Source organism: Cryobacterium sp. MDB1-18-1, assembly GCF_004402735.1.
GTDB lineage: Bacteria > Actinomycetota > Actinomycetes > Actinomycetales > Microbacteriaceae > Cryobacterium > Cryobacterium glucosi.
In genome coordinates, this window is the sequence record NZ_SOFR01000010.1 from 1 (window position 1) to 109,352 (window position 109,352).

Here is a 109,352-nt window from a genome sequence, read left to right on the forward strand (position 1 = left end):
GATCAGGTCCGTCGTCACCGGGACACCCGCCCCGGCCAAATCCTCCGTCTCCGGGGTGATCAGCCCGGCCGCAGAGGCGACCAGGGCCCGCTCCGCCGTCAACAGGTCATCCGGGGCCACCCGGTGACTGATCACCTGTAGCCCGGCCACGATCAACTCCGCCGTCTCCACCCCGATCTGCCCCGCCGTCAGGGCGGCCCCGACGGTGGGGAACAAGGGCGGTAACCAGCTGCTCCCGCCGCACGGCCGCGGCAACACCGCGTCGCCGAGCTTGACGCGCCGCTTCACTTCCCGGGCCGACACCCGTGTCACCCGGGTGAGTACATCCCACGGGCCCGTGCAGCCCATCCGCCAGGCCAGACCTTCGCGGCCGAGGACCCGGGCCCGCCGGTCCACATCCGTCGCCGTGCTCACCCGGGCCGCGTCAACCGTCCGACCGATCGCCTCCACCGTGCTCAGCGCCGTCACAGCTTCTGTGTCACTGAGCAGCCCCACCGGGATCGCCGCCAGGGCATCGGCGAGAACCGCCTGCGCCTCGGCGAGCCGGGCGACAGCATCCGCATGCACCGACGGCACCGAACCGGCCAGACCCTCCGCGCCCTCGAAACCCTCGGCAACCGCAACCGGATGGGCCGACTCCGCCGATGGGGCCAGCTGGTCGCCCGCTGCGGTGGGCTGGTGCCCCGCAGCCCCGGAACCGGGTGACTGCGGGGTGTGTGACTGGGGATCGGAAGCTCCTGCCATACCCCGATTCTACCCCGAATCGAACACGAATGCGAGACTTACTCACATAATTTTGGGCTGTCCAGCCCAGCTTTCATACCTGAAAACGAGTACTCCGACCCCGTGGTGGCTAACTCAGGAGATCCGCCCGGGCGAGCAGCACCGGCCCGCGGACCAGTGCTGCCGATCCCGCCCGGCCCAAACAATCTCCTGAATTTGCAACCACCGCTGCCCGAATCTCCTGGGGCTACTGAGTGAGGCCCAGCGTCTCGCGCAGGGTCGCGCCGGCTTCATACTCGGTGCGGTAGACGCCGCGCTCCTGAAGCTCCGGGATGACCCGGTCGACGAACTCGTCGAGGCCCGTCGGATTCGTGTGGCCGACGATGACGAAGCCGTCTGAAGCTTCCTCCTGAACGTGCCGGTTGATCTGCTCGGCGACGTGCACCGGCGTGCCGACGAAGGTGTGCTTCGCGGCGAAGCGGATGACCAGGTCGCGGATGCTCAGCCCTTCGGCCTCAGCAAGGCCGCGCCAGGACTTCGCGACCGCAACCGGGTCCGCGACATGGCGCACCCGGCCGCGGGTGACGCCCTCGTCGGCGAGGACGGGGTCGGTCTCCGGCAGTGGGCCATCCGGGTCGTAGCCGCCCAGGTCGGTGCCCCAGAGCTGCTCGAGGAACGAGATCGCGGTCTGCGGGCTCACCTGCAGGAGCGCTACTTCGCGGGAGCGTTCCCGCGCTTCGGCCGCGGTGTCGCCGAGAATGAAGGTCGCCGCCGGCAGAATCTTGAGGGAGTCGGGGTGGCGGCCGACGGCCGGAAGGCGGCCCTTCACATCGCGGAAGAACCGCTGGCCGTCCTCGAATTCGGAGTGCAGGGAGAAGATCACTTCCGCGTTCGCCGACGCGAAGTCACGGCCGTCGGCAGAGTCTCCGGCCTGCACGATCACCGGGTGGCCCTGTGGGCTGCGCGGGAGGGTACCGAAGCCCTTCACGTCGAACTGCTGGCCGTGGTGGTCGACCGCCGTGAGCGCATCGGCGGAGAGGAACTCCCCCGTGTCCTTGTTCGCGGCGAGGGCCCCGGGCGCCCAGCCATCCCACAGTGCGCGCGCGACGGCGACGAACTCCTCGGCGCGCACGTAGCGGTCCTTCGGGTCGAGGAAGCCGCCGCGACGGAAGTTCTCGCCGTGGAAGGCGTCGGAGGTCGTGACGATGTTCCAGCCGGCCCGCCCCCCGCTCAGCAGGTCGAGACTCGCGAGCTGCCTGGCGAGTTCGTACGGTTCGTTGAAGGTCGAGCTGAGGGTGCCGACGAGGCCGATGTGTTCGGTCACGGCGGCGATCCCGGCCAGGATCGCGAGGGTGTTGGGTCGACCCACGACGTCGAGGTCATGGATGAGCCCCTTCTGTTCCCGCAGCCTGAGCCCCTCGGCGAGGAAGAGGAAGTCGAACTTGCCGCGCTCGGCATTCTGCGCGAAGTGCCGGAAGGACGAGAACGCGATCTGGCTCTCGGCCTTGCCGTCGCTCCAGACCGAGGTGTTGTTCACCCCGGGGAAGTGCGCGGCGAGGTGCACCTGCCGAATCGGACGCCCGGCGGCATCCTGGGGGATCGGGTGGACGGTCGTGCTGGCGGTCGTGGTCATCAGCGGATGCTTCCGGTCAGGTCGAGTTCGAAGGTGGAGTCTGCGGCGGGGTCGCCTTCGGTGTCTGCCGTAGCGGTGCCGCGAGCGTCGGCGTCGGCAGGGGTCGCGTAGCGGCTCTCCGGGCGACCGAATCCGAGCCGGGCGCGGAGCGTGGCCACCCCGTCGGGCCGGTCGAGGACACCCGCGGAACGCAGTAGCGGAACGACGCTCTCGGTGATCGCCGAGAGGTCTTCCGGAAGCCGTGCCGGGCGCAGCCGAACGCCGTCGATGCCGAGCTTGTGCCAGTGCAGGAGCTGGGTGGCGACGGCTTCGGCGGTGTCGGCGAGGATGAGCGTGTCGGAGGTCCAGGGTTCCCCGTGGGTGGCGTTGAGCCGGGCAAGGGTCGCCTGGGCCGCATCCGCCGTCTCCGCGATCAGGACCGAGATCTCGGTCCAGACCCGCAGGGGTTCGTCTGCCCCGCGCGACACGTCGTGGGCCGCCGTCTCGAGCTGCCCAAGGATGGCCTCGAGGTGCGCGTCGTCGTGCGGGGTAACGCCGACGATGTCGGCGCCGGCCACGGCGAGTTCGTACGGGACCTTCTGGTGGGCGAGCGCGTAGACGAACGGCTGGCCCTGCGGCGGGCGCGGGGTGATCGAGGGCCCCTTGACGGTGAACCGGTCGCCCTCGAAGTCGATGTAGTGCAGCTTGTCGCGGTCGACGAACCGGCCCGTCTCCACATCGCGGATCACGGCGTCGTCCTCCCAGCTGTCCCAGAGCCGCCGGGCGACCTCGACGGTGTCGCGCGCCTCGCCGAAGAGGTCCTCGATCAGGGCGGTCTGGGCCGGGTCTGCGCCCAGGACGACGAGGGCTGGGTCGAGGGCGGGCAGCGTGCGGCGTCCGACGTGCGCGGCCTCATGGGCACGCCCGGAGACCTGCACGCGCCAGCCGGCCCGGCCTTCGCTCACGTAGTCGAGGGTCTGCACCCCCGTTGCCACGTGGAACGGTTCCGTGTGCGTCGTGGTGATCGTCGGCACGAGGCCGATCGTGCTCGTGTGCGGCGCAATCGATGTCGCGAGCAGAAGCGCGTCGAGTCGACCGCGCACCTCGTCGCGGCGGGGGTCGATTCCGCCGAAGCCCGAGCTCTGGAGGCCGAAGGAATCCTCGATCGTGACCAGGTCGATGCCGGCAGCCTCGGCGGCACGCACGAGGGCGACCCAGTAGTCGAGGTGGAACAGGTCTGCGGGGCGGGCGTCCGGCTCGCGCCAGGCCGACGGGTGCCAGCCGGCGCCGTCGAGTGCGATTCCCAGGTACAGCGACGATGTCATCGGGAGTGTCCTTTTCTCTGCGCGAGACACGGTCGTCTGCGCGGACACCCACGATATGCACGGCACTGTTCCGCCAGGCCGCAGGCAGGTCACACAAAGTCATGCGTGAAACCTGCGGTAACAATTGTTAGATGCCGAGGAGTTTTGCCTTCGCCGCCGAGAACTCCGCGTCGGTGATCACGCCGGCCGTCTTGAGGGTCGCGAGCCGTTCGATCTGGGCGGACAGGCTGTCGTCGGCGGCGGCCGCCGGTTGCGGCGCCTGCACATACTCCTGCGGTGGTGGAGCGTACTGCGGCTGTTGCGGTTGTTGCTGGGCTGCCTGCTGGTCTGCTGCGGATTGGGCCCTGGCCTGTTGCCGACGGCTCACTCCGCCGGAAACTGCGGTCGCCGTGCCTGCGATGACCGCGGTGCGTGCCATCGTCCCCATCAGGCCGGGTCGCCCACCTCGACGCATCATGGTGTTCCTTTCGTCGTGTTCCGAAATGTGTTGCGTGGTCTGTTGGGGTCAGTCGGTGTCGACCCCGGGTTCTTCCAGCGCCATCAGCACCTCGTCGACGACGGATTCGGGCACGTGCACGTCTTCGAGAAGGACTCCTCCGGAGTCCAGGATCGCATCGCGCAGCGGCCTGAACCAGGTGTGTTCGAAGACCAGGATGGCCGCCGAGCTGTTGTTCTCGAGGTCCGTCGACAGCTCGTCAACATCGTCGTCGGAGAGTCGGCACGGTCTCTCCTCGCTCGTCGTCACGACCTCGTCATCGAGACGCTCCATCAGGACACTGGGGACACTAATCCCGTCCGATGCGGGCATCAAGGTGCCCGCGAAAGGAGACCTTTCCGGCGGACTCTGGTCGCGCTATGGTCGGGCTGCCGGCGAGATAGCCCGGCACTGGAGCGGATCTCGTGCTCGGTTCGCCCTGCCTGCTCCACCCGGCCTGGAACCGCAAGAACCCCTGGCATCGCAAGAACACAGAAGAGCACCTGAGGCAAGGAGCAGTTCATGTTTGCGAATTTCTGGGACGTCGTGTGGTTCTTCTTTTGGAGTTTCGCGTTCATCGCGTATCTCATGGTGTTGTTCTCGATCGTCGGCGACATTTTCCGGGATCACAAGCTCACCGGTTTGGCCAAGGCCGTCTGGCTGATCTTCCTCGTTTTCGTTCCCTTCCTGACGGCCCTGGTCTACCTGATCGCCCGCGGCCCGGACATGGCAAGACGACAGGCGGAACGCGTGCAGCAGGCGCAGGCATATACGGATGACTACGTGAGGTCCGTCGCCTCGTCCGCCAGCCCCTCCGCGGAAATCGCGAAGGCGAAAGAACTCTTCGACAGCGGCTCGATCACGGCCACGGAGTTCGAGGCGCTCAAGGCCAAGGCGCTCAGGTAGCGCGCTGCGAAGGGCGTGCGCCTCCAGCGCTTCCGGTAGCGGCTTCTAGACTGGGCAGATGGACGCCTCGAGCCTCGTGAATGCACCACCGATTTTGACCCTCACCATCAATCCCGCCCTCGACGTCAGCACCTCGACGGCCCATGTGACCGGGGAGCACAAGCTCCGGTGCGGGAGCACGCGCATCGACCCGGGGGGCGGCGGCGTGAACGTGGCCAGGGTCATCCGTCGCCTCGGCGGCACCGCGCTGTCCCTGTATGCGGCAGGCGGGCCAACGGGAGAGGCCTATCGCCAGCTCATCGCAGCGGAAGGACTCCCCACCGTTCTGGTGCCGATCAAGGAAAGCACGCGCCAGAGCTTCACCGTCGACGAAACCGATACCGGCAAGCAGTTCCGCTTCGTGCTCCAGGGACCCGAGCTGTCCGAGGCCGAGTGGACCACGTGCCTCGACACCCTCGCCGCGTCGATGCCCCGCGGCGGATATGTCATCGCGAGCGGCAGCCTGCCCCCGGGAGTCCCCGACGACTTCTACGCACGGGTCGCCCGCCTGGCCAGAACCAATGGAGCGCGGTGCATCGTGGATGCCTCCGGTCCGGCCCTCAGCGGAGCGCTCGCGGAAGGGGTCTTCCTGGTCAAGCCCAGCCTCCGCGAACTCGAGGCTCACGCCGGCGTGAAGCTCGAGACTCCGGAGAGCCAGGCGGAGGCCGCGTCGGCGCTCGTCGCCAGCGGCGCAGCAGAGTACGTGGCGCTCACCCTCGGCGGAGAGGGCGCCCTGCTTGCATCGAAGACCGGGGTCATCCGCTCTGAGGTTCCGAAGGTGACCGTGATCAGCACCGTCGGGGCCGGCGACAGCTTTCTCGGCGCCTTCGTGCTGCGCCTCGCCCAGGGCAGAACCGTCGAGGAGGCCTTCCGTGCGGGAGTCGCCGCCGGGAGCGCCACGGCCTCGACACCCGCAACCGAACTGTGCCACCGCGAGGACGTCGAACGGCTCGAGGCCGAGCTCGCCGCGCGGGCCTGAGCCGGCGCGGCGGCCGACGGCCTACGCGAAGAAGATCGGGTCGAACTCGCGGAGAGTGTTGCCGTTCTTGGGCGCTTCCGTCAGGAACACGTTGAAGCCGTATGGCAACGGCGCGTCGTCGTCGTCGATGAACCACAGGTCGGTGACGCGGTAGGCCACGCCACCGGTGTAGATCCCGTCGCCGATTTCCGGAAGAGTGTCGCCATCGGCGATCTCGAGGAATTCCTTGTTCGGAAGCACATAGGTGGTCGGTACAGTCTGTTCTTCATCCATGGTTCGAGCTTACCGGGACCGGATTTGGGGACGACAGCGGGGTGATGTACGAGTAGCCGGTGCTGGTGTTCTTGGTCATCGAGAGCACGAGTTCCATGTGCGGTTCGAGGGCGGTGACCTTGTCGAGCGGCGACCCCACGATGAGCTGGAAGCCGAGTCCCTTCCACGCGGCCACAGCACGGCCGGCGAACTCGGAGTCCGACTTCACGAAACCCTCGTCGAGGAAGACCGGTGCGAACCGCGGGCGGGTGCGGCTCTCGTCGCCGAGCTGGAAGCGCAGCGCGGCCCCGACGACGAACGCCACGAGTTCCTGGGACTCTCCACCGCTCTTGCCGCCGAGCGAGGAGTATGTGCTCACCTCGACGCCGTCGGGCGTCGACCGTACCGCGGTGATCTCCACGTGCTTGCGCACGTCGAGGAGCAGGTCCCGCTGCGACTCCGTGCGCGTCCCTGGTTCCGGCCGGCGAATCTGGGCCATGAAATTGTGGAGACGGGTGAACCGGGCCTCGGTTTCCTCGTCGGTGAAGTCCTCGGTCGCTCCGGACGCGAGTACCTTGAGCTCCTTGCGGAACGCGGTGGCGTCGTCGCGGTGCAGGCGGCGCAGTGCGATCTTCAGTCGATCGCGGCCGGCCCCGAACGGCAGGGTTGCAAGGATCTCGTTGATCGGTCTGAGCCGGTCCTCGATCTCCTCGATGGCAGTGTTGAACGCCGCAGTGAGAGGCACGAGGTCTTGTCCGCTCCACGCCGACAGCCGTCGCTTCCATTCCTGGCGCCGCTCGTGCAGGCCGAGCGTGTAGACGGCGTCGAGGATGTCCCGGTAGCTCGTGTACGACTCGAGCGAGGTGCCGATGTTCGGGTCTGGCCACCGGCCCTGGAACGTCTCGAAGATGCGGACCAGTGAATCCCGGGCGCTCGTGGCGTTCTCCCTGTCGTGCGCGGACTGCTCGGTGAGGCGCTCGCGCAGCCGTCGGACGCCGCCCTCGAGTGCGGCGAGGTCGCCCTGGTCTCCGACGAGGGCGAACTGGTCGGTCAGGTGCGCGAAGTGCTCCTCGGAGAGGGTGGCCGCCTGGTCACGTTCGATCCGGTCGAGCATGCCGGAGACGGCGTCCTGACGGTCGACGATCCGCGCCTGTTCGGCGGCAAGACGCTCGGCGGTCCCATCGGCCGCGTGTTTGAGCTTCTGGGCGGCCTCGAGTTCGGAGGAGAAGCGTCCTTCCTCGGCTTTGAGGGCGCGGAGGATGTCGCTGCCCGCGAGGACGCGCTCCGATTCGGCTTCCTTCTCGGCGATCCTGGCCTCGGCGCCGGCCACATCGATCGACAGCCAGGTGGTGTCCACGACGTACTGGTGGGCGCTTCGCCTGCTGCGGAGGTCGGCGATGCGGTTCCCCACTTCGGCGGCGTCACGGGAGAGTGCCTCGGCCGCGCCGGCCAGTTCGGCGCGTTCGGCCACGATCTCGGCGAGTCGACCGGCGTTCGAGAAGCCGACGATCGGCGCCTGGCCCTTGTTCCAGCCGTGTGCCCCGCGCTTGCCGTTTCGGGTCTGGCCGCTCGGGGTGACCCGCGGGCCGTCGCCGGCCAGGTCGGTGGCCTCGGCCACGCAGAGCGCGTCGAGGCTCGGTGCGCTGACCCGGTCCTGGACCCAGCCGCTGAAGGGTGAATCCTGATAGACGAGCTTGCCGGACACGTAGCGGGGGTCGCCGGTACGAGGTCGGTGCGCCCGGAGTGCGACGCCCTCGAAGTGGATGCGCACCGGGATCTGAATCGGTTCGATGGCCGCGCTGAGGGCGCGCAACCGCGTCTCGTCGACGAGCATGACGCGCACGACGGACGACAGGGTGACTTCGGCGGCCTGGCGCCAGGATTCCTCGCCGGCGGCGAGGTCGACGAGTTCGGCGACGAAGGGCAACTCGTCCGCGGGGATCCCCGCGGCCTCCGCGATCATCATCCGGGCATTGTGCAGGTGCTGGGGAATCAGGTTCTCGCGGCCCGCGAGGAAGTCGTGCTCCTGGCCCAGGGTCCTGAGCTGTTCCTCGACGGGGAAGGCGTTCCGTTGCAGGGTCGTGCGCTCGGCCTCGAGGTCACGCTCGGCCCCGGAAAACCCGGCGAGGAAGCGTTCCGCGTCGTTCTGCGCGAGGGTGAATTCGGCCGGCGAGACGATCGCCGGGGCGAGGACGGCGGTGCGGTCGTCGAACTTCGCACGCTCAGCCGCTACGTCGTCGCGCTGGTCCCGGAGCTGGCCGATCTCGTTCTGCAGGCTGACGAGGACGTCGCCGCCGTTGTCACGCTGCTGGTGCTGCACCTCGGCGACGCGGGACTTGAGCTCGGTCTCGGCGTTCCTGGCCCGGGTGAGCTCGACCTGGTTGTCCCGGCGGCGGATGCGATTGGTGTCTGCGGCACCCTCGAGCAGTCCCTGCTCGGTGAGGAGCTGCCAGAGCACGAACGGGGTGTCGCCGGTGCGATGGACCCCGAAGGTGTCGATCAGGTCGGCCTTCTCCGCAGCTGTCTCGTACTCCCGGTGCAGGTCGGGAATTCGTTCGAGGACCTTCGCCTTCTGGGCCTCGGTCAGCATGGCCCCGTAGGACCTCTCGAGGTCCTCGAAATGATCGACGGCCTTGTCTGCCGCCGCATAGGTGGCCGGCTCTTCGAGGACCATCGACTTGTAGAGCCCGTCGACCGTCTTGACCTGCTGTCCGGCCTGGATCCGCGCGAGGAGCCGCAGCGCCTTGCCGCCCTCGCCGTTGGCGCCGATTCCGAGCCGGGTGTAGAGGGTCTGGGCGAATGCCGCGTAGGTGTCGAAGACATCCAGTTCGGGGAACCGGGTCCGGAGCGCCCGCTTGTCGAAGCGCGCCTCGGTGACGTCGGCGAGGTCACGCAGGTCGAGGAGGCCGTCCTGGGTGGCCATCTTCATGGTGATGTCGGCGAATTTGGTCGCGCCCCGTGGCACGAAATAGGCGCGCAGCACCGTGAACCGGCGGCCGTTGTCGTCGACGAAGGTCATCGCGACCGCGCCCCAGGTCGCGTCGTGCGCGCCGCGGAGGACCTGGTCCTGCATCTCCCCTGTGCCGGCCTCACGGTTGGAGTCGGTCTTGCCCCTGAGGTAGGTCATCAGGTTGCGCTGGTCGAGGCTCCGTGCCCTGCCGGACCCCGCGTCGTTGGACGCACCGTTGAACGGTGTGTCCGAGGGCATCATCAGCGCGAGGTAGGCGTCGAGGAGGCTGCTCTTGCCGGTTCCGGATGCCCCGGAGAGCAGGGTCGCCGAGGGGGCGAAGGTGATCTCGTGGTGGCCCTGGAAGCCGCCCCAGTTGACCATCTGGAACAGTTCGGCGCGCCACTGCGTCGTGCCCTCAGTGGATCCGTCGATGTAGAAGAGTGGGGAATCGCTCATGAGATCGCCTCCAGTTCGGGGTCGCGGTCGCCCGGATCAAGCGCACCCTTGTCGGGGAGCCCGGGTGCGGGCACGACCGCGGCGGGCGCACCGGCTGCGTTCTGCTCGACGAGCCATTCGTGCAGTTCGGCGAGCCGTTCGAGCGGAAGCAGAACTTCGATCACGGCCGAGATGCGGAATCGGTCCGGATCGCTCGTCTTGAGCAGCACCCGCGCCTTGGCGAGGCTGTCGACGGCGGCGCTCGCCTTGCGGGCGTCGCCGTACCGGTCCATCGAGAACTCGGGGCGGAAGTGCGCCACATTCTCCACGAGATTGTCGCGGTCGACGAGCACGATGTCCTGGCCGTTTGCGCGTTCGCTGCGGAACCGCTGGCGCAGCAGCACGAGCAGGATCGTTTCCTCGCGCGTGTATGCGACGTCGTGCAGAAGGGTCGGGAACCGGTCTCCCGCCTCCGAGACGGCCTGCCGTTTGAACGCGACCTGGTAGTGCAGGTCGATGTGCAGGTCGAGGAACATGTCGTTGAGGCGCGACTTGAGCAGCCGCTGCGAGTCGAGCAGGGTGCGCCATTCCGCGGGCTGAAGCGCTGCTGACACGTAGCGGTGCTTCATCAGGAGCACCAGGGTACGGCGCTGTTCCACAGTGAGGCCGCCCTCGTCGCCCTCGAAGAGGGAGAAGCTCGCGGGCTCGTCGTCGATGGCGGCGTCGATCCCTGCGCCGGCGTCACCGTCCAGGCCGTCGTCGTCGCGGTCGAGGTCGTCGCGGCCGTCCTGGTCGTCCTGGTCGTCTGTCCACTCGTCAGTCATGATCGGATCCATAGTTCAGGGCGGCCAGGGCCGCCGTTTCGTGGTCGTTCAGGATGATGCGGGGAACCGAGAAAGTGCGCCGGCTGCCGTCGGGCCGCACGGTCTCGAAGCTCTCGACCTGGTGCGCGCGGCCGAGCGCGTCGACCTGGGTCGCGATCTGCAGCATGCCGAGAATCTCGACCGGGCGCCGCAACGCCGGTTCGAGGCCGTTGAACGCCGCACCGACGGATGCCGCGTCTCCCGTTCCGCGGAACGTCACGAGGGCGTCACGCATCCGTTCGAGCATCGGGCCGCCCTGCCTGCGCATGTCGTCGAGGCTCGGCGGTTCGGGGGCATACTCGGACACGTCCTCGAGGTCCGGCGGCGGCCTGTGGTTCAGCGGATCGTAGAACCGTTCGCGGAGGTGCTCGACGTCGAGAATGCCGGGCATGAGTTCTGCCGTGACCGTCGACCGGGGTCCGGCGGTCTCCATCCAGACCGCGAGTTCCTTGTTGATCTCCCGCAGGAGGCGCTCGAGTTCGCGGTCCTTGACGACGTCGTGGTTCACAATGTGCTCGCGGAGAGTGGTCGTGAGGCCGTTCCGCTGGGTCAGCACGTCGTCGATGCCCTTGCGGATCAGCCCGACGGTGCCGAGGAAGGTGCGTCGCTCCGCGGTGGTCAGCCGGGCGGCGAAGGGATGGTCGAGGATCGCTTCGAGGTCGTTCTTGACATCGGAGAGGAGTGCGTCGTCGCGCAGCAGCGTGAAGGCGCCCTCGAAGGCGCGGCCTTCCGCGGTCGCCGACATCAGGGCATCGGTCTTGGCGAGGTATTCGTCGAGGACCTCGCCGATCGGGCGTTCCTCGCCGCGGAAGTCGCTCACGATCTGGCGGTGCATGGCCGCCACGGATTCCTCGACGCGTTTGAAGTCACTCGGCAGCTGCATGATCAGGTCGACGAGGTTCGCATAGCCTTCGTGCATCTGTTCGTCGGTCGCGGTGGCGATCTCGCCGCCGCCCTGGAGTCGGTCGCGCTCCGCGGTCTTCTCGGCGATCTCCTGGTCGAGACGGCGGATCCGCGCTTCCCGGTCGGGGGTGGCCTGGGTGGCGCGGTGGCGGACGCTGTCGACGATGGTCGTGAGGCGGGACTCGCTGATCAGGGCGCGGTCCTGGGAGAGGCTGTCGACGAGGAGGAGTGCCTCGAGGGCGTGCGAGGTGAGGGAGTACTGCTCCTCACCGCCCTCCCCGGTCTCGCGGTAGAGCCAGAGGTCATTCATCCACTGGACGCAGAGGGCGCGGCCGTTCTTGCCCGGCACCTCGCTCCCGACGGACCGGAGGTCGGCGAGGTAGGCGTCGACCTGCGAGTGCAGGCGGTCGGCCTGGACGCTCCGCCGGTCACGGCTGAACGCCGACTTGAAGACGGCGAGGACAAACGGCGCCCACTTGCGATCGAGCAAGCGCAGGGTGGGTTTGTCGAAGGCTTCGCGCACGCGCGCCAGTTCACCCGCAATTTCGCTCACAGTGGTAGTTCCCTTCCCGGACCCCTTCAACCGTAACGGGCGCGAGATTCGATTCTGTCCAGGGTCCGGTCGCACGGGCTGGCGCTGGGCAGGAACGGGACGGGCACGGGGGCCGGTCAGGAGCTTAGGTTCGAGCCGCCCCAGTGCTCTCCCGGGCGCCCGCGCCTGCGGAGGCGCACCGTCAGGTGCAGCTCGTTCCGGTGCGCGAGGATCAGGGCGATGACCACCGCGGCGAGCGCGGGCACGAGGCCGGACACGAGCATCCCGGTGTCCGGGCCGAAGGACTCGACGATCCAGCCCATCAGGGGCCCTCCGATCGCCTGGCCGCCGAGCAGCACGAGCACCCAGACCGACATGACCCGCCCGCGCACCCGCACGTTGGACGACATCTGCACGAGTGGGTTGCCCGCGGTGAAGAAGAACTGGTTCGCGATGCCCGTGACGATGAGGGCGGCCCCGAAGCTGATCTCGGTGGGCATCAGGCCGGAACTCGCCTGGATCAGGGCCCAGACTCCGCCGCTGACGATGACCGTCCGCAAGCGGATGTTGGCCCGACGTGTCGAGGCGAGCGCACCCGCGACCGCGCCGACGGCGATCAGGGTGTTGAACAGGCCGTAGCCGCCTGCGCCCACCTTGTAGACGTGGTCGGCGTATGCGGCCAGGAGCACGGGCATGTTGAGGGAGAAGACGGAGAGGAAGGCGAGCATCACGATCGGCCAGAGGATGGTCGGCTTCGAGACGACATAGCGCAGGCCCTCGATGAGCTGCCCCTTCTGCCGCGGAGCCGTCGGGGTGCGGTACAGCGCGGAGGCGTCGAGCCTGGTCAGGGCGAGGACGGTCAGCAGGCACGCGGCGGCGTTGATGCCGAAGGACCAGCCGGACCCGACCGCGACGATCAGGGCACCGCTGATGGCCGGCCCGATCAGCGCGCCGAGCTGGAAGACCGTCGAGTTCACCGTGATCGCGTTGCGGAGGTAGCGCGGGCCGACGATCTCGTTCACGAAGACCTGACGGGTGGGGTTGTCGATCACGGTGACGAGCCCGACCAGAAAGGCGATCGCCCAGACCTGCCAGACCTGCACGGTGTTGGTGAGGGTGAGCACCGCGAGGACAGCGCTGAGCAGGGCGGCCGCTGACTGGGTGAGCATGAGCAGCATCCGCTTCGAATAACGGTCGACGATCACGCCGCCGAAGAGGCCGAAGGCGAGCATCGGAGCGAACTGCATCGTGACGGTCACCCCGACGGCCGCGACGCTGCCGGTCAGTTGCAGCACGAGCCAGTCCTGGGCGATGCGCTGCATCCAGGTGCCGGTCATGGCCACCGCGTTGGACGCCGTGAACAGGCGGAAGTTCGGAACGCTCAGGGAGTCGAGGGTCTGGCGCCACGGGCGGGGGCCTTCGTTCACCGGAATGGGAGTGGTGGGCGGGAAAAGATCCGCGGGTGAAGTCAAGAAATGCCCTGCGTCTACCCACGATCGAAAATCGATCGGGTCTGCTCCACGCTACGCTCCCCAGCGACGCCCGCGCTCCACGACCGGTCGCGCCCGCGCCGAATGCACGGTCAGGCGGGGAGCAGCCCGCTTGCGTCGACGAGGAGAGCCGCCGCCTTGTCCCAGAGCAGGGAGTGTCCACGTTCACACGCCCCGTCGAGCTGGGTGCCGCTGAGCGCGCGGAACAACGGCTCGTCCCGGCGGATGAAGCCGATCACCTGGTCGCGGAACCGGATCTCCTGCAGGCTGTCATCCTCGCACCGCACGACGACGAGGCGAATCGTCCTGATCGCGTCGTCCCGGGAAATCAGGCGAAGCGACAGGGAGGCGACAGCTGGCGTGCGGCGGCGGGTGGTTTGGACTGCGGGGTGCGACATCGGATCTCCGGCTCTCACGACGGTCGGCCGGGGCTACCGGTGACCCCGGGCAGCTCATGGAACCTCTCGACTCGTGGCTGACATTAACGCCACCGCCTGCCGGAATCGGATAGTCCCCTTTTAGGAGGACCCTCCCATGCGAAGAATCCAAGGCGCCGGGATCGGTCAGACGGTCACGCCGTTCATGGCTCCGGCGGTCAGCTCGACCGAGCGCAGCCGAGCCTCGATGTCCCGCGAGGCGTGCGCGATGATCAGTTCGTCGGCGTGGGTCGAGGCGACGAAGTCGTCGAGGAAGACCCGCACGTCTGCGGGATCGCCGACGGCCGAGTAGCGCATCATATTCGCGATCTGACGCCCTTCCGCAGTGATGAGGAAGGCGTCGACCTGCTGGTCGGTGTACTCCGGCGACGCCGGACCGCGCGTGAGCATGCCGCGCACCCGGTTCCGCCGGGTCTCCTCGAACTGTCGGACGGCATCCGCCCGGTCGTCTGCGGCGATCACGTTCACACCGACGATCACGTGCGGCTCGGCGAGCTGCGCCGAGGGCCTGAAGTCGCGCCGGTACAGGGCGATGGCCTTGTGCAGGGCGTCCGGCGCGAAGTGGGAGGCGAAGGCGTACGGCAGGCCGAGCGCCGCGGCCAGGCCTGCTCCGAAGAGCGAGGAGCCGAGGATGTAGAGCGGCACGTTGGTGCCGGCACCGGGGATGGCCTGCACCCCCGGCACGATCGACTCGCCGCGCAGGTAGGCCTGGAGCTCCATCACGTCCTGGGGGAACTGGTCGGAGGCGCGGGGGTCGCGACGCATCGCCCGCGCGGTAGTCTGGTCGCTGCCCGGGGCGCGGCCGAGGCCCAGGTCGATCCGCCCAGGGTAGAGCTCGGCGAGGGTGCCGAACTGTTCGGCGATGGTGAGCGGAGAGTGGTTGGGCAGCATCACGCCGCCGGAGCCGAGCCGGATGGTCGACGTCTGGCCCGCGACATGGCCGACGAGGACGCTCGTGGCCGAGGACGCGATCGTCGGCATGTTGTGGTGTTCGGCGTACCAGACACGGGTATAGCCGTGCTTCTCGGCGGTCTGCGCAAGGCGGACGCTTCCCGCGAAGCTCTCCCTGGCAGTCTGCCCGGGTGCGATCGGAGCGAGGTCAAGAATGGACAGGGCAACAGTCATACCGTGGACAACCACGCACGGGTGCGAAACGTTACCCGTGCCATCGTGCAGACTTGCATAATGCCGAAATCTCCCCTGGCCGTCGAGCCCAGAACACTCAACACGGATGTCGCGCCGCGCCATTCGGCGGTCGAGGACGTTCTCGGAATCCTCACCGGCACCCTCCTCGCGTCGTTCGGGCTGTTCCTGCTCAAGGCGAGCGCGGCGGTGACCGGCGGCACGGCGGGACTCGCGCTCCTGCTGAGCTACGCGGCTCCCGTGCCGTTCGGTGTGTTCTTCTTCGCGATCAACGTGCCGTTCTTCGCCCTCGCTCTCTGGAAGAAGGGCTGGAACTTCACGCTGCGCACCGTCATCGCGGTCGCGCTCGTCTCCGCGTTCTCGTCCCTGCACCCGTACGCCCTCGGGATCGAGCACCTCAATCCGGTCTACGGCGTGTTGTTCGGCAACCTCGTGATCGGGGTGGGGCTGATCGTGTTGTTCCGCCACAAGGCCAGCCTGGGTGGGTTCAACATCCTCGCCCTGCTCCTGCAGGAGCGCCTCGGCTGGCGTGCCGGGTATGTGCAGATGGTGTTCGACGTGACCGTCGTCGTCGCCGCGATCACGGTCGTCGCACCGCTGAACGTCGCCCTCTCGGCGGCGGGCGCGATCGTGCTCAACCTCGTGCTCGCGCTCAACCACCGGCCGGGACGCTACCTCGGCACCTGAGCCGCGGCATCCGCTGCGGGCGGTCTCGGGCTTGCCGGGCCACTCGGGCCACTCTGCGAGGCGCGGCTCTATTCGCCTTCGCCCGTGGCCTGCTCCGGCTCGCCGATCGTGCGCACGACCCTGGCCGGGTTGCCGACGGCGATGACCCCGGCCGGCACGTCCTTGGTCACGACGGACCCGGCACCGATCACGCTGCCGTCACCGATCGTGACCCCGGGGCGTACGACGACGTTGCCGCCGAGCCAGACGTCGTTGCCGATGTGGATGGGCAGAACGCGCTCGTAGCCCGCGCGGCGCTCGTCGACGTCGAGAGCATGGATCGGCGTGTAGAGGCGGGCGCTCGGCCCGATCAGCACGTTGTTCCCGATCGTGATCTCGCCGCCGCCCAGGGTGAGGAAGTCCCCGTTGATGAAGGTGTCCCTGCCGATGTGCAGGCGGGATCCGTAGTCGAGGTACATCGGCGGCCGGAAGTCGAGGTTCTCCCCCGCCGTGCCGAGCATGCCCGTCAGCAGCGCGTATGCGGCCTCCCTGTCCTCGTCGTAGAGGGCCGTGATCCGACGGCAGGTGCGCTGGGTGCTGTTCGTCATTTCGGCGAGCTCGGGGCCGGACCGGTAGCGGTACCAGTCCCCCGCGACCATCTTGTCGAATTCGGAGCGGTCGGGATCGGGGGTCGGTCGTTCGGTGAGGTCCACGTGGACAATCCTAAACCGCATCCCGGGTATTTGTTTGCGATAACAACAAACGGGTGGCGGGTACGATCCCTCTCAGAGCAGCGGCAGCACCTGCTCGCGCACCTGCCTGCGCAGGATCTTGCCGAGCATCGACCGCGGCATGTCGTCGATCTGCACGATGCGGCGCGGGATCTTGTATGCGGCGAGCAGTTCACGGCAGTGCGCGCGCAGGGCCTCCTGGTCGAGCGTCGCGCCGGGTTCGAGCTCCACGGCTGCGACGACCATCTCCCCGCCGCGCTCGAGCGGCTTGCCGAAGACCGCGGCGTCCTTTATGGACGCGTGCAGCCGCAGCGCCGTCTCCACCTCGGTGGGTGAGACGTTGAACCCGCCGGTGATGACGAGCTCCTTGGCCCGGTCGACGATTGTCGTGAAGCCGTCGGCGTCCACGGTGACGATATCGCCGGTGCGCAGCCAGCCGCCCGGCAAGAGCGCCTTCTTGGTTTCGTCCGGGTTGTTCCAGTACCCCTGAAAGACCTGAGGGCCCTTGAGCAACAGCTCCCCCGGCTGCCCCTGGGCTACTTCCATGCTCGGGTCGTCCAGGTCGACGACCTTCATCAGGGTCGAGGGGAACGGCACCCCGATCGTGCCGGGACGGCGGGTGGAGTAGAACGGGTTGCCGAGGGCGACCGGGGAGGATTCGGTCATCCCATAGCCCTCGACAAGAAGGCCGCCGGAGACCGATTCCCAGAGCTCCACGACGTGCGCGGGCAGGTTCATCGCGCCGGAGATGCAGTATTTGCAGGAGCGCAGCGAGACGCCCTGTTCCTGCGCGGCCCGGGCGGTGCGCTCGTAGATGGGCGGAACGGCGCAGTAGACGGTCGCGGGCGACTTCTTCATCGCGGCGAGGATCAGCCCGGGCTCGAACTTCGGGAACAGCACGAGCAGCGCCTGCTTGCGGATGCCGTAAGTCAGGTAGAGCGTCATGCCGAAGGCGTGGAACATCGGCAGGATCGCGTAGAAGATCTCCTTGCGATACTCGGCTCCGTGCATCCACGCCTCGCCCTGGAGCGCGTTCGAATACAGGTTGAAGTGGGTGAGCATCGCACCCTTGGGACGGCCCGTGGTGCCGGAGGTGTACTGGATGGCGGCAAGGTCGTCGACCGACGGATGCGGGTGCTCCGGGTCGATGCGACCGTGCGTGAGTAGTTCCTTCCAGGCGATCGTGCCGGGCGCGGAACCAGTGAGGGCCTCGCGGGACTCCCGCAGGCTCTTGACCGGCAGGTACAGGGCCAGGCGCTTGATCGTCGGGAACGCCATCAGTAGGTTGACAGAGACGATGTGGTCGATCTCGATGTCGGCAGGGAAGGCGCGGATCGCCGCGACCGTCTTGTCCCAGGCGATCACGATGCGGGCCTGGTGGTCCTCGAACTGGTGGCGGAGTTCCCGCGAGGTGTAGAGCGGGTTGTGCTCGACCACGACCGCGCCGAGGCGCAGCACCGCGTAGAACGCGACGACGTGCTGGGGGCAGTTCGGCAGCAGGAGCGCGACCCGGTCTCCGGCGCGGACGCCGAGGTGCCGGAGGCCCTCCGCCGCGCGGTCGATCTGCTCACCGAGCTCGGTGTAGGTCGTCCGCCGTCCGAAGAACTCGAGGGCCGGGTGGGTGCCTGCATCGGCGACGGACCGTTCGAGCATGGCGACGAGCGACTCCGTCGGAAGGTCGATTTCGGCCGGAACCCCCGGTTGGTAGTTCTTTACCCAGGGCTGTTGCTCAGTGTTGGCCATGCTCCCATCCTCCCGCGAACGGCTCCCCGGCCGCGCGCGACACGGCACGAGCTCGTGCAGGGCCCGCCGCCGCTACCGAAACGGCGGTAGCGGGCGGCCGAAACGGGCGCGGCGGCGGCGAAGCCTGAGCCTGAGTCGACTACTCCCCGAGCACCTGCACGCGGTGCCGGTACTCCTCGGCGTCGAGTTCGCCGCGTGCGAAACGTTCGTCCAGAAGGAGTCGTGCCGCGCTGCGTCCGGTCGAGACCGGCCCGGAAGGGACGTTGCCCTGCGGCCCTTCCGCACGGGTCCCGCTCACGCTGCTGAAGACCCGGATGGTCACGATGGTGAGCAGGACTACGCCCAGGATCAGGACCAGCCCGACCGGCCACACCCACCACATGAATCCCATGCCGTACCCGTTGCCCCACATCATGCTGTTCTCCTTCGTTATACCGTCACGCTACTCGCCATACCCATGGGGGTACGAGGGGCAGCGGCCGGCAGGGTCAGTCCGCGGAAACCGCGGAGGCGGAGGCTGTTGCTCACCACGAAGACCGAGGACAGCGCCATTGCGGCGCCGGCGATCAGGGGGTTGAGCAGGCCGAGCATGGCGAGCGGGATCGCGGCCACGTTGTAGGCGAAGGCCCAGAACAGGTTCGCCTTGATCGTGGCGAGCGTGCGCCGGGACAGCCGGATGGCATCCGCTGCCGCGACGAGGTCGCTCCGGATGAGGGTGAGGTCGCTCGCCTCGATCGCGACGTCGGTGCCGGTGCCCATGGCGATGCCGAGGTCGGCGGTGGCGAGCGCGACGGCGTCGTTCACGCCGTCGCCGACCATGGCAACGACCCGTCCCTCGGCTTGCAGGGCGCGGATGACCTCGGCCTTTTCGGCGGGGAGCACGCCGGCGCGCACGTCGTCGATGCCGACGAGGGTGCCTACGTTCCGGGCGACGGTGTCGTTGTCCCCTGTCAGGAGCACCGGGGTGAGGCCGAGGCGGCGGAATTCGGCGATTGCGGCGGCGCTCGTGTCCTTGACGGCGTCGGCGACGGTGAGGATGCCGCGGGCCACTCCGTCCCAGGCCACGGCGACCGGGGTCTCGCCTCTGTCCTCGCCAGCGGCGAGCGCCGCCTCGAGGTCGGGCGTGAAGACGATGCCCCACTGCTCGGTGAGCCAACGCGGCCGGCCGACGGCGACGAGGCGACCGTCGACGACGGCCTGCACTCCGAGGCCGTCCGCGGAGGCGAACGATTCGGCGGCCGGGAGGGTACCGACCCGTTCCCTCGCCCCGGTCACGATGGACTTCGCGATCGGATGCTCGGACCCGGCCTCTGCGGCCCCGGCGAACCGGAGCAGTTCGGCGGCCTCGAGCCCTGAGGCGGGGACGGCCTGAACCAGGGACATCCGCCCGGTGGTCACGGTGCCGGTCTTGTCGAGCACGATGGTGTCGACGCGCCGGGTGGATTCGAGCACCTGCGGGCCCTTGATCAGGATGCCGAGCTGTGCGCCGCGGCCGGTGCCGACCAGCAGTGCCGTCGGTGTGGCCAGCCCGAGCGCGCAGGGGCAGGCGATGATGAGTGTCGCGACGGCGGCGGTGAAGGCGACGACGGGGGTTGCACCGACCAGAAGCCAGACCGCGAGGGTCGCGAGGGAGAGACCGAGGACGATCGGCACGAACACCCCGGAGACCCGGTCGGCGAGGCGCTGCACGTCGGCCTTTCCGGTCTGGGCCTGCTCGACGAGGCGCCCGAGCTGGGCGAGTTCGGTGTCGGCGCCGATCCGGGTGGCCCGGACCACGAGCCGTCCGCCCGAGTTGAGGGTCGCCCCGACGACGACGGCGCCCGGACTGACTTCGACCGGCACGGCTTCGCCGGTGAGCATACTCGCGTCGATGGCGGACACGCCCTCGACCACGACGCCATCCGTGGAGATCTTCTCGCCGGGCCGCACCACGAACTGGTCGCCGACGACGAGGGATGATGTGGGCACGATGACCTCGACGCCGTCACGGAGCACGGCGGTCTCCTTGGCGCCCAGTTCGAGGAGGGCGGTGAGCGCCGCCCCGGACTGCTTCTTCGCGCGCGCCTCGAAGTACCGGCCCGCGAGGAGGAAGACCGTGACCGCGGATGCGACCTCGAGGTAGATCTCGTTCGCTCCGCCGCCGGCCTGGGCGGTGAGGCTGAACGTCATCCGCATGCCCGGCATGCCGGCTGTGCCGAAGAAGAGCGCGTAGAGCGACCAGCCGAGTGAGGCGATGATGCCCATGCTGATCAGGGTGTCCATGGTCGTCGCGCCGTGCCGGAGGTTCATCCACATGGCGCGGTGGAAGGGCCAGGCGCCCCAGACGGCGACGGGCGCCGCGAGGGTCAGGGCGAGCCACTGCCAGTTGGTGAACTGCAGGGCGGGAATCATCGACATCGCGGCGACGGGGATCGCGAGCGCCGTCGACACGAGGAGGCGGTGACGCAGGCTCGCCACCTCGAGCTCCTGCGCCGTGGGAGCGGGTGCGCTGCCAGAGGTCCCGGCGGTCGGCTCCGGCGGGCGCGGGCGCTCTGCGGTATATCCGGTGTCCTCGATCACGGCGATGGCCTGGTCGACGGTGGTGCCCTCTGGCAGGGAGACGCTCGCCTTTTCGGTGGCGTAGTTGACGGATGCCTCGACTCCCGGCATCCGGTTCAGCTTCTTCTCGATGCGGGTCGCGCAGGAGGCACACGTCATCCCGCCCACGAGAAGGTCGACGCGTTCGGTGGTCATCGTGACTCAGCGACCAGTTCGTAACCCGCTTCGTCGACGGCGGCTGCGACGGCAGCACGGTCGACAGGGGCGCCGGTTACCGTCAGGACGGACGTGCCGCCCGGAACGAGGGTGATCGCGACGTTCTCGGGGCCGGCGAGCTTGCCGACCTCCTTCGTCACGGCCGCTACACAGTGCGCGCAGGTCATCCCCGTCACCTGGTATTCGCTGATGCCGAGGTCGTTTTCCGTCTGTCCGATCATGGAATGCACTTCTTTCTGGTTCCTTGTAGTGAATGGGTGAGCCGTGGCTCAGGACCGCACGAGCCGTGCGATGGCGTCGAAGGCCTCTTTGACCTTGGCGTCGGCCTCGTCGCCGCCCTTGACGGCGGCCTCGACCACGCAGTGGCTGAGGTGGTCGTTGAGCAGGCCGAGAGCGACCGCCTGCAGGGCGCTCGTCATCGCCGACACCTGGGTGAGGATGTCGATGCAGTACTTGTCGTCTGCGACCATGCCCTGCAGACCGCGGGCCTGGCCCTCGATCCGGCGGAGCCGTTTCAGGTAGGCGTCCTTGTTGGACATGTAGCCATGCGGACCGCTGTGCGGGTCTGCACTCGCTTCGGCGGCGATCGTTGCGGTCGCACCTGCTGCGGTCGCACCGACCGCGGTCGCACCGACCTCCGTAGAACTGATATCCGTCATCGCGCTGTCCTCCTCGTCGGATCCTTATACCCCCCTATGGTACACCCAATACCCCCCTATGGTACATATTCGGCCCGATTCGTCCCGATGGCCCGGTCTCCCTAATAGGGGGGTGAGCTTCGACCGACTACCTTTGATAACATGACGCCTCCTGATACAACAGCGCCGAGCGAGGCAGCAACTGCCCTCGTCGCGAAGACCTTCTCCGAGCTCGGCCTGACCGATGCCGTGCTCAAAGCCCTCAAGGACGTCGGGTACGAAACTCCCTCGGCCATCCAGGCCGCGACCATTCCCCCCTTGCTCGCCGGCCGCGACGTCGTCGGCCTCGCCCAGACCGGGACCGGAAAGACGGCAGCGTTCGCGCTGCCGATCCTGTCCCGCCTCGACATGGCGCAGAAGAACCCGCAGGCCCTCGTCCTCTCCCCCACCCGCGAGCTCGCACTCCAGGTCTGCGAGGCCTTCGAAAGCTACGCCTCGCACATGCGCGGCGTGCACGTCCTCCCCGTTTACGGCGGACAGGGTTATGGCGTCCAGCTCTCCGCGCTCCGTCGCGGCGTCCACGTTGTCGTCGGTACTCCCGGTCGCATCATGGACCACCTCGCCAAGGGAACCCTCGACCTGTCCGAGCTGAAGTACCTCGTGCTCGACGAGGCCGACGAGATGCTCAAGATGGGCTTCGCCGAAGACGTCGAGACGATCCTCGCCGACACCCCGGAAGACAAGCAGGTCGCGCTGTTCTCTGCGACCATGCCCGCGTCCATCCGGCGCATCGCCAAGAAGTACCTGCACGACGCCGAAGAAATCACGGTCAAGACCAAGACCACGACCTCGGCGAACACGACCCAGCGTTACCTGATGGTCTCGTACCCGCAGAAGGTCGACGCGCTCACCCGCATCCTCGAGGTGGAGAACTTCGAGGGCATGATCGTCTTCACCCGCACCAAGAACGAGACAGAGACCCTCGCCGAGAAGCTTCGCGCGCGCGGCTACTCGGCGAGCGCCATCAACGGTGACGTCGTGCAGGCTCAGCGTGAACGCACGGTCGAGCAGCTGAAGTCGGGCAAGCTCGACATCCTCGTCGCAACGGATGTCGCCGCTCGCGGCCTCGACGTCGAGCGCATCAGCCACGTCATCAACTACGACATCCCGATCGACACCGAGTCCTACGTGCACCGCATCGGCCGCACCGGCCGCGCCGGGCGGAGCGGTGCCGCGATCAGCTTCGTCACACCCCGTGAGCGTCACCTGCTCAACGCCATCGAGAAGGCGACCCGCCAGCCGCTCACCCAGATGCAGCTGCCGAGTGTCGAGGACGTCAACATCACCCGCCTGGCGCGCTTCGACGACGCGATCACCGAGGCGCTGGGCCAGACCGCCCGCGTCGACCGGTTCCGCGACATCATCGCCCACTACGTCGAGCAGTACGACGTGCCGGAGGCCGACGTCGCCGCAGCTCTCGCGGTCGTCGCCCAGGGTGAGACCCCGCTGCTCCTCTCCGAGCAGGATGCCCGCAACCAGCGTCGCGACGAACGCGAACGCAACGAACGCGAACGCTCCGAGCGCAACGACAGCGGCAGCTATGCGCCCCGCAACGATCGCAACAACCGCGACAGCCGTGGCGGACGCGACGACCGTGGCGGACGCGACGATCGCTGGGACCGCGACGACCGCCCGCGCAAGAGCGAGCGCCCCGAACCGCGCCCCCGCGACAGCACCATCCCGCTCGTCTCCTACCGGATCGAGGTCGGCAAGCGCCAGAAGGTCGAGCCGCGCCAGATCGTCGGCGCGATCGCGAACGAGGGCGGCCTGAGCCGCGAGGACTTCGGGCACATCCAGATCAACCCGGACTACTCGCTCGTCGAGCTGCCAGAGAACCTGTCCCAGGACGTCCTAGATCGTCTCGTGGGAACCCGGATCAGCGGCAAGCTCATCGAGATCCAGCCGGACAACAGCGGCCCGGTGCGCCGCGAGGACCGCGCCCCGCGCCACCCCCGCCGCGACTAGCGCTCGGAGGCCGTCGGCGCGGTGATGGAACATCTGCGACACGAGCGGTGTTCTATCCACTGACCCGCGGGCGACGTGAGAACGCAGCCGGCGGTCACCCCAACGTATGTGGAGGAATCATGAGTACAGAACAAGCGATCCTGGCCGGAGGGTGTTTCTGGGGAGCGCAGCAGTTGCTGCGCCGGCGCCCCGGCATCATCTCCTCGCGGGTCGGCTACTCGGGAGGCGACACCCCGAACGCGACCTATCGTCATCACGGTGACCACGCCGAATCCGTCGAGATCGTCTTCGATCCCGCGGTGATCAGCTACCGCGAGCTGCTGGAGTTCTTCTTCCAGATCCACGACCCGTCGACGAAGAACCGGCAGGGCAACGACGTCGGTCGCAGCTATCGCTCGGCCATCTACTACACGACGCCCGAGCAGGAACGGGTCGCCCGCGACACGATCGCGGACGTCGACGCCTCCGGCCTGTGGCCGGGCAAGGTCGTCACCGAGGTCGAGCCTGCTGGCGATTTCTGGGAAGCCGAAGACGAGCACCAGGACTACCTGGAGAAGTACCCCGCCGGGTACACCTGCCATTATGTCCGGCCGGGCTGGCGCCTGCCCGCCCGCACGGAGACATCCGTCTAAGAACTGCACTCGCGGCCCCGGTGATCTGATCGCCGGGGCCGCGCTCGTCTCAGGCACCTCCCGTCCACTGCCGGGGTCGGGAGCGGCCCACACCTCTGCGGCTACAGGTCCGGCCGAACGGTCCGGCCGAGGTCCCACGGCTCGGCCCACTCCAGTTCGTCGAACATCCGCGACAGCACGATCGCCGTGAACCCCCAGATCAGCCGGCCGCCGACGGTGAAGGCCGGCGAACGGTACGCTGCTCCCCCGACGGTGTGAGCCGTGCTCACCCGGTTGGCGGGGTCGAGCAGGTCTGCGACGGGCACCCGGAAGACGTCGACCGTCTCCAGGTGATCGACGGCTGCCACCTCCGACTCGCGCGTCCACCAGGCCGGCACCGGGGTCACGAGGTGGTTGCTCACCGGCACGGGCAGTGCCGGAAGGGTGCCGAGCGGCTCGAGGCCCTCCGGGTCGAGGCCGGTCTCCTCGACGGCCTCCCGCAGCGCTGCCGCAATCGGGCCGGTGTCGGATGCTTCGAGCCGGCCACCTGGGAAGGCGATCTGCCCCGGGTGACTCCCGAGCGTTGCGGCCCGGCGTAGCAGGAGCACGTCAAGGTCCCGTGGGACTTGCGCTCGCTCGCGTCCCGCGACCGGCGGCTGGGCGGGCGAGGAGTCGAGCACCCCGAAGAGGACCAGCACCGCAGCGCGCCTGGCCCGCGTCGAATCCGGCAGCGAACGAGCCACGCCGGTGTGCCAGTCCAGTCCCCGCTCGCACAGCGCCGCGAGCTGTGCCCGGGGATCATCCAACACGTCGAACATGACCCCAGCCTACGGAGTCACGACGAAAGTCCTCACGGGTCACACAACGGATGCCTCCGCCACAATCCGCTGAACAATATGCCATATCTCCTGCTAAATTGTTGTGCATCGCGATCGCTGGGGGGCCGCATGTCATCCGATTCCGTCTTTGTCTGGATCTGCGTCGCTGCAGGCTGGCTGATGATCCTGGGCTCGCTGCTCTTCGCGCAGACCCGGAAGGCTCAAGACCGGCGCTTTCTGCAGTTCTGGCAGAACACCGGTTTGCCGATGGGTACTGAGCGGATGGCCCTGACCGTTCGCCGCCGGATTCGCATCTCCGGGACCGGAGTCCTCGTCGGTTCCCTGGCCGGCCTGCTCGCGGCGACCGTGATCCTCCTGCTGCGACCCGAGCTCGTGTCGCCCCCGTTCGTCTGGCTGATCGCCCTCCCTGCGACCCTGATCGGCGCGTCCACATTCGACTTGGGGCTGACCCTCCGAGAATCGCGGATCCTGCCCCTGACCGACGACCCCCGACCGGCTCGGTCGCCCGCGGTCGTTCTCGTCGACTACGTGAGCCCCGGGCGGTTGCGCGCGGCTCCCCTTCTGGTGATCCTCGCCGCCGTGTTGGCGGGCGGGGCACTGTGGCTGGGGCTCGTCGGCATGCTCACTCCCGACGTGTTCCTGCAGAGCGCCGCGCTTCCGGTTCTCGCCGTAGCGGGCGTCAACCTCATCGTCGGCAGGTTCGCATCACGGCGGATCCTCCGCCAGGCCCAGTCGGCGGGTACCGACCTCGAGCAGGCCTGGGACGACGCCTTCCGCGCCGAGACCTTGCGCAGCGCGAGCATGTTTCAGACCATGATCGCGTGGCTGGCCGTTGGAGCCGTCGGCCTGGGAATCCTCAACGGCTGGGACGCGGTGACGGGAACGACCTGGAGCACCGGACTCGGGTCCCAGCTCTTCACCTGGGGCTATCTTGCGACGATCATCTGGTTCAGTCACGGGAGCGCAACCGGGTACTCCCGGAGGCACCTTTGGTCGAATCTCGCCCCGACAGGACCCAGTACAGACCACGCGGCCTGACCTTCCCTGCCCAGACGGGTCGGCTACACTCGCGGCATGCCGGTCAGAACCGTAGCCCACTCCGCCCGCGACCTCATCGGCCGCAACCGCACCGTCGACCGCGTCTACCGCACCTCCGTCGGTGTCATCGGCGGGGGAACCGTCGTGCTGGGTATCGTGCTCATCCCTCTCCCCGGGCCCGGCGCGTTGATCAGCCTCGGCGGCCTCGCGCTGCTCGGCACCGAGTTCGACGGTGCGAAGAAGGTCAGCCGCCGGGCAAACGACCTCGCCAGGCGGGGTGCCGCCAAGGTCTCCCAGCTTCGTCAGGACCGCAGGGACGCCCGCCAGGACTGACCGGGATCCGCGACGAACGTCAGTCGCGAGCGATCGCGCCCTGCGGGTCAACGGATGCCGCGATCGCCGTGACGCTCCGCTCCAGGAACGACACGATCTCCTCTGAGGGCATCTCGGTGTCGAGCGCGAGGTCGACGAGGATGTCCTCGGCGAATCCGACCCAGGAGCGCAGGGCGAGACGAAGCAACTCCGAGTCCGCGACTCCGAGTTCCAGGAAGACCGTGATCACGCGATCGGCCTGGGCTGCCCGTGCTTCTTCCAGCACCTCGCGCACCTCGGTGTCGCCGCTCGCGACACCGCGGACGAGGGAGAAGAATGTCCCGCGGTACTCGCGGACAAAACCGACGATCCGAGTCAGGGTGTCGCGGAGTCGTTCGAGGGGCGGCAGTTCCGGGGCAGGCTCTGTGGCGTCCAGCATGGCGTCGCGGGCCGTGCGCACCACTTCACGGTGCAGGCCCTTCTTCGAGGTGAAGTAGTGGAACAGCAACCCGCGGGAAACGCCGGCCCGCGCGGAGAGGTAGTCGATGGTGAGGGATTCCAGCGGCTGGTCCGCGAGGGACTTCACTCCGAGCGCGACCAACTGGGCCCGGCGCTCGTCCGGAGTCAGCCGTGTTCGCCGCTCCGTTTCCATGGTTAGAGCATATCCGCGTTCGGCAGCGGGCCGTCCTCGGCACCCCCGAACCGGGCACTCCCACGCGAGTGCCCGGTTAGCAGATCGCGAAAAGCGTTGCCAAACCGTGATGTTTCACAAATCGGGCTATTAGTACACTCGTCAACAGCGCTTATTGGTTGGCGAGTCAATAACGACCTGCCGGACTGTTTGCCCAGATCAAGGAGGATCTATGAAGTTCACCAAGCTCACCGGCACCCACGCCGGACGGATCGTGCTCGCTGCGGTTCCCGTGGCCCTGCTGTCCACCGTCCTCATGGCGGGGGTGGCCAACGGCGCCGTCCCCGTCTCGTTCGCCGTGTCGGGAGGCCAGTTCAAGATCAGCGCTTCCCAGCTCGACGGGACGGGCTTCTCTCAGTACGGAGGCGTCGCCCAGGAAGGCAAGACCGGCACGTACCACCCCGTCGCGATCGCGAACATCGCGACCGCGAGCCTGGCCGACCTGTGCCAGTCCGTGGTCGCCGTGACCCCGCTCGGCAAGGTCGGCCTGCTCATCGGTGCGGGCGGCGGCGGCAAGCCGGCCACCGCGACCGACCTGCAGATCGGCATGACCGACCTCAAGGGCGACGCGACCTTCGGCAACATCCGCATCGGCGTGGACGCCGCCGCGGTGAAGACGGCGGCCAAGGGCACCACGGGCGACTTCGCCCAGGACGCCGACACGATCAAGGTCGCCGGGCTTCAGCAGACTGCATGGAGCACCCAGGCCTCGGTGTTCACCCTGAACGGCATGCACCTGCAGCTGACCAACGGAACTGAGTGCTTCTAATCGAAGCACCCCGTCACCACGGAGGAGACCGGATGAAAACCAGCACGTGGGCCACATTCACTGCCTGGTGCCGTCAGAGACCGTTCGTCGGTGGCATCCTCGTCGTGCTGGCCGGAGTGGAGATGTTCTTCTCCGGCCAGCTCGACGTCGGCACGATCCACGTGCAGGTCGGGATCGAAGGCATGCAGGCGATGATCATCCCGATCATCGTGGTGCTGCTCGGTATCCTCGCGATCGCGATGCCCACGCACCGGATCTTTTACGGGGTGATCACACTGGTGTTCTCGATCTATTCGCTGGTCGGCGTCAACCTCGGCGGATTCTTCATCGGGATGGTCCTGAGCGCGATCGGCGGCATTCTGGTCGTCGCCTGGATGCCGAAGCCGGCCAGGGCGGGAACCGCCGTCGAGCTGTTTGCGAGCCCGGTCGAGGAGCCCGACATCCAGTTGGGTGAGCTCTTCGAAGAACGCTCGCGTCCGCGGCGTGCCCTGTGATGCGCGACCGCGGGCGCACCCGCGATCTGCGACCGCGCGTCGTCGGCGTCTGGCTCGTACTGTCGCTGTCGGCGATCGGGGCGGCGGCGATGCCGTCGCCGGGTCAGGCCGTGCCGTGCGATCTGCTCCTCGTGGACTGCGGCGTCCCGACGCCGACGCCGAGCACGACCGCTGACCCAACCGTGGCGGATGCGACCCCCAGCACCGTCCCGACAGCTCCGGTCGATCCGGCTCCCGTCGTTGCCCCGATCCCGGTCCCCACCACCGGTCCGACCGTGGGCGTCACGGCTCCGGGCCCGAACACCCCGGCCGCGGCGGCGGTTGTCGCCGTGGCAGACCCGAATGCACCCGTGTTCGGCAACCCGGCGGCTCAACTCGGCGCATCCTCGATGACCATCACCGGGCTCGCCTCAGTGACGGTCGTGACCGTGTCGCACGCCGACGGTACCGCCGTGCCCGCGCTCCGGATCGTGGCCGATGACATTGTTCTGACGGACGCCGTCATCGACGTGCGGTCGACATCCGGCTCCGGCCTCGTGACGAGCTCCCCGCGGATGGAATTGCACGGCAACGTGCAGGTCTACCTGGACTCGATCACCACGACCCTGCCCGACGGAACCAGCGTCAGCTTCGGAGCGGCCACTCCCCCGCCGGGCGGGCTACCGTCGACACTCGGCTCCGTGACACTCGGGCTCGTCGGGACCCTTGCGGATTCCATCGGCTACAGCCAGGTGCACCAGAGCGTGAGCTGACCGCATGGCAGGACGCGGGGCCGGTCGCTTCAGGCGACCGGCCCCGCGCTGGCGAATCAGGCGCTCTCCCGGTGGTGCTTACGACGGCAGCGGGGATTCGTAGGCGCGCAACCACCGGGTCAGGATCGCCTCGAGCCGGTCACGATCGTCGTCGGAGAGCTGGTCGACCAGGCGTCGCTCATTGTCCATGTGGTCTGCGAACGCGGCATCGATGACGTCGAGGCCGCGGGGGGTGAGCGCGACGACCCGGCGCCGACCGTCTCCGGCGACGTGCCTGCGCACGATCAGTCCGGCCGCCGCCAGCCGGTCGAGTCGCTTGGTCATCGCGCCCGTCGTCACCATCGTATGGTCGGCGAGTTCACGAGGCGCTCGTTCGTAGGGACTGCCGGCGCGACGCAAGGCAGCGAGCACATCGAATTCCCCCTCCCCGAGATCGTGGGCGCGATAGACACTCGCGAGCTCACCGGTGAGGTGGGCGGCGAGCCGGTGCAGACGCCCGATGACGGCTTGCGGGGCGACGTCGAGATCCGGGCGTTCACGTCGCCATTCAGCCTGGATGCGTGCGACCCGATCCGATGCGTCTTCCGTCATACTGCCACTATACCTTCCATGGAAGTTATAGTAGCTTCCATGGAAACTAAATGGCGCTGGCTGCTCGTCACCGCGATCGCCCCGATCGCCTGGGGATCGAACTACTTCGTCACCCGGCAGTTCCTGCCCCTCGACTATCCGCTATGGGGCAGCACGCTGCGCGCCCTGCCTGCGGGCCTCCTCCTGCTGGCGCTGGCGCGGTCCGTTCCCCGCGGCGCCTGGTGGTGGAAGTCCCTGGTACTCGGGGCTCTGAATGTCGGAGCGTTCTTCGTCCTCATCTACATTGCCTCCCACCTCTTGCCCTCGAGCGTGGCGGCCACGATCATGGCCAGCTCGGCCGGGGTCCTCCTGCTCCTGGCCTGGCCGATTCTGTCCGAACACCCGACCTGGACGGCCGCGCTCGGCGCGGGTGCCGGATTCGCCGGCGTGTGCGTCCTGCTCCTCGACGGCGGCAGCGCAGTGAATCCCGTGGGGGTACTCGCCTCGGTGGCCGCCATGCTGACGTCGTCGGTCGGCTACATCCTGGCCAGGAAATGGGCGGCCCGGGAGTCCACCATCGCGATGACCTCCTGGCAGCTGGTCGCCGGCGGACTCCTGCTCCTGCCGTTCGCCGCGTTCGTTGAAGGCCCGCCGCCCGCCCTCGACGGTCCGGCCCTGGCCGGCTTCGCGTACGTCACGGTGATCGCAACAGCCGTCGCGTTCGTCGCCTGGTTCTCGGGTCTCCGGCACCTGCCGGCGGCGACGGTCGGGTTGGTCGGCCTCCTCAATCCCGTCACCGGGGTGCTCCTCGGCACGCTTGTCGCCGCCGAGCCCTTCGGCGCGCGCCAGCTGATCGGTGCGGGTCTCGTTGTCGCGGGCGTCCTGATCGGCCAACGCCGGCGACGGGTGCCGACCGGACCCTCGCGCTCTGGGCGCATGCGCTGTGGCTCCTGCTCCCGTTGGCGGCCTGGGTCGCCCTGATCGCCATGCCCGTGCGCAGCATGATGGCCGGGGGCTGGCCGGACGGGTTGCGCGGAGACCAGTCGACCGCGGTCTGGCTCTTCCTCGGCAGTTACGGCGTGATCGCGGGCGGCCTCCTTGCGACCATGCTCGCCTCCCTGATCAAGAAGTCGTTCTACCTGGCCTGGGTGTGGGTCCATCCCGAGGCGGCCTCCGGCGGTTCAGCGCAGGGATTCTGGCGGTGGATGACATACCGCTGGCGCTTCGACCTCTGGTTCGCCGGCCTCGGCGGCCTGGGCGGCGGTTTCCTCGGGGCATGCTGGATCGCCCTCGCCTTCGAGGAGCAGCCATTCTTCCAGGCCACTGTCCTCAGTGGAGCGGTCCTCTTCCTCGTCGGGGTCGCGCTGAGCCTCAACTACCGGCACGCCGACGAACCGCTCGGCGCCGGGGAATCCCAGAGCTGAGCCTCGGCTCGGCCGGCAGTCAGTACGCCTCGGGATCCTGCGGCGCGGCATCCGCCCGCAGGGTGCTGACGGTGTCGGCCGGATCGCGCTGGCGCCGGCTGGCGAACAAGAACGGGATGCCGATCAGCTCAATAAGGCCTCCGATCACGAGCGACGTTCCGTAGCCCCAGAGGTCGGCGGCGCGGCCGAGTGCCGGCTGGACGAAGACCCCGCCGAGGCTGCCGAACAGTGAGTCGAACGACAGCACCGTCGCGCGCTGCTTCGACGGGATCATGTCATTGAGGTACGCCTGCCGCACCGGGCCGGCGACGGCGAAGACGAACCCCCAGAGCACCAGCAGCACGATCGCGAGCCAGAAGAGGCTGGTGAGCCCGAGAGCGATGAGCACGACGATGCTCGTGACGGATGCCCCGATCACCGTGGTCGTCCGCCGGTGGAATACTCCCCGGATACGCGGGGCCAGCACCCCGCCCGCGACCTGCGCGAGCGAGAGCACGGCCGCGGCGAGACCGGCGATCGAGTACGCGGACGGGTCGCCGGAGAGCACCAGCAGGTAGGGCTGCAGGGCGTAGAACGCATAGACCCCGACCCCGGAGGCGAAGGGCGCGGACAGGATCACCCACCGGACGGAGCGCCTCTGGAGGCCGTGCTCGATCGACTCGGCGAGAACGGTCCTGGTCGCCTTCAGCGGTCCCTGGGATCGATCCGGAGTGAATCCGAGGTCCTTCATCACGACCGCCGCGAACACGAGCATCACGACGAGCACCCCGGCGCGCAGCAGGAAAGGAACGCCGAGATTGGTCGCCTGGGCGATCACGCCGCCGAGGACCGACCCGGCGAACATCGCAATGCCGGTCACGACGAGTCCCCTGCCGAAGACCGCCTCGAGGCCGTCGGTGTACCCGCTGAAGGTCAGAGCATCGACGAGCCAGGCATCCACAGCACCGGAGAAGAACGTGAAGCCGAGCCCGAGCAGCACGGACACGAGCGCCCACCATCCGAAGGGCGCGTGCCAGAGCCACAGCAACCAGTACAGCGCGGTGGTGACCGAGAGCGTGATCGTGCCCAGCAGGTAGGACGCCTTCCGCCCGACCGTGTCCGCGACGACCCCGGTCGGGATCTCGAAGAGCACCATCCCGGCGGTGAAGAATGCGTTCGCGGCGAAGGCCTCGAAGTTCGACAGTCCGGCGTCGAGCAGGAACAGCGTGTTGATGCCCCAGATGAAGGACGCGGCCAGGGTGTTGCCGAGCAGGAGGATCAGGTAGATCCTCTGCACGCGCCGCGCCGCGGGGTTCATGGTCGACCTGGTTCCTCCGAGTTCTGCCTCAGGGTTCTGCCTCAGGGCTCTGCCTCAGGGCTCTGCCTCAGGGGCGTCCGGCCCCTGCCCGATGCTCAGCCACGCGTCCGGTCCCGCGCGCTGGGCGCGAGCGGCGCCGTCCTCGGTTGCTGCGCGGGCGTTCTTCAGTTCCTCAAGCTGGCGTTCGACGGATGCCTGACGCACTCCCGCGGACAGCTGCCGGTCGAGGTCCGCGTCCGCGGGCGCCGTGAGATCGTTCAGGACGCCCCGGGCGAGCAGTTCATCGGTCGCGGCAGCACGCGCCTGCATCTGCGCAACCCGGTCCCTGGCCCGATCGAGGTTGGCGCCGACATCACCCAGATTGGAACCGATGCCGGCCGCCGCCTCATTCGCCCGCGCCTGGGCCTCGGAAGCTGCATAGGTGGCCTTGAGAGTCTCCTTCTCGGTCCGGAACGCGGTGACCCGTTCGGCGAGTCGCCGCTCGTTGTCCTGCAACTGCCCCTGCTGCCGTTCGAGCGAGGCGTATTGCTCACGAATGGCACCGACCTGGGTCTCGAGGTAGGAACGGCGTTCGAGAGCGGTCCGGGCGAGATCCTCGCGTCCCTGGTCCAGGGCTTCCTGGGCCTGGTCGGCCAACCGCTGGTACCGGGCTCCCATCTCCTGCCCCTGCAGCTCGATCCGCTTCTTCGCCGTCGTCACCTCGGCGAGTCCCTGCCGCACCTGCTGGAGCATCTTCAGCTGCTGTTCATAGCTGTCGTCGAGGGCCTCTCCTGGGTCTTCCAGCCGGTCGAGGGCGCGTGACGTCTTGCTCCGGAAGATGATGCGCAGCCGTGACGTGGCGCTCATGATTCGCTCCCTCTCGTGGTGTCGCGGTGATCGTGCAGGTTGAGTGCGTGCAGTTCCTGGACTCCGGCTTCCAGGGCCGAGACCTCGCGGTCGACCTCCGAACGCAGCGCCAGCAGGACATCATCGGTGAGGTCCCCGCGGCCGCCTGCAACGGTCGCCCGCAGCCGACGAACGAGTCCGGCGACGTCGTCCACCCGTCGTCTGGCCATCGGAAGTTCCTCTGCGAGGACGACGGCATCGGTCTCACTCGTCAACAGCACCAGTTGCGCGTCGAGGGCAGCGCCTTCATCCTGGATCCGGTGAAACAGGCGGGGAAGCTCGCCCCGCGGCCCGTCACTGCCCAGCGCGAGATCCACTGCGGCCTGACCGCTTCCCAGAGTCTCTCTCAGTCGGATGCGCAGTCCCAGGACCTCGCGCTGCGGTCCCCGGCTCAGGGCGGCCCGGGTGCGAAGCGCCGCACCGGCCACGGCACGGCTGCGACGAATGCGTTTGTACAGCATCCGCGCCACCACGATCGTCGCGCCTGCGGAGACGACGATAATCGCTGCCAATGCCAGAATCACCGCGGCCACTGCTGTCATGCCGGCCACCCTGCCCTTCATGTCCATCCCACGAGCGAGACCCCGTGCGTCACCGAACAAAATACGCTCGCGTCCGCCGAATTGTCTGTAGGCGGTGCGAATTCTGCCGATTCTGGTCCCGCCGGGCTTGGACCCCAAACGGGGGGCACGATGTGCGAGGATAGGTCTGGGACGATCAGCTCGGACGTAGGCCCGAGGCGCAGAATTGGAATCCCATCGACGAGTGGGGCGCCTCGATCGCCCTGCACGATCTGCCGGCCCTGTCGGCCCTGCGCCCGGGCGCGCCGGTAGCAGAAACCCTGATCGGATTGTTCGTTCCCGGCGATGACACCGACCCGGCTCGTCTGGCCTGGCTCAGGATCTCGGGGATTCCGGCCGTCGACGAGGCTGGTGCGACCGTGGGCGCCTTCGCTCTCCTGGACGTCCGCGAGGACCGACCGGAGGACCCTGCAGGCATCGTTGGCCGGCCTGGGCGACCCGTACGTCCTCGTCCACGCGGTGCGCAACATCCACGGGACCATCATCGACTTCGTGGTGGACGAGGCCAACCCCGCGGCCTGTGCATTCCACCGGATGCCGCAGGGGCAGTTCATCGGCGGCTCGCTGCTCAATCCCATGCCGGCGGCGATCTCCGGGGCGCTCGGCGACCTCTGCGCGGAGGTCCTCGAGCAGGGTGTCCCCTGTCATCGCGACGGTTTCCGGGCCGCCTCACCTCACGGCGACCGGCCGGACCGGTGGTACGACTTCCACGCCGCTCCTGTCGGTGACCGCGTGTCCGTGATCTGGCGGGATGTGACCGGGCAGCACCTCGCCCTCCAGGCCCTGCAGGATTCGGAGCAGCCCTACCGGCTGCTCGCCGAAAACGCCTCCGACGTCGTACTCATGGTCGACTCCGCCGACCGGTATGTCTGGGCGTCGCCCTCCCTCGAAGAGGCGCTGGGCTGGAAGCACGATGACCTGCTGAATCGGATGTCCGCCGAATTCGTGCACCCCGACGACCTGCCGGGCGTGCTGGCGGCCCGCACCAACCAGAACGAGGGCGTGCGGCGCCATCGTCCGTTCCGGGTTCGGCGCAGTGACGGCACCTATCGCTGGGTGTCGACCATCACGCGCGACCTTCACGACGCGGCAGGCCAGACCACCGGCCGGGTGATTTCCCTGCGCGACGTGCACGAGGAGACCGTCGCGCGGCAGTCCCTCGAGAAGTCGGAGGAGCTGTTCCGGGCCGTGCTGACGTCATCGACGACGGGAATGATCCTCTGTGACCTCACCGGACGCATCCAGGTCGTCAACGAGGTTTTGTGCACCATGCTCCTCCGCGACGAGGCCTGGCTTCTCGCCAGGCGCACCGACGAGCTGGTGCACCCCGACGACAGGGCGACCGTGATCCAGGCCAGGGCCTTGACGATCGCCACCGCCGCCAGGGCTCCTTTCCGCGAATTGCGGATGGTCAGGGCCGACGGGGCCATTTTCTGGGCCCGCCGGACCGCGTCGGTGATCCGGACCAGTGCGGGCGCACCGGAACGTTTGGTCGTGCAGCTCGAAGATGTCACGGCCGAGCACGAGTCCCGCGAGGAGCTGCTGTTCCAGGCACACAACGACCGGCTGACCGGGATGCACAACCGGGACTGGATCCTCCGCGTTCTCGAGCAGGACCTCGAGGATTCCCGGAATTCCGGGCTCGCCGTCGGCGTGCTGTTCATCGACCTCGACAACTTCAAGCTCGTCAACGACTCGCTCGGCCATGTCGCCGGTGACGAGGTGCTCGCCGTGATCGCAGACCGGATCGCGTCCGCGATGCTCCCCCACGACCGGGTCGGACGCTTCGGCGGTGATGAATTCGTCGTCGTCGTTCCGAATGCATCCGAGCCCGCGGATGTCGAACGTGTCGCGGTGAACATCACGGCTGCTCTCAGCACCGAGCTCTCGATCCACGGACACCGGATCATCCCGACGGTGTCGATGGGAATCGCCCTCTCCACGGACGGTTCCACCGCCGCCAGTCTTCTTCGGGACACCGACTCCGCTCTCTTCCGGGCCAAGAAGTCGGGCAGGGCACGGTGGCAGTTCTTCGACGACACGATGCACTCCCAGGCGATGGAGCGGCTCACCATCGAGGACGAAATCCGCATTTCGCTGCGGAAGGGCGATTTCGTCGTCTACTACCAGCCGATCGTCGCCCTCCTCGATCGCTCCACCGTCGGCTATGAGGCACTCGTCCGCTGGCAGCACCCCGGGCGGGGACTCCTTGCGCCGGCCGAGTTCCTCCCGATCGCCGAGGAATCCCGGCTCATCCTCGGAATCGATCGCTACGTGCTCGACCAGGTCTGCGCCGTCCTGGCCTCGGATCCCAACGGTGCGACAACGATCAGCGTCAACGTGTCCGCCGTCGACTTGGCCCACGAGTCCTGGGCCGAGACCTTCCGGTCGGCCCTCCGGACCCACGGCGTCGACCCGTCCCGACTCATCGTCGAGGTCACCGAAACGGCCGTGCTGTCACTGCGGCCATCCACCACAGGAAGCCTCGATGCGGTCCGCGATCTCGGCGTCGGCCTGCACGTCGACGATTTCGGCACCGGGTTCTCCTCCATCTCGCTGTTGCGCGACCTCCCGGTCACGGGACTCAAGCTCGACGCGAGCTTCGTCGCGGGCCTCGGTGACGGCAACCGCGGCGCAGATGCCCTGGCGGCAGGCCTCGCGGGGCTCGTCGCGCACCTGGGCCTGACCGGTGTCGCCGAGGGCGTCGAGACCGAGACGCAGGCGCGGACCCTGCTGTCACAGGGCTGGCTGCACGGGCAGGGCTATCTCTTCGGCCGGCCGGCGCCCTGGCCCGGACAGGGCGGGCGAGCCCAATAGCCTGAACGACCCGAACAGGTCTAGCCGATCCTGGATAGCCCGACCAGGACCATGTGAGTGCTGTCGCCGTTCAGGCAGGTCTGAAAGACGAGGTCGTGGCCACGCGGAACGTCGCTGACCATCGCGGTGCCAGCGCTCAGGGAGCCGATCACACCGGTCACCCGGTAGACGCCGGCGTCGATGCCGGCCAGGCGGACCTGCGCCCCGGTCCACCGCGGGAAGAGTTCGCCACCGCAGCCCCAGTGCTCGACGAGCATCGGCGTGCCATACCAGGCTGTCGTGTCCACGAGCCCGGAACACAGGTCGATCTCGGGCTGCCGGCCGGCGATCGTGACGGTGGACGTGAAGTCGTCGCCCATCGACGATCGAGGCTGGACCGGGCCAGCGCCCTGGTCCACGATCGACGGGGAGGAGAGTACATCGACACTGAGCTCGATCCCGGCGTCATGGGAGTTGTCCAGGCCATCCACCGACTCCGCGGGGCCAGGGAGAGTCCCGGCCGCCACGGTCACGACGGAACCCGGTCCTGCCGACGTTGCGCTCAGGTGCTGGCCGGCTCCGAAGACACAGACCGCAGAAACGACCGCCGTCGCGACGCAGAAACCACCGACGATGAGGAGCCGGGCTCGAACCGACTGGCTACTGTCGCGCTGCGCATCTCTCGTGGGGTACTCCGGTCTCGGAAGCCCGGAGCACCGTGAGGGATCCGGTCGGCGTGACGGACCCGCGAAGCCCCAACGCTCATCGATACCAGCTCTCGTTCACCGATCGATCAGGCTTCGTTCACCCGTTGTTCACCTTTTCAACATAGTCCGTTAAGAGTCAGGCAGGCGGCAGCCACGCCCCTGACGAGCAGGCAGGCCACCCGAAGGCTGAATCAGCGGATGAGCCCGGCCTCGCGCGCTGCCGCAACCGCCGCCGTGCGACTCGTCGCACCGAGCTTGGGGAAGATATGGGCGAGATGCGACTTGACGGTGGTCTCACTCAGGTGCAGCCCGCGCGCAATGTCGCCATTGCTGTGCCCGGCCGCCACGAGGGTCAGGACCTCGAGTTCGCGAATGCTCAGCGCCGACTGCGCGTCGCGCACCCGGGCGAGCAGCCGGGTGGCCACGGCCGGTGCCAGTGCCGACTGCCCGGAGGCGGCGGCGATCACGGCAGTGATGAGATCGTCCGGCGGGGTGTCCTTCAGCAGGTATCCGGCGGCGCCGCTTTCGATCGCGGTGACGATGTCGCTTTCGGCGTCATAGTTCGTGAGGATCAGCACGGCGGGCGCGTTGTCGAGCGCGCGGATGCGCTGCGTCGCCGCGGCGCCCTCGAACTGGCCCTGGAACTGCAGGTCCATCAGCACGACGTCAGGGCCCAGCCGCACGGTTTCGGCGAGCGCTTCGGCGGTCGTACCGACCGCGGCGACGACAGTGATCGACGGTTCCGTGTCCAACAGGGCAAGCAGCCCGGTTCGCATGATGGGATGGTCGTCGGCGATCAGCACCCGGATGGTCATCGGGCGAGCTCGAAGCTGGCTACGACGCTGGTCCCGTGCCGGTTCCGGTCGCCATCCGGGCGCGTGCTCTCGACGGTGAGCGTCCCGCCCAGCTCGGTGACCCGCTCCCGCATGGCGTGCAGGCCGAAGGTGTTGCGAGCGGTGGGGACGGCAGCGGGAACGACGGCAGCGGGAACGGCCTGTGGGCCGGACTCGGGGTCGAACCCCACTCCGTCGTCGACCACGTCCAGAATGACCTCCGAATCGAGCCGGCTCAACGTGAGGTCGATGCGGCCGGCCCGGGCATGCTGCACGGCGTTGGCCAGCGACCCCTGCGCAATCCGGAGCAGGGCCGTTTCGAGCCGGGTCGGCAACAGGCCGATGTCCCCGGAGATCGTGACGTTGACCGGTACTCCGCTGGCCGCATCCGTCTCGGCGGCAAGCCGACGGAGCGCCTCGACCAGCGTGGTCTGCCGCAACGCCGGTGGCGAGAGTTCGTCGATGAAAGAACGGGTCTCGCCGAGGGCCTGAGTCGCGGCATCCCTGGCCTGGCCCACGCGCATGCGCACGGCGGCACTCGAATCGGCGGAGCGCTCGGCAGCGTGCAGCAGCAGGACGATGCTGGAGAGGCTCTGGGACACCGTGTCATGGATCTCGCGCGCCAGCCGGCCGCGTTCGTCGAGCACTCCCGCGGCCCGCTCGGCCGCCGCGAGCTGGGTTCGGGTGTCCTGCAGCTCGGCGATCAGAAGGTCCCGCTCCCGGGCTTCCCTGGTGAGCGACCGGTACGCGAGCCCGATGACGACGGCGACCACGGCACCGATCACGGGACCGATCACGCCGCCCACGCTGAATCCGCGATGCACGCCGAATGCGACGATCGCGATCCCGGTCGCGAGGGCGATTGCTGCGGGGCCCGTCCAGCCGGGAAGCAGGTGCAGGTAGATGAAGAAGAGCGGGAAGAGCAGGTAGATGGCCTCTGGGCTGAAAACCGTGAGGACAACCCACTCGAGGCTCAGCGCGGCCGTCCAGGCCAGTGCCCACCCGGGCAGGGAACGGCTCGGGAGGTTGTATGCGACGAGTGTGCCGGTGGCATAGGTTCCGAGCAGCACGGCGGAAAGGCAGATGATGACTCCCGCGGCGGGCATCCCCGCCTGCCCGGCCATCGCGACCACGAGCACGACGAGGCCGAGCACCAACAGGTGCAGGCTCACGCGCAGACCCAGGAAGACGGAGTCGAGTCCGGAGCCGTGCGCGGTCATGGCGTTGCTTCTCTCACTCGGCGATCACCAGTCCACCGTACGGGGAATAGGCCGGGACGGCATCCTTCGAAAGGTGTAGCGGATGCTCCGCCCTTCGTCCCGGAATGACCGTTCGGGTGCACGATGACCGGGCGTTCGGTTCTCGGCAGAGTGGTCAGTGGCGGGCACGGGCTCGCCATCTGCAGCCGGTCCAGTGACGGGACCGGCGTGAAAAGGAGTCCTCTGTGTACGTAGCGTGGCGCGATCTGAGATTCGCCAGGGGGCGATTCGTCCTCATCGGAACCGTGGTGACCCTGATCACCCTGCTGGTCGGATTCCTGTCCGGCCTGACCGGCGGCCTGGCCGACCAGAACATCTCCGCGATCACCGGCCTCGGCGCCGATCGGATCGTCTTCTCTGCCCCGGTCGCGGACTCCGAACGCAGCTTCGCCGATTCCGCTGTGACCGAAGCGGATGCGATCCGGTGGCGAGACCAGGCCGGGGTCCGGGACGTGCACCCCCTGGGCATCAGCCAGCAGAGGGTATCGGCCGGCGACAACCAGGTCGCCGTCGCGCTGTTCGGCAGCGCCTCCGGGTTCGGTTCCGGCAGCGCTCCCGCGAGCGGGCACCTGACCCTGCCGCGGACGGCCGCTGCGAAACTCGGCATCGGGGCAGGCGATTCGGTCACCATCCTGGGTTCAACATTCGTCGTCGACCGGGTCACCGACGACACCTGGTACTCGCACACGCCGGTAAGCTGGCTGGCCCTGACCGACTGGCAGAAGCTCGCCGCCACGACCGGCAGCCCCGGCGCATACGCGACCGTCCTGGCCGTGACCGCCTCGGGAACCGACTGGTCCGCCGCGGACACGGCGACCGGCACGTCCTCGGCCGGCGTCCTGCAATCGCTGACGGCCCTGTCGGCATTCCGCTCCGAAATCGGCTCGCTGCTCCTGATGGTGGCCATGCTCTTCGGCATCTCCGCCCTCGTGGTCGGCGCGTTCTTCACCGTCTGGAGCATGCAACGCCAACCGGACGTCGCCGTCCTCAAGGCGCTCGGTGCGTCCAACCGGATGCTCGTCGGCGACGCTCTCGGCCAGGCCGCCCTCGTCCTCATCGTGGGCGTCGGGCTCGGCATCGCGCTCACCGCCCTGCTCGGCGCACTGGCCGGCACCGCGTTGCCGTTTGTGATCAGTCCCCTGACGACCCTCCTTCCCGGTGCGGCGATGATCGCGCTGGGTCTCGCCGGCGCGGCCTTCGCGCTCCGTTCCGTCACCACCGCCGACCCCCTCACCGCCCTCGGGAGCAACCGATGATCCGCCTTGACCACATCACCCTCAGCTTCCCGGACGGCGACCGGCGGATCACCGCCGTCGACGACGTCAGCCTCACGGTCGATCGCGGTTCCGTGGTCGGGATCACCGGCCCATCCGGATCGGGAAAGTCGAGCCTGCTCGCCGTGGCATCGACCCTGATCAGCCCGGATGCAGGAACCCTGCACGTCGATGACGTGGACGCGACCGCCCTCTCCCTCGCCGAACGGGCGGAGCTGCGGAGGGACAGCATCGGCATCGTCTTCCAGCAATCGAACCTGATCCCGTCGTTGACCGCAGAGGAGCAGCTTGTTGTGATGGGGGAACTCGACGGACCCCGCCGGGGTCGCAGTGCCCGCAACGCCGCACGGGCGCGGGCCAGGGAGCTCCTGGATGCCGTCGGCCTCGCCGATCACGCCGCCAAGCATCCGGCGCAACTCTCGGGAGGGCAACGCCAGCGGGTCAATATCGCCAGGGCACTGATGAATGAGCCGAGCGCACTGGTGGTCGACGAGCCCACGAGTGCGCTGGACCAGGAACGCGGTTCGAGCATCCTGGCCCTGATTCTGCGGCTGACAGCGGAGTTCGACACCGCCACGATCCTCGTCACCCACGACCAGCGCCTGCTCCCGCTGATGACCTCGGTGCATTCGATGGTCGACGGCGCACTCACAACACGGTGAACGCCCGGTATCGCTACCAGGTCGCGTCCCCCCGGATGACCACATCCGAACCCCCGTCGATGAAAATCACCTGACCGCACAGGTGGGCGTTTTCCTCGCCGGCGAGCCACGCCAGGAGGTAGGCGACCGAGCGCGGTTCGAAGATCCCGTTGAGGGGCATCGGAACCATCGTGGCCATCGCCTCGCGCTGCTGCGGCGTCTTGATCATGTCGGAGGTCATCGGGGTGTCCACGACCCCGGGTGCGATCGCGTTCAGGGGGATCGAGGCGCCGGCCCAGTTGTCCGTCGCAGCGTTCCGGCGGATCCACCGGGCCAGGGCGCGCTTGGTCGTGCCGTAGATCAAGGCTCCCAGCTCCTCGCCGCCCGCTTCGAGCTCGGCGGCGCGGGCCAGGGCATCCGCTTCGTTGCCGGCGAGGAGTGCGGCGAGCAGGATGTCGTCCGGCGGGAAGAGCGAGGCCATCGACGCGACGGCGACGGCGCGCGGGGCGGCCGAGCCGACCAGCAGGGGGCGCAGGTCCTCAAGCGTCGCGATGGTTCCGAAGTAGTTCACGGCCACGGTGGTGGCCGTCGGCGAAGCCAGACCGGCAACGGCGAGCACGGCGTCGATCGCACCGCCGCTCAGGTCGCTCACCTGTTCGACGAGGGACGCGCGCCCTGCAGCGGTGGACAGGTCGACGACCACGTCCGCATCATGGATATCGACGCCGATGACGGTCTCACCGCGCTCCATGAGAAGTTCTTTGGTTGCCTTCCCGATGCCGCTTGCCGAGCCGGTCACAACGGAGGTACGAGGCATGGGAACGACCTTTCGACGGTGAATCGGGCACGGTGTCCACGATGCATGGTGCCCCCACGACCGGGAGCACACAAGGGCGCCGGGCAGGGCGCCGGAACGGGGTGCACGGGGCCGGCCCGCTGTCGACGGTCACCGCACCCCGCGCCGTCCCCGATAATGGAAAGGGTGACTCACCTCCAGGAACCCGCCGATATCCGCCTGATCGTCTCGGACATGGACGGCACTCTCCTCAATGATTCCGGCCGGGTGCCCGACGGCTTCTGGCCCGTGCTCGAGGCGCTGCTCCGCGCCGGAGTGATGTTCTCCCCTGCCAGTGGACGCCAGTACCAGACCCTGCGGGAAACCTTCGGTGAGCGCGAGGGCCTGGTGTTCATCGCCGAGAACGGCACGAACGTCGTTCGCGACGGCACGAGCATCGCACTGGAACCCGTAGTCTTGTCCGTCATCCCCGCCATCGTCGAGTGGGTGCGCACCGCGGCCGCCACGGGCTCCGACGTGGGCATCGTCGTGTGCGGGGTGCGAACGGCGTATATCGAGCGCACCGACGCCGAGTACTTCGCCAGGGTCAAGCCGTACTACGAGGCCCTGGCGATCGTGGACGATGTCCTCGCCGCGTCCTCCGACGACGAGGTGGTGAAACTCGCGATCTACGACTTCGCCTCAGCGGAAGAGCACACCGGGCCGTCCCTGCGCGGCCTCGGACTCGAGGCCGATGTCGTGGTCTCGGGCGAGCACTGGGTCGATGTGATGCGTCCAGGGGTCAACAAGGGGCGGGCGCTGATCCGCCTCCAGCGCGAACTCGGGATCACCCGGGAGCAGACGATGGCGTTCGGCGACTACCTCAACGACGCCGAGATGCTCGACGCCGCCGGAGAGTCCTACGCGATGGCCAATGCGCACCCGAGCATCCGTGCCCGTGCCCGCCACCTCGCTCCGTCGAACGACGATGACGGTGTCGTCACCAGCATCCTCGCCGCTTTTCCCGGCCTGATGCTGGGCGCTCGTTGAGCTGACACGCCCCGTGTCGGCCGGGCCCGATCGGGACCCGGCCGAGGCACGAGTGACTACTTCAGGATGCGGATGAGCTTGCGGTTGGCGAACTCTGCGATCCCGAAGCGTCCCAGTTCCCGGCCGAAGCCGGACCGCTTCACGCCGCCGAAGGGGAGTTCCGGGCTGTCCAGGAGCGACCCGTTGATGAACACCATCCCGGCCTCGATCTGGTCGGCGACCCGCAGTGCCTGCTCCGGGTCGGTCGTGAAGAGGTAGGAACCGAGGCCGTAGGGGATGTCGTTGGCCACCTGCACCGCCTCCGCCTCGTCCTGCACACGGTAGATCGCGGCCACCGGGCCGAAGAATTCTTCCCGGTAGGCGTCGCTCTGCGGGGAGACCCCGGTGATCACCGTCGGCGAGAAGAAGGCGCCGTCCCGCGTTCCCCTGGCAACGACGGTGGCACCCTGGGCCTCCGCCCGCTGGAGCTGTTCCTCGAGATTTTCGGCGGCGCCGAGGGAGGAGAGCGGTCCCAGTGTCGTCTCCGGTGACGTCGGGTCTGCCGGCACGTTGCCGGTGATCTTGGCGGTGAAGCTCTCGGTGAAGGCGTCGAAGAGGCCGTCGATGACGATGAAACGCTTGGCCGCGTTGCAGGACTGCCCGGAGTTGTCCAGGCGGGCCGCGACGGCAGCGTCGACGGCTTCCTCGAGGTCGTCCGCGCTGAGCACGATGAACGGGTCGGATCCGCCCAGTTCGAGCACGACCTTCTTGAGATTGCGGCCGGCGACCTCCGCGACGGCCGCGCCTGCCCCCTCCGACCCGGTCAAGGAGACGCCGTGCACCCGCGGATCGGCGATGATGTCGGAGATCTGGGCGTTGGACGCGTAGAGGTTGCGGTAGGCGCCGGCGGGGAACCCGGCATCCGTGAAGATCTCTTCGATGGCGGCGGCGGATTCCGGGCACTGCGAGGCGTGCTTGAGCAGGATGGTGTTGCCGAGCACCAGGTTCGGGCCGGCGAAACGGGCGACCTGGTAGTAGGGAAAGTTCCACGGCATGATGCCGAGGAGAACGCCGAGGGACGCGCTGCGCATGAACGCGGTGCCCTCGCCGCCCAGCAGTTCGATCGGCTCGTCGGCGAGGAAGGCCTCGCCATGAGTCGCGTAGTAGGAGTAGATGTCGGCGGAGAAGTCGACCTCACCGAGGGCCTGCTCGACGGGCTTGCCCATTTCGCGCACGATGAGCTCGGCCAGGTGCTCGCGACGCTCGGTGTGCAGGTCGGCGACGCGCTGCATGAGTGCCGCCCGCTCCGCGACGGATGTGCGGCGCGAGAACTCCGTGTGGGCGCGGTCCGCCACGCCGATCGCGTCCGAAACCTCGTCGTCGGTTGCCAGCGTGAAACTGGGGCCGCTCGTCCCCGTGGCGGGGTTGGTGACAACGTACTTGTTCATGAATTTCTCCCTGGGTGTCCTCGTTAACGCCGAACGCACTCGCAGCATACCTGTCCGGGCAGGGCTCACGAGGCCGGGCTATCCTGTCATTTTCATTCCGACGATTCTTTGAAGGAGATCCCTCTTGCCGTACTTCAGCACATCCGACGGAACCGAGATCTACTACACCGACCAGGGCGAAGGACAGCCGGTCCTCCTCAGCCACGGCTGGCCGCTCTCGTCCGACGCCTGGCAGGTCGAGGTGAAACTGCTCGCCGACAACGGGTACCGTGCCATCGCACACGACCGCCGCGGGCACGGTCGCTCAGCGAAGACGTATACCGGAAACGACATGGACACGTATGCCCGCGACCTGGCCGAACTCGTCGAGTCGCTCGACCTGAAGAACCTCGCCGTGATCGGTCACTCCACGGGCGGCGGCGAGGTGGTGCGCTATGCGGCGCAGCACGGGGTCGGCCGGGTGACCAAGGTCATCACCGCCGGCGCGGTGCCGCCGCTCATGGTGAAGACGGAAAGCAACCCCGACGGCCTTCCGATCGAGGTGTTCGACGGCATCCGTGCGGGTGTCCTGAGCGATTCGTCCCAGTTCTACATCGAGCTCACCGAAGCGTTCTTCGGGGCCAACCGGCCCGGAAGCGCGGTCTCTGAGGGTGCCAAGCGCGAATTCTGGCGCCAGGGAATGCTGGTGAACCTCGCCGCGGCCTACGACTGCGTCAAGGCGTTCTCGGAGACCGACTTCACCGCAGACCTCACGGCGCTCGAGGTACCGATCTTCATCGCCCACGGAGACGACGACCAGATCGTTCCCATCAAGGACGCAGCACTGAAGTCGATCAAGCTGGTCAAGAACGGCACCCTCAAGGTCTATCCCGGCGCGCCCCACGGCATCTATGGCGACTACCAGGCGGAGCTCGACCAGGACATCCTCGCCTTCCTCGCGACCTAGGCCCCCCACGAACGGTGTGACCGGGCACCGGCCGACGGATAGGCTCGGCTCGTGCCCGTCACCCTGGAACCCCTGTCCCCCAAACGTCTTCCGAAATGGCTGCGACGCAGCGCGGAGGAGTACGCATCCGATCTGATCAGCCTCGGCCGCTCCCCCTCAGATGCTCATCGGCTCGCCGCCCGGAGTCTCGGAAATTCCTTCCCCGGCGGACAACCGGCATCCGGTCAGTACGTGTTCGACGTGCACGACGGCCCTGGCCGCCCGGTCGGCTACCTCTGGATCGGCCGCGCCCAGGGTGAGGACGATTCGGACTGGTGGGTCTGGGATATCTCCATCAACGAGGACGAACGTGGCAAGGGGCTGGGCCGGGAGACCATGCTGCTCGCGGAACAGTTCGCGAAGTCCCACGGCGCCAGGACCCTCGGCCTGAGCGTCTTCGGTTTCAATACGGTGGCGCGGCGGCTCTACGAGACGCTGGACTACGAGACGACGTCGATCAAGATGAAGAAGACCCTCGGCTGAGCCACCCGCTCACTCCGAGGCACCCGTCTCCGGGGCACGAGTCTCCGGGAGCACCGGCAGGGTGCGCACTCCGTCGAAGTAGCGCGGATGCCCGTCGATCGGATCGGTGAAGCTCACCTCGCTCGCCAGGAGCTGCAGCGGCCGGGAGAAGTCGTCGATGGCGACGTCCTGGACCACAGGGTAGAGCGGGTCGTCGATGATCGGGATGCCGAGGCCCAGCATGTGCATCCGCAGCTGGTGGGTGCGTCCCGTGCTCGGCGTCAGCCGGTAGACGGCGGCACTGCCGAGCGAGGTCTCCAGCTCGATCAGCGACTCGGCGTTGACCGGTGCCCCGGGCACGACCTCGGCCTGCCAGTGGCCGCGCCGGGTGAGCAGGTGGTTGCGGACGGTGACGGGGAACTCAAGCCCCGGTCGGGCCGGGGCCAGGGCCCGGTAGGTCTTGTGGACTTCACCGCGCTGGAACATCGACTGGTACGCCCCGCGCCAGCGCCTCTCGGTCGCCAGCACAAGCAGCCCCGATGTCACCCGGTCCAGCCGATGCAGCGGAGAGAGCTCTGGCAGGCCGAGCTCGGCGCGCAGGCGCACCACGACACTCTGCACGACGTGCCGGCCGCGCGGGATCGTGGAGAGGAAGGCCGGCTTGTCGATCACGACGAGCCGCTCGTCGCGGTGGATCACATGAATGGTCCCCGGCACGACCACCTCCGCGGCGAGATCACGATGAAACCAGACGAAGGTGTGCGGCCGGCAGGGGTCGCTGGTAGCGACGGGCGTGCCCGTTTCGTAGGCGAAGCGCTCCGCGACCAGGAACCCGGCCACGTCGACGAACCCGGCCAACCGTTCTGCCAGCCAGGCGCCCATGGTCGGCCACGGCTGCGGCCGGGATGGGTCGCGCTCCGGGGTGCAGACCCAGGCCGCGTCGAGCCCGTGACGTTGCGGAAGGGGCGAACGCGGGGGCATCCACTGATCGTACCCACCCGACGATCACAGGTCAGGGTCGCAAGGTCAGAACAGCGGCCAGGGGACCGCGGGCATCTGGCCGCGCGGGGCGGGGAACCGGCCCGCCGCCCGCAGACGGTCACAGCGGGCGGCCAGGGCCTCGAGCTCGTCCGCGTCGAGCAGTTCCCCGAGGGTGACACCGAGGTCGCCGTCGAGCCCCGCGCGCACCCGGTCGACCCCGTCGAGCTCCTCGGCGCTGAGGGCATCGCCCAGCCAGCCCCACAGCACCGTGCGCAGCTTGTGCTCGACGTGGAACGTCAACCCGTGGTCCACGCCGTGCCGGTGGCCATCCGGCATGGCGAGAATGTGGTTGCCCTTGCGGTCGGCATTGTTGACGACGACGTCGAACACGGCCATCCGGCGCAGCGCGACCGAGTCTTCGTGCACGAGCGTGACCGCCCGGTCCTGCTCGTCGCGGCCGTCGAAGACCCGGCGCCAGCCAGCGCCCGGCCCGACCTCCCAGGGCACCAGGTCGACGGCGTCCTGTTCGGGATCCGCGTCCTGCCACAGCTGCACCATCCCCGGGCCCATCGGACCGTCACGAAGCCAGGTCCGGGGTACGACCTTCCACCCGAAGGCCTCGGAGACCCGGTATGCCGCAACCTCCCGGTTCGCGAGGGTCCCGTCGGGGAAATCCCAGAGCGGATGCTCGCCGGCGACCGGCTTGTAGACCACCGGGACGCCGCCAATGCTGCCGAGGAATGTCGCGTTCGAGGCGGTCGTGATGCGGCCCGTGAGTTCGAGCTCACCGCGTTCAAGCCCGCCGGCCTCGAGCTCGCCGGAGCCCGGCGTCATCAGGGCTCGTCGCGCAGCACGCAGTCGTGCCCGTCCGGGTCGATGGGGTCACCGCAGAGAGGGCAGAGGGGGCGCCCGGCGCCGACGACTTCGTGGGTGCGCTTCGCGAAGGCCCTGGCCGTGCCGACCGGAATCCGCAGCAACAGCATCTGCTCGGGGTCGGCCGTTGCGGCATCGACGACGGCGAGGGGGTCGTCTCCGAGGCCCTCCTCGTCGACCACCACGATCGGGAAGGCCTCGATCACGATCTGCACGGTCGAGGGGTCCCAGCCCAGGGTCATGGTTCCGGTGCGGAAATCCTCCTCGACGGGTTGCTCGAGCGGTTCGTTGTCCACGAGCTCCACAGGTGTCGTGGTGGGGACGCTGAAGGGATTTCCCTCGGTGGACATCAGCTGATCGAGGATCTCGTCGATGCTGTCGGCGAGGAGCGCCGACTGCTGCTTCTCCATGGCGATGCTGACGATCTGGGTTCCGCTGCGCACCTGCAGATAGAACGTGCGCGACCCCGGCCGGCCGACGGTACCGACGACGACCCGGTCCGGCCAGTCGAACTCATGCAGGATTGTAGGCATGGGGATATTTTAGGCTCCGGTTTCCTGCGGCCGCTCAGTGCCGGCCCCACCGCCGACCGGCGCATCGGCCACCGGGCCGACCGCCGCAAGCCAGGACAGGTCACCGGCGTCGGTGTTGATGGCGTGGACACTCGGGCGATGGGGCCCGTAGCGCACGATCGAGACGGATGCCGGTCCGACGTTGATCCGCTGGAACAGGTCCAGGTGCATCCCGAGTGCGTCGGCGAGGACGGACTTGATGATGTCGCCGTGGCTCACCGCGACCCACACCGCACCGGGACCATGCTCGGCTTCGAAGATCGCATCATGGCGCCGGATGGCCGCGACCGACCGCGCCTGCATGGCGGCCATCGATTCGCCGCCGGGAAAGACGACCGCAGAGGGGTGCGCCTGCACCACCGGCCACAAGGGCTCCTGGGCGAGGTCGATCAGGGTGCGGCCCTGCCAGTCGCCGTAGTCGCACTCGGTGATGTCCTCGTCAACGGGAGTCGCGGGAGTGCCGCCCTGCAGGTCGAGGATCAGCCGGGAGGTCTCCCGGCACCGCTGCAGCGGGCTCGAGACCACGCCGACCAGAGGCACGACGGAGAGCCGCTCGCCGGCGCTCGCGGCCTGGATGCGCCCGATCGCGTCGAGTCCGACCCCGAGAGATCGCCCTGCCAGGAGTCCGTCGGCATTCGCGGTGGTGCGGCCGTGCCGCACGAGGATGACTGTGGCCATGCGTACAGCCTAGGGAGTCGGCGGCCCGAGTCGCCGAACCCATCGGGCGCCGATGCGTGCGGAGTGCCCTCCCCGCTGTGATGCGAGGATGAGGTGCCGGCTGGCTCTCGGCCTGTCGCCGACTCTTATCAGCGCAGCCGGGCCAGTGCCGACCGGAACGCGTCGATCGCGTGAGCGTTGAACAGCACGAACGTGACGACATCCACGGCCGTGGAGCTCGCGGCCACCGTCTCGACGGCGATACGCGCCGCGTCGTCCATCGGCCACCCGTAGACGCCGGCGCTCACCGCAGGAAAGGTCACGTGGTGGGCGCCGAGTTCGTCGGCGACCCGCAGCGACTCGACGTAGCAGGAGGCGAGCAGGTCCGATTGGTCGAGGGTCTTCGCCCATATCGGGCCGACGGTGTGGATGACCCACCGGGCGGGGAGGAGCCCCGCCGTAGTCGCGACGGCGGCACCGGTCGGCAGCCCGTCCGGCAGCGTCGTGGCACGCAACCGGCGACATTCCGCAAGGATGCTCGGGCCTCCGGCCCGGTGAATCGCGCCGTCCACTCCCCCGCCCCCGAGCAGCGTGTGATTCGCCGCGTTGACGATCGCGTCCGCGGGCAGCGCCGTGATGTCGCCTCGGACCAGCTCGATGAGTGCCATGATCCGACGTTACCAACCGCGTGCACGGGCGACGCACGAGGCTGATACGGCTGGAGCTAGGCCAACGTCGGCTGCAACAGCCCCTCGAGGCGCTGGTAGCTGGTCTCCATTCCGCCGGTCATGCCCGTAGCAAGCACCGCGTCACGCTGCTCCGCATTGGCGTAGGTGATGACGAGTGAGAGCAGGGTTCCGCCCTCGACTTCCGTGAGGGTCAGCTCGTTGAGCGTTGCCGGGAAGTCCATCCCGATCATCGCCTCGGTCGTGACCGCGCGGTGCGGTTCGACCGACTCGAGGAGCTCACCGGTGAAGCCGAATCGCTCCTCGCCGCCGTCCCGCTGCCACTCGTAGCGGTAGCTGTCACCGACGGCTGCTGCGATCTCACAGACGGGCATCGACCAACCATCCGGTCCCAGGAGCCACCGCTTCATGAGGGCGGCATCGTTGTGGGCCCGCCACACCTGGTCGACGGTGCCGCGGATCACCCGTGCCACCCGCACCTGGGTGTCGCTGAGGATCTGCGCCTCCGCCAGATGGTCGGCGGCGTATGACGCCAGGTCGGCCAGCACCTGGTCGATCTGGGCCATCGCCTGGCGGGTGCCTTCGAGCATTCCCATCTCGATGAGCTGCTGCATCTGGTCGAGGGAGCCGAAGTACGACGTCGTCTTCAGGCGACTGCCGCCGGGCGTCTCCTCGAAAGCGAAGTCCATTCGGGTGGTGGGGAGGTCGGCGTTGGGCACACCCGCCGCATCCGAGAAGCTGTCAAGCACTTCAAACGCGTGGGGAGCATCGGTCGAGGTCCAGTCCCAGCAGCCGTAGTGCGTATCGCCCTCCGGCCCGGTCATCGCATACACGCTGCGTCCCCCGGTCAGAGCGTCGTGCCGGTAGAACGTGGCCGGATAGGTCGGCGGGCCCCAGAACCGTTCGATCTGGCGTGGATCCGTGTACGCATCCCAGAGCCGGCGGAGGGGCACAGGGAAGTCGGCGACGATCGTGATCGTGAGCTGGTCGAGGTCTTTCTCGACGGAGGTGACGGGCATGATGATCCTTTCGGTTAGGTGTCAGGTGTAGCCGGAGAGTCTTCCGCGAGCAGGCTGTCGAGGCGGTCGATGCGCGAACGCCAGAGCTCCTCGAAGTGGTCGAGCAGGCGCTGGGCCTGACGGATGCGATCAAGGTTTCCCCGTACCATCCGCTCACGGCCCCGCGCTGCCTTCGTCACGAGATGGGCCTCCTCCAGCACGGCAATGTGTTTCTGGACGGCCGCGAAGGACATCTCGTAGGAGTCCGCCAACTGCGACACCGAGATGTCGGTGACCAGCGTGCGGCGCACGATATCCCGCCTCGTCGCGTCTGCGAGGGCGCGGAAGAGGCGGTTCACATCCTGTTCAGAAAGCCCTGATACAACCATTTGATTGTACGATACCCAGCCACAACGAATCGCGCAAGCGATCACCGCGCTCGCCTTGACCGGTTTCGGAACGGCTCACTATGGTGTTGACGCGGAGTACCGGATCGATGATGCCTTGGAACGGCTCGTCGCAGGGTGGACTGTTGAACTCGAGCCGCACCGCTTCGCGGCGCCGAGCAGGTGTTCGGCGCGCTTCCCGCGACGGCTACGTCAGCCGCGCGATCGCGAACGCGAAAGGAGCACGCAGAGTGGACGGTGCGTACATCGGGCTCACCTCCTCAGATCGTGTCACGTTCAGGACGATTCCAACGCCGGCCCCGCTATATTCGTGTCATGAAGCGCATCACGTACGCAGGCGGGTCCATTGTCACCGGTGATGCCGTTACAGCGGCCCTACTGGATTTCGCGACGCACCTGGATCCCGGCGCGGGGAGCCTGACCGTGGACATACCCGTTCGTGAGACGAACGGGGCTACGACTACGCACACGTTCCTGTTCGGTCCGGCAAGCCAATTCGAGGTGGCCGATGCCGAGAACTTGCCGACCGGCGACGAAGGCGAGCTTTTTCCCGTTCCGGTCTTTCCGACCAGCAGACCGGTCGCCGTGACCGAGCCGTCCCCCGCCGCCGAAACGGGAGCGGAAGACTTCAATCGGGCAATCCTGGACATCGATGGCGGACTGGGGCAGGGCGCCACGACCTGAAGCAGGAAAAGACCGGGGTTTCTCAATATGCACCGCGACCGCTTCGGCCTATGATCAGAATAATCGTCCCCAAAGCGCTGTTGCCCTCACCTCGGCCCTGTCGTCGATGTATTCCCATTCTCCCGATCAAACGAGGTTTCCCGTGGGTAAATTCATTTACGGAACCCCGGCCATGTCGGTCGAGATTGACGATCGCACCCTGGCTCACCTGAAGGTCGTGATCATCGCGAAGCTGCGCCGCGGCGAGAGCTTCACGTTCTCCTGGGAGAAGTCGCCGGAATCGGGAAGCGGTCGCAGTTCAATCTGGCTCAACCCGGCCGTACCGCTCCAATTCGAATTCGCCGGCAGTCAGGAACCGCACCTGAACCGGGCCTGGTTGGAGCAATTGGTCGGCCTTTCCAACACGCCGGCCGGCCTGCGCATAGTCGCAGAACCGGCTGCGGCCGCTGCTCCTGGTGACGCCGAGTCGAGGCAGTTACATCAGCGACACCCGCACCCTCGCCCGTGACCCGTCCCCTGGCTGAGTAAGACGGTCCAAGCGCTGGGCTGCGTGCTCACCGCGGGGAAGGCTACCCGGCGGGCACCGACTTCGTCGGCCACCCGGAGCGACTCGACGCAACATGACGCGAGCTGCTCCGGGTGGTCGATCGCCCGACTAGCGGGCCGGGTCGGTCACCCGGATCAGCGGTTGCTTCCCCTGACGGCGCGAAGGACCCACCCGATGATCGCGATAATCAGGAGGACAGCACCAACCCAGAGCAGGAACTGGAGGGCTTGAACGAAACCACCCACCACAAGCAAGACAACCGCGATGATGGCGACGATGACAAAGAGATTCATTTTTTGCTCCCTTGACTTGCGAGAAAAACGGAGCTGCCAGGGTCTGGGGCAACCAGCGAAGTGTGTGTGAGTGATGCGGCACACGATGCCATGATCCAGCCTACGCGCGGGCATCGACGGCGGAGGAGCGGCGTCCCACCGTTCGTCCAACCTCCACAGCTCCGCGCACATACCCGTGACGACTCTGAACGGTAGCCAACCACAGTCGATTCAACGAGACTGGGGGTAAGCCCCCGAGAAAAAGGAACCCCCACCATGACTCGCAGCGACATCGGCCCCCACCCGGACTCTTTCGACCTGGAAACCGCCACCACCGAGAACACGAACTATCGAACAGTGGCCTGGAGCGGCAAGTATTTGCAGGTCACCCTGATGTGCATCCCTGCCGGAGAATCCATCGGACTTGAAATGCACCCCGACACCGACCAGTTCCTGCGCCTCGATGCGGGTGCCGGGAGGGCACAGATGGGGCCGGAGAAAGACAACCTCGTTTTCGAGCAGGACGTTTCTGACGGGTGGTGCATCCTCGTCCCCGCGGGCACCTGGCACAACGTCACCAATATCGGTGACGGACCCATGAATCTCTACGTCATCTACGCACCGGTCCACCACGCCGCCGGGAATATCCACAAGACGGCCGCCGACGCCGCGGCCGACGAAGAGGCCGGAACGGACACACCGCCCGCCTGGACACAGCAACCCGCCTCGTCCCGACCCGACGAGGAAGCAAGCTCCTCGTAGCTCTCCTGAGCCCTGAGGCGGCGTCCTTCAGCGCCAGAACTCGGTAAGCCGCTCCACACGGACACGGACACGGCCTTGGTCGAATCCGGCCTGGGCGGCGGACGGACGCAACGAGACGTCCATGGCCCTGGCGCCGAACAGGTATTCGGCGCTGCCCTCGGGGAAGATCGTTTCGACGCGGCTGCCGCCTGCGCGCAGCGCGTCGACCTGGGTTGCAAGATGCAGGCCCCACGCCACCGGCGTCAGTGCCCGGCCGCCGAACGGTGACAGCACCAGCACTCGCTCGTACCCGGCAGCCAGATCGGCATTCTCGGCGTTGGACCGGTAACCGCCGTCGATATATCGGCCGCCGCCGATACCGTAGGCGAAGCCACTGGCACAGCTGGCGGCCACGGCGTCCACCAGATCGACCCCGCTGTGCCGGTCGAACACCACCGGCGCACCGGTATCCGCATTGACCGCGGTGATCTGCACCCTTCGTTCGGGCCAGTCGTGGCTGGGCAGGCGCGAGGCGACGGTGGCGCGCCACCGGGCCTGCACCGCCGGGTCCGATGCCGCAGCCAGGTCGAGCGCAACGGCACCCATTCTGCGGCGCATGTCGGCCGCGTCCTCGGCGGCGGCGATGATGCGGCGCCGACGTTCCAGGTGATCGGTCACCGGACCACCCTGAGCGCGATGGCCGTCCGAACCGGCCGGGGCGGTGCGCTGCGCAGACACGGGCACGGGCACGGCGATCAGGGTGGGCGCCAGGAGGTCAGTGGGGTTCGCGCCCGTGAACTGAGCCGCAGCTGTCGCTCCGGCCGAGGTCCCGATGATGAGATCGGCGTCGGTCACATCGAGACCGGCCTCGTACAGGCCGGCGATGACCCCGATCAGCCATGCGTTACCCGTCGATCCGCCGCCACCGAGGACCAGGGCCGTGCGGGAAGGGTGCCGGGAGGCGTCGCGTGAGATCGGCTCCGCATTGTGCAAACGGTGTTGATTCATAGTCGTAGCTTTCTGAGAGTGCGCGAAGCGCTCCCCGCGACGGCTACGTCAGTCGCGCGATCGTGAACTCGAAAGGAGCGCCCAGAGTGGACAGTGTGTGCATCGGGCTCACCTCCTCAGATCGTGTCACGTTCAGGGGAACTCTACCGGTTCGGGGTCGGCGAGCCAACCGATGAGCCTCCTGGGAGATCATGCGGCGCCGGTCCTGTCACATCGGGCCCGCCGCATGCGCCTGAGAACCCGATGCTCAGCGTCGAACGCTGTATCGGTGCTCGGGGCGACCGGTCGAACCGTAACGAAGGGTCACGTCGACGTCACCGCGGGTTGCCAGGGCGGCAAGGTGCCGCTGCGCCGTCGCGCGGGACAGACCGGCACGGCCGGCTATCAGACTTGCGGACGATTCCCCGTCCTGGAGCAGTTCGATGAGCAACTTCTCGGTCGTGGACCGCGACACCGACGCGACTCCACCATCCCGCCCGTGCAGCACCCGCTGGGCCCTGTCGATGGAATCCTGGTCGAGTTGGCGGTCCTCTGCGACCAGGGTGCGGAACCGGCGATATGCCCCCAGCCGTTCGCTCAACCGCGCGGGTTCGAACGGTTTGATGAGGTAGTCCAGCGCGCCGGCGCGGAGGGCACGGCGCACGGTGGCGCCATCCGACGCCGCACTGATCATGAACGCGTCCACGTCGATCTCCGCAATGAAGGCGATCCCGTCGCCGTCGGGAAGGTAGACGTCGCAGATGACGAGGTCGGGAGACAAATCCCGCACCGCCGCGCGCGCGGCCCGCACTCCCCGAACCGGCTCAAAAGCGGTGTAGCCGGTACACGCATCGACGATATCGCGATGAAGGCCGCCGACGTGGAAGTCGTCGTCGACGACGAGGACGGAAATCGGATCGGTCATTGTTCTTCTCCTTGTAGTGGGCGTGCCTGCTCCCCCATAACCCCGGGCAGCCGGGCGCAGAACACGGCACCGTGTCCTTCCCGGCCTCCGGCGTCGACCAGCCACACCTCTCCGCCGAGGCGCGCCGAGATCTCGCGCACGAGCGGAAGGCCGATGCCCCGCCCATGCACCGCGTCCGGGTCCAGATCCGTGCTCCGCACATCACTGAACACGCGTGCCCCGTTGGGCACGCCCTGCCCGGAGTCGGCCACGGTCATGACGAGCGTGTCACCGTCGTCGAGCAGCTCCACCTCCACCCAACCCGGCTGCTGACCGCACACGGCCGCACTCACCGCGTTCTCAATGAGGTTGGCGAGCACGGTGGCCACATCCTCGGGCGCAGAGACGACCCCGCGCACCAGTGAGTCCAGACCCACCGACAGGCGGACTCCACGCTCACCGGCCTGAGCGGCCTTGGCTTCCACCAGCGACACCAGGAAGGGCTCGGTCAGGTGCTCGCCGGCGAACGGACCGCCGGGGGTGCGTGACGCCTGCAGCACGTCGTCGAGGTAGCCCCGAGCGTCGGACACGCGGCCCGCATCCATCAGACCGGCCGTCACGTGCAGGCGGTTTGCGAACTCGTGACGCTGCACCCGAAGTGCGTCGGTCATCGACGCCACGGTTTCCAGGCGGTCCGTGAGACTCACGATGTCGGTGCGGTCGCGGATCACCGCGATCAGGCCCAGGTCCCGATTCGCCCGCGACACCACGTGAGTGTCGATGTAGACGACATGGTTGGCGAGTACGACCGGATCGGCGGCATCCGTTCCCCGCTTTCCCCGAGACGGTGGCTTCGGCTCACCGGCCAGAGCTGCGACCACCGGCCCCGGCAATTCGAGGTCGCGGATGCGCCGTCCGACCAGGTCCGAGATGCCGAGCAATCGCGCGGCCGTCGCGTTGGCGACGGTCACGACGCCGTCCGGTCCGGATGCGAGCACTCCGTCCCCGACGCCGTCGAGCACCGCCGCCTGATTCTGGACCAGCGCGGCCAGTTCCTCGGGCTGCAGGCCGAGGGTGAGTCGCTCGAGGCGGCGGCGAATGACGAACGACACGACAGCGCCCAGTGCGAGGGCAACGGCGGCAGCCAGCGCGACGCCCCCCCAGCAGCAGGGGAAGCTCCTTGAAGACACTGCTCGGAGCGAATCCAACGCTCACCTCACCCACCGGCGCGCCGGTGGTGGGATCGCGGACAGGAACTTTTGCGCGAGCTGACTCGCCGAGGGTGCCCGATTCCCACGACACCGTCTCGCGTCCAGCCAGAGCCTCGGCGAACTCTGTGCTCACCACCGCTCCGAGCAGCTGAGGCTCGGGGTGTGCGAATCGGATTCCGTGATCGTCGGTGATCACGATGAACAGTGCACCGGTATTGGCTTCTGCCGCCGCGGCGAGGGTTGACAGCGGTCCGCCGCGGAGGCCCGCGTTCGTCGGCGTGCCGACGTCTGCAGAAGCGCGGGCGATACCCTCGCGCACATCGGAGTCGGCGGCGACCGTGCGGGCGATCGACAGCGCCGACGCCTCGGCCTCGGCCCGGAGCTGTTGCACGCCGATCCAGACGAACACGCCGGTGCAGATCACGACGACCGCGCTCACGCAGGCGAGTTGCAGCAGCAGCATCTGCGTCGAGAACCGCATCTCCGCCCCCTTGCGGCGCATTGAGCAGAATGCGCACAACCAACCATATGCGCAATACGTGCAGCAAAGGGAGATACCGGATGCTTCGTCATCGGTCTGCCTAAGCTTCAGGCCATTCGTCATACGCCTCGGCAGTGACTGCCGATCGGGATCCGCCTGGCTCGGCTGCACCATTCAGACATAGACAAAGGAGTCGATGTGCTCGTCATCCTCGGATTCACCATGATCCTCACCTTCATGGTGCTCATCATGACCAGGCGGCTCACGCCGATGGTCGCCCTCATTCTCGTCCCCACGATCTTCGGCCTCTTCGCCGGTGCCGGCCTGGGCCTCGGCGACATGATCATCGAGTCGATCGGGGACCTGGCCCCGACGGCGGCGCTCCTCATGTTCGCGATCATGTTCTTCGGCATCATGATCGATGTCGGGCTGTTCGATCCCCTCATCCGGTTCATCACCCGCTTCCTCGGCAACGACCCGGCCAAGGTCGTCCTCGGCACAGCGATCCTGGCCGGCGCGGTGTCGCTCGACGGCGACGGGTCGACGACCTTCATCATCACGACCTCAGCGATGCTGCCGATCTACCTGCGTCTGGGCATGAGTCCGGTCGTACTCACCTGCGTTGCTGGCCTGATGAACGGCACGCTCAACATCGTGCCGTGGGGTGGCCCCACCGTGCGGGCGGCCTCGGCACTCGGCGTGTCGCCGACCGACATCTTCGTGCCGATGCTGCCGTCTCTTGCGACGGGAGTCATCATTGCACTGGCGTTCGCCTGGTTCCTCGGGCTCGGCGAACGCAAGCGCATCGGGTCGCTCGAATACTCGCAGGCTGCGCAGGCGAATGCCGCCCCGCTGGCGTCGCCCGGCTTCTGGCGCGGCTTCTTCGGCGGCAACCGCGTCGTGCGCGGCACGGAGGTCAGTCCGGGTGCAGCGGCAACCCTGTCGACGACCGGCATCGTGACGGTGCGGCCGGGCCAGCGTGTGCTGGTGGGTCACACGGCCCTGGCCGAACAGAAGGTGCTCGACGCCGAAGATCACGACACGATGATGGCCGACACGATGATGCGGGCGGATCGTCCGACGCTGCGGCCCAGACTCATTTGGGTGAACCTCGCGCTCACCGTCGCCGTCATGGTGCTGCTCGTGCTCGATGTCATGCCCTTGGCCTATATCTTCATGGTGGGCACCGGCGTGGCGCTCGTGATCAACTTTCCGAAGCTCCGCAGCCAGGCCGACGAGATCGTCGCGCACGCGCCCAGCATCGTCGGCGTCGTCTCGATGGTGCTCGCCGCGGGCGTCCTGGTCGGAGTGCTGAACGGTACCGGGATGGTCACGGCGATGGCCGACTGGGTTGTCCAGGTCGTGCCGGCATCGATGGGTGAGTACCTCGCGGTCATCACCGGAGTGCTCTCCATTCCGATGACCTTCTTCATGTCCAACGACGCGTTCTACTTCGGCATTCTTCCCGTGCTCGCCGAGAGCGCAGCAACCTACGGGATCTCCCCGGTCGAGATGGCCCGCGCCTCGATCATCGGTCAGCCCGTTCACCTGCAGAGCCCGCTGGTACCGGCCATTCTTCTGCTCGTCTCTCTTGCAGGCGTCAACCTCGGCGACCACCACAGGAAAGTGCTCTGGCGAGCCTGCGTGATCTCGCTTGTGATGCTGGTCGTCGGAGTGCTTGTCGGCGCCGTCCCGTTCGGCTGAACGCGGTTACAACCCGGACAGCCAGAGAGTCCCGGAGACCTGTGCGTTTCCGGGACTCGTGGTCGGGTCGACGGGATTCGAAACTGAGACCGGGCTCAAGTCCTCAGTGGGTCACCAGATGCATCGGAAGCCGACGGGGCCGGTCGGGCGGCGTGTTCAAACAAATCGCGCAATATGTTGAGTACGGGAATCGCGGACGCCAGAACGTTTTGTTCGGCGGGCGAGAGCATGTCGATGGCCGCGGCCACGGTCGCCGTGCTCGTCCGGTCGAACCGGTAGAGCATGTCCCTCGCGTGGGGCGTCGCGACGAGTATCGCTGAGCGGAGGTCCCCTGTCGAGGCGCGCTCAACCAATCCAGCCGCCGTCATGGCTTTCACGAGGTTGCTGACGGTCGGGCGAGCGATGCGGAGAGCGATCGCGGCGTCACGGGTATTGACCGGGCCGGAGGCGACGAGAACTCGCAGCAGCTCAATCTGCGCTTCGGGGATGTCCGGCAAGTCTTCGGCGGCCCGGGTCGCCCGGGACATCTCCCGACGCAAAGGCCCGAGCAATCGGGTGAGTTCGGTCGCGATCTCGCTCACGGACAGCCTCCGGCATCGATGTAGGTTTGCCACAAACATAGGTTTGTGGCAATCTCAGTTTAACGCGAATTTCAGGAAGCGACCGTTTCCGAAATCGCCCTGAGAGAAGGCCCTGACGATGCTTGAAGAAAAATACCGCGTTCTATTCGAACCCCTGAAAATTAAGAACCTGGAGATTAAGAACCGCTATGTGATGGAGCCGATGGGCCCCGGCGGATTCTGCGACGAACAGGGCGCCTACACGGAGCGTGCCGCGGACTATTACGTGGAGCGGGCCAAGGGTGGCGCCGGTCTCATCATTACGGGTACGACGATGGTGGAGAACGAGGTCGAGGTCTGCTCCCTGCCCTCCCTCCCCTGCGCCACGTTGAACCCGAACCACTTCATCCAGAACGCGAAGCAAATGACCGAGCGTGTGCACGCATACGGCGCCAAATTCTTCTGCCAGCTGACCGGAGGTTTCGGCCGCGTGTCGATTCCCTCCATTCTGGGCAAGACGGCCATTGCTCCATCACCCATCCCCCACCGCTGGATCGACGGAGTGGTCTGTCGCGAGATGACCGTTGACGAGATCCACTACATCGTCAGGAAGTTCGGTGAGGCCGCCCTGGTCTGCAAGAAAGCCGGGTTCGACGGTGTCGAGATCCATGCCCTCCACGAGGGCTACCTGCTCGACCAGTTCGCGATCTCCTTCTTCAATCACCGCACCGATCAGTACGGCGGATCGCTGGAGAATCGCCTCCGATTCGCGACGGAGATCGTTCAGGAGATCAAGAAGACCTGCGGCGCGGATTACCCGGTCTCCCTGCGCTTCGGCCTCAAGTCGATGATCAAGGACTGGCGCCAGGGCGGACTCCCCGGCGAGGAATTCGAGGAGAAAGGCCGCGACATCGAAGAAGGCATCGAGACGGCCAAGGCCATGGAGGCTGCCGGCTACGACTGCCTCAACGCGGATGTCGGCACCTACGATTCCTGGTACTGGACCCACCCGCCGATGTACCAGGCCAAGGGTCTCTACCTGCCGTACAACGAAATCCTCAAGCGCCACGTCGACATCCCCGTGATCACAGCCGGACGAATGGAAGATCCCGACCTCGCCTCGGACGCCATCCGGAACAAGCAGACCGACTTCATCGGCATGGCCCGCCCACTCCTCGCCGACCCCGACATCCCCAACAAGATCCGCGCGGGCAAGTACAACACAGTCCGCCCGTGCCTGTCCTGCCAGGAGGCCTGCATGGGCCGTCTGCAGCACTTCACGTCGATCTCCTGCGCCGTGAATCCGGCCGCCCGCCGCGAGAAGACCTACGCCCTCGAGCCCGCGGTCACCAAGAAGAAGATCATGGTGGTCGGCGGCGGGGTCGCCGGTTGCGAAGCAGCCCGCAACCTTCACCTGCGCGGCCACGTCGTCGACGTGTTCGAGAAGTCCGATCACCTCGGCGGCAACCTCATTCCCGGCGGAGCGCCTGACTTCAAGGAAGACGACCTCGCTCTGGCCCGGTGGTACACCAACGAACTGGTGACCATGGGCATCCCCGTTCACTACAACACCGCCGTGACCCAGGAACAGGTTGAGGCCGGCGACTACGACTGTGTCATCATCGCCACGGGCTCCAAGCCCAAGCGCATGGCCCTCGAGGGCTCCGACAGGGTCTTCACGGCGGAAGACGTCCTGCTCCTGAAGGAAGACGTCGGCGAATCAGCCGTGATCATCGGTGCAGGCCTCGTTGGCTGCGAGCTGGCCTTGTGGTTGGAGGGCCTGGGCAAGAAGGTCACTCTGGTTGAATACCAGCCGGACATCCTGCAGCTCGGTGGCCCACTCTGCACCGCGAACTCCGACATGATCCGGGACCTCATCGCGTTCAAGAACGTCGACCTGGTCGTGAACAGCATGGTGACCGGCGCCCGCGATGGCGGCTTCGTCATCAAGGACCGCGAGACCAACGAGGAGACGGTCCTGATGGCGGATTCGGCAGTTGTGGCCGTCGGCTACGTCTCGGAGCGCTCACTGTACGAGGAGCTGCGCTTCTCCGGTCCCGAATTGCACCTGATCGGAGATGCCGGCGAGGTCTCCAGCATCATGTACGCCATCTGGAATGCCTATGAGGTCACGAAGAACATCTGATCGTCATCGGTGGAGGCCCCCATCCCGCGTGAGCGTGGGTGCGGGGCCTTCACCGTGATTTGTGCGGTGACGAGCGCGTCATCTGTGCCTGTTCGCTGATCGCCATCGTGTTCACGCCTCCGGAATCACGAAGCGGTTCTCGTCGATGCGGCGGGTGTCGGGTTCGGGGCCGCGGCGGATGCCGAGGTCGAGCCCGTCGATCGCCGCGAGTTCGGCATCCGTCAGTTCGAAATCGAAGACATCGAAATTCTCGACGATGCGGGACGGCGTGATCGACTTCGGGATGGCACTGCGCCCCTGCTGGACGTGCCAGCGGATCATGACCTGCGCCGCCGACTTGCCGTGCACGGCTCCGATCGCCTCGATCACCGGGTCATGCAGCGGGTTCTTCGCAGTGCCGTCGCCCCAGCCCGGGTAGAAGTTGATGCCGCCGATCGGAGACCAGGCCTGGGTCAGGATGCCGCGGGCAGCATCCGCCGCCTGGGTCTCCTTCTGCACGAAGTACGGGTGCAGTTCGATCTGGTTGACGGCAGGAACGATGGTGCGCGCCTCGAGGAGCGCATCGAGGTGTTCCGGCTTGAAATTGCTCACGCCGATCGCCCGCACCTTGCCCTCGGCGAGGAGGGTCTCAAGCGCGCGGTAGGCCTCGAGAGTCTTGTCGAAGCTCAGCGGGACCGGCTGGTGCAGGATCAAGAGGTCGAGGTAGTCGAGGCCGAGCTTGCCGGTCGCGACGTCGAAGGCGTGCAGGGTCTCCTCGTAGCCGTACTGGCTGATCCAGACCTTGGTCTCGACGAAGACCTCGGCGCGATCGACACCCGAGTTGCGCAGTCCTTCGCCGACCTGCCGCTCGTTCATGTAGGCGGCAGCCGTGTCGATGTGGCGATACCCGGTACGCAGCGCGGTCTCGACGGCGGCCGCGGTGTCCTCCGCGGAACTCTGGAAGACCCCGAGACCTACCGCGGGGATATCGACGCCATTGTTGAGGGTGAACGAAGTAGTCATGCTTCGAGGCTACGTGCGGTCCCGTCAACGAGGGAGGGTGGCTCAGTACCTCCCTGTGCCACCCCGGCCCGCTGCCCGGCGAGGCCTGCTCACCACCGTTGCCGGGCACGCGGTTGGAGAGAATCGTCAGAGGACCTTCGCGCCCATGGCGATGTCGAAGCCTGCGCCATGGGCGGCCAGGCCCACCAGGAGGATGCCGGCCCATTCAAGGGCGTGGGCCATCTCAAGCGCTCCTGCGTCGAGGGGCCGCATGCCCAGGCTCTCCACAAACGCGGCGACCTCTGCCTTCGCCCCGGCGCTGTCGCCGGCGAAGAACACATCGACGGCCTTGTCCTCAGCAATGACGCCGCCGAAGATCGTGTTGAATGCCTTCACGACATGTGCGCCCTCGGGGGCGGCCGCGGCCATCTGCTGCGACACAGAGTTACCCGGGGTCGTCACGACTCCACTGGCGTCAGCGTTGAACGGGTTGGTGATGTCGACGAGGATCTTGCCGGCCAGCGCATCGCCGTAGTGCGCGACCACGTCAACGGCGCCGGCGTAGAGGACGGCCACGATGACGATGTCCCCCGTCGGCCGTGCGCCGAACGCGCCGACGGTGGCACCGTTGCCGATCTGTTCGGCGAGAGCCTGCGCCTTGGCGGCGTTGCGGCTCATGAACTCGATGGTGTGGCCGTGCTTCGCCGCCCGTGTGCCGATGGCGGTCGCCATGTTGCCCGAGCCGATGATGCTGATGGTGGTCATGAGGTGTCTTCCAATCGCCGCGTCGATGTATGTACACCGATCTGAGTACCTAACCTAACGGGCTGATGCGCGGCGAGTCAAGCTATGCACACCGATCGGTACCAACGGGCTACGCTAGGGACTATGACGGAGTTGGAGAAGGGACCGCGCGGCCTGCGGAGCGGCAGGGGCGCTCGAGAGCGCCTTCTCAGCGCGTCCCAGCAACTGTTTCCCGATCAAGGCATCAACTGCACCGGCGTTGACCAACTCTGTGCGGTGGCCGGGGTCTCCAAGCGGACGCTGTACCAGCACTTCGACGGCAAGGACGAGCTCATCGCCGAGTATCTGCGCCGTTTCGATCCCGACATCCTGCCCGAAGTCTTCGACCGCTCCGACCTGACGCCGCGCGAGCGACTCCTCGCCATCTTCGACATCCACTCCCCCCTGTGCCCGTTCATCGGGGCTGCCGTCGAAATCCAGGACCCGGGCCATCCAGCACGCGTCTTCGCCCGCACCTATAAAGAGGGCTTCGCCGCCCGGCTCGCTGATACCGCCCGCGATGGCGGCGCCACCAACCCCGAACAGCTCGGCGAGCAACTGGCACTGCTCCTGGACGGTGCCTCGGCTCGCAGCCGAGTCCTCAACACCGACACGTTTGCCACCGCGGCCGCCATCGCGGTCGTCCTCATCGACGACGCCCTCCCCAAGGCGTCGGCATAAGCATCGATCCTCGTCGACGCACGACAGTCCGAGCTTTGGTGTCACCGGCGGCAACGCTCCGGAGGACACGGGAGTGGAGACTCGCGTGTCCTGGCAGTGAAACCGCCGGCCTGGCGCGGTGATCAGGCGTTGCTCAGGGCGCTCAAGCAGAATGGCCGCAGAGCCCCTGACGGTTCCCGGACGATGGCCAAGTACCCGGTACGCGACAAGACTTGCCAGTGGAGTCATCATGTTGCCGTGGATCGTTCTGTCCCTCTCCGGAGTTCTCGAGGCCGTCTGGGCAACCGCCCTGGGCAAGTCGGCGGGATTCACAAAGCTCGTCCCGACCCTCGTGTTCGGTGCGGGGATCATCGCAAGCATGGCGGGACTCGCTTTCGCACTGAGAGAGATCCCGATCGGGACCGGCTATGCCGTCTGGGTCGGGATCGGTGCGACGCTGACCGTCGTCTACGCGATGGTCACCGGGACCGAATCGCTCAGCATCCTCAAGATCGTGCTCCTCCTGGGACTGATCGGCTGCGTGATCGGACTGAAGCTCGTGAGCGACGCCGGTCACTAGCATTCAAAACAGATACCCCGGCCGTTCGCTTTCACCGGCGAATGTCCGTGCCCGACGGCTGGAACCAACGCCTCGAAGCGCATTGGGCTCACCGCTTCGTGCCACGGGTCGAGCGCGGCATCGTTGACGATCGATCAGGTGTAGCCGCGGGTGCCGAATTGGAGTTTGTCGCCGGGATGGATGGTGGACATCCCGACCTTGCCGCCGACGAGGGTCTCGACCTGCTCGGGGTAGACGCCGAAGCGAGTGGCGATGGGTGTTCAGTCCCTGAGGTGTTCGGGCATTTGTGGGCATTGTTTGTAGATGCCTTGATCGGGGGGCCCCTGGTCGATGTGTGCATAGGGCTGCCAGGTCACGGTTGCGGGGCCTTGGCCGGTGTAGTTGGCCATGAAGGATTCCAGGGTCGGTGGCGGATCAACCCGGATGTGGGCGGCTTCCAGGCACGGCATGAGGACCGTTGTTTGGTACTGGTAGAGGTAGGTGATCTGCGACTCGTTCAGCGGAACGGAGTTCTTCGGGTCGCTGGGAAACCGGGTATTGCAGACGTAGTCCGCGATCGCATGACGCTCCTCGTCGCCGAGCGCCACGTAGGTTTCGATGCCGCCCTCAGGGCTCGCGACCGCAGGGACTCCTGCGGCGGTCAAGCAGGCGGCGATCACCGACGGGATTTCCTCCAGACTCAGGAACCTCTCCCGCGTCGCCGTCGGCACGGCCACGTCCGGATAGCTGGCGACGAATCCGTCGCGCAAGGCAGTTTGCGCCTGATCGGCCAGCTCCTGCCGGGCGGCCTCGGTCATCACGGGCGGGATGGGCGCCGGGATGGGCGTGGCCGACGGTGGAGCGACCGGCGCGGCGGCGCATCCGCTCAGCACGAGGAGCACGAGCGCAATGCCGAGGACCTTCCAGGACACCCGTGCCGCGCGCGGAGCCGGGACCTTCAGTGTTGGGCGCACCCGATGGATGCTGCCGTCAGGGAGAGACGCGGAAGGTGCCGAGAACGGTGGTGCCGTCGCTTCCGAAGAGCGGACACGGTCGAACAGCAACCCGGACGCGCGGCGATCCGCACTATTCGACCCGCGCGAAAAAACCAGATCGGACTCCCCCGCAGTCTTCATGACCACCCCCATGACTATTGAACGCCATCCGCGGGCAATTCACGGCAAATTGCCCCTGATCGGGTCAGAAAATTTCAACGCGCCTTGTGCCGATCACGTGTCAGCATGGTCGCGTTCCCGCAGCCTGCGTCACGGTGTTCGGCGACTCACTCACGGCAACACCTCAAAGATGCCGCGCGCGCCCTTCTCGGCGTCCGACATGACGTGGCTCACGAACGGATAGTGCCCAGCCTCGGAGAAGGACAGCTCCACGAATCCGCCCTGCGCGGCGGCCAGATCGAGCACTTGCGAGCCACCCGTCCCGGTGCTGCCGCCGTCCTTGAGCGGGTAGTCGCCCTCCCTATAGACGGTATGGAACTGGCCGCCGACGATGTGGAAGGCGCTGCCCACGTTCGGGCCGGCATCCAGCACCCAGACCCGCACGGTCTCGCCGACACGGGCCGGAAGCGGACGGGCGGCGTACTGGTTGGCGTAGCCGTTGAAGACCATCAGGTCGGGGGTCTGCGCCTTGACCTTGACGGCGTCGACCTCGCCGCCCTGCGCGCCGAGGTAGAGCTCGGACTGCACCAGGAGGTACTCGCGGTCTACGTCGGCCAGGCCGGGCGGGTCGATGATCACGGCACCGAACATGCCGTTCGCGATGTGCACCGACATGGGCATGGTGGAGCAGTGATAGAGCCAGATGCCCGACCGGGTGGCGGTGAACGTGTAGACCAGGCTCTCACCGGGCTGGATGGTGCGCATCACGGCGTCGGGGGCGACGGTGCCTGCGTGGAAGTCGATGGAGTGCCCGACCGTGCCCTTGTTCACCAGGGTGATTTCGAACACGTCGCCCACCCTGCCGCGCAGGGTGGGGCCGGGCGCGGTGCCGTTGAAGGTCCAGAGCATCTGGGTGACACCGGGGGCCACCTCGGTTTCCACATTGCGCACGACCAAGGTACGGCGATGCACCGTGGCGTCTGGAGCGGGCGGCAGCACGGCATCGTGCGCCTCGAAATTCGCGTCGGGTACGGCCGAGGGGTCGATGTCGGCGGCCGCAGAGGTTCCCGTCGCGGCCGCGTCGTGGCCGGTGTGGCTGCCGTCCGCGGACACGCCCGCCATGCCGCCCATCGAGGTGCTGTCGCCGGTGGCGGATGCGCCCGCGTCGCCCACCGCGACGATGCTGATCTCCATGCCCAGCAGCCGGTGTCCGGCGATCGAGCACCAGCCGTCCACGCTCGCGCCGATCACGCCAACGGCCACGGTCGTGGTGGTGCCCGGGTCAAGTGACCCCGACACAAGGCCGGACTCCAGCACCAGGTTGTGCGCCATGTCGTCGCTATTGGTGAGGGTGATCATGAGTGCGTCGCCGAGCGGCACCTCGATGCGGTCGGGCACAAAGCGGGTGTGCACCATGTCCACGGCGACCGTGGTGGTGTGACCGGTCGCGGCAGCGGTTCCAGAGGAGCCCGCGGCCTGGGTCGACACCGCCGACATTTCCACCGAGGCCGGGTCGACAACGATGCCCACGGTCACCGTGAGGAGCAGCACGCTCGCGGCCGCGAGCATCCGCCCGGTGCTGCGCGGTCGCGGGCCCTGCACCGGCCGTTCGCCCGGCGCCACGCGCACGAGCGGCAGGGCGCGCACCCGCCGGTTGGCGCGGAGGGCCCGGGTGAACAGCACCAGGAAGCTGGCCAGGGTCGCCACGATCAGCATCGACAGCGCCACGGTGAGGGTGCTGGAGACCGGCAGCAGCGACAGGAGGAGGGCGCCGTTGACGACCACGACCCGGAACAAGCCGCCGCGATCGAGCTCGGCGGCGGCGGCTTTGAGGGCGGCCGGGCCGCCACCGAGCACGACGGGCACGAGGTGGCTGAGGGCGCCGAGCAGGATCTGGGCGGCGAAGCCGATCGCGAAGTACGGCACCAGTGTTTCCACGCCGGCGGCCGCGACCGTCCAGCTGGGGGCGGACGCCACGCGCAGACCGAACCCGAGGGTGCAGAGCGCGAACCAGATCTGCGCGGCGCCCAGGCTCCAGGCTGCGAAGGTCACAGCTGGCGCCCGGCGCAGGTGCCCGACACCCTCCCAGAGCACGCGGCCGAGGGCCACCAGGTAGACCAGAACACCGAGTGCAACGACGAGGCGCAGGTCGGCAAGGCAGCCCAGCCCGACGAGAACCAGGCCACCCGCCAGCACCGTCAAGGTGCTGCCGGCTGCCACTGTCGCGCCCGCGACGCGGGTGTGCAAGACGGTCGGCCAGAGCAGTGCGATGGTGCCGATCACGGTGAGGCCGACCCAGCCGAGCAGGTTGAACGCGAGGTGACCGATGAACAGGCGTTCGTAGTCTTCGCCTCCCCCGTCGAGCCGGGCCATCAGGATGCCCAGGGTGACGCCGGCGGCGAGCATCACCGCGCTCGCCACGTAGTAGCGCACCAGCGGGGCGAACCGGCCCGGCATCGCACCCCGGGTCTGACCCACGATGACGGCGGCGTGGGCCAACGCGTTCAGGCCCACCAGGATGCCGCCGACCAGCACGAGCGGATACCAGCCGATGACAATGCCCGTCATCACCGCGATGGCGCCGACGGTGTGCGTACTCAACCGCAGTCCGAGCGAGAGACGATGGCCGAGGGCCTTGCGCCGTAGCAGGGTATCGGCGAAGTGCTGGCTCCAGATCAGGATGGCCGTGCTCACCGCGCCGAGGAGCAGCAGGTGCACGAGCAGCCAGCCCGACGAGGGCAGTTGGCGGTGCAGCAGGGTGAGGATCACCGCGGCAGCCAGCCACGCGGGCACCAGGCTGCCCGAGACGATGTGCCAGAGCTTGTCTTTCACAGCAGCGACCTCCCCAGGGGCGCTGCTGACGGGGTCGCAGTGTTGCGCGGTGTCGTCCGCACGGGCGGCACGGTGGTTCCGCGCAGAACCGAGACTGCGGCAATCGCCACGAACAGCAGCACCGCGACGATGTTGAACACTCCGCCCCACTGCACCAGCACCGGCCGGCCATAGGCGTCGCCGAAGAGTACCCGCACCAGCAGCGACACATGCAGCAGCGACGCCGGCAAGTACATGACCGGCCGATACGGCAATGGCCGGCGCAGCACGGCCGGCAGGATGGTGGGAGCGTGCGCCATGATCATCGACATGACGAAGCCCAGGAACACGGCGTGCATCATGGCGTCGTAACCGGGGCCGGAGTAGACCGGACCCCGCAGCAACCAGATGCCGCCCACGACGGCGAGCCAGCCATACCCGGCCAGCAGGCACCAGGCCATGTAGCGGGGTAACCCGACCGAGCGCACCATGCGGGTGGCGATGTCGTGCCGGAACAGCCAGGCCACCAGCGCCAGCATCCCGGCACCGAGCAGGGGGTAGCCGGCGATCGGCCAGACCAGGGCGACGACCGAGCCGAAGCTGAGCGCGAGGCTGATGCCGAGCATCCACTGTTCGGCGCGCCGGTTGACGGTGGGCGAGATGCGGGACAGTTCGAGGCGTTCGCCGGCGATCGTGAGAACCAGGAAAAGAATGAGCAACGGTGCGAGCTGCGGGATGCCGATTCCGCGCAGCCAGAAGATCGTGGCCATGAGCCCGGCCAGGGCGCCGAGCACCTGTACGGCGGTGGAGACCGAGCCCTGCTTGCGCCAGATCTCGCTGTAGATCGCCAGCAACATAGTGGTGCCGGCGACCAAGGCGGCCTGGCCCACGACCACCGGCAGCGGTGAGATGAGCGCGATGCCGCCGGCACCGAGCAGGCCGGGCGAGAGATAGGCCCACGTGCGGCGGACGGCCACGGCCCGCTCGAGCACCACGACGGTGCCGACGAAGCCGAACACCATCAGCGGGCCGTGCACCTCCGTGAGTCGGGTGCTGTCGACGGGCGCCCAGAGGCCGAGCAGGAGCAGCGCGCCGTTGAGTCCGGCGAGCAGGGCGATGCCCCCGAGGAGCAGGAAGACCAGCCGGGCGGTGACAGGAGGCCGCTCCATCGGGCCGGTGCCCCGCGTAGCGCTGCCGGTTCGGCGAAGAGGGCTCGGCGTAGTCATCGGCGTGGGTCAGGTCAGGATAGCGTCGGGGTCAGATGGCGCGCGTGGGCGCTTCGGCCGATGCTTCATGGTCGGCAGGTTCGGCACGGCGACGGTCCGATGACAGGATGATCGGTTCGACGGTCACGGCTTCTCCTTCGGGCGGGTCGAATGACCCCAGAGTGCCATTATAGAGGACGAACATCCTTTTAATAGGATCGTGCCATAAGAGCGCTGGCTGCTACACGCGGCCGGCGAACGACACGGCGAAACCGATGACGCGGTCGCACACGGAGATCCCGCTAATCTGCGGTCCAGGACGTGTGCTCGTGCGTGATCCAGACGTGTTCAGGATGCAGCGAGCGAATCAGTCGCTGGCCTTCGGTCTCGGGGTTGTCCAGCTCGCCGAACCACACCGCGGTGTCTCCGGCGATGATTGTCGGACGCTCGCCGGTATCGACGACAACGATCTGTGAGCCGCGGGTGTGGCCCGGCGCCGGGAGGAGTCGAATCCCGGGAAGCAGGTCGAATTCTCCATCGACGGGTACATAGTGCACGCCGGGCGGGTCCACCCATTCTCGGATGGTGTAGTCGTCTTCGGTGCGGGCATCGTCAAGTTCCTGGCGCTGGACGTAGATGGGCGTGCCGGGGAAGAGGTGGTTGCCGCCACAGTGGTCGAAGTGAAGGTGTGTGTTGATGACGATGTCGACGCTCTCGAGGTCGAATGCCTGCGCCTTGAGAGAGTGGGGGCGAGGGTCGAGATCGGCCGCTGCGGGGTGGATCTCTGTGAAACCGGTGTCGACGAGCACCCTCGCATCGGGATGTTCGATGAGGTGCACGTAGACGGGCATTGGGTACCCCTCTGCGGTCAAGTCACCGACATGAATGGGCGTGATTGTGATGGGGGCGTTCATGACGCGTCTCCTTCGCGAGTAGCGGATGTTGTCGTTCGTTCAGCCCAGATTCCGACGTTCACAGCACCCAACCTAGAAGCTCTACGTTCCAGCGTGAAGGGCCATTTATTGACCAGTTGAGTGGACCATTCGCCAAGGTGAGCGTGTGTCTGTGGACTGGGGGCGTGGAGGCCTCGACCTTCGCGACTCCCCCAGTTTGGGGCGGCGACCTCGGGTCGACACCTCTTTAGGGGAATGTCACTCAATGGGTCGATAGATTGGTGGGAGTTCTAGGGGGGACTGTGGTTGATCGTTCGAGCGTCTGTCCTCGCGAACGCGACCTGGTCCGGAGTACTACCTCAAGTCTGCCTATTCCGGTGAGGCGCTGATGCGCGCGCGAATTCATACCGGACTGGTGTGGGCGATGGTCCTGGTCCTGGCCGCCAGCGTGGTCGGGCTGGCTGTGCATTGGGGCGGATGGGGCCCGGCAGGTGACGTCTGGTTCGAGCCGGTCCTTGTCGTCTCGGTAGGGCTGACGGACCTGTTACCCGTCGCAGTGTGCTGGATGGCTGTCGGAAGGGTCGGACTTCGGCGCCCGGAGGTTCTGCTCGCCGCGACCGCGATGACCGCCTACGTTGCTGGTGACTGTTACAGAGCCTGGGTAGAGGCCACGACCGGCTCGATTCCGTTCCCGTCGGTTGGCGACGTCCTGTATTCGCTGTTCTACCTGCTGATGCTGGCCGCTCTGATCGTTGCGGTGCGCCGCCACGTGCGGACGCTGGCATCGTCGGTCTGGCTGGACTGCGTGGTGGGGTCGCTCGGCGCAGCCGCGGTGCTGGCGATTCCGCTGAGCCCGGTGCTGGACTCGGCCCTGACCAGTTCATCGTGGTTGGCCACCGTGACGGCGATCTCCTTCCCACTCTTCGATCTGCTGCTCGTGGCCGCTATCGGCGGGATCGGCGCCTTGGGGGGCAGGCGGCTGGGAAGACGGTGGGTGTTGCTGTTCGTGGGCCTGCTGGTCTTTGCCGCGGCGGACGTGCTCTACGCGCTGCAGGTGAACGCCAACACGTATGTGCGCGGTACGCCGCTAGCCGCGGCCTGGGCGATCGGACTTGCCCTGTTGGCATTGTGGGTCGACGGTATGGAGCGAACTCATCCGGCCGCGGCACCCGAGACGAGCCCAGCGACCGGCAGGGCGGCACTGATGGTGCCGGTGGTGGCCACCGCCGCAGGGCTAGGGGTGCTCTTGGTGAGCAGCCGGGTGCCCTTGTCAACGCTTTCGGTCGCTCTTGCGGGGGCGACGTTGGTCGCGGCGACAGCTCGCACCCAGGTCGCCTTCCGTCAGGTCGCGTGGATGGCGCATCTGCGCCGCGTTGCCTCTGCAACGGACGACTTAACAGGCCTCCCGAACCGGCGGGCCCTCCACGTAGAGGGGCACGCGCGCTTGGTGGACCCGGAGCGTCGCCGCCAGTCGCTGCTGATGCTCGACCTGGATAAGTTCAAAGAGGTCAACGACAGCCTGGGCCACCACGCCGGAGACCAGCTGCTGGTCCAGGTCGGCGCCCGCCTGCGTGAGCACCTGCGGCCTGGGGACCTGCTGGCGCGTCTGGGCGGCGACGAGTTCGCGGTCCTGCTCGAGGATGCCGGCCACGCCGAGGCCATTGACGTGACCGTCAAGTTGCGCGCCGCGCTGGCCGAGCCGTTCGCTCTGGAGGACATCACACTGCACACCAGTGTCAGCGTCGGTATCGCGCTCTTCCCCGACCACGGTCTGGACCTGAGCTCCTTGTTACGCACGGCCGATATCGCCATGTACAAGGCCAAAACATCGGGCCGTGGCCAGCACGTCTACAACACCGCCGACGACACCGACGCCACCACCCGGCTGAAGACGGTCGAGGAACTGCGAACCGCACTGACCACCGACCAGCTCGTGGTGCATTACCAGCCCAAGATCGACCTGGACACCGGCGAGGTCCACAACGTAGAGGCGCTGGTGCGCTGGGATCACCCTACCCGCGGTCTGCTCTACCCCGACGCGTTCCTGGCCTTGGTCGAAGAATCAGGATTGATGCGGACCCTGACCCGGGTCGTCCTTCAGGTCGCCCTGGACCAGGCGGCGGTGTGGCACGCCGAAGGCCGACCCCTCACGGTCGCAGTCAACCTCTCGGGCAGCACGCTGATCGACACCAGCCTGCCCGACGAGGTCGCAGCGATGCTGACGGTCCGTAACCTCCCGCCGGGTGCCCTCCAGCTGGAGATCACCGAGGAGTTCCTGATGGCCGACCGCGACCGGGCCCGGAGCATCCTGACCCGGCTGCGGAGCAGCGGTATCCAGATCTCCATCGACGACTTCGGCACCGGGTACAGCTCACTCTCCTACCTGCGCGATCTGCCCCTCGACGAGCTCAAGCTGGACCGCTCGTTCGTCTTCCCGATGGTCGACGACGCCCGCGCTGCAGCACTGGTCGCCTCCACGATTGGCCTGGCCCACAGCCTCGGCCTGCGGCTGGTTGCCGAAGGCGTCGAGACCAAGGCCGCTTACACCGAGCTCGTCTGCCTCGGCTGCGATCAAGCCCAGGGCTACTACATGTCCCGGCCCGTCCCCGCCGCCGAGCTCGACCTGTGGCTCAGCGCCCGAGACATCGCCGACGAGTTCACTGAGATGACTGGCCTGCTGCCTTCTCTCGACTGACCTTCCGCCACGGGTTTCGCCTACCCGCTCCTCGGCATACGCGCTCTCCTCGTATCCTGTGCCTCACGCGTGCGATCCCATTCGACGCGATAGTAGACCGAAGACCACCCGGCGGCTCGACCTGATCGGGGGCGCAGTGGGACCGCCGATGACACGCGCCGCGGGATTCCGTTGGTTTCGACTGCCCCGACAGCCCTGACCGTTCGAAGGGAGGAGGATTGGTGTCGTGAAGATTCTCTCGATTCAGTCAGCCGTCGCATATGGCCACGTTGGCAACTCCGCAGCAGTGTTCCCCCTCCAGCGCATCGGGGTCGAAGTGCTGCCGGTCAACACGGTGAACTTCTCCAATCACACGGGATATGGCGCGTGGCGCGGATCCCTTATTGCACCCGAAGATGTGCACGATGTCATCCTTGGTATCGAAGATCGTGGTGTGCTCCCCCAGATCGACGTCGTGCTCTCGGGATATCAGGGCGGCACCGGGATCGGCGACGTCATCGTGGATGCGGTGCGGCGGGTGAAGGCGGCGAACCCCTCGGCCATCTACGCGTGCGACCCTGTGATGGGTAACGCGAAGTCCGGGTGCTTCGTGGCGCCCGAGATCCCCCACCTGCTTCGGGAGCGCGTCGTCCCCGTGGCCGACATCATCACTCCGAACCAGTTCGAACTGGGATTCCTCACCGGAACCGAGCCCTCGACGCTGGACTCCACACTCGAATCCGTCGACATCGCCCGGGCGATGGGACCGGACACCGTGCTCGTGACCAGCGTGGAACGCCCCGACCGCGAACACGGCACCATCGAGATGCTCGCCGTGGATGCTGCCGGCGCGTGGATCGTGCAGACGCCCTATATCCCTTTCAAAGCCAACGGATCGGGCGACGTCACCGCAGCGCTCTTCTCGGCGCACTACCGCGCGACAGGTGACGCTGCGGTAGCGCTGGAACGGACCGTGTCCAGCGTGTTCGATCTCCTCGAGCTGACCTACCAGTCAGGTGAGCGGGAACTGCAGCTCGTTCAGGCGCAAGAATCCTATGCGCACCCACGCATGCAGTTCACCGCCCAGCGCGTGCGATAACCGCTGGAGGCCCCGAAAGCGGCCAACACGGCAGCCGGCGGATACGCCGACGTGCAGAGCGGACAACGCGTCGCCTCCACAAAGCGCCCCATCTGTCGGGCCGCTTCGTTTCAATGGCAACCGCGCTCTGAATTGTCCTCACGACAGCAACACTCGTTTGCAACTTTTTGGTTGCAGTTGGCTTCCGCTTGTGCAACGCTTAGGTTGCAGCAATCAACTGAAGGACTAATCCACCGAAGGGATGCACCATGAGCACGAAGATCAACGAGTTGTCCGTTATCGATGCCGACAAGTTCACCGTCTCACGAACCATCACCATCGCAGCCTCCATCGAGAAGGTCTGGGCCGCCGTCACCGAGGCGCAGCACATCGCCCGCTGGTTTCCCGAGCGCGCAACCCTGTCACCGCTCGCGGTCGGCACCACCGGTGTCTTCGGCTGGTCCGACCATGGCGACTTCCCGGTCCGCATCGAGGAGCTCGACCCGCCGCACATGATCGCCTACCGCTGGGGCAACAGCAACGCCGCCGCATCCACTCTCGAGTCGGGCGAGACCACCGTCTTCCGCTTCACCCTCGAAACAGTGGATGCCGGCACGCAACTCACGGTCGTCGAATCCGGTTTCGACGCCCTCCGTGACCCCGCCGCGAGCATGGACGGCAACCGCGGTGGCTGGGACTTCGAGCTGGACGAGTTGGTCGCCTACCTCGAAGGTTCCGAGTGACCGCGTCCACCCTCGTTCCCGTTTTCGCCGCCCTCGGCGATGACACGCGCTGGAGCATCCTGGCAGCCCTCGGCGGGGCGGACGCATCGGCGTCCGCCCTCGCCGAGGTCCTCCCCGTCTCGCGCCAGGCGATCGCCAAGCACCTGGCGGTGCTGCAGGACGTCGGACTGGTCGAGCCAGTGCGAGTGGGTCGCGAAGTCCGGTACCGGGTGCTGGGCAGCCAGCTCGCCGAGACCGCCCGGCGGCTCGACCTGATCGGGGCGCAGTGGGACCGCCGGCTGGCGACGATCAAGCAGATCGCGGAGGCGCTGGAGTCGGAGTAACGCACTCGATCCCGAGACCCGGCGACATCCCCGCGGAATCTGTTCCCGACGCTGCCGTCGTCTGTGCGCGTACCTCGGAATCCGAGACAGTGGCGACGGGAAGGACCCCGGTGAACTATCGAACAGCAGCGCTGGACAAGCTCCTCTTTTCCAGGGCCACGATGGCCTGGGGGCTGAACCCTCTGACGATCAGCCAGATGCCGAGCGAGAACTCGAATACGGCAACGAGGAGCGCTGAGGCTCCCGCCAATGCGTCGTGTTGACCGATGAGCCCGGTGAATACGGCGAGATAGCCGGCAAGGAGTACGGGGGCTCCAACGATTCCGATCAGGGACAGGGCCCGGGGCACCAGACGGGATTGGAACAGCAAGATCCCCAGCAGCAGGTCACAGACGGCCGGCATGAAACTCTGACTCAAGAGGAAGATGCGATCGTACAAGTAGGCGAGCGTATGGCCGGTGACCACGACGTCTGTTCCAGAGCCGCCCTGCCGCAATGCCACGATCGTCAGGATCACGGCAACGCCGAGCAAAATGGCGCTCGACTCCAGTATCCGTGCGGCCACCAGGCCCAGTGCGGCCGCTTCGTTCTGCTTCTTGAGCACGGGGAACAATACGACGGCGGTGCCGATACCCGCGAGGGCGACAATGATCTCCGAGAGACCGCCGAGCACGGCCCCGGTGTCCGGGCCGGGGCCAAGAACATAGTCCGCACCCTTCACCGGGCCGTACAGCACGAGGGACGGAATCGAGACGAAGGTGAGCATGTAAAGGATGCCCGCGATCAACGAAGTCCTTCGATATGGGGAGCGAGCCGGGACGGTTGCGTGTTCGGTGGCCATGTTCGTTCCTCCACTTTTCGGTTTTCAGGTCGAGGCAGGTCGATCGGGCAACCACGATGGTCTCGACGGGATTCGCAAGATCCTGAGCTTCGTCAGCGTAGTCCCGCGTCCCCGCTGGGGATAGGAGCGCCCTCCAGTGGCCGTCCGAACCCCTTTGAGCGATGACAGCTACGACCCGGTGACGGATGATATGGACCTCACGCGACCGATGCTACGTGCCCACTCGCATCCGTCACTGGCTGAGTTGGGCGAGGAGTTGTAAGGCGTCGGCGTCGGGGGTGCCCGGCTGTGCCTGGTAGGTGAGGACGCGCAGGTTGGATTCGGCTGGCCGGAGGACGTCGAAGTCGAGGGTGAGCCGACCGACCAAGGGGTGGGCGAAAAGGTGTTGGCCATAGCTGAGGTCGTGCACGGGGTGCTCGGCCCAGATTCTGGCGAACGCGTCGCTGCGTTGTGCGAGCTCACCGATGACACCGCTGAGACGTTTATCGTCGGGGCAGGTGCTCGACGAGTACCTGAGGAACCCAACGACTTCGCGCGCCATGGTCTCGGAATCCTCGAACAGCTCGGGGCCGGCGCATCCGAGGAAGAAGCGCTGGGCGAAATTCGGACGGATGTCGTCCCGCTCGGTCGCGTCAAAGGGAAGGTCGTGGGCAAGTAGTAGGTGACCGAGCCTGTTCCAGGCGTAGATATCGTTGGCGTGATCGAAGACGATCGCAGGCCCGGGAAGGGCCGCGATGAGCCGCAAGATGCTCTGGCGCGGCCGTTCGGCTGGGACACCGATCGCACGCGCGTACGAGGGGCGCGCGAGGCGACGGAGGTGGAGTGCTTCATCGGGGTCGAGCCGCATGGCGCGAATGAGGGCTTCGATCACCTGATCAGATGCTCGCTCTGCATCCGCTGCCTGCTCGAGCCGGGTGTAATAGGCGACGCTCACGCCGACCAGCTGAGCGATCTCTTCTCGCCGCAATCCGGGAACACGCCGCGCCCCATAGGCATTCACCCCAACCGCTTCCGGAGTCAGCGCGGCGCGGCGGCTGCGAAGGAAATCCCCGAACTCTGTTGACATCATCCCAGTATGCGCGGTGCAGCGACCGGTCGGGAGGATCAGCCTGACCCTGCTGGTGGTACGCACACCGGGGGTCTGGCTGGTCATCAACGGCAATGACAGGCTAGGGCAAATGCACTCACGTATGACCCGACACCAACTCGTCGCACTCCTGATCCTCCTTTCCTCACAGTTCCTGCTCTCGGTGGACTTTTCGATTCTGAACGTCGCACTTCCGGAAATCGGGTCGGCATTGGGGTTTGCGTCCGCCGATGTGCAGTGGGTCGCGACGACGTTCGCGCTGTGCGCGGCGGGCTTCACATTGTTGCTCGGGCGGCTGGGCGATTGGGTCGGACGTCGCCGGATGTTCGTCATCGGTATGGCAGTCCTCGCTGGAGCATCGCTCGTGGGCGGCTTCGCTGGCTCTCCCGCGGTTCTGCTCGTAGCGCGGGCGCTGCAGGGCTTGGCAACAGCGGCCGCGATGCCCGCCGCGCTCGCGCTGATCACCTCCATCTTCCCGGAGGGGCCGCTCCGACGCCGGGCACTCGGGCTGAGCAGCGTCCTCGCCTCGCTGGGATTCACTGCCGGCGCGGTGTTCGGCGGGATCTTGACGAACTACCTGTCCTGGCGGGCAGCGTTCCTCGTCAACGTCCCGATCGCCGCCGCAGTCGTTGTACTGGCGCTACTCATCATCCGCGAACCAACCAGAGAGCATCAGGCCCGCCTTGACGTGCGCGGTGCGGCGCTCATCACCACGGCGCTGATCACCCTGGTCTTCGCGATGTCCCGCTTCGGTGAGCACGGCGTCACGGACCCGAACGGCCTGATCTGTCTCGCCGCCAGCATTGTCCTGATCGTCTTCTTCATCCGCACCGAGCGACGCCACAGCGCCCCGCTGGTGCCCCTGAAGCTCCTGACACGGCCGAATATCCTCGCCGGTCACCTCATCGGCTTCGCATCGCTCGCGATGGAGACCGGCCTTGTGTTCCTGTCCACGATGTACTTCCAGCACGTGCTGGAACTGGACCCGCTCACCACCGGTCTGATCATCGGCTTGACAGGCGTCGGCGCTGTCGTCGGCGGCGTCATCGGACCCCGCGTCGTCGGACGGCTGGGTATCCGCGGCGCGATGTTCCTCGGCCTCGGAACCCAGGCGCTGGCAACCGCCGCACTCGTCGCCGTGAACGACCACCCCGGATCGATCGCCCTCTACTCCGTGGTCGGCTTCATAGCCGCGATCGGTCATATGGTCGCCGTCGTCACATTCCTGGTTGCCGCGACGTCCGGTGTCGAACCAGGACAACAGGGCCTCGCGACCGGCTTGGTCACAATGACACAGCAGGTCGGCATGACCCTCGGCACCCCGATCGTGTCGGCGATCGCGACCGCTGCCGGCGGCCTCTCCAGCCTCCTCGCCCTGCGCATCGGAATCGGCATCGACGCCCTCATCGTCGCCGCATTCATCGCGGTGGTCGCCATCGTCCTCCGACGAGTCGGCACTCGCCGTGCGCCAGAGTCACCGCTCGACGCACACCCCGACGCTCACTCCGACGCAGAACAGGCGACAACCCTCTCGTGATCCTCCACGAGCACACCCATCCCACGGTTCTCCTGCAAAAGGAACGCACCTTTCTCCTCATCGACCGCGGGACATTCACACCTGCTGCGCCTCGGCTGGTCGGCGGGACGTCCGCCGTCCTGGAAACACACGACCACCCCGACCACTTCGACGTCGACCTGCTCTCCGCGGCACTCGAGTCCCAGCGAGAGCCCCGGATCTGGGCGCCGGCAGACGTCGTGGCGCAGGTCCACAACAACGATGGCCGGGTTACGGTCGTCGCACCCGGGGACCGTGTCGATATCGATGGCTTCCAGGTGGACGTCGTCGGAGGAACGCACGCGGTGATCCATCCGGATATGCCCGAGACCGGCAACTCGGTCCTGCATCGAGACGATCGCGATCCTTGGATCCATGAGTCGTTCGTCAACCAACGCCGCGGTCGCCCGTGACACGACGCAGAGCAGCCTCTGCACGAACCGGGGAATGAAATAGTCGCCCGATGCGACTGTCATGGTCTAGAAGGCCCGGAAGTCCAGCTTCGATTCCGCGACGGCGAGAACCGACCAGGTGCCGCCCTCGGCATCCGTGAATGCGAACGCGGGAACCACCAGGACGCTCCCGTCCGGCTGCCACTGGGTGGTGAGACCCAGGCGTGCACTGACGATCTCGACCTTGTTCACCGGCCAGGAGACCGAGGTGCCGGCGACTGGTGTTGCCGGCGGCTCCGTCGGTGCCACCCACTCCTTGGTCGTCGACGCCTGATCGCGGAGGGCGATCGGCAGAGACGTCGCCGCTCCGCTGAACCGCGGGTCTGAGAGTCGTTCGAAGCCCTCTTGCTCGCTGACGACCGGGTACGTCCCCAGAGCGACGACATCTGCGAGGGCGCCGGTGGCGTTGACGACACCACCTTCGGCCATCTCCAAGGACCAGCCCTGGTCGACCTGCTGCCCGTCGATGACCGGTTTTGCCGTGACGGTTCGTGTGGGAGAGCCCTCCGACACCTGAGAGGTGAATTCGAACTCGGCAGGGTCCCGGCCGGCGGCGGCGAGGAGCGCACGAAGCGCTCCGATCGCGGCGTCTTCGCTCGGCGGCTGGCCGGTCGGCTCGCAGGCGCTGTCACCCTCGCACTTCCACGGGTTCACCTGTGGGTTCTGGAAGTAGAAGGACAGCATGCCGTCGAGACTCACGGACAGGCTCGGGGCGCTGCCATCCTGCGGGCCGGCGACCCAGCTGCCGTCCCGCAGGTCGACGGGTAATCCGATGCCGAGCGCCGCGGCGAGCGCGGCGACCTTGTCTGAGCTGGATGCCGAACGAGGGTCGTAGGCATAGGCCTGAGCTGTGCCCGCCTGTGTGCCAAGACCGGACGCGCTGAAGGCGTTCCGGCCGGATCCGTAGGGGTAGGTCGAGGAAGACATCTTCTGGTCGGTCGCGGCGCCAGAACCCACGGATGGCTCCATTCCGCCTTGCGCGACGCTTTCGGGGCGCCCATTGGACTGCAGAGTGATGGGCGGAGCAGCGCCGTCGGCCAGGCTCTTCGGCCCGCCTTCGCTCGCTCCGATCCCGTATCCCGCGGCACCGACGATCGCGATCGACGCCGCGACCGCGACGAACGGGAGCCAGCGCGGCCGTCGGCGTGCTCGTGCCTTCTCCAGGTCGGCCACGGGTGCCGATCCGGCCATCGGTTCAGCCTCAGGGCCGGTCATCCGAGCGACGACCTCGTCGGCGAACCCGGCACGTGCCTCGATATCCCCCGCGGGGTCGGCGGCACGCAGCCGGGCGACCGGGTCTTGTTGTTTGTCGTCGTCGTTCATGTCAATCAGCCTCCGGGCTTTCGGTTCACCTGGTATATGTGCGCTCCGTGCCGCATCTTGCAGAAGCCCTAGAACGACATCCGCTCGCCCCAGGCTTCTCGCAATCGCTTGCGCGCACGCGACAGCGCGGCGTCCGCCCCGGATCGGGAGATACCGAGCACCTCGGCGAGCTCGGCTCCGTCCAGACCCTCCCACGCGTGCAGAAGAAGGATCTGCCGGTCGCGCTCGCTCACGCTTGCCAGCGCGCCACGGAGTTCCGCATCGAACAGGCTGTTCAGCTCCGGATCGCCGTCGACTCGCGCCACGCCCGACTCGGGCACCTCGTCGACCGGAAGATCGATGTGCTTCCTGCGCGCATTCGCGAGCGTGAATCCCGCCGTGCGATACAGCCACGGCAGCACGGCCTCCCGGGGCACGTCGTTGCGTCGACGCCAGGCTGTCGCGAAGACCTCAGCGACCAGGTCCTCGGCATCCTGACGCGGCCCGCGGCGGGCGAAATAGCGGATGAGCGCGGTCGAGTACTCGCGGACCATCACGGTGAACCAGTCCACATCGGCCGCAGTCGTGGGCGGGTCCGCACTGTCAGGCAGCGCCACTCCCTCGCTCCTGTCCGCGGTGGCTGGGGTGTCGGCGATGCTCACCTACTGAATATGTCGCATCCGCCGTAACTCTTGCACGCAGCGCCCGAATTTTCGGAGAACATCGTCACCTTCCTGCCCTCTCGTAAGAAGCGAAAGCTTTCTGGGTCGGAATACTTTTGGTTTCGATGTCCTCCAACGTGCGGCCACGAGTTTCGGGGACACGAGTCCGAATGAAGATGACACCAAGAATGCAAATGGCACCAAAGATCGCGAACACCGCGTCCTGGCTCATCAGTGCGGTCATGATCGGGAACAAGAGACCGACAGCGAACGATCCGATCCAGTTGAAGGACGATGCGATACCAGAGGCCCTGCCGCGAATCGCCATTGGGAAGATCTCTCCAACGATCACCCAGGTGAGTGGGGCCCACGTGAACGAATAGGCTGCCACGTAGATGCTCAAGAACACCACGATCATCATCGGGTTCGCGTCCTTCATCACGGTATTCAGTATCGCGGGCAGCAGGAAGGACACACCCATGATCGTGCCGCCCACGGTCAGCAAGAGGCGTCGGTTGAACTTGTCCGCGATCACCAGGAACAGCAATGAGCCGAGCACGAGGAGCACGCCCTGGATGATCGGCCACATCAGCGCCGAACTTGCCGCATTACCTGTGGCCTTTTCCACGATCAACGGGATGTAGTAGAAGATCGCGTTGGCACCTTGGAGCTGCTGGAACGCGGCGACACCGACACCCGCAATGACGAGATACCGGTACTTGCTGTCGAACAACGTTGCAAGTGAGGTATTGCCAGCCGCCTGCTTCTCGACTTGGGCCGTTTCTGTGATCGATCTGAGCTCGGCATCGACCTCGTCTGGGCGGCGAATGTAGCGAAGTACCGTGAGTGCCTCGTCTTCCTTGCCGACTTTCACCAGGAACCGGGGCGATTCGGGCAACCGCAACACGCCCAGATACAGAATCACAGCCGGCACTGCGGCCGTCGCGAGCATCACTCGCCACGCCCACGCTTCGGGCAGATCCTTCAGCAGGAAATCCAAGATGTATGAGATCAGCATGCCGGAGACAATCATTGTCTGATTCAGGCCGGACAAGCGTCCACGTAGCCGCGCGGGTGCAAGCTCGGACATGTACGCGGGAACCGATGCGGACGCCGCGCCGACCGCCAGCCCCAGGAAGATTCGGGCGATGACCAGATAGATGACACCATCCTCGGGTGCCAGGCCGCAGAGAATTGATCCGAGCATGAAGACGACCGCTGCGGCGAGAATCATCTTGCGCCGTCCGAATCGATCGGAAAGCTGTCCGGCCACAGCGCCACCGAAGATAGCGCCGAACATGACGCCAGAGGTTACCCAACCGATGATGGCGGCATCGTCAAGGCCCCAGTCGCTTTGCAGGAACGGGAGCGCCCCAGTCATGACTCCGATGTCGTAGCCGAAAAGGATGCCTCCGAATGATCCGAAGAAGTAGATGAACTTGCTGTCGATCTTTTTTTCTTTTTCCATTTTTCACTCCGAGTGAGGAACTAGTTTCAGCCCCGGTTGATCACTAGGAAGGATGGCTGGCCGGGACGTCGTCTCGGGCCTAGGCCGTTGTGCCATGAGTGCGTTCTCGGCGATGAAATGGAGCGCGGCACATTATGGTGTGCTCAGCTATTCCCTATCGCAGCTGTCCACTCTGACGCATGCCTCTGACGCATGCCCTTCCCGGTTATGGGACTTGGATGCCACGCCAGTGGGCTCTTTGGCCGAAAGTGATCGCTAACATCAAGCTTTTTGTTAGCCTAGCTCACAAGATTTCAGCATCGTGCCGCTGACCGACTTGGGTCGAGGCGGTGGTTCGCCGACCGGGCCCGCTCCTTCGGCCCGGCCGCGGGGTCAGTCTCCGGCTGTTCCCCGGCTGGAACACCACCACGACCACCAACCACGATGACAACCGTCTTGGCTTCCGCCTCGGAGCCGGCGCAACGGAGAACAGCGAGCTCGGGCACGTCGCCATCTAAGCTGGGCCTTCTGCCCACGGAAGGAACCTCAATGAGCATGGAAAGCGCGGCCTGGAGCTCGCTGTACAAGATCTCTTCCGCCAGGGACGGCAAGCACGGCTTCTCCCGTGAGTCCGTTCGGCGGATCCTGACGTTCGCGGTGCCCTACCGGTCCAAGCTTCTGATCTTCATCACCCTCTCCATCGTGGGAGCTTTCCTCGCGGTCGCGACGCCGGTACTCGCCGGCAAGGTGGTCGACGTCATCGTCGCCCAGGGCGCGGTCACCACGATCGTTTGGATCGCAGTGGTCATCGCCCTCGTGGCCGTGGCCGACGCCGCCGTATCACTCGTGACGCGCTGGTACTCGGCGCGGATCGGCGAAGGCGTGATCCTGGACCTCCGCACTGCCGTCTTCAACCACGTGCAGAAGATGCCGATCGCGTTCTTCACCCGCACGCGGACGGGCGCCCTCGTGAGCCGCCTCAACAACGATGTGATCGGCGCTCAGCAGGCCTTTAGCGGCACGCTGTCCGGCGTGGTCACGAACCTCGTGGCGCTGACCCTCACCCTGATCGTCATGCTCAGCACGTCCTGGCTCGTGACGATTCTCGCCGTGATCATGCTCCCCATCTTCCTAGTACCCGCGCGCCGCATGGGCAGCCGCCTCGCCGCGCTGCGCCGCGAGGCCGCCGACCACAATTCCGCCATGAGCACGCAGATGACCGAGCGCTTCTCGGCGCCCGGCGCCACCCTCGTCAAGCTGTTCGGCCGGCCCGACGAGGAGGCCGAGGAGTTCCGCGTCCGCGCCGCCCGCGTCCGCGACATCGGGGTCCGGACCGCGATGCTGCAGTTCGTCTTCTTCACCGCACTGATGCTCGTCTCTGCTCTCGCTCTGGCGCTCGTGTACGGGCTCGGCGGCTCCCTCGCACTCGCCGGCCAGCTGAATACCGGTGACGTGGTCACCCTGGCGCTCCTCCTCACCCGCCTCTACGCGCCGCTCACCGGCCTCGCAAACGCACGGGTGGAGATCATGAGCGCGGTGGTCAGCTTCGAGCGCGTCTTCGAGGTGCTGGACCTCGAACCGCTCATCCAGGAGATGCCCGACGCCGTCCCCGTCCCCGAAGGCCCAGTGGCCGTCGAGTTCGACAACGTTCGCTTCGCCTACCCGTCCGCGGACAAGGTGTCCCTCGCCTCTCTCGAGGAGGTTTCCACGCTGGACACCCGCGGCGGCGACGAGGTGCTGCACGGCGTGTCCTTCAGAATCGAGCCGGGGCAGACCGTTGCCCTCGTTGGTTCGTCCGGTGCCGGCAAGTCCACAATTGCCCAGCTCCTCTCGCGCTTGTATGACGTCGACAGCGGCGCCGTGCGCCTCGCGGGGACGGATGTCCGCGATGTCACTTTCGTCTCCCTGCGGCACACCCTGGGCATGGTGACGCAGGACGGCCACCTGTTCCACGAGACCATCCTCTCCAATCTGCGCCTTGCGAGGCCGGAGGCGTCCGACGACGAGGTGTGGGACGCCGTCCGCCGTGCGCGGCTCGAGCCGCTTATCCGGTCGCTGCCGGACCAGCTGGACACCATGGTGGGAGAGCGTGGCTACCGGCTGTCCGGGGGTGAGCGCCAGCGGATGACCATCGCGAGGCTCCTGCTCGCCCAGCCGCGCGTCGTCATCCTCGATGAGGCAACGGCGGCGCTGGACTCGACGTCTGAGGCCGCCGTGCAGGCGGCGCTCAGCGAGGCGCTCAAGGGACGGACGGCGATGGTGATCGCACACCGCCTCTCCACCATCCGCAACGCGGACCTGATCCTCGTGGTTGAGGACGGCTCGATCGTGGAGCGCGGTACGCACGAGGAACTGCTGGCTGTGGGTGGGCGGTACGAGGAATTGCACCGGACCCAGTTCGCCGTGCAGAAGAATGTTGCGGCCGATGAGGAAGCGCTGAGCCGGACCTAGTCGCTGAGCTCGGCCGTGTCGGCACAGGGAAGGATCCGTATATCGCTGTGCTCATGCCTCGATCACACACGCATGTGTGCTTGTATGGTAGTGTGCAGACATCCCCGGAACGAGCCTGGGACCCTGAAGCAGAAGGCACAATGACGTGAGCCCCCTCATCGACAAATCGACCCCACGCGTGTACACGGCCCGACCCATCACGCTTGCCCGGAGCATCGGCTTCGGTGTCCTGGACCTCATGGGCGGCGGCTGGAACACCATCATCAGCGGCCTGATGCTGTACTTCTTCACGACCTACGGGGACGTCAGCGCCGTCCAAGCCGGCACGATCCTCTTCATCGCCCGCATCGTCGACGCGGTCGTCAGCCTCATCATCGGCCCGCTGACCGACAACTTCTATCGGACCCGCCTGGGCAAAAAGTTCGGCCGCCGCCACTTCTTCCTGCTCATCGGCGCACCCTTGCTCCTCGTCGTCTTCCCCCTGCTGTGGATCTCGCAACAGGGCTTCTGGTACTACCTGATCGTCTACCTGGCTGTTGAGATGATCATGGCGATGATTCTCATCCCGTGGGAGACCCTGCCCACTGAGATGACGGACAACTACAAGCTGCGGACGAAGCTCAGCTCAACCCGCATGTTCCTGTCGGCCACGGGCACCTTCCTCGTCTTCTTCATCCCGGCCCAGATCAAGGGGACGAACAACCCGAACGCCTACCTCATCACCGGTCTCATCTTCTCCGTGCTGTTCGCCGGCGCCGTCATCACGACGTACTTCACCACCTGGGAGCGCAAGCTCACCCCGGAGTTCCTCGCGGAGCTCGACGCCCAGCCCAAGGTGCCTGTCGGAAAGCTCATTACCGACAATCTCAAGGACTTCGGCTCGACGTTCAAGAACTCGAGCTTCCGCAAGCACCTGGCGATCTATCTCTTCTCCTTTACGGGCAAGGACATCTTCGCCACAGCGCTGACGTTCTTCGTCGTGTACGCCGTGCACGGCAGCGAGTCTTTCGGCCTCACCCTCCAGGCGCTGTCCATCATCGGGCTGCCGACCACGGTGCTCGCCGCATTCCTCATGATCCGCAAGGGCCCGCGCTACTTGTTTGCCATGTCCTACTCCGTGATCATCGCCTGCCTGCTCGCCCTCGGCGCGATCTACCTCATCCAGCCGTCCTCGACGATGGTACTGCTCGTCATCGTCGGCCTCGCGTATCAGGCCGGACGATCCATCCTCGAGTTCACGCCGTGGAACGTCTTCCCGTTCATCCCCGACGTCGACCGGATTATGACCCGCCAGGACCGCGCCGGAATCTATGCCGCGGTGATGACCTTCGGCCGCAAGTCGACAGGCGCGGTCGCGACCCTCATCGTCTCGTGGTTCCTGGACCTGGGTGGATTCCTCAAGCCCGGCAGCGAGGGCGGCGTGCAGCTCGACGCCTCGTGCCTCAACTCCTGCCCCCTCGTTCAGAGCTCCGGCACCCAGCACGTCATCGCACTCGTCGTCATCGTCGGGCCGCTCGTCCTCATCGCTATCGCGTTCGCCATCTCACGGTTCATGTACCTCGACCCGCAGAACCACGCAGTTCTGCGCGCCGAGATCGACCGCCTCGAGGCCGGCGGCTCCAAGGACGACGTCACCTCCGAGGCCCGTGTGGTCGTCGAGAAGCTGACCGGCCACCCGTACGAGTCGGCCTGGCCCGAGGACGCGATCTCCCCGACCGCCACGACCGTCTCCAACGGGGGCTGACCGGCACACCGGCTCGATGCCCCACACCCGTCGAGGGCCGCACGCACTAGGAGCGCTGAACCGTGACCGACACGTCGAGCAACACCGGCACCGCCAAGGAAGTTACGGACGTTCTTCCGCTTTCGCGGATGGAACGATTGAAAACGCTCGATCCTCGGCGCAAAGTGGAAGGTAGATCGGCGGGTCGGTGAGCCAGTCCATGTGCGAAATCCACGCGGCTGCTCCTGAAGGAGACATCACGGTCGTTTCATTGCCCGTTTGGCTGCATCAGATCCCCGGTGGAGGCACATCGGGATGGTTCCGGCAGCAGCACTTCCACGGATCCCTTATCCCACCCGAGGATGTGCAGGAGTGATCCTCGGCCTCGGATCGGTCGTGCCGTAAAGTGCATCGCGTGCGCACTGATCCGAGTACCTGGTTCCTCAGCCGGGCCGAGCGCGGAAACCTGTCCACGGACGTGCATGCGGGTAGTGCCGGATCGCCGGCCTGGTCGGAGGGCAACCTCGTGGTGCCCCTGGTGCATGGCACCACCTACTTCGCCCGGCTGCACGAGGAGTTGACGGCGTTGCAGGCGGGAGACCGCGTCTGGTTCACCGACTGGCGTGGCGATGCCGACGAGCGGATGCTGCCGGACGGGCCATCGATCGGCGATCTGCTCGCTGGACTGGCCCGCTCGGGAGTGGAAGTGCGCGGCCTCGTCTGGAGATCCCACGGGGAAAGCGTGTCGGCCCCGATGAGCGGCCGCTCCAACGAACGGCTGGGTCGCGAGATCAACGAGGCTGGCGGCGAGGTGCTGCTGGACCAGCGCGTGCGCCTCTTCGGCTCGCATCACCAGAAGTTCTTCGTCATCCGCCGTCGGGACGACCCGTCGCGGGACATCGCGTTCGTCGGCGGACTCGACCTTTGCCACGGCCGCCGGGACGACGCCGGACACACGGGAGACCCGCAGGCGCTGGATATGGATCCGCGGTACGGCAAACGCCCGCCGTGGCACGATGCCTCCCTCGAACTGCACGGCCCCGTGGTGGCAGACCTACTGGCGGTGTTCGCCGAGCGATGGAACGACCCTCACCCACTGGACCGGCGCACGCCCTACCGGATGCTGCTACAGCGTCTCGCCCGCATGCCCCGGCACCCCAGGCCCCTGCCGGAATCCGCGCCACCACCGCCGCCGGCGGGCCCGCACGCCGTGCAGCTGCTGCGCACCTACGGTGTGAAGCGCCCACCGTTCCCGTTCGCGCCTGCCGGGGAGCGCAGCATTGCCCGCGCCTACGGGAAGGCCTTCGCCCGCGCGCGCTCGCTGATCTACATAGAGGACCAGTATCTGTGGTCCACGGAAGTCGCAGCCGCTCTCGCGGCGGCCCTCACACGCAACCCCGAGGTGACCCTGATCGTCGTCGTGCCCCGGTATCCCGACTCCGACGGGCGTCTCGCCGGGCCGGCAAGCCGGCTGGGCCAGTTGCGGGCACTCAGCATGCTCCGCCGCGCCGCGCCAGGCCGGGTCGGCGTTTTCGACCTCGAGAACGCCGCGGGCACTCCGATCTACGTGCACGCCAAGGTCTGCATCGTCGACGACACGTGGGTCACCTGTGGCTCGGACAACTTCAATCGCCGATCGTGGACCACCGACAGCGAGCTCACGTGCGCCGTCATCGATACCACCCCGGGCACCCCGGAAGCACCCGGCGCAGGGAACGGCCCCGATGCTTCCGGGCGTCTGGCCCGGGACCTCCGCCTGCAACTGTGGTCGGAACACCTGGGCCTGGACCCGGACGATCCCGCGCTCGGCGACCCCGCCGCCGCGCTCCGCCTGTGGAACACCACCGCCGACGGCCTCGACGACTGGCACGCAACCGGCCACCGCGCGACCCGCCCCACGGGACGAGTGCGCCACCACACTCCCGAACCGGTCACGCGCATCCAGCGGCTCTGGGCGGTCCCCATCGGGCGCTTCGTCATGGACCCGGATGGCCGGCCCCGCCCGTTGCGAGGTACCGCGCGCTTTTAGGCCGCGCAGTTCTAGGTCCGACGGTTTCGCCCAGGCAGCCGCATCCGCGAAATGTTCAACCTCGCTCACATGCCGGCGCACCAGCAGCCGGCACCGAATCGCAAGTCCTTGGGCAGCCTGAGTTGCGTCTTAGGACTCCGAGGGCACCAAGGGAAGTTCGGCTCCGTAGTTCCAAGACACGATGGCCGGCTGCTCACGGTAGAAGCTGAGCACGGAGACTGATCCAGCATCCAGGGTGATTTGAGCACCGAATCGAGGGGCCATCCTCAGGTACACGGCGGTGAGAATGCGCAGGAAATGGCCATGCGCGATCAGGGCGACATTTCCCTCCTCCATGGCAGGCAGCACCCGCGTGAGCACCCGCGACGCGCGGGCGGCGACCTCCTCGACCGTCTCACCGGGCGTGTGACCACGAATCACGCCGTGGGTGAATGCGCTCCAGTTGTAGCCGAGTTCGCTGCGGATATCGCGCGTCGTACGCCCCTCGTACCCGCCGTAGTCCCACTCAACGAGAAGCGGATCAACCTCCGCTTGAAGGCCAGCGAGCTCAGCAGTGCGTCGCGCACGCTGCAGCGGCGAGGTCAGCACGAGGGAGAAATCGTAGCCGGCCACTAACCTACCCGCGCCGCGGGCCAGTTCCTCTCCCCGGTCGGTGAGCGGAACATCCGTGAGTCCAGTGTGTTTACCCTCCTTCGACCACTCCGTCTCCCCATGGCGCAAGAGAATCAGCTTCCCTGACGGGTTATCCGGAGCGGGGTGGCTGGGCAGCGGCTCGTTCATGAACATACGGCAACAGTAGTATCACCCCCCCCCCGGTTTCGATGGAGGTTCTTGATTGATGGAAAGGCCAGCGTTCACCCCGCGGGCGTTCGAAACGGGTGGGGGAATGGGCATCCCAGCAATCACGCGGCTACGGCCGTTCATGGTGAGCGCAGACGACTCGGGAAGCGAAGAGATGCTCGCCCCCGGGAACCCCGGATGCCGCTCTCAACATGGACGTACTGCGCTCCCACGCGGGTGTGAGTTCTAGCGCTGCCCGTCGCGGCCGACCGAGAGGTCCACGAGACCTTCGACACGACCGCCCGGATGACCTCAGGAGCCTAGACGTTCCGTGGGCCTTTACGGTTTTAGCCGGGTGCCTCGATGAGACCGCTCGCGTAGCGCGGGGCTCTCGTTAAATTCTTTAACCAAAAAGTCCCGGAAACCCTTGAGTTTCCGGGACATTTGGTCGGGCTGACAGGATTTGAACCTGCGACCCCCTGACCCCCAGTCAGGTGCGCTACCAAGCTGCGCTACAGCCCGTCACCCTCCGCCAACACACTTCGAGAAGCGCATTCTGCAGGAGACAACTTAGAAAGCTTACCGCCTCCGGCGACCTCTTGTGTGCACAACGGATGCCCGGCGACGCCCGTCCCTCAACGCGGCGCCCACCGGGGCGAACGACCGCTCCCGCCAGCGGACCGCCCGGCCCCGAACTCGCGGCGCAGCTGCCGCCAGATCCGGGGCAGCAGAACGGCATCGCCAAGGAGCGGGCGGCGGTGCTGCACGATGACCGAACCGAACCCGGGGGCCGCCGGGCTGAAGCTGAGGCGCTCCGGGAAATTCGCGAGCGTCCAGCCGCGCACGCCCAGGTCGACCGCGGAAACCGAGCCAGGTGCGGACGGTGAGGCGGGTGAGGCCGGCCCGGACGCGGCGCGGGCCGGCATGGCCAGGCCGCGGGGGGCATCCGCTTCGGCGGGCAGGGCCGCCACTCCCCCGGGCCGACCGCCACGGAAATCGCCGAGCGCACTCGTGCGGATGAGCGCGGTGGACCCGACCCAGAAGGAGGCCCCATACCGGGACGCACTGCGGTGCAGGAGGCTGCGGATCCCCGGGAAGAATCGCCCGGTGCACTGGCCGCCCTGCGGGAACGACGGGGTCTGGACCACGGCGACACCGCGGTGCTCCGGTTCGTCGAGGAAGTAGATCGAGCGCAGGCAATAGTCGCTGAGGAGCTGGGCGTCCGGGCCGAGGGTGAGCAGGTAGTCCGTCTCAGCGACGTCGCCTGTGGCAGTGGCAGTGTTACCGATCTGGTCCACGTAGCCGGCGAGGCTGCCGTCGAAGATCTCCAGTTCGGCGGAGAACGTCCAGGCGAGGCGGCGCTGAAGACGGAGCATCCGCTCGGGGGTCTGCGGGATGTGCTCGGAGATGGCCCGGTCGAGGTCCGCGGCGATGCGGGCGAAGTCGGCGGCGGGACCGCCGAGGGTGTGCGTGCTGAAGACGGCACTCGACGGGTCGGTGGCGGCCTCGTCCAGGCGCTGCCGGGCCAGCCAGGCGACGGCCCAGCGGTAGTCGGCGGCGAGGCCGTCGATGAGGTCTTCGGCCACCTCGTGGACGTCGGTCGCGTCGTGGTCCCAGGCGAGTTCGAGCTCCAGCACGAACAGGGCGTCCTCGAACCGGGCGCGGGGTTCGGCCAGGGCATCGGTGAGCCGGCGCACGATCATCAGGGCTTCGGCCTGGGCGCTCGGCTCTGAGCTGGCGTCGAGCAGCAGCACGACCCGGAGCGTTGGGTATTCCTGCAGGGCCGCGGACCAGAGCGAGGCGCGCAGGGCGTGCGGCCCGGTTCGGGCACCGGCGCCGTCGCCAGCGGCGACGAGCACGGTCAGGGCCTCCTGGCGTGCGGCGAAGTGACGCTCCAGTTCCCGGCGCGGGACGCGCACGTGCTCGTTCAGCCGGATCAGGGCGCCCTGCCGAGCGGCGAGGTAGCAGAGGAGCGCGATCGCACACAGGGTCGCGCCAGCCACGGACAGCGCGCGGTCGAGGATCGACCAGGGCGCGCCGTCGATTCCCGTCTGGCGGAGGATGACGACGGCGAGCAGGGCAGCCCAGCCGACCACCACGGTGAAGATGGCGGCGCGACCATAGGCGATCTCGGGGACGCCTCGGCGCGATGCCCGGGCAGCGGGCGGCGCGATGCGGGCATCCGACGGCGCAGTCGACGCGAGCGGTGCGGCGGGCGGCACCGTTCGGGCGGCGAAACGTTTTCGGGTCAGCGAAGCAGGGAACTTCGTATGCATGGACAATCCTCGGGTAAGGCTTGAATGTCGAAATCCCCGATTCGGGCAGGGATCCGACACGTGTGGCGGGTGGCGAGCTCCCCGATTCGGGCGGGGATCCGACACCTGTGGCACCGCTGGGGCGCTAGCCCGAATGTAGAGGAGAGCGCCGATGCGCGACAGTCCCCGGTTCGGGGCGGCGGCGCATCCGTGCACGTCGATCGGCCCGGCAACATCGCCACAGGCGCTTAAACGACGGATGCGTCGCCTCCCCCTACCGGGGACGGCGACGCATGCGTCAGGTCAAGCGTGGAACGACTGCTTAGCGCTTGCGCTTCTCGCGGACGCGCATGCTGATGTTGATCGGGCTGCCCTCGAAGCCGTAGACCTCGCGGAGGCGACGCTGGATGAAGCGACGGTAGCCCGGGTCGAGGAACCCGGTGGTGAAGATGACGAAGGTCGGCGGGCGGCTCGAGGCCTGGGTGCCGAACAGGATGCGCGGCTGCTTGCCGCTGCGCACGGGGTGCGGGTGCTCTGCGGCGAGTTCGGCGAGGAAGGCGTTGAACTTGCCGGTGGCGACGCGGGTGTCCCACGACTCGAGGGCGACCTCGAGGGCGGGGACGAGCTTCTCCATGTGGCGGCCGGTCTTCGCCGAGATGTTCACGCGGGGGGCCCATGCCACGTGGGCGAGGTCGAGCTCGATCTCGCGCTCGAGGTATCGGCGACGGTCGTCGTCGATCTGGTCCCACTTGTTGAAGGCGAGCACGAGGGCGCGGCCCGATTCGAGGACGAGGTCGATGACGCGCACGTCCTGCTCGGAGATGACCTCGGTCACGTCGATGAGTACGACGGCGACCTCGGCCTTTTCGAGCGCGGCGCTCGTGCGGAGCGAGGCGTAGAAGTCGGCACCCTGGGAGAGGTGCACGCGACGGCGGATGCCGGCGGTGTCGACGAAGCGCCACACCTTGCCGCCGAGCTCGACCTGCTCGTCGACCGGGTCGCGGGTGGTGCCGGCGAGCTCGTTGACGACAACGCGCTCTTCGCCGACGACCTTGTTCAGGAGGCTGGACTTGCCGACGTTCGGGCGGCCGAGGATGGCGACGCGGCGGGGGCCGCCGACTTCCTGCTTGGCGACGGCGGAGATCTCGGGAAGCTTCTCGAGGATCGCGTCGAGCAGGTCGGCGACGCCGCGGCCGTGCAGGGCCGAGACGGGCCACGGCTGGCCGAGGCCGAGCGACCACAGGTTGGCCGATTCGGGCTCCTGGCGCACGTCGTCGACCTTGTTGGCGACGAGGAAGACCGGCTTGCCGGCCTTGCGGAGCAGGCGAACGACGGCTTCATCGGTCGAGGTCGGGCCCACGTTGGAGTCGACGACGAACATGACGACGTCGCACAGCTCGATGGCGAGCTCGGCCTGCATGGCGACGGAGGCGTCGATGCCCTTGGCGTCGGGCTCCCAGCCGCCGGTGTCGACGATGCTGAACTTGCGTTCGTGCCATTCGCCCTTGTAGGTGACGCGGTCGCGGGTGACGCCGGGGGTGTTCTCCACGACGGCCTCACGGCGGCCGAGGATGCGGTTGACGAGCGCCGACTTGCCCACGTTCGGGCGGCCGACGATGGCGATGACCGGCAGGGCCGGGAGGTAGGTGATTGCGTCGGGGTCGTCCGTCACCGAGTCGAGGACGTCGAAGTCCTCGTCGTCGAGGTCGTAGTCGTTGAGCCCGGTGCGGAGGGCGGCGGCGCGCTGTGTCGCCAGGTCGTCGTCGAGATCGTCCAGTCTCGCCCCGAGGTCGGGGTCGAGATCGGGAAGTGTTTCGTCGTATTCGTTAGTCATGCGAGGTCCTCGCGGTACGTGTGTTGATGACCTCGATGACCGCGCCAATGGTCTGTTCGAAGTCGAGATGGGTGGAGTCGACGGTGTTCACACCGTCTGCGGCGCTCATGAATTCGACGACCTGTGAGTCGGCGCGATCCCTCGATCGCAACTGATCTGCCACGGTTTGAGCCGATTGAGTCGATATTTCCGCAGAGCGCCTAGCCATTCTAGCTTGTTCGGATGCCGTGAGCAGGATCCGGACCTCCGCCTCCGGTGCGACGACGGTCGTGATGTCCCGTCCTTCGACCACGATTCCGGGCCGGTCGACGCCCGCTGCGATGCTGCGGAACAGCGCGGTGAGGTGGGCGCGCACGGCGGGGACGCGGGCGACGGCGCTCACGATCGCCGAGACGGCCGGCTCCCGGATGGCCTCGGTGACGTCGACCGCTCCGACGCTGACGGCCGGGTCGTCGGGGTCTGTGCCGATCGCATAGTCGAAGGAGGGCAGGGCGCCGATGACGGCATCCGTGTCAGCGGGGTCGATGGCGCGGTCGCGCACGAACCAGGCGAGGGCCCGGTAGGCGGCGCCGGTGTCGAGGTAGCCGTAGCCGAGGCGGCGGGCGACGGCGCGGCTGACGCTCGACTTGCCGCTTCCGGCGGGGCCGTCGATGGCGACGACGAGCGGATGCGTGGATTCAGTCATGTGCTAGCCGGCAATCCGCCAGCCGCGTGCGGCCAGCTCTTCGGTGAGGCGGGTGACGGCCTCCGGAAGCACGGAGATCTCGGCGAGGCCGAGTTCCGCACCGGGTGAGTGCTCGAGCCGGAGGTCTTCGACGTTGACGCCGAGGGCGCCGATCTCGTTGAGGAGCCGCGCGATCTGGCCGGGTGTGTCGTCGACCATCACGGTCAGGGAGACGAAGCGGCGGTCGTGGCCGTGCTTGCCGGGCAGCCGGGAGACGCCGGCGTTGCCGCCGGCGAGTTCTTCGGCGACGCGGCGGCGGGCGCCGGGGGCCGCCGGGTCGGCGAGGGCGGTGATGAAGCGGTCGAGGTCGTCGCGGTACGCCACGAGGATCTCGCGCACCGGGGCCGCGTTCGCGCCGAGGATCTGCACCCACAGTTCGGGGTCGCTCGCCGCGACACGGGTCACGTCGCGGAGGCCCTGGCCGGCGAGGTTGAGGGACGCGGCGGGGGCATCCGTGAGACGCCGGGCCATCAGGGTCGAGACGACCTGGGGCACGTGGGAGACGAGGGCGACGCCGCGGTCGTGGTCCTCGGGGCTCATCTCCACGAGGGTCGCACCGAGGTCGAGGATGAGGTCGTCGATCGCGGTGGCCTGCTGGTAGCTGATGCCGTCGTGGGCGGCGACGACCCAGGGCCGGCCGAGGAAGAGGTCGGCGCGTCCGGCGAGGGGTCCCCCGCGTTCGCGGCCGGCGAGGGGGTGCGAGCCGATGTAGCGGGAGATGTCGGCGCCGCGGGCGCGCAGTTCGGCGAGGGGCGCGAGCTTGACGCTCGCGACATCCGTCACGATGGCGTCGGGGAAGGACTCGAGTTCGCGGGCGACGATCTCGGCGGTCACGTCCGGCGGCACGCACACGACGATGAGCTGCGGCCGGTCGCCGGCCAGGGCCGCCCGGCCGGCGCCGTAATCGATCGCGATGCTGAGGTTCGTCGGCGAGGCGTCGGCGAGGATGACCTCGATGCCGCGCGCGCGGAGGCCGAGGCCGATGCTCGTGCCGAGCAGCCCGGTGCCGACGACGCGCACGGGCCCGATCAGGCGACTTTCGACCACGGGTGTCTCCTGACTTCGTGCGTGTTGTGCCTCTAGTATTCGGTGTCCGCCCGCGAAATCGTGAGCAGCTGACCGAGTTCAACCTTAGTCAAGTCGCGCAGGTCACCGGCCCGCAGGGTGCCGAGGTGCAGGGGCCCGAACTGGCGGCGGACGAGGTCGACGACCGGGTGGCCGACGGCCTCCATCATCCGGCGCACGATCCGGTTGCGCCCGGAGTGCAGGGTGAGCTCGACGAGGCTGAAGCCGTCGCCGGGAGGGCTCGTCAGGATGCGGGCCTTGTCGGCGTTGATCGGACCGTCGTCGAGTTCGATGCCGGTCTGCAGCAACTGGATGGTCTGCGCGGTGACGCGGCCCTCGACCTTGGCGATATAGGTCTTCATCACGCCGAAGGAGGGGTGCGCGAGGATGTGGGCGAGGTCGCCGTCGTTGGTCAGGATGAGCAGGCCGCTCGTCATGGCGTCGAGGCGGCCGACGTTGAAGAGGCGCTCCTCGAACTGCTCGGTGAATTCGCGCAGGTCGGGGCGGCCGCTCTCGTCCTGCATCGAGGAGACGACGCCGACGGGCTTGTTGAGCATCACGTAGCGGCGGCTGGTGTCGAGCTGGATGGCGACGTTGTCGACCATGATCTGGTCGTGGTCCGGGTGGATGCGGCGTCCCAGTTCGGTGACGACCTTGCCGTTCACGCGCACCCGGCCCGCGGCGATCAGGTCTTCGGAGACCCGGCGGGAGGCGACACCGGCCGAGGCCATCACCTTCTGCAGGCGCACGCCGTCCGCGGCGGCTTCCGGGTTGGTGGGCGTGCCCTGGGGGTCGATCGTCATGGTGAATCCTCAAATCCATTTGCGCCGTCTGCGAGCAGGGGCGATAAGTAGGGCAACTCGTCGAGCGAGTTGATTCCCAGCTGTGTGAGCAGCAAGTCCGTGGTGCCGTAGTTGATCGCACCGGTCTCACTATCGGTGAAGACCTCGGTGATCAGGCCGCGCCCCACGAGGGTGCGTACGACCGAGTCCACGTTAACGGCCCTGATTGAGGCTACCGCCCCGCGGCTGATCGGTTGCTTGTACGCGATCACGGCGAGGGTCTCGAGGGCAGCCTGGGACAGTTTGCTCGGGTTCTGGGTGAGCACGAAGTCGGCGACGGCGGTGTCGTGTTCCGGTCGCACGTAGATGCGCCAGCCGCCGGCGACCTCGCGCAGCTCGAAGCCGCGGCGCACGGTACCTGCCGTGCCGTCGAAGTCGGCGACGAGCCGGGCGATCGAGCGGCGCACGTCGCTCAGCGGCCTGCGGAGCGCGGTGCCGAGGTGCAGCAGGCTCTGCGGTTCGTCGGCGACCATCAGGATCGCCTCGAGGGAGCGGTCCAGGGCGGCGGCCTCTGTGGCGAGTGCGCTGCCGGGTGCAGGAGCTGCGCCGGGCGTGCGGGTCGCGCCGGTTCCTGCGCCGGGGCCGGCCAGGGTGTCAGTTGTCATAGTCCGCTCCGAGGTTCGCGAGGGTGTCGTCCGACCAGTCTTCGTCCGGGGACGCCGCGGCACTCCAGTGCAGGCTCAGGTCGCCGAGGGGTTCGAGCTGGTCGAAGGAGAGGAAGCCGCGCCGGTAGAGCTCGAGCACGGCGAGAAAACGTGCGATGATCACGCCGGTCAGTTCGACGTCGGCGATGAGTTCACGGAAGGTGAGCGTGTCACCCGAGCGCAGCATCCCGACGAGCCAGGCCGCCTGCTCACGGATGCTGACCAGCGGCGCGTGCAGGTGGTCGAGCCCCACGGTGGGCACCTCACGCGGAGTGAGCGCCCGGGTGGCGAGGGCGGCGAAGTCGGCGAGGGAGAGCGTCCAGACGAGTTCTGGGGTCTGCTGCCGGAACTTGTCCTCGAGGCGCACGGAACGCACGTGCCGGCCGGACTCGACCTCGATCCGGCCGAGGAACCAGGCCGAGGCGGTCTTGAAGGCGCGGTACTGCAGGAGCCTGGCGAAGAGCAGGTCCCTCGCCTCGAGCAAGGCGGCATCCTCGGCGTCGACGAGCTCGCCCTGCGGCAGGAGCCCGGCGACCTTGAGGTCGAGCAGGGTCGCGGCGACGACGAGGAATTCGCTCGCCTGGTCGAGTTCCTCGGCCTGGTCGAGCCCCTTGAGGTGGGCGATGAACTCGTCGGTGACGCGGCTGAGCGACACCTCGGTGATGTCGAGTTCGTGCTTGCCGATCAGGGAGAGCAGCAGGTCGAACGGGCCCTCGAAGTTGCCCAGGGCGACCGAGAATGTCCGCGAGGGGACGGTGTCAGGCGACAGCGCCACGCTGGATCAGTTCCCGCGCCGCCTGGCGGTAGGCCTTGGCGGCCGCGTGCTCCGGCGCGAACTCGGTGATCGGCACCCCGGCAACGCTCGCGTCTGGAAACTTGACGGTGCGGCCGATGACGGTTTCGAGCACGCTGTCGCCGAAGGCGTCGACGACGCGCTCGAGGACCTCGCGGGAGTGCAGCGTGCGCGAGTCGAACATGGTCGCGAGGATGCCGTCGAGTTCGATCGCGGGGTTGAGGCGGTCGCGCACCTTGTCGATGGTCTCGATCAGGAGGGCGACGCCGCGCAGGGCGAAGAATTCGCACTCGAGCGGGATGAGCACGCCGTGGCTCGCGGTCAGGGCGTTGACGGTTAGGATGCCGAGCGAGGGCTGGCAGTCGATCAGGATGACGTCGTAGTCGGCGGACACCTTGCGGAGCACCCGGGCGAGGATCTGCTCGCGGGCGACCTCGTTGACGAGGTGCACCTCCGCGGCGGAGAGGTCGATGTTCGCGGGCATGATGTCGAGGTTCTCGACAGCGGTCTTCTGGATGACCTCGGCCGGGGTGTACTTGTTGCCGAGCAGCAGGTCGTAGACGGTCGGCAGGTCGTGCGTGGGGATGCCGAGGCCCGCGGAGAGTGCGCCCTGGGGGTCGAAGTCGATGGCGAGCACGCGGCGGCCGTAACCGGCGAGTGCGGCACCCAGGTTGATGGTGGTCGTCGTCTTGCCGACGCCGCCCTTCTGGTTGCAGAGCGAGATGATGCGCGCGGGGCCGTGGCTTTTCAGCGCCGCGGGTTCGTCGAATTCGTGTTTCGGCCGTCCGGTCGCACCGACGACCACGTCCTCGAATCCGGGGAGTAGTGTCCGGTCAGCTTTTTCGCGCTTCACTCCGGTGTCCTCGTTCCGTCCTGCACCCATCACTCAGTCGAGTGTAGCGAGCCGATCGGCGCCCTTCCGCAAGGATCGCCGGGAAGCCGCGGTTCCGCATCCGCCGGATTCAGCGGGCTCAGCGGGCTCAGCGGGCGCGCGGGTGTGCCGTGGTGTACATGTCGCGGAGGGTGTCCGCCGTGACGAGGGTGTACAGCTGGGTCGTCGCGACGGAGGAGTGGCCGAGGAGTTCCTGCACGACGCGCACGTCGGCGCCGCCGGCGAGGAGGTGCGTCGCGAAGGAGTGCCGGAGCGTGTGCGGCGAGACGTGGCCCTCGAGGCCGGCGCGCTCGGCGGCGGCGCGGATCAGGAGCCAGGCGTTCTGGCGGCCGAGGCGCCGGCCGCGCAGCCCGAGGAAGAGCGCGGGGGTCGCAGGGCCGCGTGCAGAGAGCAGGGGCCTCCCCCGCACCAGGTAGGCCTCAACGGCCGCACGGGCGAAGCTGCCGACCGGAACCAGGCGTTGCTTGTCGCCCTTGCCGGTGAGCCGTACGACGTCGAGGTCGAGCACGTCGTCGACGTTGAGGTCGACGGCCTCGGAGATGCGCGCGCCGGTCGCGTAGAGCAATTCGAGGAGCGCCTTGTCGCGCAGCTGGTGAACGTCCTCGCCGTCGGTCGCCGCGAGCAGCAGGGCCACCTGCTCGATGCTGATGGCCTTCGGCAGCCGGGTCGCGAGCTTCGGCGGTTTCACGTCGTGGGCGACGTCCGCGTCGACGAGGGATTCCTCGAGCAGGAACCGGTGCAGCCCGCGCACGGTCGACAGCATCCGCGCGATCGACGCGGCCGTGAGCGGCGACTCGGATCGGGTCGCGAGGTGCCGCACGAACGCGGAGACGTGCAGCGCCGTGACCTGACCGGGTTCGGTGAGGCCCTCGGCCTCGAGCCAGCCGGCGTAGACCACGAGGTCGCGCCGATAGGCGGCGACGGTGTTCGCGCTGAGCCCGCGCTCGATCGCGACGTGCCGCAGGAACGCTTCGACCGCCGCCGCGACCGTCATCGGCCGGTGTGATTCCAATTGTTCGGGTGCCGCGGCCAGGGCAGGTCTGCGGCGCCGAGGGTGCTCCAGTTGCGTTCCTTCGCGGCGAACGCGGCGAGCACCGAGATCACGAGCGCGGGGTTCTGCACCCGGCGTGCGAGCACGGCGTCGAGGCAGTCGGCGAAGGGGACCCAGCGGATCTCCATGTCGGCTTCCTCTTCGGTGCGGTTGAAGACCTCGGGCGCGGCGGTGAGGCCGCGGGCCAGGTAGACGCGCAAGGCCTCGTTGCTGCCGCCCGGTGACGTGTAGAACTCGCTCAGAACGTGCCACTCGGCGGCGACGTAGTCGGTTTCCTCGCCCAGTTCGCGCTTGGCCGCCTCGACCGGATGCTCGTTGGCCTCGTCGAGGAGGCCGGCGGGCAGTTCCCACTCGCGCATGCCGACGGGGTGCCGGTACTGCTTGATCAGCAGCACCCGGTCGTCCTCGTCGAGGGCGAAGACGGCGACGGCACCGGTGTGGTCGACGTAGTCGCGCACGATGTCGGAGTCGCCGTAGCGGAAGGTGTCCTTGCGGATGTCCCAGACGTGGCCGGCGAAGACCACATCGGACTCGGAGACCGCCGCGGAGGCGACCTCGTCCTCGAGGAGCTCAGTCACGGCTCAGGCCTCGGCGCCGACGACCGCAGCGACGTCGACGGTCTCGTCGCCCGTGTCGTTGCCCTCGTTGACCTCGAACAGGCGGCTGGCCTGCTGGCGGTCGAGTGCGGCGCCGATCAGGCCGCGGAAGAGCGGATGCGCGTGGCTCGGGCGCGAGCGGAGCTCCGGGTGCGCCTGGGTCCCGACGTAGAACGGGTGCTCGGCACGCGGCAGCTCGACGTACTCGACCAGGTGGCCGTCGGGAGAGGTCCCGGAGAACCACATGCCGGCATCCGCGATCTGTTCGCGGAACGCGTTGTTGACCTCGTAGCGGTGACGGTGGCGTTCGGAGGCCGAGGGGGCCCCGTAGAGCTCGGCGACGAGGGAGCCCGCCGCGAGGTCGGCCGGGTAGAGGCCGAGGCGCATGGTGCCGCCGAGGTCGCCGCCGGCGATGATCTCGACCTGCTCTTCCATGGTCGCGATCACGGGGAACTCGGTGTCCGGGTCGAACTCGGAGGAGGACGCCCCGGTGAGGCCGGCCTTGTTGCGGGCGTATTCGATGACCATGCACTGCAGGCCGAGGCAGAGGCCGAGCACGGGGATGCCGTTCTCGCGGGCGAAGCGGAGAGCCCCGAGCTTGCCCTCGATGCCGCGCACGCCGAAGCCGCCGGGAACGCAGATACCGTCGAGGTCGCCGAGCAGGCGGGTGGCGCCTTCCTCGGTCTCGCACTCGTCTGAGGCGATCCAGCGGACGTGGACCTTGGTCTTGTGGGCGAAGCCGCCGGCGCGGAGGGCTTCGGTGACGGAGAGGTAGGCGTCGGGCAGGTCGATGTACTTGCCGACGAGGCCGATCGTGACCTCGTGCTTGGGCTCGCGCACGGCGTCGAGCACCTTCTGCCAGCCGGTCCAGTCGACGCTCGTGACGGGCAGGCCGAGGTGGTCGGTGATGTATTTGTCGAGGCCCTGCTCGTGCAGCACGGCGGGGATCTCGTAGATGCTGGGCACGTCGACGCAGTTGACCACGGCGTCTTCGTCGACGTCGCACATCAGCGCGATCTTCCGCTTGTTGGCGTCGGAGACGGGACGGTCGCTGCGCAGCACGAGCGCGTCGGGCTGGATACCGATCGAGCGGAGCGCAGCGACGGAGTGCTGGGTGGGCTTGGTCTTCTGCTCGCCGGCCGCGCCGAGGAAGGGCACGAGGGAGACGTGCACGAAGAAAACGTTCTGGCGGCCGAGCTCGTGGCGCACCTGGCGGGCGGCCTCGAGGAACGGCTGCGACTCGATGTCGCCGACGGTGCCGCCGATCTCGGAGATGATCACGTCGGGGCGCAGCGCGTCGTCGGCCTGGAGGCGCATCCGGCGCTTGATCTCGTCGGTGATGTGCGGGATGACCTGCACGGTGTCGCCCAGGTACTCGCCGCGGCGTTCCTTCGCGATCACCTGCGAATAGACCTGGCCGGTGGTGACGTTCGCGGCCTGGTTGAGGTTGATGTCGAGGAACCGCTCGTAGTGACCGATGTCGAGGTCGGTCTCCGCGCCGTCGTCCGTGACGAAGACCTCGCCGTGCTGGAACGGGTTCATCGTTCCCGGGTCCACGTTGAGGTAGGGGTCGAGCTTCTGCATGACCACGCGTAAGCCGCTGGCCGTCAGGAGATTGCCGAGGCTTGCCGCCGTCAGGCCCTTGCCTAATGAAGAAACGACACCACCAGTCACAAAGATGTGCTTGGTCGTGCCGTCTGAATTGTCCGCGTTTCTATTTTCCACCACGGGCTTCGACTCTATCATCGGATCTTCGTGGATCCGCCAGCACTCGCGAGGTTCATCAGTTCGCGGGCGTGTTCGAGGCCGCTCACGGAGTCGGGCAGGCCGGACAACAGCCGGGCCATTTCGGCGGCGCGATCGTCGCCGGTCAGCTGGCGAACACTCGACTCTGTGACGGAACCGTCGCTGTCCTTGACGACGCTCAGGTGGTTGCCCGCGAAGGCCGCGACCTGGGCGAGATGGGTCACCACGATGACCTGGGCGGTTTCGGCAAGCCGGGCGAGCCTTCTGCCGATCTCGATCGCGGCCGCGCCGCCGACGCCGGCGTCGACCTCGTCGAAGACGAAGGTCGGAACCGGGTCTGTCGCGTTGATCACGACTTCGATGGCGAGCATCACCCGGGACAGTTCGCCGCCGGACGCGCCGCGGGCGAGGGTGCGCGGTTCGGCTCCCGCGTGCGGGCGCAGGAGGATGCCGACCTGGTCGCGGCCGTGCGCGGTGAGCTCTCCTCCGCTGTCGACCTCGACGACGAGGGCGGCGTCGGGCATCGCGAGGGCACTGAGCTCGGCCGTGACGGCGGTGCCGAGGGCTGCGGCCGCCGTGGTGCGGATGCCGGTGAGCCGGTCCGCGAGCGCCTCGACGACGAGCAGCTCGGCTTCGGTGTCGGCGCGGAGCTGCTCGATCCGGTCGGTGTCCCCGTCGAGTTCGAGCAGGCGGGCGCTGCCGGTGTCGAGGAAGGCGATCGCCTCGTCGAGGCCGCCGGCGTACTTGCGGGCCAGGCCGGTCAGCACGGCCCGTCGCTCCTGCACGATCTCGAGCTCGCGGGCGCCGTCGGCGTCGAGGCCGGCGAGGTAGCTCGAGAGCTGCGCGGCGACATCCGCCACGAGGAAGCCGGCATTCGCGAGGCTCTGGGCGAGCTCGGACAGGGCAGGGTCGTGGTCGCCGGCGCGTTCGAGTTGCCGGCGCGCGGCGTCGAGCAGGGTGACGGCATCCGGAAGCCCGTCGGGGTTCTCTTCCGCGGAGAGGAGTTCACGGGACTGGGCGGCGGCGAGCCGGAGCTCCTCGAGGTTGCCGAGCCGTTCGGCGCGGGCGGCGAGGTCGTCGTCTTCGGCCGCCTGCGGGGCGATCGCCTCGATCTCGTCGATGGCGGCGCGAAGGTCGGCGGCCTCGCTCGTGCGCTCGTCCTGTTCGGTGACGAGGCGGGCGAGTTCGGCGCGGTCGTCCTGCCAGCGGTGGTAGTGGGTCTCGAAGTCGGTGAGCACCGGGCCGAGTTCGGGGCCGGCGAAGCGGTCGAGGGCGGCGCGCTGGGCGCCGGCGGAGCGGAGTCGGACCTGGTCGGACTGCCCGTGCACGACGACGAGGTCGCCGCCGAGGTCGCCGAGCACGCTCGCGGGGGCGCTGCGGCCGCCGACGATGGCGCGGCTGCGGCCCTCGGCCGAAACCGAACGGCTGAGGATGAGGTCCGGGCCGTCGAGGTCTCCCCCGGCGTCGCGCACGCGGCCGGCGACGGTGCCGTCGGCGTCGACCTGCCAGCGGCCCTCGACCCAGGTCTGCTGCGCGCCGTGGCGCACGAGGCCGGGGTCTGCGCGGGCGCCGAGCAGCAGGCCGAGCGCGGTGACGACCATGGTCTTGCCCGCGCCGGTCTCGCCCGTGACGGCGGTGAAACCGGGGCCGAGCGGGAGGGTGGCTTCCTTGATCACGCCGAGGTCGCGGATGACGAGTTCTTCGATCACGAGCGGGCCTCCCCCGCGACGGGCCTGGTCACGCGCGGCTCACTCGCGCGAGGCGCGCAGGGCTCATCCACGCGGGGCTCACTCACGCGGCGCTCACTCACGTCCGACCGGTCCGCGCCAGCCCGTGACGGGCAGGTTGAACTTGTTCACCAGGCGGTCGGTGAACGGCCCGGAGTGCAGGCGGGCGAGGCGTACCGGCACCGGAGAGCGGCGCACGATCACGCGGGATCCGGCGGGCAGGTCGTGCACCCGGCGGCCGTCCGCGCAGAGCACCGCGGCTCCGCCGTAGTGCGCAAGCACCTCGACGGCGAGCGACGAGTCCGGCCCGACGACGAGCGGGCGGGAGAAGAGCGCGTGGGCGCTGAGCGGGACGAGCAGGAGCGCGTCGAGGCTCGGCCAGACGATCGGGCCGCCCGCAGAGAAGGCGTACGCGGTCGATCCGGTCGGGGTGGACATCACGATGCCGTCGCAGCCGAAGGAGGAGAGCGGCCGGCCGTCGACCTCGACGACGACTTCGAGCATCCGCTCACGGCTCGCCTTTTCGACCGTCGCCTCGTTGAGGGCCCAGGTTTCGTAGATGACCTCGTCGCCGAGTTTGACCCGCACGGCGAGGGCCATGCGCTCTTCGACGAGGTAGTCGCGGAGGAGGGCGCGGCGCACGGCTTCGCCGAGGTCGTCGCGTTCGCTCTCGGCGAGGAAGCCGACGTGACCGAGGTTGATGCCGAGCAGGGGCGCCGAGCAGCCGCGCACGACCTCGGCGGCGCGCAGGATGGTGCCGTCCCCGCCGAGGACGATGACGAGCTCGAGCTCGGTCGCCTGCACGGTTTCGCCGAGGATGGCGAGACGGCCGTCGAGCTCGGGGCAGGCGGCGAGGATGTCCGTGAGTTCGGTCGGCGCGAGCACGGGGGTTGCGTCAGAGGCGAGGAGCTGCTGGCAGACGGTCACAGCAGCCCGGAGCGAGTCCGTGCGCCCGGTGTGCGCGACGACAAGGATGTGCCGGGGTGATGCAGTCATCTCGTCACGCTCCCACCAGTGCCGTTGTGCGGTCGATCCATTCTGTCGGATTGCTGCCCACCCGCGCGCTCATCCAGCACAGATACTCCCGATTGCCCGCGGCGCCGACGATCGGGGATGCGATCAGGCCGTTTGTGCGGAGGCCGAGGTCCCAGCCCGCCCAGAGCACGCCGGCGATCGCGTCGGCGCGCAGGGCCGGCCGGTGCACGACGCCCTCGCGGATGCTCTCCTTGCCGACCTCGAACTGCGGCTTGATCAGCAGCACGAAATCGGCGCCCTCCGCTGCCGTCGCCACGAGGGCAGGCAGCACGGTCGGGAGTGAGATGAACGACAGGTCGCCGACGACGAGGTCGGGGCGGGTGTCGACACCGGATGCCGCGGCGAGCGTTTCCGGCGTCGCGTAGCGCAGGTTGAACCCCTCGACGGCCGCGAGGCGCGGTTCGTGGGCGAGTTCGGGGGCGAGCTGGCCGTGGCCGACGTCGACGGCGAGCACCTGTGCGGCGCCGCGTTCGAGGAGCACCTGGCTGAAGCCGCCCGTCGAGGCGCCCGCGTCGAGCACGGTCCGGCCCGCGACGGGGATGTCGAACGCATCGAGCGCCGCGATGAGTTTGTGGGCGCCGCGGCTGACGTAATGGTCGGTCGGGGCAACGACGAGCACCTGGTCGGCGCGCACCTTGGTGGACGCCTTGACGACGGGCTGGCCGTCGACCGTCACGAGGCCTCCGGCGATCACCTGCGCTGCTACCGTGCGCGAACGCACGAGCCCGCGGTCGGCGAGGGCCGTGTCGAGGCGCTGGTCGGGCATCCGCTCGGGAACAAGCTCAGCCTCGGACCCGGAGTCCGCCCCGGCATCCGCGTTCGCCTCAGGGCCGGGGTGCACTGTCGCCGCCCTCGAGGTGCGTGCGCAGCTCGTCGTGCAACTGCGCGTATGCCGCCGCGCGGTCTTCGAGGGGCAGGTCGCCGATGTCTCCGAGCCGGGACAGGAGTTCGTCCGCCATGGTCACATTTTCGGGGCTGACGCCCTGGGGGATGTCCGCTGGGTTCTGCTGCACCCTCTCCACGTTACCGTCTGAGATACAGTCGCTCCGGAACATTCAGCCCATAGACGGGCCGGCCGGACGCCCAGATCACGGCGCACGCGGCGCGGAGCAGATTGATCCCGCCGTCGCCCTCCGCGACGATCTCGACGTCAGCACCAGTGATGCGCACGCTCGCGCCTGCGACGGTCGCAGTGGCGCGGTCCTTGGAGAACACGGTCTCCGGGTAGGGCTCGTGCAGCTGGCGCAGGTCGTCGAGGATGAAGCGGGGGCGCTCCTTCTCTGCGGCGGCGAGGGCCTGCTTGGCCTTGTCGATGCCGGTGAGCACGAGCACCGCGGGAATGCCCGCCCGGTTGGCGCCGAGGATGTCGGTGTCGAGCCGGTCGCCGATAAAGAGCGCGTGCTTCGCCTGGAAGCGGGTCATGGCTTCGTCGAAGATCGCGACCTCCGGCTTGCCTGCCACGATCGGGAGACGGCCAACGGCGCTGTGCACGGCGGCGACGAGAGTGCCATTGCCGGGCGCGATGCCGCGGGCGACGGGGATCGTCCAGTCGGTGTTCGTCGCGACCCAGGGGATCTCGATGCCGTCTTCGTTCGGGTGCAGGGCGAAAGCCGCCTCGGCGAGGTCCTTCCAGCCGAGTTCGGGCGTGAAGCCCTGGATCACGGCTGCGGGGTGGTCGTCGGCGGAGCGGGTGATCTCGAATCCACCCTTCTCGACCTCCTTCACAAGGCCGGCTCCCCCGATGACGAGGATGCGCGCGCCGGCGGGCACCTCCTGGGCGAGCAGCCGGACGGCGGCCTGCGGCGAGGTGACGATGTCCTCGGCGCGGGCGTGCAGCCCGAGCTCGGTGAGGTGGTCGGCGACGGTCTGGTCGGTGCGGGAGGCGTTGTTGGTGAGGTAGCCGACCCGCACGGTCTCCGCGGCCTTGTTCAGGCTCTCGATCGCGAACGGGATCGCGTGCGGTCCCTGGTACACGACTCCGTCGAGGTCAGCGAGCACCACGTCGACGCCGGTGAGCGGCGTCGTCGTTTCACTCATGCGTCGGCGCCTGAGCATCGGACTCCTCGTCGGTTCCCGTCGCCGGGTCCCCTTCGGAGTCCGGCAGCACCACGTCGATGGTCTCGTCGGCGACGTCGATCTCGTCGATCTCATCGAGCTCTTCGACCTCGTCGATTTCGGCGGCGGGCTCGTCGGTTTCGGGCTCGTCACCGTCTTCGTCGTCGTCGTCGCTCGCATCGTCGACGTCGAAGTACTCGTCGTCGGTGTCCTCTTCGTCGATCTCGAGAATCTCGATGGTCTCGTCGATGTCGGCGGCGGATGCCTGGGCGGCATCCGCGCGGTCGGCGCGCTCATTCCACTGCGCGGCCTCGTCGGTGCGGCCGAGTTCCTCGAGCACCTCGGCGTAGGCGGAGAACAGCTCGGCACTGTAGGAGAACGCGGTCTTCGGGTCGAGCTGCGGGATGTCGAGCTCGGCCAGGGCGGCCTCGGTCTCCCCGAGGTCGAGACGGGCACCGGACATCGCGATCGCCAGGGCGACCTGGACGCCGGCGGGCAGGGTGGAGCGGTCGACGGAACGGCCGAGCTCGAGGGCGCGGTCCGGGCGACCGACGCCGCGTTCGCTGTCGACCATGAGCGGCAGCTGCGAGTTGGACCCGGAGATACGGCGGTAGGTGCGCAGTTCGCGCAGAGCAAGGGCGAAGTCGCCCGTGGCGTACGCGGTGATCGCGAGGCTCTCCCGCACGACCGCGATGCGGCCGGCACGGCGGGCGGCGCTCATCACGTGACGGTGGGCGAGCTCGGGGTCTTCGTCGATGACCCGGGCGGCCATGGCGAGGTGGGCGCCGACGGCCTCGGCGTTGTCCTTGGTCAGGGTCTTGAGTTCGTTCCGTGCGATCCGGTCGAGGTCGGCAGACGAGATGTCGTCGGGGAGCTCGGGGTCGTCGTGGCGCGGGCGCACCGAACGCAGCTCGCGCTGCATCCGCTGCTCTTCGGTCATTTCATCTTCGACGGCGCGGGCATCGCGGTCGCCGCGGGCGGGGGCGCCGTCGCGGGTCCAGAGCTTCTTGCCGGCGTCGCCGCGCGGTGCTCCGGCGCGGGTGGCCGAACCGCCGCGCTGGGTCGCGTTCGCCCAGGGCTTGCGGTCGCCGCCCGACTGCGGACGCTCGGTGCGCGGTGCGTCCTTCGACCACGGCTTGCGCTCGCCGGTCTGGGGACGATCGGAGTTGCCGCGGTACGCGGGACGTTCGCCGTCGCGCTGCGGGCGGTCGGTGCGGGGCGCGTCTTTCGACCAGGGCTTGCGCTCGGCGCCGTCCTGCGGACGGTCGGAGTTGCCACGGTACGGGGCGCGCTCGCCCGACTGCGGACGGTCGGAGTTGCCACGGTACGGAGGACGCTCACCATCACGCTGCGGGCGCTCAGTGTTGCCGCGGTAGGGCGCGCGCTCACCGGACTGCGGACGCTCGGAGTTGCCACGGTACGGAGCACGGTCGCCCTGGGGGCGCTCGGAATTGCCGCGGTACGGGGCACGCTCGCCCGACTGCGGACGCTCGGAATTACCGCGGTACGGAGGACGCTCACCATCACGCTGCGGGCGCTCAGTGTTGCCGCGGTAGGGCGCGCGCTCACCGGACTGCGGACGATCGGAGTTGCCACGGTACGGAGCACGGTCGCCCTGGGGACGGTCGGAGTTCCCGCGGTAGGGGGGACGCTCACCATCACGCTGCGGACGATCGGAATTGCCACGNGGAGCACGGTCGCCCTGGGGACGGTCGGAGTTCCCGCGGTAGGGGGGACGCTCACCATCACGCTGCGGACGATCGGAATTGCCACGGTAGGGGGCACGCTCGCCACTCTGCGGACGCTCGTTGTTGCCGCGGTACGGAGGACGATCGCCGTCGCGCTGCGGACGGTCGCTGTTTGCACGGTACTGGGGACGATCGCCCTGGGGGCGCTCGCTGTTCCCGCGGTACGGGGCACGCTCGCCGCTCTGCGGGCGGTCGGTGTTGCCGCGATAGGCGGGACGGTCGCCGTACTGGGGGCGGTCGCCCTGGGGACGGTCATTGTTTCCGCGGTACGGTGCACGTTCGCCACCCTGCGAACGGTCGTTGGTGCCACGGTAAGGGGGACGTTCGCCGTCACGCTGGGGACGGTCGGAGTTGCCCTTATAGGGAGGACGCTCACCGTCGCGCTGAGGGCGATCGGAGCGGCCCTGATAGCCGCCGGAGCCGTTGTTGCCGCGAGCCCCGGGCGGGCGTCCGCCGTCGCGTGCGTCATTACCGTTAGTTCCTGAAGGGCTCACTGTGTCTCCTGTGTAATTGGTTGCCTCGAAGGCAGACTCGTCAAGCCTACGGCTTAACGCAAAATGGCCACCCGTTAGGTGGCCATTTTGTGTATTTCTGGTGTTGCTAAGTTAAGTCCGGCGGTGTCCTACTCTCCCACAGGGTCCCCCCTGCAGTACCATCGGCGCTGAGAGTCTTAGCTTCCGGGTTCGG

Annotated in this window: 104 protein-coding genes, 1 tRNA gene, 1 rRNA gene, 1 pseudogene and 1 riboswitch; of the genes and pseudogenes, 34 read left to right on the forward strand and 73 right to left on the reverse strand. The window is 67.6% G+C overall.

The genetic code is table 11. From position 1 onward, the window contains the following. From E3O50_RS01695 to E3O50_RS01715, 5 genes are all read right to left on the reverse strand, one after another. Window positions 1–744: DUF222 domain-containing protein (locus E3O50_RS01695; protein WP_134564541.1), on the reverse strand; the 744-nt coding region annotated here is incomplete at its 3' end. A gap of 226 nt (window positions 745–970) precedes the next feature. Beyond that, window positions 971–2,356 (reverse strand): NtaA/DmoA family FMN-dependent monooxygenase, encoded by a 1,386-nt coding sequence (locus tag E3O50_RS01700; RefSeq protein WP_134450264.1) that lies wholly within the window; start codon window positions 2,354–2,356, stop codon window positions 971–973. Beyond that, complete coding sequence (locus E3O50_RS01705) at window positions 2,356–3,660, reverse strand: LLM class flavin-dependent oxidoreductase (protein ID WP_134558504.1); 1,305 nt, start codon at window positions 3,658–3,660, stop codon at window positions 2,356–2,358. The genes E3O50_RS01700 and E3O50_RS01705 overlap by 1 nt, the downstream gene beginning before the upstream one ends. Window positions 3,661–3,787: 127 nt before the next feature. Then, entirely contained in the window at window positions 3,788–4,117 is a 330-nt protein-coding gene (locus tag E3O50_RS01710; RefSeq protein ID WP_134558505.1) for an SHOCT domain-containing protein, read from the reverse strand. 48 nt (window positions 4,118–4,165) lie between these two features. Then, window positions 4,166–4,429, reverse strand: coding sequence for a hypothetical protein (locus tag E3O50_RS01715; RefSeq protein ID WP_134558506.1), 264 nt, complete (start codon window positions 4,427–4,429; stop codon window positions 4,166–4,168). Window positions 4,430–4,657: 228 nt separating this feature from the next. On the opposite strand from E3O50_RS01715, the gene E3O50_RS01720 reads away from it, so the two are divergent. Together E3O50_RS01720 and E3O50_RS01725 are read left to right on the forward strand one after the other, a co-directional pair. After that, window positions 4,658–5,041, forward strand: coding sequence for an SHOCT domain-containing protein (locus E3O50_RS01720; RefSeq protein ID WP_134450260.1), 384 nt, complete (start codon window positions 4,658–4,660; stop codon window positions 5,039–5,041). 58 nt (window positions 5,042–5,099) lie between these two features. Continuing rightward, window positions 5,100–6,059, forward strand: a complete 960-nt coding sequence (locus E3O50_RS01725) for a 1-phosphofructokinase family hexose kinase (RefSeq protein WP_134450259.1) — start codon at window positions 5,100–5,102, stop codon at window positions 6,057–6,059. Window positions 6,060–6,080: 21 nt separating this feature from the next. Here the strand turns inward: E3O50_RS01725 and E3O50_RS01730 are convergent, their stop codons facing one another. The 7 genes from E3O50_RS01730 to E3O50_RS01760 form a co-directional block, all read right to left on the reverse strand. Beyond that, window positions 6,081–6,332, reverse strand: coding sequence for a hypothetical protein (locus E3O50_RS01730; RefSeq protein ID WP_134450258.1), 252 nt, complete (start codon window positions 6,330–6,332; stop codon window positions 6,081–6,083). Next, on the reverse strand, window positions 6,325–9,717 hold the full coding sequence (locus E3O50_RS01735; RefSeq protein ID WP_134450257.1) for an SbcC/MukB-like Walker B domain-containing protein: 3,393 nt from the start codon (window positions 9,715–9,717) through the stop codon (window positions 6,325–6,327). The genes E3O50_RS01730 and E3O50_RS01735 overlap by 8 nt, the downstream gene beginning before the upstream one ends. Then, on the reverse strand, window positions 9,714–10,520 hold the full coding sequence (locus tag E3O50_RS01740) for a DUF4194 domain-containing protein (protein ID WP_134558507.1): 807 nt from the start codon (window positions 10,518–10,520) through the stop codon (window positions 9,714–9,716). The genes E3O50_RS01735 and E3O50_RS01740 overlap by 4 nt, the downstream gene beginning before the upstream one ends. Continuing rightward, window positions 10,513–12,015 carry a DUF3375 domain-containing protein gene (locus E3O50_RS01745; RefSeq protein WP_166790616.1) on the reverse strand — a complete coding sequence of 501 codons (1,503 nt, stop codon included), beginning with the start codon at window positions 12,013–12,015 and terminating at the stop codon, window positions 10,513–10,515. Before E3O50_RS01745 ends, E3O50_RS01740 begins: the two co-directional genes overlap by 8 nt. A gap of 116 nt (window positions 12,016–12,131) precedes the next feature. Then, a complete protein-coding gene (locus tag E3O50_RS01750; protein ID WP_241975269.1) occupies window positions 12,132–13,421 on the reverse strand; it encodes an MFS transporter in 1,290 nt (429 codons plus the stop codon). A 155-nt stretch (window positions 13,422–13,576) separates the two neighbouring features. Beyond that, window positions 13,577–13,882: a hypothetical protein gene (locus E3O50_RS01755; protein WP_134450254.1), complete on the reverse strand. Its 306-nt coding sequence runs from the start codon at window positions 13,880–13,882 to the stop codon at window positions 13,577–13,579. Window positions 13,883–14,047: 165 nt separating this feature from the next. After that, window positions 14,048–15,046 (reverse strand): LLM class flavin-dependent oxidoreductase, encoded by a 999-nt coding sequence (locus E3O50_RS01760; protein WP_134558508.1) that lies wholly within the window; start codon window positions 15,044–15,046, stop codon window positions 14,048–14,050. Between the two features lie 60 nt (window positions 15,047–15,106). Between E3O50_RS01760 and E3O50_RS01765 the strand changes: the two genes are divergently transcribed. Beyond that, window positions 15,107–15,751, forward strand: coding sequence for a YitT family protein (locus tag E3O50_RS01765; protein ID WP_134450252.1), 645 nt, complete (start codon window positions 15,107–15,109; stop codon window positions 15,749–15,751). Between the two features lie 68 nt (window positions 15,752–15,819). On the opposite strand, the gene E3O50_RS01770 is transcribed toward E3O50_RS01765, so the two are convergent. The 6 genes from E3O50_RS01770 to E3O50_RS01795 form a co-directional block, all read right to left on the reverse strand. Continuing rightward, window positions 15,820–16,443, reverse strand: coding sequence for a sugar O-acetyltransferase (locus E3O50_RS01770; protein WP_241975270.1), 624 nt, complete (start codon window positions 16,441–16,443; stop codon window positions 15,820–15,822). Between the two features lie 72 nt (window positions 16,444–16,515). Beyond that, window positions 16,516–18,204, reverse strand: coding sequence for a long-chain-fatty-acid--CoA ligase (locus E3O50_RS01775; protein WP_134558509.1), 1,689 nt, complete (start codon window positions 18,202–18,204; stop codon window positions 16,516–16,518). Window positions 18,205–18,343: 139 nt separating this feature from the next. Further along, on the reverse strand, window positions 18,344–18,619 hold the full coding sequence (locus tag E3O50_RS01780; protein ID WP_241975271.1) for an SHOCT domain-containing protein: 276 nt from the start codon (window positions 18,617–18,619) through the stop codon (window positions 18,344–18,346). Window positions 18,620–18,633: 14 nt separating this feature from the next. Next, complete coding sequence (locus E3O50_RS01785; protein ID WP_134558510.1) at window positions 18,634–20,937, reverse strand: heavy metal translocating P-type ATPase; 2,304 nt, start codon at window positions 20,935–20,937, stop codon at window positions 18,634–18,636. Beyond that, window positions 20,934–21,179, reverse strand: a complete 246-nt coding sequence (locus tag E3O50_RS01790) for a cation transporter (protein ID WP_134450244.1) — start codon at window positions 21,177–21,179, stop codon at window positions 20,934–20,936. The genes E3O50_RS01785 and E3O50_RS01790 overlap by 4 nt, the downstream gene beginning before the upstream one ends. A gap of 48 nt (window positions 21,180–21,227) precedes the next feature. Next, window positions 21,228–21,497 carry a metal-sensitive transcriptional regulator gene (locus E3O50_RS01795; protein WP_198413411.1) on the reverse strand — a complete coding sequence of 90 codons (270 nt, stop codon included), beginning with the start codon at window positions 21,495–21,497 and terminating at the stop codon, window positions 21,228–21,230. Window positions 21,498–21,758: 261 nt separating this feature from the next. Here E3O50_RS01795 and E3O50_RS01800 point away from each other — a divergent pair, with 261 nt between their 5' ends. Both E3O50_RS01800 and msrA read left to right on the forward strand, forming a co-directional pair. Beyond that, window positions 21,759–23,621 (forward strand): DEAD/DEAH box helicase, encoded by a 1,863-nt coding sequence (locus E3O50_RS01800; RefSeq protein ID WP_134558511.1) that lies wholly within the window; start codon window positions 21,759–21,761, stop codon window positions 23,619–23,621. Between the two features lie 119 nt (window positions 23,622–23,740). Beyond that, window positions 23,741–24,253, forward strand: a complete 513-nt coding sequence (gene msrA / locus E3O50_RS01805; protein ID WP_134558512.1) for a peptide-methionine (S)-S-oxide reductase MsrA — start codon at window positions 23,741–23,743, stop codon at window positions 24,251–24,253. A 101-nt stretch (window positions 24,254–24,354) separates the two neighbouring features. Here the strand turns inward: msrA and E3O50_RS01810 are convergent, their stop codons facing one another. Beyond that, window positions 24,355–25,050 carry a CoA pyrophosphatase gene (locus E3O50_RS01810; protein ID WP_134558513.1) on the reverse strand — a complete coding sequence of 232 codons (696 nt, stop codon included), beginning with the start codon at window positions 25,048–25,050 and terminating at the stop codon, window positions 24,355–24,357. A gap of 129 nt (window positions 25,051–25,179) precedes the next feature. Here E3O50_RS01810 and E3O50_RS01815 point away from each other — a divergent pair, with 129 nt between their 5' ends. Further along, window positions 25,180–26,109: a hypothetical protein gene (locus E3O50_RS01815; protein WP_134558514.1), complete on the forward strand. Its 930-nt coding sequence runs from the start codon at window positions 25,180–25,182 to the stop codon at window positions 26,107–26,109. Between the two features lie 36 nt (window positions 26,110–26,145). Continuing rightward, window positions 26,146–26,442: a PGPGW domain-containing protein gene (locus E3O50_RS01820; RefSeq protein WP_134558515.1), complete on the forward strand. Its 297-nt coding sequence runs from the start codon at window positions 26,146–26,148 to the stop codon at window positions 26,440–26,442. 19 nt (window positions 26,443–26,461) lie between these two features. On the opposite strand, the gene E3O50_RS01825 is transcribed toward E3O50_RS01820, so the two are convergent. Beyond that, a complete protein-coding gene (locus tag E3O50_RS01825) occupies window positions 26,462–27,073 on the reverse strand; it encodes a TetR/AcrR family transcriptional regulator (protein WP_134558516.1) in 612 nt (203 codons plus the stop codon). 211 nt (window positions 27,074–27,284) lie between these two features. Between E3O50_RS01825 and E3O50_RS01830 the strand changes: the two genes are divergently transcribed. The 3 genes from E3O50_RS01830 to E3O50_RS01840 are packed head-to-tail and all read left to right on the forward strand — an operon-like array spanning window position 27,285 to window position 29,127. Further along, window positions 27,285–27,881 (forward strand): DUF6230 family protein, encoded by a 597-nt coding sequence (locus E3O50_RS01830; RefSeq protein WP_134450236.1) that lies wholly within the window; start codon window positions 27,285–27,287, stop codon window positions 27,879–27,881. Between the two features lie 32 nt (window positions 27,882–27,913). Beyond that, window positions 27,914–28,375, forward strand: a complete 462-nt coding sequence (locus E3O50_RS01835; RefSeq protein ID WP_174774589.1) for a DUF6114 domain-containing protein — start codon at window positions 27,914–27,916, stop codon at window positions 28,373–28,375. Then, window positions 28,372–29,127, forward strand: coding sequence for a hypothetical protein (locus E3O50_RS01840; RefSeq protein ID WP_134558517.1), 756 nt, complete (start codon window positions 28,372–28,374; stop codon window positions 29,125–29,127). The genes E3O50_RS01835 and E3O50_RS01840 overlap by 4 nt, the downstream gene beginning before the upstream one ends. A 78-nt stretch (window positions 29,128–29,205) precedes the next feature. Here the strand turns inward: E3O50_RS01840 and E3O50_RS01845 are convergent, their stop codons facing one another. Continuing rightward, on the reverse strand, window positions 29,206–29,718 hold the full coding sequence (locus E3O50_RS01845; RefSeq protein ID WP_134450234.1) for a MarR family transcriptional regulator: 513 nt from the start codon (window positions 29,716–29,718) through the stop codon (window positions 29,206–29,208). Window positions 29,719–29,757: 39 nt separating this feature from the next. On the opposite strand from E3O50_RS01845, the gene E3O50_RS01850 reads away from it, so the two are divergent. Then, on the forward strand, window positions 29,758–30,678 hold the full coding sequence (locus tag E3O50_RS01850; RefSeq protein ID WP_134558518.1) for an EamA family transporter: 921 nt from the start codon (window positions 29,758–29,760) through the stop codon (window positions 30,676–30,678). Further along, window positions 30,657–31,121: a hypothetical protein gene (locus E3O50_RS01855; protein ID WP_134558519.1), complete on the forward strand. Its 465-nt coding sequence runs from the start codon at window positions 30,657–30,659 to the stop codon at window positions 31,119–31,121. Before E3O50_RS01850 ends, E3O50_RS01855 begins: the two co-directional genes overlap by 22 nt. Before the next feature lie 19 nt (window positions 31,122–31,140). On the opposite strand, the gene E3O50_RS01860 is transcribed toward E3O50_RS01855, so the two are convergent. From E3O50_RS01860 to E3O50_RS01870, 3 genes are read right to left on the reverse strand one after another with little or no spacing between them, the layout of a single operon-like run. After that, window positions 31,141–32,418, reverse strand: coding sequence for an MFS transporter (locus E3O50_RS01860; protein WP_134558520.1), 1,278 nt, complete (start codon window positions 32,416–32,418; stop codon window positions 31,141–31,143). Window positions 32,419–32,472: 54 nt separating this feature from the next. After that, window positions 32,473–33,264, reverse strand: a complete 792-nt coding sequence (locus E3O50_RS01865; RefSeq protein ID WP_134558521.1) for a PspA/IM30 family protein — start codon at window positions 33,262–33,264, stop codon at window positions 32,473–32,475. Beyond that, complete coding sequence (locus tag E3O50_RS01870) at window positions 33,261–33,866, reverse strand: hypothetical protein (RefSeq protein ID WP_134558522.1); 606 nt, start codon at window positions 33,864–33,866, stop codon at window positions 33,261–33,263. The genes E3O50_RS01865 and E3O50_RS01870 overlap by 4 nt, the downstream gene beginning before the upstream one ends. 438 nt (window positions 33,867–34,304) lie before the next feature. Here E3O50_RS01870 and E3O50_RS01875 point away from each other — a divergent pair, with 438 nt between their 5' ends. Continuing rightward, window positions 34,305–36,701: an EAL domain-containing protein gene (locus E3O50_RS01875; RefSeq protein WP_166790618.1), complete on the forward strand. Its 2,397-nt coding sequence runs from the start codon at window positions 34,305–34,307 to the stop codon at window positions 36,699–36,701. A 20-nt stretch (window positions 36,702–36,721) separates the two neighbouring features. Here E3O50_RS01875 and E3O50_RS01880 read toward each other — a convergent pair whose 3' ends face one another. From E3O50_RS01880 to E3O50_RS01890, 3 genes are all read right to left on the reverse strand, one after another. Continuing rightward, complete coding sequence (locus E3O50_RS01880; RefSeq protein ID WP_134558524.1) at window positions 36,722–37,171, reverse strand: hypothetical protein; 450 nt, start codon at window positions 37,169–37,171, stop codon at window positions 36,722–36,724. A gap of 407 nt (window positions 37,172–37,578) precedes the next feature. Beyond that, complete coding sequence (locus E3O50_RS01885) at window positions 37,579–38,202, reverse strand: response regulator transcription factor (RefSeq protein ID WP_134450226.1); 624 nt, start codon at window positions 38,200–38,202, stop codon at window positions 37,579–37,581. Then, window positions 38,199–39,440 carry a sensor histidine kinase gene (locus E3O50_RS01890; protein ID WP_134558525.1) on the reverse strand — a complete coding sequence of 414 codons (1,242 nt, stop codon included), beginning with the start codon at window positions 39,438–39,440 and terminating at the stop codon, window positions 38,199–38,201. The genes E3O50_RS01885 and E3O50_RS01890 overlap by 4 nt, the downstream gene beginning before the upstream one ends. A gap of 224 nt (window positions 39,441–39,664) precedes the next feature. On the opposite strand from E3O50_RS01890, the gene E3O50_RS01895 reads away from it, so the two are divergent. Beyond that, a complete protein-coding gene (locus E3O50_RS01895) occupies window positions 39,665–40,735 on the forward strand; it encodes an ABC transporter permease (RefSeq protein WP_134558526.1) in 1,071 nt (356 codons plus the stop codon). Beyond that, window positions 40,732–41,415 (forward strand): ABC transporter ATP-binding protein, encoded by a 684-nt coding sequence (locus E3O50_RS01900; protein ID WP_134558527.1) that lies wholly within the window; start codon window positions 40,732–40,734, stop codon window positions 41,413–41,415. The genes E3O50_RS01895 and E3O50_RS01900 overlap by 4 nt, the downstream gene beginning before the upstream one ends. A 13-nt stretch (window positions 41,416–41,428) precedes the next feature. Here the strand turns inward: E3O50_RS01900 and E3O50_RS01905 are convergent, their stop codons facing one another. Further along, entirely contained in the window at window positions 41,429–42,211 is a 783-nt protein-coding gene (locus E3O50_RS01905) for an SDR family oxidoreductase (protein ID WP_134558528.1), read from the reverse strand. A 165-nt stretch (window positions 42,212–42,376) separates the two neighbouring features. On the opposite strand from E3O50_RS01905, the gene E3O50_RS01910 reads away from it, so the two are divergent. Continuing rightward, window positions 42,377–43,219, forward strand: coding sequence for a Cof-type HAD-IIB family hydrolase (locus E3O50_RS01910; RefSeq protein WP_241975272.1), 843 nt, complete (start codon window positions 42,377–42,379; stop codon window positions 43,217–43,219). A 56-nt stretch (window positions 43,220–43,275) separates the two neighbouring features. Here the strand turns inward: E3O50_RS01910 and E3O50_RS01915 are convergent, their stop codons facing one another. After that, a complete protein-coding gene (locus E3O50_RS01915; RefSeq protein WP_134558530.1) occupies window positions 43,276–44,646 on the reverse strand; it encodes an NAD-dependent succinate-semialdehyde dehydrogenase in 1,371 nt (456 codons plus the stop codon). Window positions 44,647–44,770: 124 nt separating this feature from the next. On the opposite strand from E3O50_RS01915, the gene E3O50_RS01920 reads away from it, so the two are divergent. Both E3O50_RS01920 and E3O50_RS01925 read left to right on the forward strand, forming a co-directional pair. Further along, window positions 44,771–45,592: an alpha/beta hydrolase gene (locus E3O50_RS01920; RefSeq protein ID WP_134558531.1), complete on the forward strand. Its 822-nt coding sequence runs from the start codon at window positions 44,771–44,773 to the stop codon at window positions 45,590–45,592. 51 nt (window positions 45,593–45,643) lie between these two features. Further along, window positions 45,644–46,114 (forward strand): GNAT family N-acetyltransferase, encoded by a 471-nt coding sequence (locus tag E3O50_RS01925; RefSeq protein ID WP_134450218.1) that lies wholly within the window; start codon window positions 45,644–45,646, stop codon window positions 46,112–46,114. Between the two features lie 9 nt (window positions 46,115–46,123). Here E3O50_RS01925 and E3O50_RS01930 read toward each other — a convergent pair whose 3' ends face one another. The 7 genes from E3O50_RS01930 to E3O50_RS01960 all read right to left on the reverse strand — a co-directional run bounded on the left by E3O50_RS01930 (window position 46,124) and on the right by E3O50_RS01960 (window position 51,249). Beyond that, window positions 46,124–47,074: a pseudouridine synthase gene (locus E3O50_RS01930; RefSeq protein ID WP_134558532.1), complete on the reverse strand. Its 951-nt coding sequence runs from the start codon at window positions 47,072–47,074 to the stop codon at window positions 46,124–46,126. Window positions 47,075–47,119: 45 nt separating this feature from the next. Next, window positions 47,120–47,908 carry an SCO1664 family protein gene (locus tag E3O50_RS01935; RefSeq protein ID WP_134558533.1) on the reverse strand — a complete coding sequence of 263 codons (789 nt, stop codon included), beginning with the start codon at window positions 47,906–47,908 and terminating at the stop codon, window positions 47,120–47,122. After that, window positions 47,908–48,480, reverse strand: coding sequence for a DUF3090 domain-containing protein (locus E3O50_RS01940; RefSeq protein WP_134450215.1), 573 nt, complete (start codon window positions 48,478–48,480; stop codon window positions 47,908–47,910). The genes E3O50_RS01935 and E3O50_RS01940 overlap by 1 nt, the downstream gene beginning before the upstream one ends. A gap of 9 nt (window positions 48,481–48,489) precedes the next feature. Beyond that, window positions 48,490–49,197 (reverse strand): histidine phosphatase family protein, encoded by a 708-nt coding sequence (locus E3O50_RS01945; protein WP_134558534.1) that lies wholly within the window; start codon window positions 49,195–49,197, stop codon window positions 48,490–48,492. A gap of 128 nt (window positions 49,198–49,325) precedes the next feature. Then, the gene (locus tag E3O50_RS01950) at window positions 49,326–49,844 is read right to left on the reverse strand and encodes an O-acetyl-ADP-ribose deacetylase (protein WP_134450213.1); all 519 of its coding nucleotides are present in this window, start codon (window positions 49,842–49,844) and stop codon (window positions 49,326–49,328) included. 56 nt (window positions 49,845–49,900) lie between these two features. Then, window positions 49,901–50,881: an SRPBCC family protein gene (locus E3O50_RS01955; protein WP_134558535.1), complete on the reverse strand. Its 981-nt coding sequence runs from the start codon at window positions 50,879–50,881 to the stop codon at window positions 49,901–49,903. Between the two features lie 14 nt (window positions 50,882–50,895). Further along, the gene (locus E3O50_RS01960; RefSeq protein WP_134558536.1) at window positions 50,896–51,249 is read right to left on the reverse strand and encodes a helix-turn-helix domain-containing protein; all 354 of its coding nucleotides are present in this window, start codon (window positions 51,247–51,249) and stop codon (window positions 50,896–50,898) included. A 333-nt stretch (window positions 51,250–51,582) separates the two neighbouring features. Between E3O50_RS01960 and E3O50_RS01965 the strand changes: the two genes are divergently transcribed. Together E3O50_RS01965 and E3O50_RS01970 are read left to right on the forward strand one after the other, a co-directional pair. Continuing rightward, a complete protein-coding gene (locus E3O50_RS01965) occupies window positions 51,583–51,951 on the forward strand; it encodes a hypothetical protein (protein WP_134558537.1) in 369 nt (122 codons plus the stop codon). After that, window positions 51,920–52,459 (forward strand): hypothetical protein, encoded by a 540-nt coding sequence (locus E3O50_RS01970; RefSeq protein ID WP_347233259.1) that lies wholly within the window; start codon window positions 51,920–51,922, stop codon window positions 52,457–52,459. The genes E3O50_RS01965 and E3O50_RS01970 overlap by 32 nt, the downstream gene beginning before the upstream one ends. Before the next feature lie 173 nt (window positions 52,460–52,632). Here E3O50_RS01970 and E3O50_RS19005 read toward each other — a convergent pair whose 3' ends face one another. Further along, a complete protein-coding gene (locus E3O50_RS19005) occupies window positions 52,633–52,791 on the reverse strand; it encodes a hypothetical protein (RefSeq protein WP_166787437.1) in 159 nt (52 codons plus the stop codon). A gap of 255 nt (window positions 52,792–53,046) precedes the next feature. Here E3O50_RS19005 and E3O50_RS01980 point away from each other — a divergent pair, with 255 nt between their 5' ends. Then, complete coding sequence (locus E3O50_RS01980; protein WP_134558538.1) at window positions 53,047–53,532, forward strand: cupin domain-containing protein; 486 nt, start codon at window positions 53,047–53,049, stop codon at window positions 53,530–53,532. Window positions 53,533–53,559: 27 nt separating this feature from the next. Here E3O50_RS01980 and E3O50_RS01985 read toward each other — a convergent pair whose 3' ends face one another. From E3O50_RS01985 to E3O50_RS19535, 4 genes and pseudogenes are all read right to left on the reverse strand, one after another. Next, entirely contained in the window at window positions 53,560–54,519 is a 960-nt protein-coding gene (locus E3O50_RS01985) for a patatin-like phospholipase family protein (RefSeq protein WP_241975273.1), read from the reverse strand. A 247-nt stretch (window positions 54,520–54,766) separates the two neighbouring features. Further along, entirely contained in the window at window positions 54,767–55,423 is a 657-nt protein-coding gene (locus tag E3O50_RS01990; RefSeq protein ID WP_134450207.1) for a response regulator, read from the reverse strand. Next, window positions 55,420–56,514, reverse strand: a complete 1,095-nt coding sequence (locus E3O50_RS01995) for an ATP-binding protein (protein ID WP_241975274.1) — start codon at window positions 56,512–56,514, stop codon at window positions 55,420–55,422. Before E3O50_RS01995 ends, E3O50_RS01990 begins: the two co-directional genes overlap by 4 nt. Window positions 56,515–56,647: 133 nt before the next feature. Beyond that, a pseudogene (locus E3O50_RS19535) lies at window positions 56,648–57,268 on the reverse strand (hypothetical protein); the annotation flags it as partial. A gap of 24 nt (window positions 57,269–57,292) precedes the next feature. Between E3O50_RS19535 and E3O50_RS02000 the strand changes: the two are divergent. After that, the gene (locus E3O50_RS02000) at window positions 57,293–58,798 is read left to right on the forward strand and encodes a citrate:proton symporter (RefSeq protein ID WP_198413608.1); all 1,506 of its coding nucleotides are present in this window, start codon (window positions 57,293–57,295) and stop codon (window positions 58,796–58,798) included. A 95-nt stretch (window positions 58,799–58,893) separates the two neighbouring features. On the opposite strand, the gene E3O50_RS02005 is transcribed toward E3O50_RS02000, so the two are convergent. After that, window positions 58,894–59,379, reverse strand: coding sequence for a MarR family transcriptional regulator (locus E3O50_RS02005; RefSeq protein ID WP_198413609.1), 486 nt, complete (start codon window positions 59,377–59,379; stop codon window positions 58,894–58,896). A 118-nt stretch (window positions 59,380–59,497) separates the two neighbouring features. Here E3O50_RS02005 and E3O50_RS02010 point away from each other — a divergent pair, with 118 nt between their 5' ends. Continuing rightward, complete coding sequence (locus E3O50_RS02010) at window positions 59,498–61,504, forward strand: FAD-dependent oxidoreductase (RefSeq protein WP_134558541.1); 2,007 nt, start codon at window positions 59,498–59,500, stop codon at window positions 61,502–61,504. Window positions 61,505–61,615: 111 nt separating this feature from the next. Here the strand turns inward: E3O50_RS02010 and E3O50_RS02015 are convergent, their stop codons facing one another. Further along, entirely contained in the window at window positions 61,616–62,506 is an 891-nt protein-coding gene (locus E3O50_RS02015) for an aldo/keto reductase (RefSeq protein ID WP_134450204.1), read from the reverse strand. 126 nt (window positions 62,507–62,632) lie between these two features. Next, a complete protein-coding gene (locus tag E3O50_RS02020; RefSeq protein WP_134450203.1) occupies window positions 62,633–63,250 on the reverse strand; it encodes an NAD(P)-binding domain-containing protein in 618 nt (205 codons plus the stop codon). A 123-nt stretch (window positions 63,251–63,373) separates the two neighbouring features. On the opposite strand from E3O50_RS02020, the gene E3O50_RS02025 reads away from it, so the two are divergent. Next, window positions 63,374–63,949, forward strand: coding sequence for a TetR/AcrR family transcriptional regulator (locus tag E3O50_RS02025; protein ID WP_134558542.1), 576 nt, complete (start codon window positions 63,374–63,376; stop codon window positions 63,947–63,949). 157 nt (window positions 63,950–64,106) lie between these two features. Then, a riboswitch (guanidine-III (ykkC-III) riboswitch) is annotated at window positions 64,107–64,169 on the forward strand. A 12-nt stretch (window positions 64,170–64,181) separates the two neighbouring features. Continuing rightward, window positions 64,182–64,508 (forward strand): multidrug efflux SMR transporter, encoded by a 327-nt coding sequence (locus tag E3O50_RS02030; RefSeq protein ID WP_134450272.1) that lies wholly within the window; start codon window positions 64,182–64,184, stop codon window positions 64,506–64,508. 260 nt (window positions 64,509–64,768) lie between these two features. On the opposite strand, the gene E3O50_RS02035 is transcribed toward E3O50_RS02030, so the two are convergent. The 4 genes from E3O50_RS02035 to E3O50_RS02050 all read right to left on the reverse strand — a co-directional run bounded on the left by E3O50_RS02035 (window position 64,769) and on the right by E3O50_RS02050 (window position 70,532). After that, the gene (locus E3O50_RS02035; RefSeq protein ID WP_134564542.1) at window positions 64,769–65,623 is read right to left on the reverse strand and encodes a hypothetical protein; all 855 of its coding nucleotides are present in this window, start codon (window positions 65,621–65,623) and stop codon (window positions 64,769–64,771) included. 150 nt (window positions 65,624–65,773) lie between these two features. Further along, the gene (locus tag E3O50_RS02040; RefSeq protein ID WP_134558544.1) at window positions 65,774–68,434 is read right to left on the reverse strand and encodes a multicopper oxidase domain-containing protein; all 2,661 of its coding nucleotides are present in this window, start codon (window positions 68,432–68,434) and stop codon (window positions 65,774–65,776) included. After that, window positions 68,431–69,582, reverse strand: a complete 1,152-nt coding sequence (locus E3O50_RS02045; protein WP_134558545.1) for a hypothetical protein — start codon at window positions 69,580–69,582, stop codon at window positions 68,431–68,433. Before E3O50_RS02045 ends, E3O50_RS02040 begins: the two co-directional genes overlap by 4 nt. 338 nt (window positions 69,583–69,920) lie before the next feature. Then, window positions 69,921–70,532, reverse strand: a complete 612-nt coding sequence (locus E3O50_RS02050) for an MBL fold metallo-hydrolase (protein WP_134558546.1) — start codon at window positions 70,530–70,532, stop codon at window positions 69,921–69,923. Window positions 70,533–70,899: 367 nt separating this feature from the next. Between E3O50_RS02050 and E3O50_RS02055 the strand changes: the two genes are divergently transcribed. From E3O50_RS02055 to E3O50_RS02070, 4 genes are all read left to right on the forward strand, one after another. Continuing rightward, a complete protein-coding gene (locus tag E3O50_RS02055) occupies window positions 70,900–73,206 on the forward strand; it encodes an EAL domain-containing protein (RefSeq protein WP_134558547.1) in 2,307 nt (768 codons plus the stop codon). 226 nt (window positions 73,207–73,432) lie between these two features. Beyond that, a complete protein-coding gene (pdxY, locus tag E3O50_RS02060; protein WP_134558548.1) occupies window positions 73,433–74,284 on the forward strand; it encodes a pyridoxal kinase PdxY in 852 nt (283 codons plus the stop codon). 248 nt (window positions 74,285–74,532) lie between these two features. Further along, a complete protein-coding gene (locus tag E3O50_RS02065; RefSeq protein WP_134558549.1) occupies window positions 74,533–75,006 on the forward strand; it encodes an SRPBCC family protein in 474 nt (157 codons plus the stop codon). Then, window positions 75,003–75,329: a metalloregulator ArsR/SmtB family transcription factor gene (locus tag E3O50_RS02070; protein ID WP_134450194.1), complete on the forward strand. Its 327-nt coding sequence runs from the start codon at window positions 75,003–75,005 to the stop codon at window positions 75,327–75,329. The genes E3O50_RS02065 and E3O50_RS02070 overlap by 4 nt, the downstream gene beginning before the upstream one ends. A gap of 115 nt (window positions 75,330–75,444) precedes the next feature. Here E3O50_RS02070 and E3O50_RS02075 read toward each other — a convergent pair whose 3' ends face one another. Together E3O50_RS02075 and E3O50_RS02080 are read right to left on the reverse strand one after the other, a co-directional pair. Beyond that, window positions 75,445–76,170, reverse strand: a complete 726-nt coding sequence (locus E3O50_RS02075) for a DUF4386 domain-containing protein (RefSeq protein WP_134558550.1) — start codon at window positions 76,168–76,170, stop codon at window positions 75,445–75,447. Between the two features lie 232 nt (window positions 76,171–76,402). Next, a complete protein-coding gene (locus E3O50_RS02080; protein WP_198413404.1) occupies window positions 76,403–77,323 on the reverse strand; it encodes a helix-turn-helix transcriptional regulator in 921 nt (306 codons plus the stop codon). Window positions 77,324–77,360: 37 nt separating this feature from the next. Here E3O50_RS02080 and E3O50_RS02085 point away from each other — a divergent pair, with 37 nt between their 5' ends. Then, a complete protein-coding gene (locus E3O50_RS02085) occupies window positions 77,361–78,794 on the forward strand; it encodes an MFS transporter (RefSeq protein WP_198413610.1) in 1,434 nt (477 codons plus the stop codon). Here E3O50_RS02085 and E3O50_RS02090 read toward each other — a convergent pair. The 4 genes from E3O50_RS02090 to E3O50_RS02105 all read right to left on the reverse strand — a co-directional run bounded on the left by E3O50_RS02090 (window position 78,758) and on the right by E3O50_RS02105 (window position 82,696). Further along, entirely contained in the window at window positions 78,758–79,288 is a 531-nt protein-coding gene (locus tag E3O50_RS02090) for a hypothetical protein (protein WP_134558552.1), read from the reverse strand. The two genes, E3O50_RS02085 and E3O50_RS02090, sit on opposite strands and share 37 nt — an antisense overlap. Window positions 79,289–79,291: 3 nt before the next feature. Beyond that, window positions 79,292–80,587, reverse strand: coding sequence for a hypothetical protein (locus E3O50_RS02095; RefSeq protein ID WP_134558553.1), 1,296 nt, complete (start codon window positions 80,585–80,587; stop codon window positions 79,292–79,294). A gap of 68 nt (window positions 80,588–80,655) precedes the next feature. Then, window positions 80,656–81,228 (reverse strand): sigma-70 family RNA polymerase sigma factor, encoded by a 573-nt coding sequence (locus E3O50_RS02100; protein WP_241975276.1) that lies wholly within the window; start codon window positions 81,226–81,228, stop codon window positions 80,656–80,658. Between the two features lie 64 nt (window positions 81,229–81,292). Continuing rightward, window positions 81,293–82,696, reverse strand: coding sequence for a sugar porter family MFS transporter (locus tag E3O50_RS02105; RefSeq protein ID WP_134558554.1), 1,404 nt, complete (start codon window positions 82,694–82,696; stop codon window positions 81,293–81,295). A gap of 329 nt (window positions 82,697–83,025) precedes the next feature. Here E3O50_RS02105 and E3O50_RS19425 point away from each other — a divergent pair, with 329 nt between their 5' ends. The 4 genes from E3O50_RS19425 (at window position 83,026) to E3O50_RS02125 (ending at window position 88,878) form a co-directional block, all read left to right on the forward strand. Then, window positions 83,026–83,193 (forward strand): hypothetical protein, encoded by a 168-nt coding sequence (locus E3O50_RS19425; protein WP_198413611.1) that lies wholly within the window; start codon window positions 83,026–83,028, stop codon window positions 83,191–83,193. Between the two features lie 31 nt (window positions 83,194–83,224). Further along, window positions 83,225–85,126, forward strand: a complete 1,902-nt coding sequence (locus E3O50_RS02115; RefSeq protein WP_134558555.1) for an ABC transporter ATP-binding protein — start codon at window positions 83,225–83,227, stop codon at window positions 85,124–85,126. 145 nt (window positions 85,127–85,271) lie between these two features. Then, window positions 85,272–86,870: an MFS transporter gene (locus E3O50_RS02120; RefSeq protein WP_198413612.1), complete on the forward strand. Its 1,599-nt coding sequence runs from the start codon at window positions 85,272–85,274 to the stop codon at window positions 86,868–86,870. 394 nt (window positions 86,871–87,264) lie between these two features. Beyond that, window positions 87,265–88,878, forward strand: a complete 1,614-nt coding sequence (locus E3O50_RS02125; RefSeq protein WP_166790619.1) for a phospholipase D-like domain-containing protein — start codon at window positions 87,265–87,267, stop codon at window positions 88,876–88,878. 129 nt (window positions 88,879–89,007) lie between these two features. Here E3O50_RS02125 and E3O50_RS02130 read toward each other — a convergent pair whose 3' ends face one another. The 19 genes from E3O50_RS02130 to rrf form a co-directional block, all read right to left on the reverse strand. After that, window positions 89,008–89,664: a histidine phosphatase family protein gene (locus E3O50_RS02130; protein WP_241975277.1), complete on the reverse strand. Its 657-nt coding sequence runs from the start codon at window positions 89,662–89,664 to the stop codon at window positions 89,008–89,010. Between the two features lie 439 nt (window positions 89,665–90,103). After that, a tRNA-Pro gene (locus tag E3O50_RS02135) sits at window positions 90,104–90,180 on the reverse strand. A gap of 113 nt (window positions 90,181–90,293) precedes the next feature. After that, window positions 90,294–91,934: a hypothetical protein gene (locus E3O50_RS02140; protein ID WP_134558556.1), complete on the reverse strand. Its 1,641-nt coding sequence runs from the start codon at window positions 91,932–91,934 to the stop codon at window positions 90,294–90,296. A gap of 301 nt (window positions 91,935–92,235) precedes the next feature. Further along, entirely contained in the window at window positions 92,236–93,747 is a 1,512-nt protein-coding gene (der, locus tag E3O50_RS02145; RefSeq protein ID WP_134450163.1) for a ribosome biogenesis GTPase Der, read from the reverse strand. Then, window positions 93,740–94,432 (reverse strand): (d)CMP kinase, encoded by a 693-nt coding sequence (gene cmk / locus E3O50_RS02150; RefSeq protein ID WP_134450162.1) that lies wholly within the window; start codon window positions 94,430–94,432, stop codon window positions 93,740–93,742. Before cmk ends, der begins: the two co-directional genes overlap by 8 nt. Before the next feature lie 3 nt (window positions 94,433–94,435). Further along, a complete protein-coding gene (locus tag E3O50_RS02155) occupies window positions 94,436–95,518 on the reverse strand; it encodes a prephenate dehydrogenase (protein WP_241975278.1) in 1,083 nt (360 codons plus the stop codon). Window positions 95,519–95,550: 32 nt separating this feature from the next. After that, window positions 95,551–96,339 carry a pseudouridine synthase gene (locus tag E3O50_RS02160; protein ID WP_134450161.1) on the reverse strand — a complete coding sequence of 263 codons (789 nt, stop codon included), beginning with the start codon at window positions 96,337–96,339 and terminating at the stop codon, window positions 95,551–95,553. After that, on the reverse strand, window positions 96,336–96,983 hold the full coding sequence (locus E3O50_RS02165) for an SMC-Scp complex subunit ScpB (protein WP_134558557.1): 648 nt from the start codon (window positions 96,981–96,983) through the stop codon (window positions 96,336–96,338). Before E3O50_RS02165 ends, E3O50_RS02160 begins: the two co-directional genes overlap by 4 nt. Next, window positions 96,973–97,797 (reverse strand): ScpA family protein, encoded by an 825-nt coding sequence (locus E3O50_RS02170; protein WP_134558558.1) that lies wholly within the window; start codon window positions 97,795–97,797, stop codon window positions 96,973–96,975. Before E3O50_RS02170 ends, E3O50_RS02165 begins: the two co-directional genes overlap by 11 nt. Further along, complete coding sequence (locus E3O50_RS02175; RefSeq protein WP_241975279.1) at window positions 97,781–98,668, reverse strand: ParA family protein; 888 nt, start codon at window positions 98,666–98,668, stop codon at window positions 97,781–97,783. Before E3O50_RS02175 ends, E3O50_RS02170 begins: the two co-directional genes overlap by 17 nt. 127 nt (window positions 98,669–98,795) lie before the next feature. Further along, window positions 98,796–99,701 carry a site-specific tyrosine recombinase XerD gene (gene xerD / locus E3O50_RS02180; RefSeq protein WP_134558559.1) on the reverse strand — a complete coding sequence of 302 codons (906 nt, stop codon included), beginning with the start codon at window positions 99,699–99,701 and terminating at the stop codon, window positions 98,796–98,798. Beyond that, on the reverse strand, window positions 99,698–100,336 hold the full coding sequence (locus E3O50_RS02185) for an NUDIX hydrolase (RefSeq protein WP_134558560.1): 639 nt from the start codon (window positions 100,334–100,336) through the stop codon (window positions 99,698–99,700). Before E3O50_RS02185 ends, xerD begins: the two co-directional genes overlap by 4 nt. Before the next feature lie 3 nt (window positions 100,337–100,339). Further along, window positions 100,340–102,082, reverse strand: coding sequence for a CTP synthase (locus tag E3O50_RS02190; protein WP_241975280.1), 1,743 nt, complete (start codon window positions 102,080–102,082; stop codon window positions 100,340–100,342). 14 nt (window positions 102,083–102,096) lie between these two features. Next, entirely contained in the window at window positions 102,097–103,809 is a 1,713-nt protein-coding gene (gene recN / locus E3O50_RS02195; protein WP_134450154.1) for a DNA repair protein RecN, read from the reverse strand. A 93-nt stretch (window positions 103,810–103,902) separates the two neighbouring features. Beyond that, the gene (locus tag E3O50_RS02200; RefSeq protein ID WP_134450153.1) at window positions 103,903–104,823 is read right to left on the reverse strand and encodes an NAD kinase; all 921 of its coding nucleotides are present in this window, start codon (window positions 104,821–104,823) and stop codon (window positions 103,903–103,905) included. Window positions 104,824–104,827: 4 nt separating this feature from the next. Then, entirely contained in the window at window positions 104,828–105,628 is an 801-nt protein-coding gene (locus E3O50_RS02205) for a TlyA family RNA methyltransferase (protein ID WP_134558570.1), read from the reverse strand. A 58-nt stretch (window positions 105,629–105,686) separates the two neighbouring features. Then, window positions 105,687–105,875, reverse strand: a complete 189-nt coding sequence (locus E3O50_RS02210; RefSeq protein WP_134450152.1) for a hypothetical protein — start codon at window positions 105,873–105,875, stop codon at window positions 105,687–105,689. Window positions 105,876–105,885: 10 nt separating this feature from the next. Then, window positions 105,886–106,917: an HAD-IIA family hydrolase gene (locus E3O50_RS02215; RefSeq protein ID WP_134450151.1), complete on the reverse strand. Its 1,032-nt coding sequence runs from the start codon at window positions 106,915–106,917 to the stop codon at window positions 105,886–105,888. 2,357 nt (window positions 106,918–109,274) lie between these two features. Continuing rightward, window positions 109,275–109,352: ribosomal RNA gene (gene rrf, locus E3O50_RS02225) — 5S ribosomal RNA — on the reverse strand; the annotation flags it as partial.

What these genes read in the sequence shown, in the direction of transcription:
- E3O50_RS02035 (WP_134564542.1), bottom strand. Translation starts at nt 65,623, where the DNA reads ATGAAGACTGCGGGGGAGTCCGATCTGGTTTTTTCGCGCGGGTCGAAT.
- E3O50_RS01735 (WP_134450257.1), bottom strand. Translation starts at nt 9,717, where the DNA reads ATGAGCGATTCCCCACTCTTCTACATCGACGGATCCACTGAGGGCACG.
- E3O50_RS01950 (WP_134450213.1), bottom strand. Translation starts at nt 49,844, where the DNA reads ATGGCACTCATCGAGCTGGTCCGAGGCGACATCACGGCGCTGCCCGCG.
- E3O50_RS02020 (WP_134450203.1), bottom strand. Translation starts at nt 63,250, where the DNA reads ATGACCACCATCAGCATCATCGGCTCGGGCAACATGGCGACCGCCATC.
- E3O50_RS02095 (WP_134558553.1), bottom strand. Translation starts at nt 80,587, where the DNA reads ATGAACGACGACGACAAACAACAAGACCCGGTCGCCCGGCTGCGTGCC.
- msrA (WP_134558512.1), top strand. Translation starts at nt 23,741, where the DNA reads ATGAGTACAGAACAAGCGATCCTGGCCGGAGGGTGTTTCTGGGGAGCG.
- E3O50_RS01775 (WP_134558509.1), bottom strand. Translation starts at nt 18,204, where the DNA reads ATGGCCAACACTGAGCAACAGCCCTGGGTAAAGAACTACCAACCGGGG.
- E3O50_RS01705 (WP_134558504.1), bottom strand. Translation starts at nt 3,660, where the DNA reads ATGACATCGTCGCTGTACCTGGGAATCGCACTCGACGGCGCCGGCTGG.
- xerD (WP_134558559.1), bottom strand. Translation starts at nt 99,701, where the DNA reads ATGACGGTCGCGGCGGCGGTCGAAGCGTTCCTGCGGCACGTCGCGATC.
- E3O50_RS02075 (WP_134558550.1), bottom strand. Translation starts at nt 76,170, where the DNA reads ATGGCCACCGAACACGCAACCGTCCCGGCTCGCTCCCCATATCGAAGG.
- E3O50_RS01980 (WP_134558538.1), top strand. Translation starts at nt 53,047, where the DNA reads ATGACTCGCAGCGACATCGGCCCCCACCCGGACTCTTTCGACCTGGAA.
- E3O50_RS02065 (WP_134558549.1), top strand. Translation starts at nt 74,533, where the DNA reads ATGAGCACGAAGATCAACGAGTTGTCCGTTATCGATGCCGACAAGTTC.
- E3O50_RS02205 (WP_134558570.1), bottom strand. Translation starts at nt 105,628, where the DNA reads ATGCCCGACCAGCGCCTCGACACGGCCCTCGCCGACCGCGGGCTCGTG.
- E3O50_RS01820 (WP_134558515.1), top strand. Translation starts at nt 26,146, where the DNA reads ATGCCGGTCAGAACCGTAGCCCACTCCGCCCGCGACCTCATCGGCCGC.
- E3O50_RS01760 (WP_134558508.1), bottom strand. Translation starts at nt 15,046, where the DNA reads ATGACTGTTGCCCTGTCCATTCTTGACCTCGCTCCGATCGCACCCGGG.
- cmk (WP_134450162.1), bottom strand. Translation starts at nt 94,432, where the DNA reads ATGACTGAATCCACGCATCCGCTCGTCGTCGCCATCGACGGCCCCGCC.
- E3O50_RS02025 (WP_134558542.1), top strand. Translation starts at nt 63,374, where the DNA reads ATGACGGAGTTGGAGAAGGGACCGCGCGGCCTGCGGAGCGGCAGGGGC.
- E3O50_RS01960 (WP_134558536.1), bottom strand. Translation starts at nt 51,249, where the DNA reads ATGGTTGTATCAGGGCTTTCTGAACAGGATGTGAACCGCCTCTTCCGC.
- E3O50_RS01780 (WP_241975271.1), bottom strand. Translation starts at nt 18,619, where the DNA reads ATGATGTGGGGCAACGGGTACGGCATGGGATTCATGTGGTGGGTGTGG.
- E3O50_RS01810 (WP_134558513.1), bottom strand. Translation starts at nt 25,050, where the DNA reads ATGTTCGACGTGTTGGATGATCCCCGGGCACAGCTCGCGGCGCTGTGC.
- E3O50_RS02160 (WP_134450161.1), bottom strand. Translation starts at nt 96,339, where the DNA reads ATGACGATCGACCCCCAGGGCACGCCCACCAACCCGGAAGCCGCCGCG.
- E3O50_RS02045 (WP_134558545.1), bottom strand. Translation starts at nt 69,582, where the DNA reads ATGGAGCGGCCTCCTGTCACCGCCCGGCTGGTCTTCCTGCTCCTCGGG.
- E3O50_RS02015 (WP_134450204.1), bottom strand. Translation starts at nt 62,506, where the DNA reads ATGACTACTTCGTTCACCCTCAACAATGGCGTCGATATCCCCGCGGTA.
- E3O50_RS02215 (WP_134450151.1), bottom strand. Translation starts at nt 106,917, where the DNA reads ATGCTCAGGCGCCGACGCATGAGTGAAACGACGACGCCGCTCACCGGC.
- E3O50_RS01785 (WP_134558510.1), bottom strand. Translation starts at nt 20,937, where the DNA reads ATGACCACCGAACGCGTCGACCTTCTCGTGGGCGGGATGACGTGTGCC.
- E3O50_RS01945 (WP_134558534.1), bottom strand. Translation starts at nt 49,197, where the DNA reads ATGGCCACAGTCATCCTCGTGCGGCACGGCCGCACCACCGCGAATGCC.
- E3O50_RS01915 (WP_134558530.1), bottom strand. Translation starts at nt 44,646, where the DNA reads ATGAACAAGTACGTTGTCACCAACCCCGCCACGGGGACGAGCGGCCCC.
- E3O50_RS01990 (WP_134450207.1), bottom strand. Translation starts at nt 55,423, where the DNA reads ATGACCGATCCGATTTCCGTCCTCGTCGTCGACGACGACTTCCACGTC.
- E3O50_RS01815 (WP_134558514.1), top strand. Translation starts at nt 25,180, where the DNA reads ATGTCATCCGATTCCGTCTTTGTCTGGATCTGCGTCGCTGCAGGCTGG.
- E3O50_RS02055 (WP_134558547.1), top strand. Translation starts at nt 70,900, where the DNA reads ATGCGCGCGCGAATTCATACCGGACTGGTGTGGGCGATGGTCCTGGTC.
- E3O50_RS01885 (WP_134450226.1), bottom strand. Translation starts at nt 38,202, where the DNA reads ATGACCATCCGGGTGCTGATCGCCGACGACCATCCCATCATGCGAACC.
- E3O50_RS01800 (WP_134558511.1), top strand. Translation starts at nt 21,759, where the DNA reads ATGACGCCTCCTGATACAACAGCGCCGAGCGAGGCAGCAACTGCCCTC.
- E3O50_RS01970 (WP_347233259.1), top strand. Translation starts at nt 51,920, where the DNA reads ATGGCGGACTGGGGCAGGGCGCCACGACCTGAAGCAGGAAAAGACCGG.
- E3O50_RS01870 (WP_134558522.1), bottom strand. Translation starts at nt 33,866, where the DNA reads ATGAAGGGCAGGGTGGCCGGCATGACAGCAGTGGCCGCGGTGATTCTG.
- E3O50_RS02130 (WP_241975277.1), bottom strand. Translation starts at nt 89,664, where the DNA reads ATGTTCATGAACGAGCCGCTGCCCAGCCACCCCGCTCCGGATAACCCG.
- E3O50_RS01740 (WP_134558507.1), bottom strand. Translation starts at nt 10,520, where the DNA reads ATGACTGACGAGTGGACAGACGACCAGGACGACCAGGACGGCCGCGAC.
- E3O50_RS01720 (WP_134450260.1), top strand. Translation starts at nt 4,658, where the DNA reads ATGTTTGCGAATTTCTGGGACGTCGTGTGGTTCTTCTTTTGGAGTTTC.
- E3O50_RS02050 (WP_134558546.1), bottom strand. Translation starts at nt 70,532, where the DNA reads ATGAACGCCCCCATCACAATCACGCCCATTCATGTCGGTGACTTGACC.
- E3O50_RS01965 (WP_134558537.1), top strand. Translation starts at nt 51,583, where the DNA reads ATGAAGCGCATCACGTACGCAGGCGGGTCCATTGTCACCGGTGATGCC.
- E3O50_RS01905 (WP_134558528.1), bottom strand. Translation starts at nt 42,211, where the DNA reads ATGCCTCGTACCTCCGTTGTGACCGGCTCGGCAAGCGGCATCGGGAAG.
- der (WP_134450163.1), bottom strand. Translation starts at nt 93,747, where the DNA reads ATGACTAACGAATACGACGAAACACTTCCCGATCTCGACCCCGACCTC.
- E3O50_RS01955 (WP_134558535.1), bottom strand. Translation starts at nt 50,881, where the DNA reads ATGCCCGTCACCTCCGTCGAGAAAGACCTCGACCAGCTCACGATCACG.
- E3O50_RS01850 (WP_134558518.1), top strand. Translation starts at nt 29,758, where the DNA reads ATGGAAACTAAATGGCGCTGGCTGCTCGTCACCGCGATCGCCCCGATC.
- E3O50_RS01730 (WP_134450258.1), bottom strand. Translation starts at nt 6,332, where the DNA reads ATGGATGAAGAACAGACTGTACCGACCACCTATGTGCTTCCGAACAAG.
- E3O50_RS01710 (WP_134558505.1), bottom strand. Translation starts at nt 4,117, where the DNA reads ATGATGCGTCGAGGTGGGCGACCCGGCCTGATGGGGACGATGGCACGC.
- E3O50_RS01845 (WP_134450234.1), bottom strand. Translation starts at nt 29,718, where the DNA reads ATGACGGAAGACGCATCGGATCGGGTCGCACGCATCCAGGCTGAATGG.
- E3O50_RS01790 (WP_134450244.1), bottom strand. Translation starts at nt 21,179, where the DNA reads ATGATCGGACAGACGGAAAACGACCTCGGCATCAGCGAATACCAGGTG.
- E3O50_RS01835 (WP_174774589.1), top strand. Translation starts at nt 27,914, where the DNA reads ATGAAAACCAGCACGTGGGCCACATTCACTGCCTGGTGCCGTCAGAGA.
- E3O50_RS02090 (WP_134558552.1), bottom strand. Translation starts at nt 79,288, where the DNA reads ATGACAGTCGCATCGGGCGACTATTTCATTCCCCGGTTCGTGCAGAGG.
- E3O50_RS01890 (WP_134558525.1), bottom strand. Translation starts at nt 39,440, where the DNA reads ATGACCGCGCACGGCTCCGGACTCGACTCCGTCTTCCTGGGTCTGCGC.
- E3O50_RS02105 (WP_134558554.1), bottom strand. Translation starts at nt 82,696, where the DNA reads ATGGAAAAAGAAAAAAAGATCGACAGCAAGTTCATCTACTTCTTCGGA.
- E3O50_RS19005 (WP_166787437.1), bottom strand. Translation starts at nt 52,791, where the DNA reads ATGAATCTCTTTGTCATCGTCGCCATCATCGCGGTTGTCTTGCTTGTG.
- E3O50_RS01985 (WP_241975273.1), bottom strand. Translation starts at nt 54,519, where the DNA reads ATGAATCAACACCGTTTGCACAATGCGGAGCCGATCTCACGCGACGCC.
- E3O50_RS02085 (WP_198413610.1), top strand. Translation starts at nt 77,361, where the DNA reads ATGACCCGACACCAACTCGTCGCACTCCTGATCCTCCTTTCCTCACAG.
- E3O50_RS02115 (WP_134558555.1), top strand. Translation starts at nt 83,225, where the DNA reads ATGAGCATGGAAAGCGCGGCCTGGAGCTCGCTGTACAAGATCTCTTCC.
- E3O50_RS01825 (WP_134558516.1), bottom strand. Translation starts at nt 27,073, where the DNA reads ATGGAAACGGAGCGGCGAACACGGCTGACTCCGGACGAGCGCCGGGCC.
- E3O50_RS02140 (WP_134558556.1), bottom strand. Translation starts at nt 91,934, where the DNA reads ATGCATACGAAGTTCCCTGCTTCGCTGACCCGAAAACGTTTCGCCGCC.
- E3O50_RS01715 (WP_134558506.1), bottom strand. Translation starts at nt 4,429, where the DNA reads ATGGAGCGTCTCGATGACGAGGTCGTGACGACGAGCGAGGAGAGACCG.
- E3O50_RS02200 (WP_134450153.1), bottom strand. Translation starts at nt 104,823, where the DNA reads ATGACTGCATCACCCCGGCACATCCTTGTCGTCGCGCACACCGGGCGC.
- E3O50_RS01865 (WP_134558521.1), bottom strand. Translation starts at nt 33,264, where the DNA reads ATGAGCGCCACGTCACGGCTGCGCATCATCTTCCGGAGCAAGACGTCA.
- E3O50_RS02165 (WP_134558557.1), bottom strand. Translation starts at nt 96,983, where the DNA reads ATGACAACTGACACCCTGGCCGGCCCCGGCGCAGGAACCGGCGCGACC.
- E3O50_RS01860 (WP_134558520.1), bottom strand. Translation starts at nt 32,418, where the DNA reads ATGAACCCCGCGGCGCGGCGCGTGCAGAGGATCTACCTGATCCTCCTG.
- E3O50_RS01765 (WP_134450252.1), top strand. Translation starts at nt 15,107, where the DNA reads ATGCCGAAATCTCCCCTGGCCGTCGAGCCCAGAACACTCAACACGGAT.
- E3O50_RS02080 (WP_198413404.1), bottom strand. Translation starts at nt 77,323, where the DNA reads ATGACCAGCCAGACCCCCGGTGTGCGTACCACCAGCAGGGTCAGGCTG.
- E3O50_RS02010 (WP_134558541.1), top strand. Translation starts at nt 59,498, where the DNA reads ATGCTTGAAGAAAAATACCGCGTTCTATTCGAACCCCTGAAAATTAAG.
- E3O50_RS01940 (WP_134450215.1), bottom strand. Translation starts at nt 48,480, where the DNA reads ATGCCTACAATCCTGCATGAGTTCGACTGGCCGGACCGGGTCGTCGTC.
- E3O50_RS01795 (WP_198413411.1), bottom strand. Translation starts at nt 21,497, where the DNA reads ATGTCCAACAAGGACGCCTACCTGAAACGGCTCCGCCGGATCGAGGGC.
- E3O50_RS01935 (WP_134558533.1), bottom strand. Translation starts at nt 47,908, where the DNA reads ATGACGCCGGGCTCCGGCGAGCTCGAGGCCGGCGGGCTTGAACGCGGT.
- E3O50_RS01830 (WP_134450236.1), top strand. Translation starts at nt 27,285, where the DNA reads ATGAAGTTCACCAAGCTCACCGGCACCCACGCCGGACGGATCGTGCTC.
- E3O50_RS01725 (WP_134450259.1), top strand. Translation starts at nt 5,100, where the DNA reads ATGGACGCCTCGAGCCTCGTGAATGCACCACCGATTTTGACCCTCACC.
- E3O50_RS01930 (WP_134558532.1), bottom strand. Translation starts at nt 47,074, where the DNA reads ATGCCCCCGCGTTCGCCCCTTCCGCAACGTCACGGGCTCGACGCGGCC.
- E3O50_RS01755 (WP_134450254.1), bottom strand. Translation starts at nt 13,882, where the DNA reads ATGTCGCACCCCGCAGTCCAAACCACCCGCCGCCGCACGCCAGCTGTC.
- E3O50_RS01900 (WP_134558527.1), top strand. Translation starts at nt 40,732, where the DNA reads ATGATCCGCCTTGACCACATCACCCTCAGCTTCCCGGACGGCGACCGG.
- E3O50_RS01700 (WP_134450264.1), bottom strand. Translation starts at nt 2,356, where the DNA reads ATGACCACGACCGCCAGCACGACCGTCCACCCGATCCCCCAGGATGCC.